The 115343-nt window shown below is 34.3% G+C and carries 105 protein-coding genes, 17 pseudogenes and 1 riboswitch (1 of these 123 cut by a window edge); of the genes and pseudogenes, 25 read left to right on the top strand and 97 right to left on the bottom strand.

Going from position 1 to position 115343, the window contains the following annotated elements; all coding sequences use genetic code 11:
- The 3 genes from ppsA to B5P40_RS22485 all read right to left on the bottom strand — a co-directional run.
- On the bottom strand, nt 1–916 hold the 5' end (the start) of the coding sequence (gene ppsA / locus B5P40_RS22495; protein ID WP_078422138.1) for a phosphoenolpyruvate synthase. 1691 nt of this gene lie to the left of the window's left edge; 916 of the gene's 2607 nt are visible here — the first part of the coding sequence; the start codon lies at nt 914–916; the stop codon falls past the left edge of the window.
- Between the two features lie 130 nt (nt 917–1046).
- Nucleotides 1047–1328: a YolD-like family protein gene (locus tag B5P40_RS22490; RefSeq protein ID WP_113709907.1), complete on the bottom strand. Its 282-nt coding sequence runs from the start codon at nt 1326–1328 to the stop codon at nt 1047–1049.
- 56 nt (nt 1329–1384) lie between these two features.
- Entirely contained in the window at nt 1385–2650 is a 1266-nt protein-coding gene (locus B5P40_RS22485; RefSeq protein WP_113709906.1) for a Y-family DNA polymerase, read from the bottom strand.
- Between the two features lie 201 nt (nt 2651–2851).
- On the opposite strand from B5P40_RS22485, the gene B5P40_RS22480 reads away from it, so the two are divergent.
- Entirely contained in the window at nt 2852–3217 is a 366-nt protein-coding gene (locus B5P40_RS22480; protein WP_002168073.1) for a YxeA family protein, read from the top strand.
- 115 nt (nt 3218–3332) lie between these two features.
- On the opposite strand, the gene B5P40_RS22475 is transcribed toward B5P40_RS22480, so the two are convergent.
- From B5P40_RS22475 to menA, 7 genes and pseudogenes are all read right to left on the bottom strand, one after another.
- Entirely contained in the window at nt 3333–4043 is a 711-nt protein-coding gene (locus B5P40_RS22475; RefSeq protein ID WP_113709905.1) for an alpha/beta hydrolase, read from the bottom strand.
- 275 nt (nt 4044–4318) lie between these two features.
- A complete protein-coding gene (locus B5P40_RS22470) occupies nt 4319–5161 on the bottom strand; it encodes a polysaccharide deacetylase family protein (protein WP_002033202.1) in 843 nt (280 codons plus the stop codon).
- A 291-nt stretch (nt 5162–5452) separates the two neighbouring features.
- Entirely contained in the window at nt 5453–6136 is a 684-nt protein-coding gene (locus B5P40_RS22465; RefSeq protein WP_113709904.1) for an N-acetylmuramoyl-L-alanine amidase family protein, read from the bottom strand.
- A 126-nt stretch (nt 6137–6262) separates the two neighbouring features.
- A pseudogene (locus B5P40_RS22460) lies at nt 6263–8046 on the bottom strand (sensor histidine kinase).
- The gene (locus B5P40_RS22455) at nt 8043–8729 is read right to left on the bottom strand and encodes a response regulator transcription factor (RefSeq protein WP_002190078.1); all 687 of its coding nucleotides are present in this window, start codon (nt 8727–8729) and stop codon (nt 8043–8045) included. The pseudogene B5P40_RS22460 and the gene B5P40_RS22455 overlap by 4 nt, the downstream one beginning before the upstream one ends.
- 330 nt (nt 8730–9059) lie before the next feature.
- Nucleotides 9060–9386, bottom strand: coding sequence for a hypothetical protein (locus B5P40_RS22450; protein WP_002128033.1), 327 nt, complete (start codon nt 9384–9386; stop codon nt 9060–9062).
- 269 nt (nt 9387–9655) lie between these two features.
- Nucleotides 9656–10567, bottom strand: coding sequence for a 1,4-dihydroxy-2-naphthoate polyprenyltransferase (menA, locus tag B5P40_RS22445; RefSeq protein WP_113709903.1), 912 nt, complete (start codon nt 10565–10567; stop codon nt 9656–9658).
- Nucleotides 10568–11087: 520 nt separating this feature from the next.
- Between menA and B5P40_RS22440 the strand changes: the two genes are divergently transcribed.
- Nucleotides 11088–11672 (top strand): hypothetical protein, encoded by a 585-nt coding sequence (locus tag B5P40_RS22440; RefSeq protein ID WP_003190019.1) that lies wholly within the window; start codon nt 11088–11090, stop codon nt 11670–11672.
- Nucleotides 11673–11782: 110 nt separating this feature from the next.
- On the opposite strand, the pseudogene B5P40_RS33730 reads toward B5P40_RS22440, so the two are convergent.
- The 11 genes and pseudogenes from B5P40_RS33730 to B5P40_RS22380 all read right to left on the bottom strand — a co-directional run.
- Nucleotides 11783–11917 (bottom strand): annotated as a pseudogene (locus B5P40_RS33730) (IS3-like element ISBt2 family transposase); the annotation flags it as partial.
- A gap of 129 nt (nt 11918–12046) precedes the next feature.
- Nucleotides 12047–12640, bottom strand: a complete 594-nt coding sequence (locus B5P40_RS22430; protein WP_113709901.1) for a DJ-1/PfpI family protein — start codon at nt 12638–12640, stop codon at nt 12047–12049.
- A gap of 69 nt (nt 12641–12709) precedes the next feature.
- Nucleotides 12710–13684, bottom strand: a pseudogene (locus B5P40_RS22425) (phosphotransferase).
- A 278-nt stretch (nt 13685–13962) separates the two neighbouring features.
- The gene (arsC, locus tag B5P40_RS22420; protein WP_000791428.1) at nt 13963–14367 is read right to left on the bottom strand and encodes an arsenate reductase (thioredoxin); all 405 of its coding nucleotides are present in this window, start codon (nt 14365–14367) and stop codon (nt 13963–13965) included.
- 25 nt (nt 14368–14392) lie between these two features.
- Nucleotides 14393–15433 (bottom strand): ACR3 family arsenite efflux transporter, encoded by a 1041-nt coding sequence (arsB, locus tag B5P40_RS22415; RefSeq protein ID WP_016120475.1) that lies wholly within the window; start codon nt 15431–15433, stop codon nt 14393–14395.
- Nucleotides 15434–15451: 18 nt separating this feature from the next.
- Nucleotides 15452–15889 carry an ArsI/CadI family heavy metal resistance metalloenzyme gene (locus B5P40_RS22410; RefSeq protein WP_088265414.1) on the bottom strand — a complete coding sequence of 146 codons (438 nt, stop codon included), beginning with the start codon at nt 15887–15889 and terminating at the stop codon, nt 15452–15454.
- 60 nt (nt 15890–15949) lie between these two features.
- Nucleotides 15950–16255 carry an arsenical resistance operon transcriptional regulator ArsR gene (gene arsR / locus B5P40_RS22405; protein ID WP_000046014.1) on the bottom strand — a complete coding sequence of 102 codons (306 nt, stop codon included), beginning with the start codon at nt 16253–16255 and terminating at the stop codon, nt 15950–15952.
- Nucleotides 16256–16789: 534 nt separating this feature from the next.
- On the bottom strand, nt 16790–17299 hold the full coding sequence (locus tag B5P40_RS22395) for a DinB family protein (protein WP_002013615.1): 510 nt from the start codon (nt 17297–17299) through the stop codon (nt 16790–16792).
- A gap of 545 nt (nt 17300–17844) precedes the next feature.
- Nucleotides 17845–19701: an alpha/beta fold hydrolase gene (locus tag B5P40_RS22390; RefSeq protein ID WP_113709899.1), complete on the bottom strand. Its 1857-nt coding sequence runs from the start codon at nt 19699–19701 to the stop codon at nt 17845–17847.
- A 58-nt stretch (nt 19702–19759) separates the two neighbouring features.
- Nucleotides 19760–20326, bottom strand: a complete 567-nt coding sequence (locus tag B5P40_RS22385; protein ID WP_002128043.1) for a TetR/AcrR family transcriptional regulator — start codon at nt 20324–20326, stop codon at nt 19760–19762.
- A gap of 335 nt (nt 20327–20661) precedes the next feature.
- A complete protein-coding gene (locus B5P40_RS22380) occupies nt 20662–21426 on the bottom strand; it encodes an SDR family oxidoreductase (RefSeq protein ID WP_002128046.1) in 765 nt (254 codons plus the stop codon).
- Between the two features lie 319 nt (nt 21427–21745).
- Here B5P40_RS22380 and B5P40_RS22375 point away from each other — a divergent pair, with 319 nt between their 5' ends.
- Nucleotides 21746–22186 carry an Lrp/AsnC family transcriptional regulator gene (locus B5P40_RS22375; RefSeq protein WP_001178569.1) on the top strand — a complete coding sequence of 147 codons (441 nt, stop codon included), beginning with the start codon at nt 21746–21748 and terminating at the stop codon, nt 22184–22186.
- A 135-nt stretch (nt 22187–22321) separates the two neighbouring features.
- On the opposite strand, the gene B5P40_RS22370 is transcribed toward B5P40_RS22375, so the two are convergent.
- Entirely contained in the window at nt 22322–23527 is a 1206-nt protein-coding gene (locus tag B5P40_RS22370) for a M20 family metallopeptidase (RefSeq protein WP_113709898.1), read from the bottom strand.
- Between the two features lie 88 nt (nt 23528–23615).
- Nucleotides 23616–23717: riboswitch (SAM riboswitch) on the bottom strand.
- Between the two features lie 75 nt (nt 23718–23792).
- Nucleotides 23793–26102, bottom strand: coding sequence for an AAA domain-containing protein (locus B5P40_RS22365; protein ID WP_113709897.1), 2310 nt, complete (start codon nt 26100–26102; stop codon nt 23793–23795).
- Between the two features lie 115 nt (nt 26103–26217).
- Here B5P40_RS22365 and B5P40_RS22360 point away from each other — a divergent pair, with 115 nt between their 5' ends.
- Nucleotides 26218–26610, top strand: coding sequence for a VOC family protein (locus B5P40_RS22360; protein ID WP_002142402.1), 393 nt, complete (start codon nt 26218–26220; stop codon nt 26608–26610).
- Between the two features lie 134 nt (nt 26611–26744).
- A complete protein-coding gene (locus B5P40_RS22355) occupies nt 26745–27101 on the top strand; it encodes a hypothetical protein (protein WP_113709896.1) in 357 nt (118 codons plus the stop codon).
- Nucleotides 27102–27285: 184 nt separating this feature from the next.
- Here B5P40_RS22355 and B5P40_RS22350 read toward each other — a convergent pair.
- The 3 genes and pseudogenes from B5P40_RS22350 to B5P40_RS22335 form a co-directional block, all read right to left on the bottom strand.
- Nucleotides 27286–28594: pseudogene (locus B5P40_RS22350) on the bottom strand (condensation domain-containing protein).
- Nucleotides 28595–29523: 929 nt separating this feature from the next.
- Nucleotides 29524–29847, bottom strand: a complete 324-nt coding sequence (locus B5P40_RS22340; protein WP_113709895.1) for a PepSY domain-containing protein — start codon at nt 29845–29847, stop codon at nt 29524–29526.
- 20 nt (nt 29848–29867) lie between these two features.
- Nucleotides 29868–30337, bottom strand: a pseudogene (locus B5P40_RS22335) (hypothetical protein).
- A gap of 329 nt (nt 30338–30666) precedes the next feature.
- Between B5P40_RS22335 and B5P40_RS22330 the strand changes: the two are divergent.
- The gene (locus B5P40_RS22330) at nt 30667–31341 is read left to right on the top strand and encodes a response regulator transcription factor (RefSeq protein ID WP_113709894.1); all 675 of its coding nucleotides are present in this window, start codon (nt 30667–30669) and stop codon (nt 31339–31341) included.
- Nucleotides 31338–32711, top strand: a complete 1374-nt coding sequence (locus B5P40_RS22325) for a sensor histidine kinase (protein ID WP_002128056.1) — start codon at nt 31338–31340, stop codon at nt 32709–32711. The genes B5P40_RS22330 and B5P40_RS22325 overlap by 4 nt, the downstream gene beginning before the upstream one ends.
- A 236-nt stretch (nt 32712–32947) precedes the next feature.
- Here B5P40_RS22325 and B5P40_RS22320 read toward each other — a convergent pair whose 3' ends face one another.
- From B5P40_RS22320 to B5P40_RS22290, 6 genes and pseudogenes are all read right to left on the bottom strand, one after another.
- The gene (locus tag B5P40_RS22320) at nt 32948–33334 is read right to left on the bottom strand and encodes a DUF1259 domain-containing protein (RefSeq protein WP_002128057.1); all 387 of its coding nucleotides are present in this window, start codon (nt 33332–33334) and stop codon (nt 32948–32950) included.
- A 339-nt stretch (nt 33335–33673) separates the two neighbouring features.
- Nucleotides 33674–33835 carry a hypothetical protein gene (locus B5P40_RS32920; RefSeq protein ID WP_181462957.1) on the bottom strand — a complete coding sequence of 54 codons (162 nt, stop codon included), beginning with the start codon at nt 33833–33835 and terminating at the stop codon, nt 33674–33676.
- Nucleotides 33836–34460: 625 nt separating this feature from the next.
- Complete coding sequence (locus B5P40_RS22310) at nt 34461–35090, bottom strand: LysE family translocator (RefSeq protein ID WP_000274249.1); 630 nt, start codon at nt 35088–35090, stop codon at nt 34461–34463.
- A gap of 209 nt (nt 35091–35299) precedes the next feature.
- Nucleotides 35300–35515: a hypothetical protein gene (locus B5P40_RS22305; RefSeq protein WP_002017170.1), complete on the bottom strand. Its 216-nt coding sequence runs from the start codon at nt 35513–35515 to the stop codon at nt 35300–35302.
- 351 nt (nt 35516–35866) lie between these two features.
- A complete protein-coding gene (locus B5P40_RS22300; RefSeq protein ID WP_002128059.1) occupies nt 35867–37312 on the bottom strand; it encodes a L,D-transpeptidase family protein in 1446 nt (481 codons plus the stop codon).
- A 424-nt stretch (nt 37313–37736) separates the two neighbouring features.
- A pseudogene (locus B5P40_RS22290) lies at nt 37737–37907 on the bottom strand (MFS transporter); the annotation flags it as partial.
- Between the two features lie 523 nt (nt 37908–38430).
- On the opposite strand from B5P40_RS22290, the gene B5P40_RS22280 reads away from it, so the two are divergent.
- Nucleotides 38431–39060 carry a hypothetical protein gene (locus tag B5P40_RS22280; RefSeq protein ID WP_113709893.1) on the top strand — a complete coding sequence of 210 codons (630 nt, stop codon included), beginning with the start codon at nt 38431–38433 and terminating at the stop codon, nt 39058–39060.
- Nucleotides 39061–39731: 671 nt separating this feature from the next.
- Here B5P40_RS22280 and B5P40_RS22275 read toward each other — a convergent pair.
- From B5P40_RS22275 to B5P40_RS22215, 11 genes and pseudogenes are all read right to left on the bottom strand, one after another.
- Nucleotides 39732–40361 (bottom strand): class I SAM-dependent methyltransferase, encoded by a 630-nt coding sequence (locus B5P40_RS22275; protein WP_113709892.1) that lies wholly within the window; start codon nt 40359–40361, stop codon nt 39732–39734.
- Between the two features lie 129 nt (nt 40362–40490).
- Nucleotides 40491–41486 carry a D-cysteate sulfo-lyase gene (gene cuyA, locus B5P40_RS22270; RefSeq protein WP_003190388.1) on the bottom strand — a complete coding sequence of 332 codons (996 nt, stop codon included), beginning with the start codon at nt 41484–41486 and terminating at the stop codon, nt 40491–40493.
- Nucleotides 41473–41736, bottom strand: a complete 264-nt coding sequence (locus tag B5P40_RS22265; RefSeq protein WP_113709891.1) for a hypothetical protein — start codon at nt 41734–41736, stop codon at nt 41473–41475. The genes cuyA and B5P40_RS22265 overlap by 14 nt, the downstream gene beginning before the upstream one ends.
- 21 nt (nt 41737–41757) lie before the next feature.
- Nucleotides 41758–42990, bottom strand: coding sequence for a DUF4073 domain-containing protein (locus B5P40_RS22260; protein WP_113709890.1), 1233 nt, complete (start codon nt 42988–42990; stop codon nt 41758–41760).
- Nucleotides 42991–43188: 198 nt separating this feature from the next.
- Nucleotides 43189–44729 (bottom strand): annotated as a pseudogene (locus tag B5P40_RS22255) (serine hydrolase domain-containing protein).
- Nucleotides 44730–45283: 554 nt separating this feature from the next.
- A complete protein-coding gene (locus B5P40_RS22245; RefSeq protein WP_113710072.1) occupies nt 45284–45577 on the bottom strand; it encodes a hypothetical protein in 294 nt (97 codons plus the stop codon).
- Nucleotides 45578–45582: 5 nt separating this feature from the next.
- Nucleotides 45583–45783 (bottom strand): helix-turn-helix transcriptional regulator, encoded by a 201-nt coding sequence (locus tag B5P40_RS22240; protein ID WP_000903048.1) that lies wholly within the window; start codon nt 45781–45783, stop codon nt 45583–45585.
- A 399-nt stretch (nt 45784–46182) separates the two neighbouring features.
- Nucleotides 46183–47295: an aminopeptidase gene (locus B5P40_RS22235; protein ID WP_113709888.1), complete on the bottom strand. Its 1113-nt coding sequence runs from the start codon at nt 47293–47295 to the stop codon at nt 46183–46185.
- Between the two features lie 510 nt (nt 47296–47805).
- Nucleotides 47806–48261: pseudogene (locus B5P40_RS22225) on the bottom strand (VOC family protein); the annotation flags it as partial.
- Between the two features lie 536 nt (nt 48262–48797).
- Nucleotides 48798–49433, bottom strand: a complete 636-nt coding sequence (locus tag B5P40_RS22220) for a LysE family translocator (protein WP_113709886.1) — start codon at nt 49431–49433, stop codon at nt 48798–48800.
- Between the two features lie 216 nt (nt 49434–49649).
- Nucleotides 49650–50231 carry a DJ-1/PfpI family protein gene (locus B5P40_RS22215; protein WP_113709885.1) on the bottom strand — a complete coding sequence of 194 codons (582 nt, stop codon included), beginning with the start codon at nt 50229–50231 and terminating at the stop codon, nt 49650–49652.
- Nucleotides 50232–50373: 142 nt separating this feature from the next.
- Here B5P40_RS22215 and B5P40_RS22210 point away from each other — a divergent pair, with 142 nt between their 5' ends.
- Nucleotides 50374–50811, top strand: coding sequence for an Lrp/AsnC family transcriptional regulator (locus B5P40_RS22210; RefSeq protein ID WP_000372086.1), 438 nt, complete (start codon nt 50374–50376; stop codon nt 50809–50811).
- Nucleotides 50812–50906: 95 nt separating this feature from the next.
- Here B5P40_RS22210 and B5P40_RS33720 read toward each other — a convergent pair whose 3' ends face one another.
- From B5P40_RS33720 to B5P40_RS22200, 3 genes are all read right to left on the bottom strand, one after another.
- On the bottom strand, nt 50907–51041 hold the full coding sequence (locus B5P40_RS33720; protein ID WP_016127259.1) for a hypothetical protein: 135 nt from the start codon (nt 51039–51041) through the stop codon (nt 50907–50909).
- Between the two features lie 68 nt (nt 51042–51109).
- Nucleotides 51110–52030: a class I SAM-dependent methyltransferase gene (locus B5P40_RS22205; protein WP_113709884.1), complete on the bottom strand. Its 921-nt coding sequence runs from the start codon at nt 52028–52030 to the stop codon at nt 51110–51112.
- A gap of 188 nt (nt 52031–52218) precedes the next feature.
- Nucleotides 52219–52692 carry a DUF4188 domain-containing protein gene (locus tag B5P40_RS22200; RefSeq protein ID WP_002128099.1) on the bottom strand — a complete coding sequence of 158 codons (474 nt, stop codon included), beginning with the start codon at nt 52690–52692 and terminating at the stop codon, nt 52219–52221.
- Between the two features lie 512 nt (nt 52693–53204).
- Here B5P40_RS22200 and B5P40_RS22195 point away from each other — a divergent pair.
- A complete protein-coding gene (locus B5P40_RS22195; protein WP_113709883.1) occupies nt 53205–54329 on the top strand; it encodes an LPXTG cell wall anchor domain-containing protein in 1125 nt (374 codons plus the stop codon).
- A 72-nt stretch (nt 54330–54401) separates the two neighbouring features.
- Here B5P40_RS22195 and B5P40_RS22190 read toward each other — a convergent pair whose 3' ends face one another.
- Together B5P40_RS22190 and B5P40_RS22185 are read right to left on the bottom strand one after the other, a co-directional pair.
- A complete protein-coding gene (locus B5P40_RS22190; RefSeq protein ID WP_002168026.1) occupies nt 54402–55073 on the bottom strand; it encodes an ABC transporter ATP-binding protein in 672 nt (223 codons plus the stop codon).
- Nucleotides 55073–56137 carry an ABC transporter permease gene (locus tag B5P40_RS22185; RefSeq protein WP_000477779.1) on the bottom strand — a complete coding sequence of 355 codons (1065 nt, stop codon included), beginning with the start codon at nt 56135–56137 and terminating at the stop codon, nt 55073–55075. Before B5P40_RS22185 ends, B5P40_RS22190 begins: the two co-directional genes overlap by 1 nt.
- A gap of 183 nt (nt 56138–56320) precedes the next feature.
- Here B5P40_RS22185 and B5P40_RS22180 point away from each other — a divergent pair, with 183 nt between their 5' ends.
- Nucleotides 56321–56944, top strand: coding sequence for an ArsR/SmtB family transcription factor (locus B5P40_RS22180; protein WP_113709882.1), 624 nt, complete (start codon nt 56321–56323; stop codon nt 56942–56944).
- A 225-nt stretch (nt 56945–57169) separates the two neighbouring features.
- Nucleotides 57170–58429, top strand: a complete 1260-nt coding sequence (locus B5P40_RS22170; RefSeq protein WP_113709880.1) for an MFS transporter — start codon at nt 57170–57172, stop codon at nt 58427–58429.
- 117 nt (nt 58430–58546) lie between these two features.
- Here B5P40_RS22170 and B5P40_RS22165 read toward each other — a convergent pair whose 3' ends face one another.
- From B5P40_RS22165 to B5P40_RS22135, 6 genes are all read right to left on the bottom strand, one after another.
- Entirely contained in the window at nt 58547–59017 is a 471-nt protein-coding gene (locus tag B5P40_RS22165; RefSeq protein WP_113709879.1) for a DinB family protein, read from the bottom strand.
- 237 nt (nt 59018–59254) lie between these two features.
- Entirely contained in the window at nt 59255–60631 is a 1377-nt protein-coding gene (locus B5P40_RS22160) for a sensor histidine kinase (protein WP_113709878.1), read from the bottom strand.
- 1 nt (nt 60632) lies between these two features.
- Nucleotides 60633–61310 (bottom strand): response regulator transcription factor, encoded by a 678-nt coding sequence (locus B5P40_RS22155; protein ID WP_172796643.1) that lies wholly within the window; start codon nt 61308–61310, stop codon nt 60633–60635.
- A gap of 235 nt (nt 61311–61545) precedes the next feature.
- Entirely contained in the window at nt 61546–62385 is an 840-nt protein-coding gene (locus B5P40_RS22150) for a YitT family protein (RefSeq protein ID WP_000747487.1), read from the bottom strand.
- A gap of 339 nt (nt 62386–62724) precedes the next feature.
- Nucleotides 62725–62994, bottom strand: a complete 270-nt coding sequence (locus B5P40_RS22140; protein WP_000438998.1) for a 2TM domain-containing protein — start codon at nt 62992–62994, stop codon at nt 62725–62727.
- A 179-nt stretch (nt 62995–63173) separates the two neighbouring features.
- A complete protein-coding gene (locus B5P40_RS22135) occupies nt 63174–63815 on the bottom strand; it encodes an ATP F0F1 synthase subunit alpha (protein ID WP_113709877.1) in 642 nt (213 codons plus the stop codon).
- Nucleotides 63816–64104: 289 nt separating this feature from the next.
- Between B5P40_RS22135 and B5P40_RS22130 the strand changes: the two genes are divergently transcribed.
- Nucleotides 64105–65136, top strand: coding sequence for a S66 family peptidase (locus tag B5P40_RS22130; RefSeq protein WP_113709876.1), 1032 nt, complete (start codon nt 64105–64107; stop codon nt 65134–65136).
- A 217-nt stretch (nt 65137–65353) separates the two neighbouring features.
- Entirely contained in the window at nt 65354–65749 is a 396-nt protein-coding gene (locus B5P40_RS22125; protein ID WP_088265356.1) for a DUF3224 domain-containing protein, read from the top strand.
- Nucleotides 65750–65980: 231 nt separating this feature from the next.
- On the opposite strand, the gene B5P40_RS22120 is transcribed toward B5P40_RS22125, so the two are convergent.
- The 9 genes from B5P40_RS22120 to B5P40_RS22070 form a co-directional block, all read right to left on the bottom strand.
- Complete coding sequence (locus B5P40_RS22120) at nt 65981–66358, bottom strand: hotdog family protein (RefSeq protein WP_002033079.1); 378 nt, start codon at nt 66356–66358, stop codon at nt 65981–65983.
- Nucleotides 66359–66443: 85 nt separating this feature from the next.
- On the bottom strand, nt 66444–67691 hold the full coding sequence (locus tag B5P40_RS22115) for a DUF1015 domain-containing protein (RefSeq protein WP_002128118.1): 1248 nt from the start codon (nt 67689–67691) through the stop codon (nt 66444–66446).
- Nucleotides 67692–67704: 13 nt separating this feature from the next.
- Nucleotides 67705–68877: a 3-phosphoglycerate dehydrogenase family protein gene (locus B5P40_RS22110; RefSeq protein WP_002185427.1), complete on the bottom strand. Its 1173-nt coding sequence runs from the start codon at nt 68875–68877 to the stop codon at nt 67705–67707.
- Between the two features lie 12 nt (nt 68878–68889).
- On the bottom strand, nt 68890–69972 hold the full coding sequence (serC, locus tag B5P40_RS22105) for a 3-phosphoserine/phosphohydroxythreonine transaminase (protein ID WP_113710071.1): 1083 nt from the start codon (nt 69970–69972) through the stop codon (nt 68890–68892).
- Between the two features lie 209 nt (nt 69973–70181).
- The gene (locus B5P40_RS22100) at nt 70182–70373 is read right to left on the bottom strand and encodes a DUF378 domain-containing protein (protein ID WP_002084566.1); all 192 of its coding nucleotides are present in this window, start codon (nt 70371–70373) and stop codon (nt 70182–70184) included.
- Between the two features lie 88 nt (nt 70374–70461).
- Nucleotides 70462–71529, bottom strand: a complete 1068-nt coding sequence (locus tag B5P40_RS22095; protein WP_113709875.1) for a glycoside hydrolase family 113 — start codon at nt 71527–71529, stop codon at nt 70462–70464.
- A gap of 175 nt (nt 71530–71704) precedes the next feature.
- Entirely contained in the window at nt 71705–74095 is a 2391-nt protein-coding gene (locus B5P40_RS22085) for a penicillin acylase family protein (protein WP_113709874.1), read from the bottom strand.
- 79 nt (nt 74096–74174) lie between these two features.
- The gene (locus tag B5P40_RS22080) at nt 74175–74936 is read right to left on the bottom strand and encodes a DnaD domain-containing protein (protein ID WP_113709873.1); all 762 of its coding nucleotides are present in this window, start codon (nt 74934–74936) and stop codon (nt 74175–74177) included.
- A 445-nt stretch (nt 74937–75381) separates the two neighbouring features.
- Nucleotides 75382–75963 carry a TetR/AcrR family transcriptional regulator gene (locus tag B5P40_RS22070; protein ID WP_002190148.1) on the bottom strand — a complete coding sequence of 194 codons (582 nt, stop codon included), beginning with the start codon at nt 75961–75963 and terminating at the stop codon, nt 75382–75384.
- A 220-nt stretch (nt 75964–76183) separates the two neighbouring features.
- Here B5P40_RS22070 and B5P40_RS22065 point away from each other — a divergent pair, with 220 nt between their 5' ends.
- Both B5P40_RS22065 and B5P40_RS22060 read left to right on the top strand, forming a co-directional pair.
- Nucleotides 76184–77416, top strand: coding sequence for an MFS transporter (locus tag B5P40_RS22065; protein ID WP_113709872.1), 1233 nt, complete (start codon nt 76184–76186; stop codon nt 77414–77416).
- Between the two features lie 10 nt (nt 77417–77426).
- Nucleotides 77427–77621, top strand: a pseudogene (locus B5P40_RS22060) (DNA alkylation repair protein); the annotation flags it as partial.
- A gap of 110 nt (nt 77622–77731) precedes the next feature.
- On the opposite strand, the gene B5P40_RS22055 reads toward B5P40_RS22060, so the two are convergent.
- The 13 genes and pseudogenes from B5P40_RS22055 to phaZ all read right to left on the bottom strand — a co-directional run bounded on the left by B5P40_RS22055 (nt 77732) and on the right by phaZ (nt 87514).
- Complete coding sequence (locus tag B5P40_RS22055) at nt 77732–78049, bottom strand: DUF3895 domain-containing protein (RefSeq protein WP_016091764.1); 318 nt, start codon at nt 78047–78049, stop codon at nt 77732–77734.
- A gap of 651 nt (nt 78050–78700) precedes the next feature.
- The gene (locus B5P40_RS22045; RefSeq protein WP_113709871.1) at nt 78701–79195 is read right to left on the bottom strand and encodes a cytoplasmic protein; all 495 of its coding nucleotides are present in this window, start codon (nt 79193–79195) and stop codon (nt 78701–78703) included.
- Complete coding sequence (locus B5P40_RS22040; protein WP_078185773.1) at nt 79192–79893, bottom strand: AHH domain-containing protein; 702 nt, start codon at nt 79891–79893, stop codon at nt 79192–79194. Before B5P40_RS22040 ends, B5P40_RS22045 begins: the two co-directional genes overlap by 4 nt.
- 231 nt (nt 79894–80124) lie before the next feature.
- Nucleotides 80125–80580 (bottom strand): SMI1/KNR4 family protein, encoded by a 456-nt coding sequence (locus B5P40_RS22035; RefSeq protein WP_002033063.1) that lies wholly within the window; start codon nt 80578–80580, stop codon nt 80125–80127.
- 82 nt (nt 80581–80662) lie between these two features.
- Nucleotides 80663–80803 (bottom strand): annotated as a pseudogene (locus tag B5P40_RS32915) (WXG100 family type VII secretion target); the annotation flags it as partial.
- 25 nt (nt 80804–80828) lie between these two features.
- Entirely contained in the window at nt 80829–81251 is a 423-nt protein-coding gene (locus B5P40_RS22025; RefSeq protein ID WP_002033061.1) for a hypothetical protein, read from the bottom strand.
- Between the two features lie 750 nt (nt 81252–82001).
- Nucleotides 82002–82733: a M15 family metallopeptidase gene (locus B5P40_RS22020; RefSeq protein WP_113709870.1), complete on the bottom strand. Its 732-nt coding sequence runs from the start codon at nt 82731–82733 to the stop codon at nt 82002–82004.
- A gap of 48 nt (nt 82734–82781) precedes the next feature.
- Nucleotides 82782–84017, bottom strand: coding sequence for a CapA family protein (locus tag B5P40_RS22015; protein WP_113709869.1), 1236 nt, complete (start codon nt 84015–84017; stop codon nt 82782–82784).
- Nucleotides 84018–84340: 323 nt separating this feature from the next.
- A pseudogene (locus tag B5P40_RS22010) lies at nt 84341–84623 on the bottom strand (DUF817 family protein); the annotation flags it as partial.
- Nucleotides 84624–84817: 194 nt separating this feature from the next.
- A complete protein-coding gene (locus B5P40_RS22005) occupies nt 84818–85018 on the bottom strand; it encodes an NETI motif-containing protein (RefSeq protein WP_000166305.1) in 201 nt (66 codons plus the stop codon).
- Nucleotides 85002–86198: an MFS transporter gene (locus B5P40_RS22000; RefSeq protein WP_113709868.1), complete on the bottom strand. Its 1197-nt coding sequence runs from the start codon at nt 86196–86198 to the stop codon at nt 85002–85004. The genes B5P40_RS22005 and B5P40_RS22000 overlap by 17 nt, the downstream gene beginning before the upstream one ends.
- A gap of 113 nt (nt 86199–86311) precedes the next feature.
- Nucleotides 86312–86536 carry a hypothetical protein gene (locus B5P40_RS21995; RefSeq protein ID WP_002013808.1) on the bottom strand — a complete coding sequence of 75 codons (225 nt, stop codon included), beginning with the start codon at nt 86534–86536 and terminating at the stop codon, nt 86312–86314.
- A 60-nt stretch (nt 86537–86596) separates the two neighbouring features.
- Nucleotides 86597–87514: an intracellular short-chain-length polyhydroxyalkanoate depolymerase gene (gene phaZ, locus B5P40_RS21990; RefSeq protein WP_113709867.1), complete on the bottom strand. Its 918-nt coding sequence runs from the start codon at nt 87512–87514 to the stop codon at nt 86597–86599.
- A gap of 173 nt (nt 87515–87687) precedes the next feature.
- Between phaZ and B5P40_RS21985 the strand changes: the two genes are divergently transcribed.
- From B5P40_RS21985 to B5P40_RS21970, 4 genes are all read left to right on the top strand, one after another.
- Nucleotides 87688–88107 (top strand): MarR family winged helix-turn-helix transcriptional regulator, encoded by a 420-nt coding sequence (locus B5P40_RS21985; RefSeq protein WP_002033056.1) that lies wholly within the window; start codon nt 87688–87690, stop codon nt 88105–88107.
- Between the two features lie 15 nt (nt 88108–88122).
- Nucleotides 88123–89322: an MFS transporter gene (locus tag B5P40_RS21980; protein WP_002128166.1), complete on the top strand. Its 1200-nt coding sequence runs from the start codon at nt 88123–88125 to the stop codon at nt 89320–89322.
- A gap of 99 nt (nt 89323–89421) precedes the next feature.
- A complete protein-coding gene (locus tag B5P40_RS21975) occupies nt 89422–90681 on the top strand; it encodes a serine hydrolase domain-containing protein (protein ID WP_113709866.1) in 1260 nt (419 codons plus the stop codon).
- Nucleotides 90682–90840: 159 nt separating this feature from the next.
- Nucleotides 90841–91212 (top strand): cupredoxin domain-containing protein, encoded by a 372-nt coding sequence (locus B5P40_RS21970; protein ID WP_002084529.1) that lies wholly within the window; start codon nt 90841–90843, stop codon nt 91210–91212.
- 449 nt (nt 91213–91661) lie between these two features.
- Here the strand turns inward: B5P40_RS21970 and B5P40_RS21965 are convergent, their stop codons facing one another.
- From B5P40_RS21965 to B5P40_RS21955, 3 genes are all read right to left on the bottom strand, one after another.
- Nucleotides 91662–92750 (bottom strand): saccharopine dehydrogenase NADP-binding domain-containing protein, encoded by a 1089-nt coding sequence (locus B5P40_RS21965; RefSeq protein WP_002013823.1) that lies wholly within the window; start codon nt 92748–92750, stop codon nt 91662–91664.
- Nucleotides 92751–92870: 120 nt separating this feature from the next.
- Nucleotides 92871–93182: an ArsR/SmtB family transcription factor gene (locus tag B5P40_RS21960; protein ID WP_002013825.1), complete on the bottom strand. Its 312-nt coding sequence runs from the start codon at nt 93180–93182 to the stop codon at nt 92871–92873.
- 65 nt (nt 93183–93247) lie between these two features.
- On the bottom strand, nt 93248–93442 hold the full coding sequence (locus B5P40_RS21955) for a hypothetical protein (RefSeq protein ID WP_002128171.1): 195 nt from the start codon (nt 93440–93442) through the stop codon (nt 93248–93250).
- Nucleotides 93443–93841: 399 nt separating this feature from the next.
- On the opposite strand from B5P40_RS21955, the gene B5P40_RS21950 reads away from it, so the two are divergent.
- Complete coding sequence (locus B5P40_RS21950; RefSeq protein ID WP_002165394.1) at nt 93842–94117, top strand: hypothetical protein; 276 nt, start codon at nt 93842–93844, stop codon at nt 94115–94117.
- A 355-nt stretch (nt 94118–94472) separates the two neighbouring features.
- Here the strand turns inward: B5P40_RS21950 and B5P40_RS21945 are convergent, their stop codons facing one another.
- From B5P40_RS21945 to B5P40_RS21920, 5 genes and pseudogenes are all read right to left on the bottom strand, one after another.
- Complete coding sequence (locus tag B5P40_RS21945; RefSeq protein WP_002131164.1) at nt 94473–94706, bottom strand: hypothetical protein; 234 nt, start codon at nt 94704–94706, stop codon at nt 94473–94475.
- A 265-nt stretch (nt 94707–94971) separates the two neighbouring features.
- Complete coding sequence (locus B5P40_RS21940) at nt 94972–95118, bottom strand: BC1881 family protein (RefSeq protein WP_000738549.1); 147 nt, start codon at nt 95116–95118, stop codon at nt 94972–94974.
- A gap of 551 nt (nt 95119–95669) precedes the next feature.
- Nucleotides 95670–96131 (bottom strand): CarD family transcriptional regulator, encoded by a 462-nt coding sequence (locus tag B5P40_RS21930; RefSeq protein WP_002131165.1) that lies wholly within the window; start codon nt 96129–96131, stop codon nt 95670–95672.
- Between the two features lie 217 nt (nt 96132–96348).
- Nucleotides 96349–96792, bottom strand: a pseudogene (locus tag B5P40_RS21925) (acyl-ACP desaturase); the annotation flags it as partial.
- 291 nt (nt 96793–97083) lie between these two features.
- On the bottom strand, nt 97084–97977 hold the full coding sequence (locus tag B5P40_RS21920) for a DMT family transporter (RefSeq protein WP_419762245.1): 894 nt from the start codon (nt 97975–97977) through the stop codon (nt 97084–97086).
- A 131-nt stretch (nt 97978–98108) separates the two neighbouring features.
- Between B5P40_RS21920 and pdxR the strand changes: the two genes are divergently transcribed.
- Nucleotides 98109–99509: a MocR-like pyridoxine biosynthesis transcription factor PdxR gene (gene pdxR / locus B5P40_RS21915; protein WP_002017132.1), complete on the top strand. Its 1401-nt coding sequence runs from the start codon at nt 98109–98111 to the stop codon at nt 99507–99509.
- A 290-nt stretch (nt 99510–99799) separates the two neighbouring features.
- Nucleotides 99800–100198 (top strand): annotated as a pseudogene (locus B5P40_RS21910) (IS4 family transposase); the annotation flags it as partial.
- Here the strand turns inward: B5P40_RS21910 and B5P40_RS21905 are convergent.
- The 4 genes and pseudogenes from B5P40_RS21905 to B5P40_RS34190 all read right to left on the bottom strand — a co-directional run.
- Nucleotides 100161–100589 (bottom strand): annotated as a pseudogene (locus B5P40_RS21905) (alpha/beta fold hydrolase); the annotation flags it as partial. The pseudogenes B5P40_RS21910 and B5P40_RS21905 overlap by 38 nt on opposite strands.
- A 472-nt stretch (nt 100590–101061) precedes the next feature.
- Nucleotides 101062–102291 (bottom strand): serine hydrolase domain-containing protein, encoded by a 1230-nt coding sequence (locus B5P40_RS21900; protein ID WP_113709864.1) that lies wholly within the window; start codon nt 102289–102291, stop codon nt 101062–101064.
- A 507-nt stretch (nt 102292–102798) separates the two neighbouring features.
- A pseudogene (locus tag B5P40_RS21895) lies at nt 102799–104330 on the bottom strand (thiol-activated cytolysin family protein).
- A gap of 310 nt (nt 104331–104640) precedes the next feature.
- Nucleotides 104641–104736: pseudogene (locus tag B5P40_RS34190) on the bottom strand (DUF4158 domain-containing protein); the annotation flags it as partial.
- A 163-nt stretch (nt 104737–104899) separates the two neighbouring features.
- Here B5P40_RS34190 and B5P40_RS21880 point away from each other — a divergent pair.
- Nucleotides 104900–105481 (top strand): annotated as a pseudogene (locus B5P40_RS21880) (recombinase family protein).
- 332 nt (nt 105482–105813) lie between these two features.
- Here B5P40_RS21880 and B5P40_RS21875 read toward each other — a convergent pair.
- Nucleotides 105814–106044: an alpha/beta-type small acid-soluble spore protein gene (locus tag B5P40_RS21875; protein ID WP_002128181.1), complete on the bottom strand. Its 231-nt coding sequence runs from the start codon at nt 106042–106044 to the stop codon at nt 105814–105816.
- Nucleotides 106045–106172: 128 nt separating this feature from the next.
- Nucleotides 106173–106295, bottom strand: coding sequence for a hypothetical protein (locus B5P40_RS33715; protein ID WP_000541014.1), 123 nt, complete (start codon nt 106293–106295; stop codon nt 106173–106175).
- A 408-nt stretch (nt 106296–106703) separates the two neighbouring features.
- On the opposite strand from B5P40_RS33715, the gene B5P40_RS21870 reads away from it, so the two are divergent.
- The gene (locus B5P40_RS21870) at nt 106704–108098 is read left to right on the top strand and encodes a S8 family peptidase (protein ID WP_113709862.1); all 1395 of its coding nucleotides are present in this window, start codon (nt 106704–106706) and stop codon (nt 108096–108098) included.
- Nucleotides 108099–108108: 10 nt separating this feature from the next.
- Here B5P40_RS21870 and B5P40_RS21865 read toward each other — a convergent pair whose 3' ends face one another.
- From B5P40_RS21865 to B5P40_RS21835, 7 genes are all read right to left on the bottom strand, one after another.
- A complete protein-coding gene (locus B5P40_RS21865; RefSeq protein WP_002128187.1) occupies nt 108109–109563 on the bottom strand; it encodes a sensor histidine kinase in 1455 nt (484 codons plus the stop codon).
- Nucleotides 109563–110243 (bottom strand): response regulator transcription factor, encoded by a 681-nt coding sequence (locus tag B5P40_RS21860; RefSeq protein ID WP_001014563.1) that lies wholly within the window; start codon nt 110241–110243, stop codon nt 109563–109565. The genes B5P40_RS21865 and B5P40_RS21860 overlap by 1 nt, the downstream gene beginning before the upstream one ends.
- A gap of 63 nt (nt 110244–110306) precedes the next feature.
- On the bottom strand, nt 110307–112154 hold the full coding sequence (locus B5P40_RS21855) for an FtsX-like permease family protein (protein ID WP_002128190.1): 1848 nt from the start codon (nt 112152–112154) through the stop codon (nt 110307–110309).
- Nucleotides 112129–112908, bottom strand: coding sequence for an ABC transporter ATP-binding protein (locus B5P40_RS21850; protein ID WP_002128192.1), 780 nt, complete (start codon nt 112906–112908; stop codon nt 112129–112131). The genes B5P40_RS21855 and B5P40_RS21850 overlap by 26 nt, the downstream gene beginning before the upstream one ends.
- 25 nt (nt 112909–112933) lie before the next feature.
- Nucleotides 112934–113692: an ABC transporter permease gene (locus B5P40_RS21845; RefSeq protein WP_002128193.1), complete on the bottom strand. Its 759-nt coding sequence runs from the start codon at nt 113690–113692 to the stop codon at nt 112934–112936.
- A 19-nt stretch (nt 113693–113711) separates the two neighbouring features.
- Nucleotides 113712–114542, bottom strand: a complete 831-nt coding sequence (locus tag B5P40_RS21840) for an ABC transporter permease (protein ID WP_113709861.1) — start codon at nt 114540–114542, stop codon at nt 113712–113714.
- Entirely contained in the window at nt 114539–115273 is a 735-nt protein-coding gene (locus tag B5P40_RS21835; RefSeq protein WP_001058380.1) for an ABC transporter ATP-binding protein, read from the bottom strand. The genes B5P40_RS21840 and B5P40_RS21835 overlap by 4 nt, the downstream gene beginning before the upstream one ends.
- Nucleotides 115274–115343: the final 70 nt, after the last annotated feature.

Below are 115343 nucleotides of genomic sequence, written 5' to 3'. Positions count from 1 at the left end.
TATAAAATGTATCATCCACTAAACACCATTCAATATCTTGCGGACAACCAAAATAAGCTTCAATCTGTCTTCCAATCTGTGCTAGTTGTAATATTTGTGGTTCAGACAATGTTTGAAGCTTTTGCTGAGCCGGATCAATCTGTTTCGTCTCCGTTCCGCCATCTTTTAAAGCATAAATAGCTAATTTTTTAGTTGCTATCATCTTTCCGGTAATTTTGCCTTCTTTTACTTTATAATTATCGGCAGAGACCAGTCCTGATACTAATGCCTCACCAAGTCCAAAACTGGCATCGATTGATACTACCTTTCGGTTAGAAGTAACCGGATCAGCAGTAAATAAAATGCCCGAAGCCTCAGGGAAAACCATTTTTTGAACGACAACACATATAGAAACTTGATTATGTTCAAAATCATTTTGCATGCGGTACATAACTGCTCGCTCTGTAAATAAAGAAGCCCAGCACTTTCTTACATGCTGCAAAATCGCTTCTTCTCCGATAATATTTAAATACGTATCTTGTTGACCAGCAAATGAGGCATACGGTAAATCTTCAGCCGTAGCACTAGAACGCACGGCATACGCATGTTCATTTCCAAAACGTGAGAGATAATGAGCTACCGCTTCCACTACTTCAGAAGGGATTTCTACTGCCATAATGACTTCTCTAATCTTCTTACTAATTCCACCGATTTGGGATCGCTCTTCCATTTTCAACTTTGTTAGCTGCTGCAACAAAGTTTGAAGCTCGTCATTTTGCTCGATGGCCTTTTCATACCCTACCGTTGTAACACAAAAACCTTCTGGCACTTGTATACCTTGAATGTTTGATAATGCCCCTAAATTCAATCCTTTTCCGCCAACGAGCGAAAGCTGCGTTTTTTCTATTTCCTGAAAATCGAGAACGAAAGAACTCATGTAACATCTCTCCTTACTATGTGTGTGTTCTTGATTGTAGCAGTAGTAAATGAGAATAAACAGTCTATTTCGAACTTGATTTACATGATATAATAAAGTTAGGAAGAGATGATTTTTTATTTCTCCCCCTCTAATTCACTTCAATTACATCAACAAACTTAAACATCCTTTGATTATGAAAAGCATCGGTACAAGTAATCGTCTTATTTAATGGATTTATATCAGCTACTGTTATGTAATTTTTATATAGATAGCCCTCTTTATAATATGTAAGTAAAACCTCTTCTTCACCTAAATATGAAATTAACAGCTTATTTTCAATCCTTTCTTTTGCATCTTGCGTTAAAATTGGACGCGGGACTTTTGTTTGCTCCTGTATCATTTCTTTAATACAGACGAACTGTTCTGGCATACTAGCAAACGGTTGTCACTTTACCATTCCTCTTCCTTTTGGCATATTAGCATTCTTCACGATTTGTGCCCTCCTAGTAATGTGTTTCTATATCTTGCTGTTGCGACGCTTGTGTAAGAAACCCCACGTAAAATACTGTTCTTACCAAATCGTGTTCGAATTTCATCCATAACCTTCGTTAATCTCATTTCTTTTTCTCTTTGTATAATGTTATTGAAAAGCGAAATTTGCTCTTCTCCTTCATGTATTAAATTTGTTAAGGAAAGACTTATCGAGCGAATCGGCTCTCCTGTATGCCGTTCGTATAAAAAATATGTACAAACGTTGTAAATATCCATCGTTAAATTTGTTGCTCTGTTTAACGTATATGCTTTTTTTATTCCTCCTCCGTATTCCTTGCTATACCCGACTGAAAAATGTATCGTTTGCGCGTATTTCTTTTCCCTTCTCAACCTATAACAAACTTCTTCTATATGCTCTAATAAAATAACTATGAACTCTTCTATCGAATAATCCCGTAATAATATTTGGCTTTTCGCTATAGATGTTGTCGCTGGAACGTATTTCTCTGCTATTCTGCTAAAATCAATCCCGTTACTATGTAGATGTAATTCTTCCCCTATTACACCGAAAGATTGCTTTAAATATTTCAAAGGATACTGAGCTAATTCTCCAATTGTATGTATACCTTTTCGATTCAATTTCATTTCAGTTTTATACGATATACCCCAAAATTTACTGAGTGGTCTAATACTCCATAACTTCTCGGGTATATCGTCATACGTCCACTGTTCTATTCCATCTTTATTCTTTTTCGCCTCAACATCCATCGCTACTTTACTCAATAATAAATTCGGACCAATACCAATCGTACTTTCGATCCGTGTACGTTCATATATTTCTCTCTTGAACTTTAATGCGAATTCGCACGGATTACTCGCAAATAAATGAATACTTGCAGTCATATCCATGAAAAACTCATCGATACTATATTGATGAAAATCTTCCGGCGCAACATACTGTAAAGCTAAGCCCGTTATGTAATTTGAACATTTCACATACGTATGCATAATTGGATTCACAATAATAATATCTTGCCGCTTCGGTATTTCGTACAAACGAGCCATCTTCTTTATTCCTAACGCTTTTAATGGCGGTGTTGCTGCCAATACAATTGATCCACTGCGGTTTACATCTCCTACGACAGCCAATTTTGTATAACGTGGATCAAGTCCTTTTTTAATACATGATACGCTCGCATAAAAGCTACGAAGATCTACACAAAGAATAATGCGATTTGGTAAAAGAGAATAATCATACAAGGTTATCACTCCTAACAAAAGAACGTCTGTTCTTATTATATACGAACTAACGTTCTTTTTAAAGGTATTTTCATGAAAATTTTGGTTAAAATAACCTTACTTTAAAAATTTTTTTAAGAAAAACTTAAGAAATTCCCCGCTATATTCATAAGAAGTTTTTTCTATACTGAAAAACGTAAATACGTAAAAGGAGAAACAATCATGAAGAAATTTGTACTTTACATAATAGGAATAGGCCTCCCTATATACTTACTACCTTTCATATTACGCGGAGATTTAGACAGATTTAATCCGATTGCTGAAGAAAAAAATGTATACGCTATTACGGAGGAATATGGCGTTCCAGATTACCATCATAAAGGAAGAGCTATGTACTCGCTAAAAGGTGTTGATGAATTAAGGAATGAGAAGGAATATAAAGTAGGAACGAACACTCCTAATGATTTTATAAGAAAAACTTACTTAAAAATTCATGTGAAAGGTAAGTATGTCTATTCCTACGACATTATTTCTGAAAAGGACATTCCGGAGAAAATAAGGGGCCAATTGGAGATAGCAAATAAATAAAAGAGCCAATTCGTACGAGTTGGCTCTTTATTATCTCTCCCACCTACCGTTAGGCTATCTTCCTACACATGCTTGAGATGGGAGAATCCTTTCGGTAAATTTATTACATTCGCTATCATTGTTTTAATAACCATTCTTCAATTACTTTCACTGTTTCATCTCGTTGTGCTTTTGACGTAATTAAGCTCGCATTATCACCTTTTTGCTCACCATACATGCCAAAATGAGCATGGTTTCCGCCTTTTATCATGTGCATAGCTGTATTCTTTGACATTAACTTTTTATTGCTCTCTATTTTTTCTACAGTTGCTAAAGCATCTACTTCCCCATAAATTGATAACATTGGAATCGATTTAGTAGAGAAATCATCTGCAGGATACGAACCTAAGAAAATGATCCCGTCTACCTTGTCTTCATGTTGAAAGGCATACTTAGAAATCATAGCTCCTCCCATTGAATGCCCCGCAACATACCATTTTTGAACTTCAGGATACTGTTCAATTACACTGTCTACTGCATTGATTCCAAGTATCGCTAAATTTAATGGTAACTTAGGCATTACTACAACATGCCCCTCTTTTGCAAGAGCTTTTCCTAAGTAACTATAAGCCTCAGCTTCTACTTTAGCTCCTTGATAAAAAATAACCCCCATTTTAGCATCTTTCTCTCCAAATACTATATTACCTTCATCTTTTTTATCATCTACTAACGACAAAGCCTCTTTCGTTGGTTTATAAGTAAACTGAGACCAAGTCAAAAACGTAATACTTCCTATAAGTAAAATACCTAGTAAAGAGTAAAGAACAATTTTCATCCACTTCTTCACATATATGCCCTCCCTAAGATGTGTATATTTTATACTTTAAATGATTATTTATATAATTGTCGAATAATCTTAACTAATAAATTTAGAAAAAATAATACGAGCCCTCAAATGCCGTTTTAAAATGAGTTCAATATATTCATCCTAAAACACAGGCTTCATACACAAAGTAAAATTCCATAAAGAAAAAGCCGATTTCTTTATCGTATAGGAAATCGACTTTTGGCTTAATTATTGATTTAGTAATAAAAACACCTTTTAAAATAACTATGTTTATACTATAGACGTTGATCTTTTTGGAAGTTTAGACGAAAATGATCCTCATCATTATATACCCCAAATTCATACCCTTGCTCTTTATAAAATTTAATAATTTCAGGAAGAGCTTGTAATGTTTGTGCTTTTTCATGCATTAAAACAACTTCTACTTCTTCTGTTGTCTGTTTTTTTACATTTTCGATAATCTGAGTTGGATTATCTTTTAATTTCCAATCATTTGAGTCTACTGTCCAATCCCAAACTTTTATTGCTGCTTCTACAATTTGATTCCGAATTTCCTCTCCCTTTAATCCTGGTGCAGATCCATATGGCGGACGGACCAGTTTAGGAGTTGTACCCGTAATATTATGGATAAGATCTAACGTTTCTTTCATCTCTGGTACAAATTGTCCCTTTTTGTATAGCTTATCACTATTATGTGTCATACTATGTGCACCAATATAATGTCCTTCTTTTACTGCTCGTTTTACATTTTCCTGAAAACCTGTATTTTGTAAATTGCTACCTTGCATAAAAAATGTAGAGGCAACATTTTGCTCTTTTAGTACATCTAAAAATTTCCCAGTCAATTCGCTAGGACCGTCATCAAATGTTAAATAGACAACTTTTCCTACCGGTTTTCCATCAGGTCTTTTTTGTTTTGCTGGTGATGTTTCCTTTTTCTTTTCTTGTTGTTGCGTATTAACTTGTTTCATACTTTCATTAGCTACTCCCTTCGCTGGGATAGAGTGCCATTTTCCAATTAAAAAGAAAGTGAAAAAGGTCGTTGCTAAAACAACTCCTAGAGATATTATTACCTTAGTTAATCGACTTGTTTTTTTCTTACTTTGTGATTCTTTCATTATTTTTCGATCCTTTCCCTATTAATTTTCATATTCATTATTTATAAGGCTGAGCCTTTACTCGACTGAATCATTAGTTTCACCCGGTGTTTACAATAAATAGATTAATAGAGATGGATAAAGATAAAATGCAGATAATGTCGAAATCAGTTAAAGAATAGCGTATTGCATCCACTCTTTAGAAAAATATTTGTTTTTAATTTGAAAACTGGATATACACCCAAAATAAAAAATACTACTCTTCCTAATTAAGATTTAGAAAGAATAGTATTTTTCTATTTGCCTATTTTATTACATCGTAAAATAATTAATAATGCCATCCACAATTCCTTTTTGCGATTTTGCTTGGAATTCTTCTGAATTCATTCTTTTTTCATCACTCGCATTAGATGTAAACCCTAATTCTATTAGGATAGCCGGAGAAGAATTTTCTCGTAAGACAAGAAAATCACTGCCATGAACACCTCGATCTCGGCTGTCTATATTTTGATCAAAAATAGCTTCTTGTACGATCTTAGCTAATTTTTTATCTTTCCTTTTATTAGATCCATAATGAGTTGTTATTCCTTTTACATTTGTATCCTCAAAAGCATCATGATGAATGCTAATATAAAGATCCGCCGCATATTCTTTCACTACTTTGACACGCGCTTGCAATTCTTCCTTTTGTTTTGTTTCTGAAAGTAAACTCGCATCTTTTTCACGCGTCAATATAACTTTTGCATCCGTTCTTTCTTCTAATTCTTTCTTTATATTTTGTGCTACTTTTAAATTAAGCTCTTTTTCAATCGTTCCAAATTTCTTTCCTTTCGTCCCTCTATCTCCTCCACCATGCCCTGGATCAATTACAATTGTTTTTCCTCTTAATCGTAAATCCTCTTGTGATATATTTTTATGCCCCTTAGCATGTATGAAACTAACTCCTGTGCCCATTATTAATATTATAAATAAAAGCAATGTCACTCTTTTTTTCATTTTAACAATCTCCTTATCAGCTTTTCATTCCCTTTCTAATGAAGATATTAATGAATGCTGATAAAGATAAAATGCAGATAATGTCGATTTTGTTTAAAAATGATAAAAACGTGTAGAATGAAAATTCTACACGTTTTTATTTAAGTAGAAGAAAAATAACACTCCATCTTCTGTATTCGAAACACCATATTCCGCACCATGCAGCTCTAATATATTTTTTGAAATAGCAAGGCCCAATCCTGTTCCACCTTTGGAGCGTTGACGAGACGTATCTCCTCGATAAAAACGATCCCATATTTTCTCTAAATGTTCTAGTTCAATATGTGCTCCTTTATTTTCTACACATACTTTTACACGTTCATTCTCTTCTATTGTAGAAATAATAATATTCTCCTGTTCTGGTGTGTAACGAATCGCATTCGTAATAAAGTTAGTAACCACCTGTTCTATTCGATGTGGATTTGCAACTACCTCAATTTTAGAAAGTTGTTTATGCACATGTAATTGCTTAGCTATTATATCCGAGGTTAATTGCTCACATATATAATCAATCATCTCATCAATATGGAAAACATCCATTTCCATTTTATACGTACCAGACTCGAATTTTGCTAACTCCAGCATATCAATAATGAGCATATCCATTTTATCTACTTCTTTTGACATTGCTTTAAAGTAATAATCCTTTTTATTACTAGCAACACCATCCTCCAAAATTGAAATACAGCTCTTCATAATACTTAAAGGTGTTTTTAACTCATGTGAAACACCCGCGATAAATTCTTTACGTGTATTTTCTAATTGCTTTTCTTTCTCTATATCTTGCTGCAATTGATTAATATACGAATGCAAAGCCTTAGAAAGTGTATTAATATTTTGTGATAAAGCACCTATTTCATCCTTTGTAGTAATAGGTATCGTCTCTGAGAAATCTAAACCAGCGATTTTTTTGTAGTATCATTTATTTGTAATAGTGGTTTGGCGATTTTATTTGAATAATAGAACGATATCAAAACGATTAAAATCAAAACAAAGATAATTAAATATACATAATAATCCTTTATCATTTGCACAGCTTCATCAACTGGTTGCAATGATGTCATAGCAAATATATAATTTACCTTACCATCTGCATCTATTGTTGGTTTGATTAATAGTTTATATTTAATATCATTTTCTTCATAATCCACTATTTCTGTAGAAGTAATATTATTTGGTTTTTGATTTAATATTAAATCAACCTGAAATTGTTTTATTCTATCTATTAACACACGATTTCCATAAATAGAGTTAGTTCCTACAGTACCCTCCGGTAACTGCACGTTCTTAATACTTCCTGCTAAATATAACTGTGAATTTTCTTTTGAAGATGCGACTTTTGGGCCATATAACTTCTCTGACAACTGCTTGTTCTCCAAACCAATATTCTTCTCTTTTATTGTTAACATCGCAGGGACTACTGCATCACCTTCCTGCACTCCATCGATAATAATATGACTCCCCTGTTCTAAACTATCTTTTATCCTTTGTATATCTTCTAAATTAACAAAACTATACAACGGTATCTGAATTAAACGTTCAGAAAAGGTGTTATTTCCGTTAGGATCTAACTGAATTTCTAAAGAAAAATCACTTGCATATTTTATATTCCCTACCCTATCTAGCGTTGTAATCCATGTCGCATTATCTTGGTAGAAATTTTGTTCCAACTCTTGAATCCTTTTCGCGTCATCTCCAGCTTTTATATATGCCTTTTCAAAGGATTGAATATTCGTTTTAATATCATTAACTTTTCGATTCGAATAATATTGCTTAAAAAATATGGTTTGTCCAATAAAAATAGTCACTAAAATAAGTGTGCATAATGCCGTAGTTAATATAAATAACTTTAATACAATTCCTTTTTTCATACCTGTCCCTCAAATTTATAACCAGTTCGCACAACGGTTACAATACAAGTCGCTTTTTGTCCTAATTTATGACGCAAATTACGGATATGACTATTAACAGTACGATCATCCCCAGCGAATTCATAACCCCAAATTTTAGTGATTAGTTGTTCTCTCGAAATCACAATCCCTTGATTTTGCATTAAATACGTTAATATTTCAAATTCTGTATGTGTCATACTTATGTCTTCCCCATCTACAGTTACTGTACGAGAAGGGAAATGTACATGGATACCACTACTAGTTAATGTGTCTTCAGTAGATACATTAATAGTGGAAGAATATCGGCTTTCAATTAATCGTTTTGCCCTTGCCAATAAAATAGGAGGACTATATGGTTTTGTAACATAATCATCCGCTCCCATTTCAAATCCGAGTAAGGTATCATCTTCATCCACCCGAGCCGTTAGCATAATAATAGGTACATTAGATTTCTTCCGAATTCGCCGGCAAACCGCCCAACCATCTAATTCCGGTAACATAATGTCTAGAATAATTAAATGTACCTCATGTTCTTCAAATATAGATAACGCTTCTTTCCCATCAATCGCCTCTAAGACGTTATACCCTTCGTTTAGTAGGTAATCCTTCATGATTTCACGTAAAATATCTTCATCTTCTACAATTAAAATTGTTCTTTGCATATTTCATCTTCCCCACGATTAATTTTATTTTTATAAAGAAATAGTTCATTTTATATTTTAACCAATTAGAAATCTTTCACTATTTCTGTCACTACTAAATGTAACATAGTTATATCAAGATAATCGCATACCGAGATAAAGATAAAATGCAGAGATAACTGTAATTCTTCAACAAATAATGAAACTCATCTTGAATCAAAAAATCCATACAAAAACGCCATCCTTTCTGTATATTTCTACAAACAGGATAGCGCTTTTTCATTTTAAAGGTCGCATTCTATGATAAATTATATTAATAAAGTAATATCAACTATACGTAATAATCGATATTTAATCGATATTAGAACTTATTACTTTATATTTATCTTCTTTTGCAACATCTATAATTGCATCAATTTTTTGTTGTTCATTATTCAGCTCATGTCCTTCGATCCAAACTTTATATCCTATTTCTCCCACTACTCCAACTTTAGTTATAACAACATCTAACTGTTTTTCTTTTTGAAAATATTCAATAGCAGTTGCCTTTGCTTTTTCTTGAGTTTTTGGAAATTCTTTGTCACTTAATGGATCTTTCGTTGTTAATGTAATGTAAGAGACAAAACCAATAATAATTAAAGTTATGGTAGAAAGTCCAACTAAAACTATTTTTTTCATTCTTCTTCATCCTTGTCTATCTTTTTTTTAAAGATTAACATAACATTTATCGTTTTTCAATAAAAAAATATTGTATTTTACTATTTTTTTATTGAAAATCTCTATAACTTAGACAAATATAAAAAGCATTCCTCTAACTATCCTGATCTTTATCTCAATTAACCTATTAAATAATGTAGATTTATAAAAGAGGTTGATCATTATTAAAGAAATACAAAAATAAAAACCCCAATTTCTCTATATTAAAATTGAGAAACTGGGGTTTTTATTTAAAACAGATAACTAATTAATAGTCCTGCTGATAATAAGAAGCCAAAAATCGTATTTGTCATCGCTGTTGATTTCATTGCGATGCGCATATACCCGGGATCCTTTGCTCCTTTTTGGAAGCTTTGAATAGCAGAGATTGGCTTTTTCAAACCTAGGAACATAACTAATGCCCAAGGGCTTATATAACCCATCAACACAATTACGGCAATCCATAAATAAGCAATTAAAAAGGCTACAGCTAGTGTTACCACTGCTTTTTCTCTCCCAAGGAGGATTACCAACGTCTTTCTTCCACCTTTAATATCTTCTTCGATATCTCGGATGTTATTCGACATGTTGATTGCACCTACTAAAATTCCAATTGGAATGGAAATCAATATACTTTCAATCGTTATAGTATTCGTTTGAATAAAGAAAGCAATGAGTACAAAACATGTCCCCATTAACAATCCAGAAACTAATTCTCCAAATGGAGTGTACGCAATTGGTAATGGACCACCTGTATATAAATAGCCAACCGCCATCCCAATTAAACCAATGACAACTAACCACCAGCTGCTATTCATACAAATATAAATGCCAATAAATGCTGCTACTACATACAATAAAAGCGCAACTGTTAAAACATTTTTTGGTTTCAATCCATGACGGACAATTCCACCACCGATGCCAACAGAATCAGCGGTATCTAATCCACGTTTGAAATCATAGTACTCGTTAAATAAATTCGTTGCTATTTGCAATGCTAAACATGCAACCATCATCGCAATAAATAAAAGCCAATGAATTTCGGCAACATAAAGTGATGCCACTGTCCCTAAAATTACAGGAGAAAACGTCGCCGTTAATGTATGTGGGCGCGTCATCTTCCATATTAATTTAGCGGAACTAATTTCTTTTTCATTCCCCATAACTCTGTTCAATCTCCCTACATTTTAAGTATAAAATCACTAGAAGTATCTTTCTTTCTATTTCTTGATTCACATCCATTAATTATATCAAATAAATGATACCCCTTCTAACAAATCTAATAATAGTAAAGTGAAAAATTTAAAATTGAATTACTATTAAGCTAACAAAACTAAATTTCTTTAAATGTGGTACCGTCACCTGCCCATCAACTTAAGAAAACAGATCCACCTTAAACGAAAAAACGAGCTTTTTTATTGCAAGTTAGGGCAAAACCTCATTCTGGAGGTAGCTCTATTTTCTTAGCTTGATAGCGATGTGATGTAAAATTAGGATTGTTCAAGTCGGAGCAAGGCACTCTATGATTGATTTCATTTTATAAGAAATCCACTGCAGAAAAAGAAAAATTTTATTTAGGAACTAATACCTCACATCCAAAAACAAGTGATACATGTACTAATTCTTATTTAATTTCATTTTTTATTAAGGCAGATTAAAAATGAATTAAAGGTGTGTGAAAAAATGGAGGAATTAAATCAAGTTTTAAACACTTCTGAAAAAATTCAGATAGATAATGAAAGTACATCAGATGTAGAACAATTATTAGACTGTTCTACTCCTTGTCAAAACGTCATAAATACTTCTGGGACAATTAGATTAACGGCCGGTACGAGTAATCCTTCATCAATTATTTTTCCAGAGCCATTACATGTTGGTGATACTTTCCCTGTAATTACAGATCCATTTTATTTAAAACTTAATGTTGCTCAATGTGATGCTCAAGCATCTGTAACTACTCCTTGTGGTGTTATAGAATGTAATGTTTCTGTATCTCAAATTACTGCAGTTGGAAATTTACCATTCTATTTTGGATTTCCAGCTCAATTTTTTCCATGTACAGGTCCAAGAACAGGATTTAGTGCATATTTAAATGATGTTGTACAAATAAACAATGTTCTTTGCTATAACTGTGATGGATCTTTACCTCTATTATGTGTAAATGGACTTTCACAAGTAAATGGTACAGCAACTTTAGTAAGCATTCGTCGAGATAGTTCTTATATATATTTTGATTTTAATGTGGAGATTGTCTTACCTGGTTGCTAAAAAATAAAAAGCACTTATCTTTTTTTGAAGTGACCCCCAAAATCGGAACACATATCAAAATACCTAAACCACCTGTTCCCGATATTCTTTAGGGGATAGGTGGTTTGATTTTTCTTGAATTCGCACACAATTGTAGTATTTTTAATTCCATGTGTCTCTATAATGGTACGATTTGAATACCCATTCTTTTTCATTTGAATCACTTTCCACTTTATTTCTTCAGAGTAATGAACTCTTGTCTTCAAACGAAAAACACCTCCTGAATTCGCATACTTAATATGCAAATTCAGGAGGTGTTTTTTCATGTACCACTATTCGGATTCACTTCACTACAGCAAGCACCCTATTATTACGCCAATAAAAAAGAATTCAAATTACTTCCAAACAACACCTCGCCTCTCGTATTCCATTCTATATTCAACAGCAGCTGCAATTTTTGGACTTGCAAACCTTTCCGTGATCCAAAGACCTAAATCAATTCCTGAAGTAACTCCTCTTGCAGTAATAATATCGCCTTGATCCACAATTCTGTAAGGAAGAAGTTCTGCCCCATATGTACGAATTTCACTCTGCGCCAAATGATGCATTGTTGCCTTTTTATTATTCAATATACCGGATGCAGCTAGTAACATACCGCCTGTACAAACTCCAGCAACAATCGTTCCTTCATTGTGCATCTCTCTAATCATTTTGGTCAAATTACCAAGCTCTGCTTGCTTTCGTGCCCCATGTTCAGCTTTATGATTCCAGCCACCACCAGGTACAATTAACAAATCCGGACGATTATCCATTCGTAAAAAATCATGTAGTTTAACCGTAACTCCAAACGAAGTAGTAACCTCTTGTTTTGGTTCACTAGAAACTAATTCAACCGTAAACGGAGCCCCTTCTTCTATCGCTCTTTTCAATACCTCAAAAGGTGCAAAGGAGACAAGCTCTCCGAATCCGTCAAACAATACAATTTGTATTTTCGTTTTTAGAACACCTCATATGCTTTGTTTTATAAATCCCAAAAGAGAAGAAATGTTATCTTCAAATTAAAACAATGAAGACAACCTTTCTCCCCTTACTCTATAAACTTTCAAATGTTCCTCTAATTCTCTCCCGTCACCTAATAGACTCATCGTCTTTTTAACGAAGTTCCAATTTAAACTACCGGATAACCATAGCAACGAAGAAAGTCTTTTATAATCATTTGAAGTTAAAATGTTATTAGCTTTATACCCTTCTAAAAATGCTCTAGCAACTTCCGGACATACTTTATGCGACTGTATTCCTTTCGTTCGAGAGTACCATTTTATTAAAAAGGCTAACCCTTCAATACGGTCAACATAACTAATAGATTCAAAATCCACAATTCCTTTTACCTGTTGACTTGAGCCCCATAAAACATTCAAAGGATTTAAGTCTGTTTGTACAATAAACTCTAATTCACTCGTATATGCGCAGTCTATATGATATTTAGCAAGATCTATATACTCCCGTAATTCCTTACATGCGCTTGTCTTGCTTTCTAACATATTAATAAACTCAACATACCCATCCAAATGAGATTTCTTCTGAAAAATCGCGCTTTGAAATGCACTAGAAATATCATGAACCTTTCTTGCTTCCTTTCCAAATGCTTCTGCGATAGCTTCTGTACAGAGTGTAATATGTTCTCCTTCAATCCAATTAGACAATATAAATCGGTATTGTTAATCATTCCAAGCGACTAATGTAAATGACTCCCCTGACCTATTTTTATTAATTTGCATAAAAAGGACTCCATGCTCGCGTAAATAATACGTAAAACGTACTTGCTCTATCAGTTGTTCGTTTGATAACGCCCCAAAAGCTGGATTGATTGTTCGCTTGCTATTGATAAACCGTGCGGAATATCGCTTTCCATTCACCATAATTTTATAGTGTAAATCTGTATTCCAGCTATTTTTATGTAGCTCTTCTTCCACTGCTAGCGAATGAATTTCTTTAAAATAATTTATTAATACGTCTTTTATTATGTGTTTCACCCTTTTTTCCTTTCATGTGAAAAAATTTTTATTACACGCTATTTTTTATGATTACTATCTCGATTACTCTAAAAACCAAAATTTTATTCATTGTTAATTACCAATAGTGTTTTTTTCTATATATAAATTTAATAGAGACAGACTACCATTCTAACTATATCATTCTTACATAATATTCTGCATTCGTTGAGATAGTTGTTGTAAACCAATGCAGTAGTGACTATGTATAGAAAAAGAGCCAATCCCCTATACAATAGAAAATTGGCTCTTTCCTTTATTTACTCCCCTGTTTCAGAAAATCGTTTTATACGTTCCCCAATTTCATCGCGAACACGTTGAAATTCAGACCATTCTTTTCCTGCCGGGTCATCAAATCCCCAGTGAACACGATTCACATGTGAAGGAGTAGATGGACACACAGCATCTGCATGACTACAAAGCGTAACGACTAAATCAGCGTTATTTAAAATATTTGAATCAATCATATCCGATGTTTGATTCGTTATATCGATATTTACTTCTTTCATCGCTTTAATAGCATTTGGATTTACTCCGTGTGCTTCGATTCCTGCAGAATATACATTCCACTTATCGCCTAAATATTGTTTGCCCCATGCTTCTGCCATTTGGCTTCGGCATGAATTTCCTGTGCATAAGAAATAGATTGTCTTTTTGTTTTTCATGTTGTTTTCCGCCTTTATTTTTAAATTATACTGGTTGATCATTAAAATATTTACGCTTAAACCAAAAAGCAACGTTTACAAGTGCAATCATTACAGGTACTTCAACTAACGGCCCGATAACAGCTGCAAATGCTGCGCCTGAATGAATACCAAACACACCAACTGCTACAGCAATTGCTAACTCAAAATTATTACTACCTGCTGTAAATGCTAACGTTGTAGTCACCGGATAGTTTGCACCAATTTTTCTTCCCATAAAGAAAGAAACAAAAAACATCACAATAAAATAGATTAATAACGGAATTGCTATTCTTACTACATCTAGTGGTACGCTAACAATCATTTCCCCTTTTAAAGAGAACATAACGACGATTGTAAATAATAATGCAAGTAATGTAAGTGGACTAATCTTAGGTATAAACACCTTTTCATACCATTGTCTTCCTTTTAACTTAACGAGTACAAAGCGTGTCAACATACCTGCTATAAAAGGAATTCCCAAATAGATAAATACTGATTTCGCTACTTCTACCATTGTAATATCGACAATAGCCCCTTCAATTCCTAACCATTCTGGAATGACTGTTACAAACACGTATGCATAAACGGAGAAAAAGAGCATTTGGAATACCGAGTTAAAAGCCACTAAACCTGCTGCATACTCTTTATCCCCATCTGCAAGATCGTTCCAAACAATTACCATTGCAATACAACGTGCTAAACCAATCATAATGAGCCCGACCATGTATTCTGGCTTATCTGGAAGAAAAATAATTGCTAAAACAAACATAAGTACAGGACCAATAATCCAGTTTTGCACTAAAGATAAAACCAATACTTTTACATCTTTAAATACCCGGCCCATTTCCTCGTAACGAACTTTCGCCAACGGTGGATACATCATGACAATTAAACCGACAGCGAGCGGGATGGACGTCGTTCCAACTTGTAATGTATTTAGTCCGTCTACTACACTAGGAAACACAAACCCTAAACCAATCCCAACAGCCATAGCTAGAAAAATCCATAGTGTTAAATATCGATCTAGAAAAGATAAACGTTTCATTTTATTTTCCATCTCCTATTAACAACAAGAATTTTTATCTACTACGTTAGAAGTCGTGCAACAAGATGGATCTTCAATTTTATGAACATCACTTTCTGCTTTTGTATAAAAGAATTCCCACTCGTTACCATCAGGATCCGTTACCCAAAACTTATCTTGAACTGCATAGCAACAAGTTGTATCCATCTCATCACGCGCAAAGAAACCTTCTTTTTCTAATCTTTCTTTATGTAATGTAATTTCTTCAGCTGTATCCACTTGAAAACCAAAATGATTTACTTGATTTCCTTTAACTTCATCTCGCACGTTCAGCGTGAAATTAAGTCCTGGCGTCTCTAATAAAAATTTTGCATAATCCATTTTCACCTTAACTGGTGACACACCAAATACCTTTTCATAAAATTCAACAGACTTCTCTAAATCCGTAACATTTATACCAACGTGAACATATCTCATAGCTTATTCCTCCTCTTTACATATCATTAATCAATTTTTTTTGATTAATAGTGCGAAATTTTAACAGCAACTACCTTTGCCTGTTTTTCTAAAGATACAGCATAATTCTTCTGATAATAAATTATTTACTTCCGCATCATTTAAATCATAATAACTCCACGTACCTTTTGTTTCTTTTACAATTAAACCTGCATCTAATAAGATCTTTAAATGATATGACAACTTAGATTGCGTCATTTCAAAAATCTCTGTTAAATCACATACACAAGTCTGGCCTCGCTGACAAAGTTCATACATAATCTCTAAACGCTTCTGATCGGCCAACGCTTTAAATTTTTTCTCATAGAGCTGAAAATCTTGTGCCATTTTAGTTCACTCCCCCTTCATCAACTTTTTTTGATGTTTATAGTATATACGCTGATTAATTTATTATGCAACTAATTAATCAAAATTTTTTGATTTACAAAAAAATTCCTCACATCATATCTTTGCTACAACTAAAAAGGACCATAGCCTTTTCAAAAATAAAAAACTATGGTTCTTTTTACAACTTAATAGTTACAATATTTCCGAGGAATGGAGTCTCTATAACTGTTTTAAATTTTAATTTGACCATTATAGAGTAGTGCCCCATCATCATCAAGCTAAGAAAAACAAATACCCCCAAATGAAAAAAATCGATATAACTCTTCGGCAAATAAAGATAACTCTTGTTTTTGGTGCATATTCATAAAAAGCACGTCACCCTTTCTCATTAACATAAGAGAATAGTAATGTGCTTTTAATTTCAAAAATAGTCTAAATCCTTAAGTTGATGGTTGTGGAGCGGGACCCCAATAAGAACGGTATCTAAGGTTGTATGAGAGGTGTTAGTTCCATTCCAAAGGCCTCAGCCGACGATTAACTCAAGTACCGATTTCGGATGACCCCCATGTGATGAAGTTCGTGTCCTGCGATGCCGTACGCGAGGGCGCGCGCCGTAATGCTTAGGTTGTTGGCTGTGCCCTTGCGGGTCCACGCCTCCGCCGGTAGCCCGCGCAGCAATGTGATCGTTGATTGCCGTACGGCCCGGTAGTCTTCGGCCAATTGCTCGGTTGTCCAACTTCCGAAAGGAGGCATGAACAATTCCTGATCAAAACCAGTCAGAGGCGTCTGGTCCCCTCTTGCGAACCGGAGCAGGCGGTAGGTCATGACGCGTTCCGAGTCTGCAATGTGGCCCACGACTTCTTTCAGCGTCCATTTTCCTTCCGCATACCGATACGCGTACTGACTTTCGGTCAACGATGCCAGGAGCTCGATCATTTGCTTTTCCTGGGCGAGCAGAATGTCGATGATGTTACCGTCCGGTACCAAACGAATATATTCGCCGGAGTTCCCGGCGTATTCTTCTTCTGACGGTCTTTGATTCATGCGTAGTCACCTCTTTATGTATATATAGAAAATTATAGCACTCGTCTATGTCTAATAAATTCGCGAAATGATAGAACTTTCCTTCTAATAATTGAGGATAAGCAACTATTTAGTTGGTCGGTCGCCACACTATCCTGATTCGTTAGCACAATAAGCAATGTTAATCAATAATGCATAAAAATTATCTGTTATACAATATTTCGAAGTTATTAATATATAAAGGTAACACCTTCTTTTTTAATTTAAAGATGGATTTTCAATTATATTTTGAAATGAATCGGAGTAAAACACACTAGTCTAACTACTTTTTTATAAACATCGTAACATTATTTCCCCCCCATATTGCCATCAATTTGAGAAATGTATTCTTCTCAAAAATGAAAATCGACCTAAGATCCTATGGACAACTATGAAAGGATGAAATTTTCGTTTTGGGGATATTTCAGAAGTATAGCTTGATAGGTATGGGGTGGGACCCCAAACAGTACGATTTTATTTCAAAGACACAACGATCTTACTATACACTGTTTATTTATCCCACACTCTCATCTGCTAGTATTACTATTTTTTATTACTAATGTTGCCGTTTCACTCGGATGGCTAAGAGGAAAATGATGGCCATATGGAACAAAATCAACCTTACCAAGATGCAATGGAGCAGAATAGCCTCTGTCATAATCCCCCCAAATAATGTGAAGATTATACATTGTTACTTCATTGAAATCACCTTGATCGTTTTTCAGTAGTAAACTGTTAAGCTGAACCGTAGTATTTAAAATTCTAGGAGAAGTAAAACTGTTACTTATTTTTTCGATATAATGTTCAGGGATGCTCTCCATACTTTCAAACAAACCATTACTTAATAAATAACGCCCTATCAAATTAGTAGTTGCCAATTTTAATGTCCATTTGTTCATAAATTGGGGAACATTTAGCGATTTAGCATTTTTTTTAGCAACAGGTGGCTGAAGTAAAGTGATTGAATACTTCTTATCTATATACTTTTGTACCAATGCTTCCAGAAGAATAAACGCACCGAATGAATGGCCAATTAGATGTGCACCATTAGTAGCTTTCTCCAATAACTTTTTCACTACATTCAAATAGATATCTAGAAGATTTTTCTCTTGTTTAAAAGGAGAACGTCCCAAACCTGGAAGATCCAAGATCCATACAGGTTGACCAGTTTTTTCATGAAGCTCTTGTGCTAAAGGAAATAAATCCTCTCCATCACTCAATAAACCATGTAATAAAATAAACGGTTTACCCTCTCCTTGTAATTGGTAAAGGGTAGTGTTATCGTATAATGTTCGTTTAAATAAATGATTATGCTGGCCATTTTGATACATCATTCGATAATCCAGATCAGCTACTACGGCAGGGAAAAATTTCATTACACTCGTCTTCTTAAACCAATCTCCTCCCATAATTTTTTTCGTTGAAACATTTGAAAATTTTCGTTTTGTGATAAAATTCAGTCCATCAGAAGGGATTTTTGTTATTTTACTTACTCCACTATTCATAATTGCTTTCATAAGTGGCATTGGGACAGAGATTTTTGGTGCCCTCATATTCATACTTTCCGACATAATACTTAATAATTCAGCAATGTTCTGATCGTGCTGTTTGTCTTCAACAAGTGTATATGTTTGAATAGTCGGTTGCTCCAATCTGAAAACCTGCACAATAAACTTCGCAAGCTCATCGTTTGAAATAAGTGGTAACCTATATCCCTTACCTCCAGGAATCACTGGCATGAGCCCTCTTCGCATACTCATCACAAGCAAACCTAATCCTGCTATCTGCTCTGTACTCCCTGTTTTACTACTACCGACTACAGTTGGCGGATTAATTACAGAAAGCGGATAACCTACTGCTGATGCCTGGTGACGGATATAAAGATCTGCTAAAAATTTTGATCTCTCATATGGATTTTTCATTTTCAAATAATTGTTTCCTTCTTTAAACACATCAATTGCAATCTTGCTATTTTTATCATCAAAGGGACTCATATAACCTACAACATGAATAAATTGTTGCAAGCCCTTCAATTGATGAATACTTTTAGCTAATTCACTAATATGTTTGGCGCCATTTAAAAATACGGAAGCTGCCTCTTTACTTGTCACTTGAATATCCATGGGGCCTCCTGCGTGAATAATCACATCCGTTTTCAATATCCTCTCCTTATCTTCAGCACTTAGACCTAAATCTATTTCCGTCAAATCATCTTCAATAAAGTGCATAACTGCCTTTTTTAAGATGCCTCTTTCTTGAAAAATGCGTGTTGCTTTACTTTTCGACCTCACTAAAAGAAGAATTTTAACATCCTCTTTAGCTAATTCTTTCACTAATTGCTTTCCAATAAAGCCTGTTCCACCAATTAAAAATACTGTTCTCATATAAAATCTCCTTTTTAGTACTATTCAGTACTAATTTGATGTAAAAAAAAAGCTTCTTTTATCGAAGCAAGTTAAATAAATGATCTGCTGTTTTCGTGATTACAGTTGCATCCTTCAATGTTTCTGAAATAAATAACGCTCCTTCAAGATTTGTAATAAAAAGTGATGCAACCTCATCAATATTAATCGTATTTCTGAATTCTCCATTCTCTACCCCTTGTTTAAGTAATAGAGAAACTTTCTTTTGTAATTCTGTAAAAAAAAGACCTATTTTTTCTTTTATTTGCGTGGCCTGTGTAGGACTTTGAATATAAAGAGTAATAAATGGACAGCTCCCCTTATACTCTCTCGACTGAACTCCTTGTGATAATTGCTTTAAAAACAGTTGGATACGATCTTCAACTAAAAATTGGTTCTGAGAAAGTACGTCATCAATTGCAGATTGATACATTCCAATCCAATAATCAACGACCCCTTCTAATAATACTTCCTTATTAGAAAAGTGATAATACACATTAGACTTTGAAACTTTGCTTACACGTACTAATTCATCCATACTTGTATAAGCAAACCCTTTTTCTAAAAATAATGTTGCAGCTACTTCAATCACACGTTTTTGATTCATTAATTTTACCTTTGTCATAACTAGAACTATATAGTACTAATTTAAATGTTGCAAGTATTTATGTTAATTTAGAAAAAAGTTTGATTAAAAAAGTTCCACTAACATTGATTTTACTGCAAAAAAATCTTATTTTGAATAAAGTTGAACTGAACCCCGAAATTGTTAATTCACTATCGTCTAATAGGGGTCACCATACATACCCATCAACTTAAGAAAAAGAAATGCCCCCAAAACGAAAAAATGAGCGGCTTCTCAAAATAGCTATCTGTAGAGAAAGAAAATTTTAATTTAGGGGGATATGAAAATATTAGCTTGATGGGTATGAAGTAGTGCCCCTATAAACAAAATCCTCCAGAAACATCTAAAATTTGCCCTGTTACCCAGCGGCTATCAGAAGAAGCAAGGAATGCTACTACATCTGCAATATCTTCAACTTGCCCTATTCGTCCGAACACAGATGAATTCGTAGCAAAATTTCGTATTTCCGGATTATCTAGCAATTTCGCATTTATATCTGTCTTCGTATATCCAGGCATAATTGCATTCACTGTTATACCTCTTTCTCCAAGATGTTTAGCTAGAGGAAGTGTCATCGTATTTAGTGCACCTTTACTTAAACCGTATGCAATGGACCCTGCAAAACCAAGTCTTACTTCAGCTGATGAAATGTTAATAACTCGCCCCTCCGCTCGTAATAACGGTAATGTTTGCTGAATTAAGAAGAACGGTGCTTTAATATTTACAGACATAATTTCATCAAAAACTTCTTCTGTCGTATTTTCAATTGTTCCTTGTGTACCTATCCCTGCATTGTTTACTAAAATATCAATCTCTGATGTACCAACTCTTATTTGTAATTCATTCTTCAATTGTTCTACTATCTTTTTGACACCATCAATTGAATTGAAATCCGCTTCAATTAAGAATGCCTTTCCTCCATTTGATTCAATCTCACTAATTGTTTCATCTGCAGCTGCTTTATTTCGGCCATAGTGAATTGCAACTAATGCACCGTCGTTTGCCAATCTCATCGCAATCGCACGACCAATACCGCGACTCGCCCCTGTTACTAACGCTACTTTCCCATCAAGATTCTTCATTTTTTCCACCCTTCCTAAATTTTCGTTTGATAAAGTGAAACTTTAATCAGTGGGGGTTTTCTTCATCCCCCACTGATTATCAGCCCTCACCAATCGGGCTTTTACGGGCAGTTAATCTCTCACCTAACCACTTTGCTCCAGCTGAATTTTGAGGTGGGAGTTTTACTGCCCGTTAATGCGGGATAAATCCTATACTTATATTTTTAAGCAAATACTAATAATTTTAAATATAGATTTATAGGTAATTTAGTTCCTTCACTTATGATATTATAGTTATAATTTACGATTTACTTTAGAAAATAAAAAGGGGGGCTATCCAATGCAAAACGCAGTAAAACTAGATGAAATTGACCATAAAATTATGAACTTGTTGTATGAAAATGCGAGAATTTCTGTTTCAGAAATAGGACGTATTATATCCATGACGCAGCCTGCTGTAAAAGAACGCATTAACAAGCTTGAAGATCAAGGGGTTATAGCTGCTTACCGAACGAAATTTGAGCCTTCCAAAATTAATAAAAACATCCAAGCATTTATTATGTTCAAAACGAGTCAATGCTCTGATTTCATCCAATATTGTAATGCCGCTCCTGAAGTAACAGATTTATATCGAATTAGCGGGGAATTTAATTATATGATGAAAGTCATGAGCGATTCGATGGATTCTCTCGCTGCATTTTTAGACTCTTTAATGCAATTTGGATTATCATCTCCTTTAATTGTTTTAAAGAGTGAATTTGAAGAGAAATTGTCGTTCTGATAAGAGGGTACTAAGGTAGAAATATGAAGTGTATGTGGAAAAATTCTTTTATAATATAATAAAACCAGCCATAGGCTGGTTCTTTTTTCATTCAATTTCCTACTAAAAAATCCCGAGTATAATTCTCCTTCTTCCCTATCCTTGATTCTTCCGCGCCTCCCTAAACTCCTCCTTCACCTTCTCTAACAAACCTTCTTCTGTAATTAATCGATACGCTGTATTTGCTAGTGCTTTTGCCGATGTGATTAGCGCTTTATCTCCAAGTTCTGAACGTGCTGCTTCTCTAAATTCATTCGTATGCGCAATTAAATCGTCTGGACCGATTTTAATGTACGGATGAATTGTCGGTACGACTTGGCTTACATTTCCTGCATCTGTTGAGCCAATTCCTACTCTTTCTTTACGGTTTACATCTTCACCTAGTAGTTCTAACTCTTCCGCTACGACGTCATTAAATGTTTTTGTTACGAGTAGTTCATCGATTTCATTTTGGAGTTGATGAATTTTTACTTTTGTACCTGTTGCTAACGCTGCTCCTTGTGCGATGTTTCTTACTTTCTCTGTTACTTCCGCACATCTTTTTCTCGTTGCTGCGCGGATGAAGAACCTTGCTGCGGCGTAGTCAGGAATAATATTAGGTGCTTTCCCGCCCTCAGTAATAACACCATGAATTCTCACATCTGATGGGAGTTGTTGGCGAAGTGCATTAATACTGTTATACAGCTGGATAATCGCATCTAATGCGTTAATTCCTTCTTCTGGTGAGGCCGCTGCGTGAGCTGTTTTTCCGTAAAAATGAAAATCTAGTGGATCAACTGCTAGTGACGGACTCGTTGGAGCTGTTTTTCCGCTCGGATGAATCATAAGCGCCGCATCAATGTTTTTAAATAAGCCAGCTTTCACATAACTCGATTTTGCGCTACCATTTGGCCCGCCCTCTTCTGCTGGTGTTCCGAACACGACAACTTCTCCGCCGATTTCCTCAAGCGTTTCTGATAACGCGATCGCTGCTGCAACGCTAATTGTTCCGATTAAATTGTGACCACACGCATGACCGAGTCCTGGTAAAGCATCATACTCAGCTAAAAATGCGATAACTGGTCCTTGTTTCCCGGAACTTTTTCGCGCGATAAACCCTGTTTCATGACCAGCTATATTGTGCTGCAACTGAAATCCTGCGCTTCCTAACAACAAACTTAACGTTCTTGATGCGTAAAATTCTTGGTTACCAATCTCCGGATTCGCATGAATATTATGACTTGTTTCTATGTACTTTTCCGTATTTCTTTCTATACTCTCTTCAATTGTTTTTCTTTGTGACGTTACTCCTGTCGCTCCCATTTTTCTTCCTCCTTTTATTTTCACGTAAAAAAGCCTCTTTCTAAAAGATAGAAAGAGGCTTCTGTATATACAGTCAAAATGAGCTTCTTTCTTATCTTTCAAGTTACCTTGCTGGAATTGGCACAGTATTCATAAAGAATCCGCTGCCGAGGTGTCATAGGGCCAGTCCCTCAACCTCTCGTGATAAGAATTTTCATAAAATTATATTAAATTATTTTCATTCTAAGTTCATTCCAGACAAAAGTCAAGGAATTCCTATCTGAATTTACCGAATATCTAAAAACCCTTTTAATACGCCAATTGTTTCAGGTGCTTGTAATCTTGCACATATGTACGGAAATTCCATACTACCTTCAAACATCATTTGAGATGTAAGAGGTGCTCCTGCCCAAAAGATTTCATCATCGATTACTATAAACGGGAACGCTTTGTTTTGCCTTTGTAATTTTACATTTTTTAATGGAACTGGTCCATCACTATACACCGTTATTTGCGCATTTGTACGCATTAACGCTTGCCATACTCGTTTATCTACTTGCCTTGTACTTGGAAGGGAAATGATAATTTTTCGTTTTGCGGCTAAAATATCTTTCAATAACCCTTTCGACTCTTCAAGATTCATTTCCATAAACCAGCGTAAACGTTTCGAAATTTTCCGCTCCCACAATTGTCTTGATGTCGTGCGATCATATACATCTCCGTGACGTTCTATATGAGCTGTTAATTGTGATAACGCTTGTTTTCTCGAAAGGTTTTTACGCATATAATGGCAATCTGATAATTGAATGAACTTCCCTCTCGCTCTCGTTACTGCTACATTGACGAGGCGATGGTTTTTATGATCAAATAATAACACGCCAGGGCGTTCTTGCGGATAACTATCTACCGTATCAAAGATCATCATATCTCTTTCAGACCCTTGAAACTTATGAACTGTCGCCGCTAAAACTGGTATGTTTTGATATTTCGTTTTCTGCAACATTTCTCTAATGCACGTTGATAAAAAGCGGGACTGTGCCCTGTAAGGCGTAACTACACCGATAGATTGAACACCGTCTAACAATCCAATTAACATCATTTGCATCGCTACTAAACCAGACATAATATTAAAACGAGAACCGGAAGCAGCGTCTTTTAAAGAAAAGGCTCCCATTAAGCTCGTATCAAATAAAACACTCGCCTCATTTGCGAACGGTTGCAGTTTCGCAAGTTCTTTACGCTCTGAAACAGATGGATGATCGTATACTCTGTTTTTATAAATAAATGAATTCGTAAACTTCGATATATCCGTATGCATACGTCTTTGCTCCTGCAGCATGAAAAGGTTCGGATGTGCTTCTGATTTATTTACAGAATCAACAATCCCGGCATGATAAAACATATCTTCGCCGAGCCATTTTCGAACGAGTTCATGGTTCGCCATCGCAATTGGAGGTAATTGTAAAAAGTCACCACAAACGACAATACGTTTTCCAAGTGAAGCAGCTAATGCAATTTGCGGAACATATGCCATACTCACTTCATCTACGACAACTAAATCAAATGTACGCTCATAAATAAGTGAATCAATGGCACATTTCGATAAAGTTGCGCCGATTACTTTCGCATTTTCAATGTATTCTTTTTCTACTTCTTTAATTTTCGCTTTTTGCTTTCGAAGATCACTTTCAATCTCTTGTATACGCTTCTTATCAGCAGAAGTCGCTTTATATGATAAAATCTTTTCACGAAGATCTTGTCGTGTCTCTTCTAAATAGAGTCTTTCTTCTCCCCAAGATCCATTCGTCGTTTCAACTAACTTCGATGCAAGTAACGTTTCATGATTTCGTATATGTTCATGTTGACTATAACCGTAACGAACAATTTCGCCAGGCGTCCATTTCTTTTTCTTCTCAATTTGCTTCGTTACCTCGCTCATTAATACGTCTACTGCCGCATTACTATGAGCTAACACAAGTACCGATTTTCCTTTTTGATAATGAGCCGAAATAATACGTGATAAATTGTACGACTTCCCTGTTCCCGGTGGTCCCCACACGTACGTTGTTGGATTGTAAAAAGAACGATACGCCAATTCATTTTTCGTATTTTTCATCTTTTCAAGATGTTTCGGACTGCTCGTCCCATCAACAAGACGCTTTATACGATTACGTTTTAGCTTATCTTTATGTGCCTCTTTCAATCGCTCTTGTAGTTGTTCTAACAATTGCCACGGTTCACTGTATAAAACCGCTTCTCGTATTTCACCTTGTATATAATCATTTAATTTCAGTTCTATTTCTAATCCATGTACAGATAATACTTCCCCCGTCGCTTCCTCACCATCGAACTCAATTCGAATTGGTGAACCTTCAGGTAAGCTTACTTCCGAAATAAGCTGAAATACGTATACTGTACTTTCATAATCTGTATATAAAAAACGACCGTTCATGATAGAAATTTTACTACCACCTATCGTTTTCCAATGTTTAATTTCATACGCTAATGCATAATGCCACTCTTTCATCGTTGCCGATAATGAAGGAGTTTGAGTAGTTGTATTCATCGTATAATCTCCTTCCTTCTCCCCAAACATACTTTCTCACTATACCATATAACACGCTAAAATTTGTAAGGTTTTTATCTTGCTTATTTTCTTAATTTTCAATAATATATTGTATATAATTTTCAGAAAGAAGGAAGGAATCTACATGCCAGTTAGAAGAATAGAACACGTTGGACTTATGGTTGCAAACTTAGAAACATCTATCTCATTTTATGAAGAAGTAGTCGGCTTACAACTCATTAAACGTATGGGACATCCAAATCCAGACTTAAAACTCGCTTTTTTAGGTGTGGAAGAATCGAAAGAAACGATACTTGAACTAATTGAAGGTTACAACTCTTCCCTTCCGGCAGAAGGAAAAGTACATCACATTTGCTTTAAAGTGGATTCATTAGAAGATGAAATCAAAAGACTAGAAAGCCACAAAGTAACATTTTTACTAGGCGAAGAAATTGAAACATTACCAGATGGAACACGTTACATATTCTTCGCTGGTCCTGATGGAGAGTGGATTGAGTTTTTTGAGACGGAGAGATAAAGTAAACCTTTATTTTGCGGGATAGAAAAAGAGCCGGAATTCCGGCCCTTGTTTTTAAACCGGTAACAATGAAATATAGCTTCAATCCGAAGAATCAACTATGTTAAAAACAATCATTTTGTTAGGAGTAGAGAATGATTAATACAATCTATATTATTATTTTTTGGATACTTATTCTATTTCCAATCCTGTATGTAATTAAGATACAGCGCTGGAATATAAAAGTGGCTGCCGTATTTGTTGGAAGAATCCTATTAAGTATTATCTTTTTCATAAACGGAATGGCTTTAGGACTGCAACGAAATTGGGCAGAGCCTCCTTATGAAACAGAATGGGATTTCTTTATAAAGTCTTTATTAAATGGAAAAACTGATGCACTTATACACTTGTTACTTCTAATTATTATCGTTACTTTCGACTTAATAATTATATTTTTTTATAGAAATAGGGTATTTTCCCTATTTCTTTCTTTACTGGGGTACCGCCCATAATCATCAAGCTAAGAAAAGCGAATACCCCAAAACGAAAAAAATGACCTGAATTCTCATAAATAACTGTTGTAGTGATATAAAATTTTCGTTTTAGGGATACTTCAAAATATTAGCTTGATGAACATGGGGACGAGCCACTAAAATACAATTCCGCTAGAAATTTCCGCTCTATATTCCCTTTTATTTATGATAGTTGATTAACAACACTTTCTAAAAATTTGTCTACCTCTTCTTTTGATGTATCCGGTGTATGATAACCAATCGTAAATGTAAGTCCCCCATTATAAAAGCTTGCACCCATTGAAAAGAATGGCGCATACATAATGGGTGATGTCATATACCCGTCCTCAGCTTGAACTTCACCAAACTGAATAGGTTCATCAGCGATCACCCCGAAATTTGTCAGTAACGGCAACGCCATCCCCATCTGTAAAGCCTGCTCGTATTGCTGATTATACATTTCCTTCACCACAGATAGGCTTCATACCTGCCAGTAGCTCCATTCCTGCTGCTGAAGACAGACCTGGATTTTGAGACTTTATTTTATCCATTGATTGTTTAATTCGAACGAGAGTCTGATTAAATGATTCATTATCCTCCATTTTAATCACTGGCATTTCCATGCCGGATAAGTTGCAAATAGCACCAGTTGTATAATTAGGCAGATATCGACGTAAATCAATTGTTAAACCGATCATTTTTTCTGCGGTGCGAGGTTCTGCATACACAGTGAAATGTGATAAAGCTCGGAAGTAGGCAGTCATGATTACATCATTCAAGGTAGCCTGTTGTGCTTTTGTCCATTGGGTTAGACGTAGAGATTGCTCATGGCTCAACCGCCGTACAGACATTTGAGGGGATTTATTTTTGTTGGGTTGAGATGGAAAAGACCATAACGATGCTTGTTGTTCTTGGCTAGGACGATACGCGCTTTTTATGTCCGATATTCCAGCATATTTGAATACATGTGATTGATCTCGAAAACTCTCATTTCCCTCACCAAATTCCTTCATAATTTGATTCTTAGATTGTCCCAAGGAAAGTTGAGTATAAATTGCTCCAAGCAAATTAATATATTCCTTGACCCCTGCGCCATCTGAACATAGATGAGATAATTTCACAACTAACATATCTGTTGTAGTGCCTCGTAATAATTTTGTTTGAACCATAGGCCCCTGAATACGATCACCGGGTTCCTTAATAAAATCTATTGCCATTATTTCAAGTTCTTGATTATTTCCTTCTGCAAAAAGGCAAATAGGTGAGTTAGTGGCAGATGAATGTTCCTCCCAGTAAGGGATATCATTTTCTACAAACCGGCTGTTCAAAACCGGCTGCAATTGTAACGTTATCCTTACTGATTGTTCAAGTATTTCCTTTGATATACCTACAGGAAAATAAAGAACTGCATTAATTTGTTGATCTGCAGAATAAAGACCTAATACATAATTCATTCGATCTTGAGGTGTTACTGAAAACTTTCTTTGTTCCATAATTCCGTCCCCCTTTTAAGACTTTTTTTGCATAACCTTATTCTCCATATGGTTGTAAATTTTCTTCAAGAGTAAATAATTATTATTTTTTGAACTTTTCACAAAAGTATCTTTTCCGTACTGGTTCCATTCTTTTTACGGCTCTTTGTAGGTGATATAACCATTATTTTATTATTATTAACACTTCCTACCTCCCCTCTTAAAATCAAACGAAAATCGATTTAGTTTATATATATACAAACATTTTACAATGGTGTTTGGTAATTATCAATAAAAACAAATTATTTTTATGTCTGTTAATAAAAAAAATAATATAATACGTTTAGGTGTTACTTCATAATAAAAAGGTTGATGGGCATGGAGGACCACCAACCTTTTATCATATTGCTTTAGATGTTTGTATTCATTATTACATTGTTTACAAATAACTCCTGTTTGCACTTGTATCACCTCATCATTTTCAAACTTCCAAACTAACTAGGTCTTCATAAAGTGAAACTTTAATCAGTGGGGGGTTTTGTCCATCCCCACTGATTATTAGCCTTCGCCAATCGGGCGTTTACGGGCAGCAGGGCTCCCACCTAACTCCTTTGCTCCAGCTGAATTTTGAGGTGGGAGTTTTACTGCCCACAAATAGCGAAAAAAAGGAGCCGGAATTTTGGCCCCTTTTTTCGCAAGTGCAGCAATGGTTTGAAGAACCGTAACCTTCAACCTAAAAATTTACCCAGATTAAAAAACAATCATTTTGTGAGGAGTAGAAAATGATGAATACAGTCTATATTTTTGTTTTTTAGATGAGTGTATTTCTTAACTTGATAGCGATGTAGCTGGCCCCTTTTAGAATAGTAGAGTATAAACGTGAAAAAACTTCTAACAAATTTTGTTAGAAGTTTTTTAAAATACGTGATATTTTATTTATCAATATTTCTTCAGTCTTCATTATTGATTTCTATCGTGCCTGTTCTAGCACTAACCTTTAAAATATTTAATAGATTCTCAGGTGTCTTGATTTCCACTTCATATTCAAATTTAGATTGTGCTAAGTTGTCATCTTCTAATTCGAATTCTTTTTTCACATTAATAATTTCTCCATTTGTATGAACTAAAGAAATTTCACGAACTTGTTTCTCTGTATAGTTTTCATTCTTTTTCGCATAATTGTAACCCATACCATAATATCCACCAACAATAGCGATACCGATTATTAAAATAGCAATTACACTTATAATTATTTTCTTTTTATGTTTTAACATTTCCATCCACTCCTTAATAATTAATCATTTATTCCAAATCTTGCTTCAAGTACATTTTCTGCTTGCTCTAATTGATCTTCAAGTATATCTTGTTCTCTTTCTTGTATTTGATATTGTTCAACAGTTATCGTCCCAGCGTGAAAATCTGCTTCTAGCTGATCATCAGATAGATCTATCTTGTCATCTAATTGGTCAATTTCTTTTTTTGCTGCTAAGTACGTATTTAAGTTATCTTCTTTTGCTCCAACTGGTTTCGTATTATTTGCCTTTTCTACAATAGATGTGACTTCGTTTTTGAAATCTTGTGTTGCTTAGTATCATTCATAGCAGGCCCTGTTTTGTGTGGTTCTTGTTGTAGTTGCGTACCTTCTTTTTGTGATGTATCGTTTTCTACTTTCAGTTGTTGTATTTCTGTATCGTTATCAGCTTGAGTAGAACAAGCTGTTAAGAATAAACAAGACATTGCTCCAATCATCATCCATTTTCCCATTATGTTCTCCTCCCTTTACATGTGCACCTTATCCATGTCCTTATATTACTGAACAAACATTAAAGGAAGATTAATGTGCCAAAAAATAAAGTGAAACTTTAATCAGTGGGGGTTTTGTCCATCCCCCACTGATTATCAGCCCTCACCAATCGGGCTTTTACGGGCAGCAGGGCTCCCACCTAACTCTCTCGCATTCGCCGAATTTTGAGGTAGGAGTCTTACTGCCCGTTAATGCGGGATAAAATGATATAATTAAATAGTTTCTAATCTTTCTTTAATGTTTCGGAATTATAGTGATACATATAAATAAGAAGAAAAGGAGAATGTTAATGCGAGTTCTTATTGTCGAAGATGAAAAAGACTTACAAAATATATTGGTAAAACGATTAAATGCAGAATATTATAGTGTCGATGGATGTGGGAATGGAGAAGATGCTTTGGATTATATAAACATGGCTACCTACGATTTGATTGTGCTTGACATTATGATTCCCGGAATAGATGGTTTACAAGTATTACAAAGATTACGTGCGGACAATAATACAACTCCTGTCTTGCTTCTTACAGCTAAAGATACAATTGATGATCGCGTAACAGGACTCGACTTAGGTGCGGACGATTATTTAGTAAAGCCCTTTGCTTTTGATGAGCTGTTAGCAAGAATTCGAGTGTTGATGCGAAGAAAAACAGGAAATACATCTAATGTGTTTGAAATCGCTGACCTAGTGGTGGATTGCAATATGCATAAAGTAACAAGAGGAGATCAAGTTATCAATCTTTCCAGTAAAGAATTTGCTATTTTAGAATATATGATTCGTAATAAAGAAGTTGTGTTGACACGAGATAAAATTGAGCAACATGTGTGGAATTACGACTATGAAGGTGGCTCGAATATTATTGATGTTTACGTCCGCTATCTTCGCAAAAAAATTGATAGCCAGTTTGAAACGAAGTTAATTCATACAGTACGAGGAACTGGTTACGTATTGCGAGTAGAATCATGAAAAGACTATCAATAAAAATGAGAGTGACCCTATGGTATACGGGGCTAGTTGTAATTATTATGGCACTCGTGTTAGCTTTTATTTTAACTTCTTCAGATAAAGTTTTGCTTTTTAATATGAAAAATCAATTGAAGAGCACAGTAAAAGAAAGCATTGAAGATATCGAATATAAGCATGGACAGTTAAAGATTGACGATGAATTTGAAGCCTTAGAAGATGGAGTAAATATCATCATTTATAGTAAACAAGGTGAGCTGCTGGCAGGACATAATCCAACAACCTTTAATAAAAAGGTATCGCTTAAATCCGATGAAATACAAACCATTAAAGACGGTAATAAGGAATGGATAGTATATGATTTTCTCCATAATGTAGGCGGCGATGAGCAAGTCTGGGTTCGTGGCATAATGACCATGAATCAATTATCATCAACCATGAATACGCTTATTGTGGTAACACTCATCTCATTTCCATTACTTATTCTCATTGCGGCAGTGGGAGGATATTTTATTACGCAAAGAGCGTTTCGACCTGTGCAACAAATGAGTGATTCAGCCAGTGAAATTGGTGATGGTAAAGACCTTTCGAAGAGAATTAATTTACAAGGTTCATCGAAAGACGAAATGTATCATTTAGCACAAACCTTTGACAAAATGTTTGAGCGATTGGAGACATCATTCGAAAGTGAAAAACAATTTACATCTGACGCATCTCATGAATTAAGAACACCAACATCTGTTATTATTTCGCAATGCGAATACGCTTTATCGCAGAGGAATAATCCGAAAGAAATGGAAGAATCGTTAGAAGTAATTTTAAGGCAATCGCGTAAAATGTCCGTGTTAATCTCGCAACTCTTATTATTAGCACGAGTTGACCAAGAAAAGCATAATACTTTTCAATTTGAATGTATCAATATGAGTGAATTAACGGAAATCGTTGTAGAAGAGCTTTCATTAATGGTTCAAGAAGCTTCGATTAATATAACAACACATATAGAGGAAGACCTGTTTATTAAAGCAGATCAAACATTGATGATGCGTTTATTAATGAATTTACTAACGAATGCGATTGCTTATAGCAAAGCGAACGGCACTGTGAATATGCAACTGTTCCGGGATGAAACCAACATAATAGGTAAAGTCTCCGATAATGGCATAGGCATCAGCGAGCAACATATTGCGAAAATATGGGACCGCTTCTATCGAGTTGACGCAGCACGAACCTCTTCAAACAATGGAAACACAGGTTTAGGATTGTCGATGGTAAAATGGATTATAGAACTACACGGAGGAGAAATTACCGTTGAAAGTGAATTAGGAGAAGGCAGTACTTTTACATTTAAACTACCTATTGAAAACCGAGCATAATGTATGCTCGGTTTTAGCTTTAGAATAAAGATTGATTAAAAAGCTCTCTTCAGTCCTTATTTAAAAGTAAATACAAAAACTCCATTTTGAAAAAAAGCGATCAAAATGGAGTTACTCTTTTTAGCTATATATGAGATTTTATAAAACCATCTACTTAAATCTATTTTCCAAGTATACCATTCAACAATCTGAAATATTCTAATCAACACAATCACTCATTTAACTAAAAAAATTGGTTAATTGCATAATGCTCTTCTAACTTTCCTTGCGAAAATTAGTGGATCATCAACATCTTCGATATTAACGTAAATTAAATTTGGATCATCACATAACCACTCATTGTGTATAGACGAAACGATTATTCCTTGTTTAATAATTGTAGCAACAAATCCATTGACTTCCTTTTGTAAGAGCGCTATCCGCCCTAGACATAATGCCCGTCCAGTTTTATTATCTCTTGATTCGAATGAGAAGGAAGTTGTTACTCTAAAACGTTTTCCTAAGATTGTCGCTTGTATTTCATCCCGATTTATTGTTGCCACGCATTTTCCACCGGCGAATCCTTCTTGGCCACCGATAATTCTTGCAAACTGTTGACAAATTAATTCATCATTAAACGCCATGCCTTTAATCATCCCCCTTTTACTGTTAGGTTATGAATGAATACATCGGTCTGAAACGGTAATGAATCTATTCTATTACAAAAAGATGATGGCAATCTAACGAAATCTATTAGCTCAATTATTCTTGATTATTTGAATTAACTCGGCTATATATGTTAAGACATTTTTAGAGAGCATAAAAAAGACACCCTAAGGTGCCATCCTCCGACTTGAGAATCATATCTATGTATGGAGAAATTTAGAAAAGAGAAACTTCTAACTATAACTTATAGAGCTCTTATACCACGAATTACTTACATACATATTTTCTTATTTACCGGAAGAATAATCCCCGTTATATTACTTTCTGATCAGTCTCGTTAAAGCCATCCCAATAAATCCAGCACCCATCCCTATTAGCCATCCAGCATGAGTATCACCTAATATAGATCCCACTCCTCCGCCAAGAAACATGCAGCCAACGAATACTAATCCTCCAATTCTCCAATTCGGCCGTTCCATAATTCAATCACATCCCTTCAATAAAACATATGCGATTAACTAGCCTAACTTTCTTGCATGAGATAGTTAATTATTTTGCTTAGGTTTAGCACTTTCAGGGAATTCAAAAGATGCGGAAATTGAGCCATTTGAATGGATTGCAGAAGGTGAATTTAATTTTTTTATATTATAATAACTTAACGAAATCTGTTAGCTCAATTATTCTTGATCATATGAATTGTTACCAGAGTTTAAATAGTGCAGAATTTTTTTGTTATAAGGTGTTTTTCCTTTTCAGCTTGATGGGTATGGGGTGCTACTCCATCGCTATTAAGTTAAGAAACACATTCTTTCCCAAATGTTCAGTTAAAAAATGTCTTAGACTGCATTTAGTTGGTATAACTAGATTCCTCTATTCTAGTTTTCTAAATGTAATACTGGAAAAGATTTAACCTTGTCATTGGAGGGCACATATATTCATGACAATTAATTAAAATAGATCCTGCACTATGAAATAAATTTTTAGATAAACCAAAATAACAAGCAAAAAGCCCCTTCAAATTTGAAGGGGCTTTTTAGTATATAGAAATTAGCTTAAATCAAAGATAACATTTCTTGAAAGGGGGCATTTTTATATTATTCAGGTTTATTGAGGAGCCTTCGTTTGAAGCAACTTTAACCCCATACCAATAAAAATCATTCCAGTTACTTTATTTAGAATCATCCCTACCTTTTGATTTCCTCTTAATTTTTTTGTGACATATGAAGAGAAATAAGCAACAAATAAACACCACAATAATCCAGTGACTGTAAAAGTAATTCCTAAAATGATAAAAGGCATAGGGCCTGAAGCCTTTGTATCTATAAATTGCGGAAGAAACGCAATAAAGAATAAAGAGACTTTTGGATTCGTGAGACTTGTTAAGAGTCCTTGTAAATATATCTTTCTAATGTTCAATTTATTGGATGAGGCTTGGAAAGCTACATTTGTTTTATCAAGTATCATTTTAATCCCTAAATATACAAGATAGATAACACCTATAACCTTAATGGTGTTAAATAACACAATGGATTTTGTAAGTATAATAGATAAACCAAAAGCAACCAATAATGTATGAACTAAAGAACCAGTAATAATACCAAAAACAGAATACACACCTGCTTTTCTACCTTGTGAAATACTTCTTCCCACAATATACATGGTGTCTGCGCCAGGAATTAGATTTAATAAAATCCCTGTTAGTAAAAACACTTCGTAATTAATAATACCGTACATTCTAGCACCCCTATCTATTTTTTTGGTGCCCTTATTGATATTAAATTAAATAAAAGAAAAAGAAAAGTGTTTTCTATTTATTCAATAAAATTAATGTTTTTTTAATTTACAACCAATAAAACTGATGGAGTGTATCATTCGTATCGCGGACCTAAAACTCACTATTGAATAAGTAAAACCCCAGAAATCCAAAGGTCTCTGGGGCTTCATTATATATTTAGCTCTTTTTGCTTTTTGTTTTGTTTATGTCTATGCAGCAATTTTCGACTTATGAGAGAAATCAGTAATAAGATCAGTATTAGTACGAAAAGTTGCATAAATGATAAATCAAAATATTTAGCACCTGTAACTATTAAAAGTGTAGAAATCGTACCCTTTACAATGAAAAAAATAATAATCCATAATCCGCCTTTTTTCCAGTTCATTTTTATTTTACCCTTTCCTACGCTTAAATTCTTAAATGGGACACCTTAATAGAAATCTATTATATTAATAAAAAAGTAAACTTTTTCACAAAAATCATGTCCAATTACATGCGACGATTTCATAATAAATGAAAATGATATTCAGTGTCAATTTTATTGACTATTTGAATATCTATTTATCATCTCAATCTCTTTCTACTTCGTTTCTTATAGGCAATGAACTCTTGTTTTCAAACAAAAAAAAACCTCCATTGAATTTGCACACTAAATATGCGAATTCAAGAGGTGTTTTTTCATGTACCATCAGATAAGATTTCCTGCTTTATTTATTTCTTGATACGTAGCTATTTTCTAGTACACAATAACTGGATCATTAGTGTTCAAACTATCATATACAGTTTTTGCAACATTAGGAAGAAGGTTTACACACCCGCCTGATCCCCCTGTTAAATAAGCATTATTTGCCCAGTCTTTTCGCCAGCCTGCATCATGGAATCCTTGGCCGCTATTTGTGAATGGAACCCAGTAATCTACCTTAACTGCATAATCAGCTTTACCTACTGCGCTGCCTTTCAGCGTGTATGGTGTTCGTTTATATAGAACGTACCACACACCTGGTGATGTATCTTCACTCGTGCTATGTTTACCAGTTACTACATTTGTTGTGACGACTAATTTCCCATCTTTATAAATCCAAATTTGTTGATCTGCAATTGAAACTTCCGCATACGTGTCTCCGATGCCATTATTCGATGTTGTTTCATAACCGATACCTTCCTTCTCCCAACCATTTCCATGGATATTAGAAGCAGATAGCGATTTTTCACCCTTTTCAAAAGCTTGTTGAACTTGTTTTGTTTCTTTTTCAACATCTAGTGCCCAGCCGTAGCCTTGTCCTTTTACTGATATGACCGAACCGGAATGGGTTTTAAAGCTGAAATTTTTATTTAATGTTGATTTAGCATTATTAATTTCAGCAATCTTATTTTTAATGTCGCTCGCATCGATTGTAACTTTCATATCCTTTGACATAGAGGCATTCTGAATTAAATCTTTCGCTTTTAAAGGATACACTTCATTCTGCACTTTATACTCAACAGACTGCCCAAGAAGATTCTGTAGTGCTTTCTCCTCTTTTTTGACAATCGGATCGTCTTCTTTAATAGGCTGTATGTATGTAGACTTCAGATGAATTTCACTTTTATACTTCTGCTTGTCGTAATCTTTCAGTAGACTAGTAACGTCATACTGTTTTCCATCAACGCTCTTCGAAATAACAACTTTTCCTTGTTCAAGCTTCGCCATAGCATCTTGAGGCGCTTTTAATTTTTCATTCATAGAGATGAGCTTTTCTTCTACAAGTTTTTTCATCGTTTCACTACGATACTGATCCGCCTTTTCCGGTAGCACTGAATATTTTTTTTCCTTTGAGGAAGGGAAAAATGTCCACTGGCTTTTTAATAGTTTCTTAACTTGAGGCAAATCTTTTTCCGTAAGTTCCGTTTTTGTATCTTTTTCATCTAAAATTTGTTGTTGATCAACATAGACTTTGTTTTCTAGTCCAGATGTTTTTAATTTCTGTATTGCCTGATCAGCGTTCAGACCACCGACTTTTGTGTCATTAATCGTAACATTTGAATTGAAGTGAGTTGTCTGATAATAACTCATTCCTCCAATGAGAAGTACAATTACACCAACACCCGCTGCAATAAGCTTCCAATTTGTAAAACGTTTGCTTGATCTTACTCGTTTTCTCTCAACTTCTTCAACTGATTCATTTATTGGATTATTGTTCATCAATCTTTCCCCCGTATACATTAACGTCAATCGATTTTAAACTAAAACCATTGACTAGTGTACCTTATTTTTCCTAAAATTTCATTATTTTTAAAAAGATTTTATCGCATTTAATTAATTAAATTCGGGTTTTTCAATAGTACGATACATTGAATACCCCTTTACAAGTAATAAAGTGAAACTTTAATCAACTGTTACACCAAGGGATTTAGCTAAATCTCTTGTGAAAGCTTTTTCTCTTTACGTAAAATACGAAGTATGTTCTCCATTTTTATGAACATCACCCCTAATTTTGCCAAAAACTTTTACATTATTAGTTTATATAATTCTGTTATTAATGTTAATTTTTTTTTACATTTCAAAAAAAATAAACGATAATCCTTCTACATCTTAGATAGAAAGAATACCGTTTTTTCGTTTAGAGCCCTGTAGAAAGCCACTGGATCGTTGAATAATCTTTAATGTCTAAATCCTTCATTATTGATGGCAAGGCTACATTTAAAAGCGAGTTGTTTAGAAATGAAACAAATGCCCCAATAAAAAGGATTACAAGCATTAAATATGGTGGTTTTCTTTTATGTAATGTTTCACTCATATATTTATTTGCCCCTTCATTATAAATTTCATTGATTAGTTTAAATCGTTTGCATATCTGCACAAGAATACATTATCCTTGCAGTATTTTGCCAAACTCTTCGAATGGATATTCTCTTTTTAGCAATTCTACTTGCTCAACATAACATTTTAAAATCTTTTTTATTGATTAAACCTTTATAAACATTTAAATAAGATTTTGAATGAATATATAAACACGTTTGTTAACGGAAATTAAATTAGGCCTGAAATAAACAAAAGGAGCAACTGAAAATCCTCTTCTAAAATAAAGTGAAACTTTAATCAGTGGGACTTTTACAGGCAGTCCCCCCCAAACTTCTTTGCTTTCGCTGAATTTTGAGGCGGGGGTCTTACTGCCCACAAATAGCGGGATAAATCAACAAGACCACGCACCCATTCCTTTAAATACGGGCTTGTAGATCTAGTTATGTAACTATCCATAAAAAGGAATATTACATAGGCTAAGTCTAACATTACATTTTTAAAGTGAGGGGAATAAGCGTATGCACCAATATTGGTATTTGAATTCAAAGGGAAACGGGGAACAATATAATAACCAAATTTCAATGGCATCATTATATTCACAGCTCCAAATAACTAAAGCTGAGGGAATGAATGGTTTGAAGATTCCTGGGAATTGGAGTTATCGAGTCTATCCAGTTGGTTGGGATTCATCAGCCGATTATACGGGTTTCAATCCCCAGCCCTCCCCCTTCTCTTGGGGCCAGCCAAACAATTATGCGGGGATGATGCCCCAAGGACATCCTGCTAATTCGGCTCCATTATCAGGCCATGCAGGTTTCAATTTTCAAAAACCCCCCTTCCCTTGGGCTCAACCATTCAATCATACAGGGATGTTCGCACAAGGGCATCTTGCCGCTTTACTATCGCCGCCAGCCAAGGCTTTTAACTTTAGTACCAATAACTCGGGTGTTTTTGGAAACCCTCCAGGATGGGGAGGACAGGTAAATCCCATGGGATGGGGTGGTTCATGGCCCCCAATGGGATGGAGGAATAACGGAGGTAACTGTCAGGCAGGAATGCTTGGAAACTTACTTACAGTAGGAAAAGGCACCATGAATGGAATAGGAATGCTTAGTAGTCTAATCGGTATGGGGAAGTTCTTCTTTTAGTTAATTAGAACGGGAGGATAGGTCCATAGCCCAGACTTAAAAATCATTTCCTTTTCCATTGATTTAATCTTCTCAAACATGCCCCCTCAATGTATTTATTGTATGCTTCCAATACTCCCTCCAAGTTCGTTTCCTCGTCTTTCAAATTATAAAAACATCTGTTACCTTGTATCTGATAAGGGATAGTTGAAGGTGATTGCATCTGTTAGCTTAATAGAGATGTGGTCGCACCAACAAAACGCGAATTTCGTACGCTAAGATTCTTTCAACATAAAGATTGTTGATAACTTGTACGTGTCAGTAATACCATCTAGCTGTAGTGTACCGAAAAAAAGTGAAGCAAACAAAATATTAATCTCTTTCTCCCTATTTTAGAAAGAGTTGGAGTAGATTACGTAGCTCCTTTCGTATATTTCATGGTAACTTTTGCTGTTATAGCAATTATATTAGCGGTTATCTCATTTTGTAGTCGTACCGAAAAGAAAATTTTATCTATCATCGGTTTAACCTTTACGTTATTTAATGCAGCAATTATTTTATTTTTCCTTTGGTTCGGTTACCATTTCACATAAAATAAAAATTAGGCGAAGTAAGGGAAGTCCTTTGACTTCCCTTACTTCGCCTTTAAAAAATAATTAGTGAATATCTCACTATTTTTTACACAATTGTAATTATAGTGTTTTTTGACATTTGATCATTATAAATTTAAATGGAGGTTTACTTTCCATATTTTTATGCGGCTCCAAAATTTCCGTAGTTTCTATCCGTCCATATTTTCCAAAGTCTTGTTGTACCGAGTCAACATCATAAAAATACATTTTTACCCCTTCCATTATCTCGAAGTAGTCTTTACCAAGTTGTTTCCCCTTCCCAAACATTGGGGCATCTTTAGAAATAGTAGTAAAAATCATATATCCGTTTGGTTTTAACTGACTATAACAATCTTTAATAAACTTCTCTCTCTCATCCTTATTCAACAAATGAATAAGTGCATAAGAAAATATGCCATCATACAGTTTGTTATCAAAAGGCATATCCGTAACTGAACCATGGAATAAATTAGCATTAATTTCATTTTCCCTCGCCAATTCGATCGCTGTTTTTGAAATTTCAATACCTGTTACTTGTATTTCGTTATCAATAAAAACCTTTGCATTTCTTCCATATCCAATACCAGGAATCAATATATCCTTCACTTTCTTTTCAAGGAAAAAATCCTTCGTCAAAATTGCGGAATCTGCAGCTTCAAATCCCCACATCATTTGATTTTCTATAAAACTTGCTTCCCAAAATTCTGTCATACATCAATCTCCTTTATATATCGTTGTTTACCGTTGAATGTTGAAAAATCATCGCATATTCACGAAATTGTATCAAATTTCAACATTAATTCAAAACAAAAAGCATTGGATACCCAATGCTTTTTACACTTACGCAAATAGAGACGTATTCGCATATAAAGCTGGTGAACCACCTGAATGTACGAATAAAATGTTGTCTTCTTTATTAAATTTGCCTTTTCTAATTAAATCAATTAATCCTGCTACTGCTTTACCTGTATAAACTGGATCAAGTAAAATACCTTCTGTTTTCGCAAGTAATTGAACTGCTTCTACCATTTCTGGCGTCGGTAACGCGTATCCTGGTCCTACATATTCATCAAAGCATGTAACTGCCTCGCGTGAAATAGAGTTTGGGATACCAACGTGAGCTGAAGTTTCATCTACAAGTTTTGCTACTTTCTCTTCTTGCTCCGCTTTTCCTCTACTTACGTTAATTCCGATTACAGGAATTTTACTTTGTGTTCCGGAAAAACCAGTAATTAAACCAGCATGCATACCAGCGCTACCACTTACACAAACAACTGAACTGAAATCAATTCCTTGCTCAAATGACTGAGCCATAATTTCTTGCGCACAAGCAATATATCCCATTGCGCCAGTAGGGTTCGATCCACCAACTGGAATGACATATGGTGTATTTCCTTTTTTACTGACTTCTTTCGCTACTTTATGCATCTCTTCCATAAGGTCTGTTCCGTTTGGTACAACAATTACGTTTTCAGCACCTAATAAATGATATAAGAAATAGTTTCCGTTAAAGTCTGGCTTTTCTTCTGGCTCAAGCCCTTCCTCTAACACAAGAATACATTTCATTTTTTCTTTTACCGCAGCTGCAAGTGTTAGACGGCAATGGTTTGACTGAATACCACCAGCTGTAATTAACGTATCTGCACCCTTTTCCTGTGCATCCGCAACTAGAAACTCTAACTTTCTCGTCTTATTACCGCCAGCTGTTAAACCAAGTAAATCATCTCGTTTAAAATAAATAGTCGGCCCACCAAGTACTTCTGAAAAATTGTTTAACTTTTCAATTGGTGTATATGATTCTGTATATTTTTTTCTCGGAAATTTAGCTAAATTCATCAATAACGCTCCTTTTATACTCTTTCACAGTAAATGTAACCATACTATTATTACATGGAAAAATGATGAAGTCACCTTTCTGGATTAAAAATGTAGGGAATTTCGTTTCGGTGCATGAAATTGCATTAACGATTTTAACTTCAATACGGTACATGAAATTTATATCAGCGATTCTCAAATTATATCGACCGATACTTAAAATATATCGACTTGCCGATAAAAAACGACAAAATAAAAAGAGCCCACTCATTAAGAAGTAGGCCCTTACCAATCACTTATTTACCGAAAAACGAAGAAGCTGCGTTAATCCTGGCTCTAAATTCATTTCGCCTTTATGGCGTACGTATACAATTTTGTTCCCATCAAATTTTGGAGGATTCGCTTTATTGTACGTGTACCACTCATTCGTTCCTTCTACATTGTACTCCATATACTCTGTTGCACCAACGATTACGTTTTTACTATCATCAGCCGTTACATCTGGTGCCATTTGTGCAATTTTTGCATCACTAATTAATAAGTTCTTTATACCTTTATCACGTTTATAATCGTAAGCCGTTACGACAACATCGTTACCATATGCTTTCACTTGCAACCCTTGTTTAAAAGAAGATCCATCCGGCGCAGTCTTCTCGCCACCATTTGGTCCAGCCGACATCCAACCAGTTTCAATTCCGCCCGTATTTACAACCGTAAATCCTTTTTCATCTCCGCCTGTAATTTTCTTTTTACCAGCCCAATCTGGTAAGTTTAAATCCCAATGTGTATGACTCGTAAAGAAAACTACTTGCGGATAGTCTTTTAATATATCGTACAATTTATCAACGTTTAAATAATCTTGTAAATATGGATTTTGTCTTGATCCAGATACTGTATCAGGTAAAACGTGATGAGAGAAAATGAAAATCGGCTTATTTTTATCTTTTTGACTATACTCTTCTAAATTTTGTTTTAACCATCCTAATTGCTCATCACTCATATATACTTCATCCCACATTTTTGAATCGTGGTATTTCATATATTTTTCAGTTCCTAAAAATAAAAGCGGATAACCATCTAATTCTTTTTTATGATATACCTTATCTTGTCCGCTAAATTTTAAATATCGATTAAACAATGTCTCTTCCGTTACACCATTTGGCCATGTATTTTGAGAGAGTTTCCCATCAGCTGTCCATTTACCAGCGTAAAATTCATGATTCCCAACAGTTGACCATACATTTTCCGGATGCTTATTTTTGTTTAGCACGCGCTTTACATCATCATATTGTGACTGCTGTCCAGTTGGTGTTATATCCCCATTCATAATAAGCGCTCTAGAAAGTGGTGTCACTTTGTTCATATCTTTTAATACGTGATCAAAATCCCCTAAATCCCCTTGAATATCACTAATAACATTAAAAGTTGTAGCTGATTTTCGGACTTGCTCTTTTCCTTCCGCATGCACTGAAAACGTCGGCAATAGTGCCGCGATAACTGCTAACGAAGCAACTGTCTTTTTCACTCAAACTCTCCCCCCTAATAACAGAATGTAGAAACTGACATGTTCTGCTTTCTCTTAGGTGCTTGTCCAATTCATATTATAGGGAGCGATTGTAAAGGTAGATTGGGTAAAAAATTAAGTGTTTTTTAAGAGATTTTGTCTTTTCATTGCACTCCACAATTCGAAATTCGCGCCAATCCAGCTTTCTAGCCTTTAACATTACATAAATGTAAATTTTGATGTTAAATCTTTTAGTTTCATACGTTGTTTTTTATTACTTCTAACTTTCGGGAAAAATCCACTAATTAATAATGTTATAATCCATGCCATTATTAGAATAAAATTTATTGTATTACCGGAATTCAAACTAAAAACTCTCCACAAATAGGCAGCACAAAAAACGAGAATAGCAGTAATAATAAGTAAAAATACCCTAACCACTAATCTTATGTAAGGTTTCTTCTCGTGCTTAAAAATGAAAGTTCTTCTCCCTTTGTACAATCTAATCACAAATAGCAGCAAATATAAACCAAGTGTGGCTCCAATAACAATTGATGTAATAGAGTTGTTTTTTCTCTGCTCAGCTAGAGAGAAGTAACTTTCAGGTAATTTTCCAGTTTCATATTCCATCCATGCGTGGTAAATATCCTGTCGTAAGTCTATACCACCTTCACCATTTGTAAGGATTACCAATCCATCCTTTGTATTAGGAATGAAACCATAAAAAGAATGCCAGCCTCGATTGTCACCAGAATGATAAAGTAATTTCCATTGATTAGATAGTTTTTTTTCAAATATACCTAAACCATTCTCCCCTAATACTGGCTTTTGCATTTCCGTAACACGTTCACTTTTGATGACACCATTTCCTTTATTATTTGTATCCATACTTGCAAGTATCAATGTCATCATATCCGTAACATTTGTCTTGAGACCTGCAGCAGCCTGTTCGGTAAATTGGTAACTAGGGAGCTCCTCTCCAAAATATCCATAAGCTTTCGAAAGGTTATGATTTTCAGGGCGTTGTAAGAATGAACTAGATTTCATTCCTAAAGGTTTCATAATTTGTTCTTCCATATAACGATCAAAAGGTATTCCGGTAACCTCTTCAATTACAAGTTGTAAAATTGTATATCCGCCACCAGAGTAAATTGTTTCTGAACCTGGTTTATTGGTAACCTCCACTTGTTCATTAAGCCAACCTTTTCCAGACAGAGACTCCTCAATAGAATTAAGATTTTTCCCTGGTGCAACCCCAAGGTATCCTTTATGTGCAGACAGTCCTGCTGTATGACTTAATAATCTTCTTATCGTGACTTCATTATTATTAAACTCTGAATTAGGTAATTTCCATTTGGTCAGATATTTTCCAACGGGATCATCTAGTGATAAACGACCTTCATCTACAAGATGCAAGATTCCCCACACTGTAAGGCTTTTAGATATGGAACCAGCTTGAAACAAAGTATCATCACTCACCGCTTTTTTTGTCTTTTTATCTACATAACCGTAGTTAAGTGTATAAGCAATACGCCCCTCATGTACAATCCCTATTGCAACCCCTGGTACCCCATAATTCTCCTGCCATTTTGGGACCTGTTCATCCAGCTTTTTTTGAAATCCTCTATACTCCTATCAGTCAACGTGCCTGATTCTGCCCTCACCACATTTGTAAACCATGCTTCATTCGTAATGAATATACAAATCATTAAACATAAAATACTTTTGCATATTATCGATGCTTTTTTTCTATTCTTCATTTGCTCCACCCCTTTTTTCAGAATATTCTACTCATCAATCAGAGTATCCCATTCTAATATCCCGTTCTATCGATTTTTATTACTTAACCTTACAAAATTGTAATAAAAATCAATAAAACTAATTATTCAGGGGTTTTACTATCCTTTATCCGAGGGCAATGAATTTCATCAACAAGATAGACATGAAGTTATTTATTGTTTAAGTTAATGCCCCAAAAATACTAGTTTGGTGATCTAATAGCTATATTTCCACACTACAAAAATTTATAATAGAAAAGGTGAATTTTAGTTTTAATTAAAATTTGACCAAAGTATTGCTGCAAATATTTATTTTATAAAAAGAAGAAACCCACACATTTTGATTAAAATGTGTGGGTTTTATTTTGGATTCCTTAATTTTTTATGAAGAAGATTAATTATTTTATGTAGCCTACTTAAATAAACACAGCTATTAGTTTAACTATATTCCTTCATGTTTAAAATAGAAATTTCACTTTTTAAAGAAACATGTTGTTCAATTTCCTAACAGAACAAGATAAAATACTTAATACATATTAGTAATTTTTCCTGTTTCTATTGATAAATATAAAAATACTGCCTAACACACTTAATAAAAGCGCAAAATATAACAACAAATCAGGTAGAAATTTCAAAGGAATAATATCAATTAATTGTAAAACAATAATGGAAATGATACCTAAATATAGAATATTATACAAAACATTATTTGTTTTATATAGAATTTCTCTTCCTCTTTCGTCATTTGCTTCATCACTTGATTGAAATTTTATTACGTACATCTTACTTATCACTAATAAAACAAATAATAAAATTTTTAACAACAATATATGTATCACTCCTCTAGATAATCAAATACATCGGTTAACGGCTTTTCAAATGCATTTGCGATTTTAAAGGCAAGAATTAGAGAAGGGTTATATTTATTCTTTTCAAGAGTAGCGATAGTTTGACGACTAACTCCCACTCTTGTTGCCAGTTCTTCTTGAGTCCAACCTTTTTCTGCTCGACAAACTACAATTTTATTATGTAACAATAGTAACACCTCTTGAGATAATCGTAATTTATTTCTTGCAATTTGTAAAATATTTTTTATAAATTGTTTTTAAAATTAAAAATACGCATAAAAAAATACACAGAGATTTCTCCCCATGCCTACTAATCCTCTACTTCTTCACCGCATGTACATAATGCACTGTTTCAAAGGCTTCTAAATAAGTGCTAGTTCTATTCACATTATATGGAGGGATTGTAAAGATTGATGTAGTAAAAAATCAAGTGTTTTTCAAGAGATTTTGGCTTATTTCACTCAACAATTACCGAGCCGCGCCAATCTAGCTATCATTTACATTAAATAAATGTAACTTTATACAATGAATTTTTTAGTTTGTTATGGCGGGTTTTAATCTCCTTTACACAATTTCAATAAAGCACTTTACCTTTTTAAATTCTCTTCATTTAATCCGAACAACTCTTGTAAAATAAAACGCCCATCTTTTCTAATTAGTACATCATCGAACCAAACTTCACCCCCGCCATACTCCGGTCTTTGAATGTTTACTAAATCCCAATGTATCGCTGATTTATTCCCATTGTCTGCACCTTGTAACGAATCTCCAATTGCTAGATGAAAACTACCATTTATTTTTTCATCAAATAACGTATTATTCATCGGGTGTAATATATAAGGATTAAACGCTAGTGCAAATTCTCCAATATATCTTGCTCCCTCATCCGTATCAAGAATTCGATTCATTCGCTCTGTATCATTTGCATATGCATCTATTATTTTCCCCTGTTTCATATGTAACTTTATATTTTGAAACGCATAACCTTGTTGAACGGATACTGTGTTAAATGTTATTACTCCATTTACTGAATCTTTGACAGGTGCTGTATACACTTCACCATCAGGTATATTATCCGTTCCATCTCCTTTTAAAACGCCAATTCCTTCAATTGAAAACTTCAAATCCGTACCTTCTCCAATAATCCTAACTTGCTTTGTCTTTTCCATTAATTCTTTTAACGGATTCATTGCTTTCGACATTTTATTGTAATCTAACGTACATACATCATAATAAAATTTTTCATAGGCCTCAGTGCTCATATTCGCTTCTTGCGCAGAAGCTGCATTCGGAATTCGAGTTGTCACCCATCTCGTTTTATACACTGCTTCACTATGAGCTTTTCCAAATATCTTTTGATATAATTTCATTTTTTCTGATGGTATATCTGCTAATTCATATGCATTTCTAGGGCTACGGAGATTAATATATACTTGCATCTTACTTAAGCGATAACATTCCCAATCTGCAAATAACTTAAATTGTTCTTCAGATCCTGATAGAATTAATTGCCTTGTAACAGAAACATCGCGCATTGATACATGCGCATATCCCCCTGCTTTTTCCACAGACTTAATAATTTCACGAACTACTGCGGGATCAATTTCAGTAACACTTTGAATTAACACATGATCACCAGGCTGCACTTTAGTCGAATGATTGACTAGTACATCCGCTAATTTCGATAGTTCTCGCTTCATTAGACTCTTCACCCCTTTTCCATCCAAACAATAGATACACAATAAACAATTTAGAAATAAAATATATAAATTCCAAACACCCAGAATCACCGCTACACCAAAATAAAGAGTTCCTGGTAACAACCAAATACTACAAACAATCATAAAAGTTTTTTTCCTAGCAACTGCTGCAATTACTGCAAAAAAGAAGGAAGCAAAAACATGAAAAATACAGTGATATATAGTTCCTTATTAAGTGTTTGATTGCTGTAAGGGTTAAAATATAGAAAAACAATTGAAAGGGTAAAAATGCTTACAGCCGCCACTACCCCTATATAAACATTGAATTTTTTTTCATAATCCCCTACTTCCAATAGCAATTTTTTGTACTGAACGTATCTTTTGAGTTCAAAGGTTAGCTGAAACTTGTTGAAGAAAGTGTACCGCTGAACGGAGTACGACTAAGCCATACACATAAAGCAATTAATTCTTGTGCTTGATATTTACTTTTTCGTTGAACGAATCCTGTTTTTTAGCCAGGTGCTCCGCATCCCATTCACTTAAATAAGATGCATATTCTAATTCATCCGGATTATCTTGTAACATAGAAATAAACTCTAATTTATTCCCATCACAATCCAGAAAGTATACACTTGCAGCTGGCATCCACCTTTGGACAATTGGCTCTTGATTTTCTTTCCCTTGGCTTCCCACCACTTCTATTCCACGATTCTCTAACCATAATTTAGAAGTCTTTAGAAATTCTAAATCTACACCAAAAGCAAAGTGTTTCATCTCAAAATCCTCAATATTATGTACTTCCCATAGCCCAAGCATTTGCTTTTTACTTTCTCCTACCCAAAAGAAAGCCACTTTTCTTTTCGATAGTTTTCTTGCTAATGCTAACCCTAACTTATTTTGATAGAAATCTATCGCCTTTTCTAAATCTCTTACATGTAAATGTGTTTCATATATGTTCTGTATCATTCTGCTTATTCCTTTCTTTATTAGTTAAGTAGTTACTGTAATTCTAAATCTGAAGTATGTATAATCATTGTAATTTATCTCCATATCCAATATACCTATTTACTATTCTATCGAAATTGAAATATGATAAATCCAACTGAAGTAGTAAATTCAAATAAAAATTCTACTACTTTTGCAGGAGAAATTTCCAATACATTCAGATGAAATCATACTAAAATAATAAAAAAGCGCTATTCTTTTAGTAAGAATAGCGCTTTTTACTCTTGAATTTAGTTAATATTTTCAGCTAATAGATATGTGCAATTACCCCATCGCTATCAAGCTAAGTTCATACACCGTCAATTATAGTAGAGGTTGTTTCTTTTTCTAAAGGCTATATGTAAGGAATTTAACCCTCCCCTAGAAATCAAAGAATTCCTAAGGGGATACCTACGTAATATAACATATTTACAATTACGTTGCGTTTGGGTTTAAAATGCGTATCTTTTTCATTTACATTACAACCGCCATATTTAAGTTTATAAAAGTTATGCTTTTTAAATAAAAGTAATTACTTGTTTTATAAACTCGTAACCAAAATAACCACTAAATCCGAATAGTACTATTGCGGCAAATATAGATACCCATTTAATAAAGGTTGGATTTAGAAACTTTCTAGTAAAATGAACAAAGCTTAATAAGACCATATCATGCATAAAGATACCTAATAAAATACCTACAGCTATTAATATAAATGTTGATGTACTTGCATTACCTAATGAAGAAACTAGAACCGGCCCAAAGACCCCTATCCAAAAGACAATATTAGCCGGTGATATAGCAATCATAAAACCAGATAAATAAGCTGTTAATAAAGATTTATTAGGATCTTCTCCCTCTATGTTAACTTCTGACTTTGCTTCTTTAATACTTTCTATTCCAATAAACATTAAAAACCCAAAACCTAGTAACCACATAACTGCTTCTACCCACGGATTGGTTAATACACTAGAGAACCCTAGATAAATCAGAACTATTAAAGATAAATCTACAGTCATTCCTCCTATACCTACAAACCAACCATGTACGAAACCATTTCTCATTCCTTGTTTAGTCATTTGGACAGTCATAGCACCTGCAGGTATTGATAAAGATAAACCTAACAATATATATGTAAAGAGTGTTACAATCATAAAAATTCTCCTATTTTAATCAATTATTATTCTTTTTATTAAATTATGCATGAAAAGGGCACTTACCTTTGATCGATTCATTACCATCTGTTATTACATATTATTTCCATTCTCTTTTATCTGGAGCAATCACCCAATTAGATGACCACTCTTTTGGACCATGTTCGTTAAGATATTTTAAAATACTCCAGGTATCCCTTTGTTGAAGAGCAATGCCTAACACCCCATAAGATCCTTTACATGTTTAACGTTCTTTTTAGATGTTAGTTTTTCAAGTAATAAAAATGCAACATCAAAAGCTGTACCTGGATTTGAAGATGTAATAATGTTTCCATCTTGAACGATTAAATCATTTTGTACTATTGCACCGAAATTCTTTAACTGCTCTTTTCGTTTACTCGTTGGATGACTGTATGTGGTGGCTTTTTTATCTGTAAGAATCCCGCTTTTTCCAAGCGCTAATGATGCGACACATATACTGGCAATAGGCTTCTGCTTGGCATAAAAATGTTGAATAACATGTAAGAATTCTCTACTATATGCATCCCGATAAAAACCAGCTTCTTCAAAACCTCCTGGAATAGCTAATGCATCAAACTCATCTAATTGAATATCATCAACCGTTTTTTCGGGTATGACAGTAAAATTCCAAGTACAGGTTAATTTATTCCGAAGGCCAACTGTTACGACCTCAGTTGATCCATCTCCCTCCCATTTATTCCAACCTAGTACATCTGTAAATACACTAGCTTCTACTGCTTCAAATCCATCAGCTAATAATAATAAAACCTTTTTCATATCGTAAATCGCCTCCTGTTATCCTTATTTTATACAAATATATAAGGCTGATAAATGAGTTTAATAAGGATATTCGATTGTTTGGCTTTATTATATAAGGAATTTAGGTTATTCTATTTTATAAAAAAAGGTTGGATAATTTATGGATCAAATTGATAAAAAAATCGTGGGATTATTACAGTCAAATGCAAAAATTTCAATGAAGGATCTAGCAGAAGCCGTTCACTTATCTGCTCCGTCAGTAACTGAGCGAGTACGGAAGTTAGAGGAGCAAAAAATTATTGAAGGTTACCATGCACATGTTTCTCTAAAAAAAATAAACCGTCCAATTTCTGCACTTATATTGTTTAAATCAAAGGATTGTAAATCATTAGCTAACTTTTGCTATAATCATCCAGATGTACTTGAGTGTTACAGAGTAGCAGGGGAAATTAGCTATATTGTCAAATTAGCAACGTATTCTGTAGAAAGTTTAGAACAATTTATTGATGATACAATGCAATATGGTACACCATCAACGAATATCGTGTTATCTTCTTATGAAAAAAAAATAATTGCTCCCTTTATTAGTGAAGAATAAAAATACTGGCACAATCAATTAACTATTACTTACTCAATAATCCTTAATCCTTTAAAAATAGCCCTGATTTTTTGACTGTATAAAAATCAGGGTCTCTAATCATTTTTATCGTTTTTGGGTAACCCATTTTTATTAGCTGGGTAACGATGTGCACTTCCCCCTATATAAACATTTAAATTATTCTTCACAATCCCTCTACTTCCAATAGCAACATGCTTATTACTTCCCATCACTACACCTCATTTCCTTTTTTACAAAAAAAAAGACACAGAGATCCCTCCCCATGCCTACTAATTCTCTACTTCTTCACCGCATGTACATAATGCACCGTCTCAAAAGCTTCTAAATAATCGTTTCGTCCCTCAAAATATAATTTATTAATATCCTCTGGTGATAAGTGCTCATAAATGAGTAAGCCCACCTTCTCTAACAGTGCTTCCATTTCGATATAAGAAAAACACGATTTCATCGGCTCTCCGCCTATCTCAGCCATCTTTATCATATTTTCAACTCGATTGGATAATCCTTTTTCCGTAAATAAATTTTCATCAGGATAATCGAAAACGATAGAACTTCCTGCTGGAACTATCTCGAATAAATATTCTATTAAACTGGAAAGTTCCTCTTTCATTAAATAATACGTAACACCTAAAAGGCTAAAGAAAGTCTTTTTATTTTCAAATCCTTCATTTACTAATTTTTGCTCCGAGAAATCTTTAGTAAAATCCATTGAAACAAAATGAAGATTGCTTGGGATTTCAAGCCCTGCTTCTTTCACTCTTTGTATTTTAAACTCTTGCGTAGAAGGATGATCCACTTCAAATATTTCTATTTTATTTTCTAATTCTCGGTGTCTAAAACTAAACGTGTCTAAGCCTGCACCGAGTATGACGTATTGTTTTGCCCCTAAAGTAACTTCATGTAGTAATACTCGTTCACAATATGCCGCGCGTGCCAAAGGTGTTGGTGATAATTGAACTTGTGTAATCCATTTTAAAATTTCTTTCGGATTGTCTTGAAACTGCTGTGCAATGTCTTTATTGAAAAAATGTATTCCTTGAACCATGTTCGTTTCAATATCATTACGTTCTTTTTGTGAAATAAGATCTTTAGCTACATAATCATCAAAGATTTTAGAACTATCAAATTCACTATGATACGCCCTTCCGAAAGCTGATACTAACGATGTTACACTTGATTCACCTTGTTTCACGCACATACACTCCTTCATTTTCACAACAAAAATAGGGTCCCCCTGGCCAGGAGAACCCTATTATACACTTTATTTTTATATTGGTAAATTATAGCATAAATGAGTTTTTTTGTCAAGTTTTCAGCCTGCTAACACTCCGACACTTTGTATATTCTCCGGCAGGAACATCGAAATTATATACGAAATTTTCCGAATTATTTATTCATTCTTTTTTGAGCAGTATTAGTATCTTGAGATACCGGTATGTGTTCGGTAGCTCTAGATAAACCTGTTTTTGGCATATTAACATAGATTGCTTCAGAAGCACCTTTTTCTATTTGATAGGTTTCGTGAAAAACACCGACACTCCCATTATCTTTAATCTTATTATTGTAGGATTTCCAAGCATATGAATGATTTTTTCCGTGAGCATAGTTTACTAATTCGTCGAATCCCTTCCAGTATTGAATTAAGATTACTTTTCTCCAACTAAATAAGAATTCTGTATGTAAGAAACCCCATTGTGGATTTTGATATAATTCTTTAATCATAGGTCCCATAGCATTAAAAACTGGTATCCACTTCCAAAATTTTAATAGGTTATTAATACGCATACCAATAATAAAAACAACAAATTCTTGATCCTTGCTATTGGCTATATGCCTGCCGTTAAAAATTTTAGCCCCCACTTTAATCCCCCTTTTTTACTGAACATAAATAATGTGCAGCTCCCAAATAAACCATAACACTTTTCCATGAATCTTCCAATTGATTCAACATAGATTATGAAAGGCTGTATTTAACTATAAAGGGTATATGTTTCCTACCCTTTTATTATTAATATTTGTTCTAAACCTCCTTTTCACCAGGAACATTTTCATAATATATTTCAATAACGATAGCATTGCCGCTCCCTTTCTAAACAGAATATTTTTTAGTTCATTTGAGTTAGGACAACATCACACTCCTTCGTATTTTTTGCAAGACTAGCTTTCAACCTTGAGGGAACACCCAAAAGCTAATCAACTCCCCTACTCTATGAAATAAATAAGCGAATTTAAAAATTACATAATCATAGATTATTATGCAAATACTTCCTCTAGGCGCCGAACATGGTATATAATAATAAAATAATCTACTTCTATATGCTCAATTTTACACAAAACAGCTCATGTATATGAAAGAAAAGAGGTACAAAAATATGAAAACAAAACAAACAATCGCTGCTTCTACACTAGCTTTAGCAATGATTGCGGGATCTACCCCTACTCATGCAGAAGTAAATGAAGCTACTCCCCAGCAAAGTACGGGAGATCGCTTAGCTGAAATTAAGCAACATAGACAAGAGTTAGATGCGAAATTACAGCAGCACAAAGAAAATGTGGATCAAACATTAAATGAACTTAACCAAGTTAAGGAGAATGTTGATACAAAGGTAAATGAACTACATGAACGTAAACAAGTTGCAGATGAAAAAATTGGCGAGATTAAACAACATAAACAAGAGTTAGATGCAAAACTTCAGCAAGACAAACAAATCGCCGAAGATAAAATCGCTGAAATTAAAGAGCATAAAAAGCAAGTAGATGAAAAAGTTGCTGAAATTAAAGAGCATAAGCAAACTGTTGATGAAAAGGTTAATGAGATTAAAGAACATAAACAAACTGTCGATGAAAAAGTGAATGAAATTAAGCAGCATAAAGAAAACATCGATCAGAAGGTTAATGAACTTAAGGAAGTAAAAAAACAGGTAGATGAAAAATTAGCTGAGTTAAAAAAAGCGAAACAAACTGCTGAGGACAAACTAGCTGAAATTAAAGAAAATAAGCCGAATACAGGTAACACGTTAGAGGAACTTAAGAAAATTAAAGGCAATTTAGATAGTCTTTCCGCTAACTTAGAACTAGCTAAACAAGATGTAAAAAACAAACTAGCTGAATTACAAGAAGCTAGACAAGATTTACTAAATAAAATAAACGAAATGAAACAAGCGAAACAAACTATTTCAGACGATTTGACAAAGAAAAAACAAGACTTAGATATTAAAATAAACGATTTTAAACATACTGAGAAAAAAATTGATGACAAATTAGCTGAGTTACATACAACGAAGCAAAATGTAGATAACAAAATTAATGAAGTATCACAATCGAAACAAACGCAAACAGACAATAACAATACTACTGTTCCAGCGAAAAACAGTGCTAGAGAACTTCCTAACGCTGGTAGTGAGCAATCAAGTAACGTGCCTTTAGGAATGTTATCTGTCTTAGGTGGACTTTTATTAGTAACACGAAATAAAATTAAAACGTTCTTCTCAAAATAAAGCTATTATAACTATTTTAAAATAACCATACAAAGGCCAACCGCACATATATGTACGGTTGGCCTTTTTTCTTTATATTAACTGCCCGTCTCTAAGCGTCAATATACGATCACATACATCAAGCATTCTTTCATCATGCGTAATCATAATTGCTGCTTTTTGACTCTCTTTCACTTCACGTTTCATCATTTCCACAACTTCACGTGCACGTTTTGAGTCTAAACTTGCCGTTGGTTCATCCGCTAATATTAAATCCGGATTGTTCATGAACGCGCGAGCGATTGCTACCCTTTGTTTTTCCCCGCCCGATAGTTGATTTGGATAATGAGTTTTTCTTTCAGATAATCCAAATGCTGCTAGCAAGTGATCCGCACGTTTTTCCGATTCTTGTTTGCTGTCTTTTTTTAACTTTGCAATATAAAGCAATTGTTCTTTAACATTTAAATATGGAACAAGATTTGCGAACTGGAAAATGAAGCCGATTTTTTTCAAACGAATGTCTGTCATTTCCTTTTCTGATAACTTCGTAATATTTTGCTCACGAATGTAAATATCCCCTTTTGATGGTGATAATAAAGCACCCGCGATTGATAATAACGTACTTTTCCCTGATCCAGAAGGACCAACGATTCCGATAAACTCTCCAGCTTTCACATCAAGCGACATCGGATGAAGGGCTGTTACTTCCGTATTCCCTTCTCCGTACACTTTACTTACTTTGTCTAATTTTAATAATGAAGTCATTACATCCCGCCTCCAATTGCTTCTAATGCATCAACTTTTAATACTTGGTATAACGAAATAAGTGTTCCTAAAATACTAATTACGATAAAGATTGCTGCATATTGTGCAATCATCGGTGTTGTTAATAAGAACGGCATACCCGCTGGTAAAATTTGTTCTAATCCTTGTACAAGAACAATACTGATTACCATCGCAACGACTGATAAGAATAACGCCTGCACGACTAAGCTATTTGCTAAATAAGAATTCTTCGTACCGATTGCTTTTAATACACCTAATTGCTGTGTTTTTTGCAATGTAATGACGTAGAAGAATACACCGATTAGTAACGCAGCGATAACAAGTAAGAATGCAATGATCATCGTTAATGTTCCTTGCTCCTCTTTAAATCCTGGAATACTTTGCAGTACTTCTTTTTTGTCGATAACATGTGCATTTTTAATTTCTTTATCTGTATTCAGTGCAATTGCACTATAATCTTTTTGATTTGGTTGTGAGATAGCGCCCCATACATCTTCATTTACATAAACGACTGGTGTATGGCTAAACATTTGATCTTTCGTAAATCCAACGATTGTAAATTCTTTCTTTGAAACAGGGTCGATAATTGTATCCCCAATATCAATTCCTTTTTCTTTAATTGATTCATCAGCAACCATTTCGTTATTTGCTGTACCTAATTTCTCACCTTTTACAATTTTCGGTTCTAAAAATGAATCACGTTCACTTGAGAAAATAGCGACATCAACTTTTTTCGAACTATCTTTCTTTTCATACGTTGAAACTTTCACACGAAACGGCACTGCCTCTTTCTCGCCTACTTGACTTACTACGTTATCTACATCGTCTTTCTTAATTTGTGAACGAAGTAATTTATTTTCCGCATCATCTGCTAAAACGAACTTATTTGCCTCCATATTTTGAATCGATGAAGCATTATCGTATGATAATCCATTTGCTAATCCTGAAATGACAAGGACTAAAAATGATAATAACACCATAATAAGTCCGATTAATCCATATCTTAATTTTGATTGTTTTAATTCACGCAGAGCTAAAAACATTTCGCTCGCTCCTTCCTCTTTCTTTCTATGCACTTATCATAAAAAAGAAATATGAACGGAATATGAACAGAAGATTACAGAATGAAAATTAAATTTTCAGAAAGTATTGAAAACAATTAAAATCCTTGATACAATTCAGTCAAATAATCTTGACCGAGTAATTTAATTTGAGGAGTTGATCATTTGAAGCCCATGTTAACACTAACTACTTATAGCCAACTAAAAGCAATAAGCGATCCACTACGTGTCGAAATGATGATGCGTCTATGTGAACGTCCTTATACAGGACAACTACTATCTGAGAAATTCGGCATTCCAAGGGCGAAAATTCATTATCATTTAAAAGAATTAGAAAAGAATGGTTTTATAGAAATTGTGTATACAGAAGAAAAGAATGGCATCGTTCAAAAGTTTTATCAATCTGTCGCTAAAGGCTTCACCCCTGCCGCGAACCTATTACCTCATTTAGAAATATTAAGCGAATCAAGTCGCCAAATCTTTTTACAAATGACGGAAATGACGAAAAGCCATATTCTCGCTGCGCCAGAAGAAGCTTTTACATTACGAAAAGTAAGCGAAGACCCAGCTGAGTGGAATTACGTTTCATCCTGCTGGGAATTTGATGCTACGCCAGAACAATTTCAAGTGTGGGTGAAAAAGTTTCATGGATTAATGGCTGAATTAAACGAAATCACAAAAGACGCGGATAAAGATCCAAATAGTAAATCTTATTACATTTCTACTACTGCACTTCAAATCGACGAGCGAGCAATGCAGCGCTTTGTTAAAAAAGAAGAAAAATCATAATACGATTTTTTTTACATAAAGTGAAACTTTAATCAGTGGGGGGGTTTTGTTCATCCCCCACTGATTATTAGTTGAACCAATCGGGCTTTTACGGGCAGTTGATCCCCCCCACCTAACTTCTTTGCTTCCGCTGAATTTTGAGATGGGGGTCTTACTGCCCGTTAATGCGGGATAAACGGTCAAATTTATTTTACCGAATAAATTTATTATAAAGGAGTAGATTAAATGGACATATTGAAAAACCGGAATTTCCTCTTAATGTTTTTAGGGAGAATTTTTACAAACATAGGAGATAGCTTGTATTATGTAGCCGCGATGTGGCTCGTATACAAGCTGAGTGGTAATCCTTTTTATTCTGGATTGGCTGGTTTTCTTACGTTATTACCTTCTACACTTCAATTTCTTACCGGTCCATTCGTTGATAGATGGTCAATCAAAAACACCCTCGTCATTACACAAATTTTGCAATGCATTCTTATTTTAATCATTCCCATTACACACTACTTCGACCTACTAACAGTCCAACTACTACTCATCATCATGCCCATCGTAGCCTTTATCGAACAATTTGCCTATCCCGCACAATCGAAAGCTTTACCACTTCTACTGCATAAAACACAATTATTAAAAGGAAACTCTCTCTTTTCATTTGCGTATCAAGGCATTGACTTAATTTGTACGACTCTTTCTGGCATATTAGTAGCACTACTTAGCGCAATCACTTTATACGTAATCGACTCTTTTACATTCGCGATTACTGCCCTTTTGTTCTTTTCATTGAAAATGCCACAGCAAGCAGAAACCAATACATCACTTTCAACTAAACAATATTTCTCTGATTTAAAAGAAGGTTTTTCCATCGTCTTTCGTTCATTAATGGGCGTATTCTTAATCGGTTCAGTAGTCGCTAATTTTTCAATTGGTATGACAATGGCAATACTCCCTTCTTTCGCTGATTCTTTAGGAGGCGTGAAATCATATGGCTTCTTCTTAGCTGCTATATCAGCAGGTAGTCTCATCGGTGCATTATTCAGTTCATGGGTTGGCAAACGTAACGTTGGCCGTGTCTCTATTATTGGCTTTGCGACTGGCGCTATCTTTTGGTTTCTCTCTACGATTGTACCGTTTCAATGGCTCTCTATTATCTTATTCGGCCTAGCTTGGATTCCAATTGGTGCGACCAACATATTATTCGCGACAATTAGTCAAATTGTAATTCCAAATCAATATATCGGACGCATCAATACAGTCATAGGAAGTATGGGAAAAATTGCTATGCCGTTCGGTTCTTTAATTGGTGGATACACCGCAAATGTATTTAGTAGCCAACTCATTTTCGCTCTCGCTAGCATCGGTATTTTATTTATTTCTCTCGTATGGCTACTTCATCCGAAATTACGGGCTTTGCCGAAAGCTGATGAAATTACAGCGGATACTTTTGAAGTTCGGTTTAAAGTAGAGCGCGGGAAAGGTGCGACTTTATAGCAGGAACAAATTTAACCCCGTTCTAAATTTGGGACGGGGTTATAATTATAGTTATTTAATTTTGAATGTAAAATACCTCACTAAAAATATAACAATAGCACCAACTAAAACGTTCAATTATCGATTTGATGGCCAAGACCCCTGCATTTTCCTTAATTGAATAATTTGACCTGTATGATAAGCATCATGAAGCATAATGTCCAGTAATTTCCCCTCAAGTGAATTTTGCTCAAGCTCTTTTTCTGAAATTGCACTCAATACCTGTCTTAAATTACGTTGAGCATTTTCAGAACGTTCAACGACCTCCTTCCATTCCTTATCACCATTTGATTGCTCGGTAAGATAAAAGGTTTCATCACCGTCGAGATTATGTGTCCATTCACGGCCTTCCAAGTTTGCAGCAAGTCTCTCTTTGTAATAAATGAGATGATTAACGTTCTCCCAAATGGTTTTAGTTGCCTCTCCATATGGTTTCCAGATAGCCTGTTCGGCTGTAAGTCCTTCTATAGCATGTTTAAACGGTGCATACCAACTCTCTTTATCGAATGTGGAATCTAGTCCGTTTAAAAACAAGTCAATTCGTTTCAAAGTAATCGCCTCCCTAAATAGTTAAAGTTTCAATAAAATCCTTATAACTCTGTAGAGATTCTACATTTTTAAATAAACTTCCTGCTAATCTTATTCCACAAACTGACCCAATTGTGAAATAGAATGACTCGCATTTTTTTAAACAACTTTTTATCACTTTACACGTAAGTGATAATATATTGACCAATTGACAAAAATAAGAAGAGGCTGTTCTAAAAACAGCCTCTTCCTTTCCATCTATTTCGGAAGCTCCACCCGAACAGTCGTCCCTTCCCCTTTCGTGCTATATACCGAAACGTTTCCATTATGAAGTTCAACAATTTTCTGCACGATCGATAACCCTAAACCACTACCTTCCATGTTTCTTGCCCTTGCCGTATCTACTTTGTAAAAACGATCAAATATACGATCCATTTCTTCTTTTTCCATACCGATTCCGTTATCTGATATAGAAATGACAATACCGGATTCTAATTCTTCTACAACAAATTCAATCGTCCCGCCATCGTTTGAAAATTTAATGCTATTCGTAAAAATATTACTCCATACTTGATGTAGTAGGTTTTCATCACCTTCTATAAATATGTCCGGTACATCAAATTCAACAGCTATATCTTTTTCACGCCATTTCCATTCGAGCATAAAAATGACGTCTTTAATTTGCTTCTGCAGATTGAATTCTTTTATCTGTAAAACCTTCTCTTCTTTATCTAATGAAGCAAGCGTAAGTAACTGTTTACATAAACTAGACATCCGCTTACTTTCACCCTCAATAATTTTCAAGTAACGTTTTCTTTCCTCTTCACTCATATTCTCCGATTGTAATGTTTTCGAAAAGCCTTGTATCGAAGAAAGTGGAGATTGGAATTCATGAGAAACGTTAGAAACGAACTCTTGTCTCATTTGGTCTAATTCTTTAATGCTCTTTGTCATCTTTTGAAAATTAGTCGCTAGTGTACCAATTTCATCTTTTCGATTTTCATCTAATTCGATATCATATTCACCACTTGCAATCTTTTGAGTCGCTTTCGTAAATGTTCGAATAGGACGAACAATATACCCTGCTGCGATCGCTATAAAAATGATACTTAATACAACAATGAAACCAAGTAATACCGCTAGAAAAATTCTCATTTCACCAAATTGTTGCTGAATATCAGGGCGAATGAATAAAGCGTACTGTTTATCATCGTGTTTTAGCGGTACACCGACACTATTAATTAATTCATTATCGAAAAATCCTGTAATAAAGAGGCGCGTTGGATATGTGGAAACGCCATTAAACGTTTCACCTTGCAATACTTTATGAACGGTATCATCACTAATTGTTATCTTACGAAACGCATTCCCAATACGCTTTCCATGATTTTCGTCATCTACAATATAAATTTCATACCCTAACTTCGCAATAGACTGTAAGTATGCCTCTTTATTCTCTTCACTTTGCTTTTCATATAATGATTTTACTTCTTTAGCATACATTAAAATCTTTTCACTATTGTACGGTTTTAACTTCACTTGATAATATACGTTCGTTAATAAAAAACCGATAATACTACTAAGAAGCATAATACCGACTGTCATAAAAACAAATCTAGAATATAGTGATTTCATTTTATTTCAACCCCAACTTATAACCGAGCCCGCGCACTGTCGTAATTTGAAAATCATCTGTTCGTTTTGAAAAACGATCTCTCAGTCGCTTCACATGAACGTCAACTGTTCGTTCATCCCCTTCAAAATCCATTCCCCATACTAATTCAATTAATTCTTCTCTCGAGAATGTTCTTCCAGGATAACTAGCAAGTTGTGATAATAATTCAAATTCCTTTAATGGAAGCAAAATCGTCTGACCGTTACACTTCACTTCAAACCCTTTTCTATCAATAGTCGTTCCGTGTAATGTAATAATATCAGCACTAAGCATTTGATAACGGCGCAATAAAGCTTTCATACGGAAAATTACTTCAGCTGGTTCAAATGGTTTTACAATATAATCGTCCGTACCAGAAATGAATCCTTTTTCTTTATCGACTAGCTGATCTTTTGCAGTTAATAAAATAACAGGTATATCATGATACTTCCGAATTTCTTCGCATAACGTATAGCCATCAACAAACGGCATCATAATGTCTACTATCGCAAGATGAATATTTTCTTTCTCTAAAACGCCTTGCGCTACCTTTCCATCTTCCGCTTCAAAAACTTTAAAGCCCTCTTTTTGTAAATGGTAATGCAATAACTCTCTAATATGTTTATCATCATCAGCTAATAAAATATGTATCATCTTCATTAAACCCTCTCTTGTTCATCCTTCTACATTCTTACATTAAGAAACAATTGTACTTTTTGCAAGAAAAAGAAAAACAAACTGCTATTAGTTTTTTTGAATAAGAGTTGATACATAATACGCTACAAGCCAACATTTTAAGATAAATAAAAAGAATCTATTTTGAAAAAAATTATTCAAAATAGATTCTTTCGTTTTAGTATTAAGATTATTTTAATAAAAACAATTTCTACTCTTACTAAGCTTTAGAAATATCAACAAATCCTTCTCCGAACACATCACGAACATCGTGTATAGCGATGAACGCAGCCGGATCCGTAGTTTGAACAATCCGTTTTAGCTTCACTACTTCTTGCTTATTAATAACAATATAAAGAATTTCCTTCGGAGTTTTCGTGTAATAGCCATGACCTGAGTACACGGTAACCCCTCTGCCCATTAAGGTAGTCACCTTCCCGGCAATTTCATTCGGGTTATCAGAAATAATCGTAATAGCCTTTTTCGGATTTAAACCTTCAATTACAAACTCCATCACTTTCGTTGCTACATATAGCATAATAATTGTTATCATCAGTTTTTCTGCACCAATGATGAAATAAGATGAAAACGCAACAATTAAATCGAAGAACAGTAAACCATAGCTAATGCTCCATCCTAAATATTTATGCGTCATCCTTGCTAAGATGGTAGTACCTGCTGTTGTTCCGCCAACGCGAATAATAAGACCAATCCCGCATCCAATAAATATTCCTCCGAAAATGGCATTTACGAGCATTTCATCCGAAGCAATTGTCCATCCTTCTGTTAAATGAAGAAATAGCGAGTTCGTAACTACAGCGATAATCGTATAAATTGTTGTAATCTTATTCAAAAATTTATAACCAGCTATTAACAAAATCGCATTTAAAATTAAGTTAACTAAACCTGGTGACCATTCAAATAAATAGTACGTAATAATCGTGATACCTGTTACTCCACCCTCACCAAACTCGTTCGGAATAACAAACAAATTCACACCTAACGCAAAAAGAAATGCACCAATAATAATAAAAATAATGTCTGTCGTTCTTTTTTTCATACAGTACCTCACTTCTTATGTAAATATTTATTCTGTCATAAACTCTCACCATTATATCGTGGAATATTCAAATCGAACAGTGGTTTATTTTTATTTTAATATAGGGTAATAAAGCAACTTCATCCTATATCCACATGTAATAAAAAAAGTAAAACAACTGTATTTATTATGTACTACAAATAAAGTTTTGATTTCACATGCAATTGTTGCTAAAAAAATGAATATGAATACTCACTCGCACAAACTTCGAATACAAAGCAAATAGGCGAAGCTATAGAATAGACTTCGCCTCAAACATTTGATCACAGAGATTTATATTTATACATTCCAGAAATAAATTTACTTATCTTTCTCCATATATTCTTTAATCTTTCGTTCTTCCCACTCTTTTCCGAATATCCCAAATGGAAAAGTTGTCAATCCGTGTATAACGATACCAATCCCCCAACCTGCAAGTGGATATAAAAACCATAATTTACTTGAATCAGAGCTTATATTTATAATAAAAAGCATTAAGTTCACTAGTATATAGACCGTTAAATGAATATAAAACGCTTGTAAATTCTCTACCCTTTTTTTAGCTCGTAAATAAACCTCATCTCGCTCCACCCTTAAACACCTCTTTCCATATTGTTTTTTTCACCTTCGCTCCAGTATTAACATCATATTCTAATCGGAAATCCGTTATTCTCAAAAAAAGATAAAACAAAAAAGTACCCATCGAATTATCATACATATGATGATTCGATGGGTACTGCATGATACATTTGTTATTTACAAGCGTCTAATTAAGACCAAATCCAAACATCATCATTATTTTCAACGTTGCTCTTTACCTCATGAATTTTTTCGATATGATCCGTTGTGTTCCAGTTAATAGAACTTCCGCCCCATCCTACATACTTCATATCAATTTTCACTTTCTCACCTGTATTAAATACTTGTCCCTTCGTTAAGAAAACATCAATAATAACTTTCTTCTCGTTTAGTGATGGATACTCAACTACGACATATTTAGTAGAACCGTCTCCTTCATCTTCCATCGTTCCTACTTTTGATACTTCCCCAATTACATAATCAGGAGAACCATCTTCTTTCATGTGCATACCTAATTTATTTGACGTATTTTCAACTGTATTTGCAATCATATATTCAGTAAAATTACGCATCATAGATCCAGTAGCTTTAACCTCATCCCCTACTTTCACATTTGAAAGGGAATCTATATACACACTAACAGGTTCCTCATATTGCTTAGATTTTACGACAATTACACCGTTATCTACTTCTACTACTCGCCCTTCTAACGTCGAGAGATTCGATTCAATAGAAGCAGCACTCGCTTTTGACAGTTCTAATCCTGGTAAATTCGTTCCTGATAATGCTGCGATCCCTAAAGCACCTGCTAAAATTATTTTTTTCATACCCATATGTAACCTCTCCATTCATGATGATTATATTTTTTGATTGGATACGACCAACCTGTAACTATTATAGTTACAGGTTATAGAAAATAGCAACCATCTTTCTTATGCAATGTTGCATACTGTAATTTTCAAATATAAATCGATTATTCCTATATTCAACACGAGTGCTAAATTCTTGAATACCAGCAGGTAAACGGATTGATGATGAAGAAACTAATGTCATGCATCATATTTTTCAATACTACAGTTTGTATAATCGTAGTCCATTACATTATGTAGGAGCGGAGTTAATATGTTAAAGAAACCAAAGAGATTACAGGCAGGAGATATTGTGGCAACAGTAAGTCCTTCGTGGGGAGGAGCAGGTGATTCTGAGATAAGATGGCGATATGAACAAGGAGTAAAAAGATTAGAAGAAGTTTTCGGTCTGAAAGTTGTCCCAATGCCAAATAGTTTAAAAGGTAGCGAATTCATTTATAACACCCCACAGGCTCGTGCGGAAGATTTAATGACAGCTTTTAAAGATACGCGCGTGAAAGCCATTATTGCGAATATTGGCGGTGAAGATAGCATTCGCTTACTTCCTTATATAGATTTTAATGTGATCCGTGAAAACCCGAAAATTTTTATGGGGTACTCTGACGTTACCGTTTCACACTTGTTTTGTCATAAAGCAGGAGTTTCCTCTTTTTACGGTCCAGCAATTTTAACCGATTTTGCCGAAAATGTAGAGATGGATCCATATACAATTGAAATGGTAAATCGAACTCTCTTTTCAAATGAGAATATTGGCGAGATTCAACCAGCTCATGAATGGACGAGTGAGCGTTTAGAATGGATAGAAATAAATAAAGATAAAAGGCGTACAATGCAACAAAACAACGGATATGAGCTACTTCAAGGCTCTATCACTGTACAAGGGCGTTTAATTGGTGGTTGTATAGAAGTACTGGAATTTGCAAAAGGAACGGAACTTTGGCCTGAGAAAAAACATTGGGCGAATAGTATCCTTTTCTTTGAAACCTCTGAAGATCATCCAGAACCAAGTTATATAAAGTATTGGTTACGAAATTACGCAGCGCAAGGCATTCTGCAAAAAGCAAAAGGCATCATTTTTGGTAAACCAAAAGACGAAATGTATTATGAAGAATATAAACACGAAATACTGAAAGTTATGAAAGAACATAACTTAGAAGATTTGCCGATTCTTTATAATTTAAATTTTGGCCATACCGAACCGAAGTTTATTTTGCCTTACGGTGCGATAGCAGAAATTAATTGTGAAAATGTATCTTTCTCTATTTTGGAAAGTGGCGTGGAGTGAAAATTCAAATAAGTAGGGCCATAAGTTTTATAATTATGTTTTCCTGATCCTACAGAAAGAATAGCGTATTTTTCATTTTAGGGAGTATTTTATTAGCTTGATAGCGATATGGCAGGACTCAAATAAATAAAAACACTCTTATGAGATATGACTGTGAATTGGTACTTTTTAAATGATATGGAGATTACTTATCTAATGATAAAGGGGGATTACGTGTATGGAAGTAACATTTACAGTAAGTAAATGGGAGGAAAAACTAATCGATGATACTAGAAAAGATTTTCCTATTAATATTGCCCATGTTGAATATGATATTGATGGTGAATTAAAAGGAAAAGCTTTTGTTGAATACTTATTATATTATTTAGACTCAAATATAAATGATGGTCACTTGGCTACTGCTAAAATTTCTGGATTTTTACACTTTGAAGGAATTTATAAGGGGCAACAAGGGACATTTACAGCTATAGAGCAAGGAATATTTGATAAAGGAAATCTAGATTCCCCAGGAACAATTATTAAAGCTACCGGTAACTTAGAAAATCTGAGAGGGTCCTATAATTATCAGTTTACAGGTCAAACTAGTAAACTGATTTTAGAGTTTGAATTTTAGCAAAATACCCTATAATATAATGGAAAGGACATTTCTTGTAATACTAGGAATGTCCTTTTTGTTGACGAGCTTATTCAACTATTCTTCTATTAGTTAAGAAAAGAAAAGAGTATATTACATAACGTCTTATTATCAGTATTCAGCAATGCATAAAATTTTCGTTATGATGGAATTAAAAATCTAAGCCCGAGAGGCATGTGCCCCCCACCTATTCATTACTTTTCCTACTAACTAAAGAATAATCCCCGAAAAACTCCCCTTCATAACTTCTTTTTCAAGTTGATTTCTACATATAAACATCGCAATAATTTTTGTGCGATGTTTTTCATCGGGTTCAAATTGTTCAATAGTTACGTCACAACGAATTGTATCACCGCTAAAAACAGGACGTAAAAATTCAAAATCCATCTTGCGAGCTAGTACGTTATAGTCACCGCCAATTTTTGTAGGCAGCGTTGATGTTAACAGCCCTTGTACAACAAATCTCCCCTGCTCATCTGGTGTAACATGATGAACACCTTCATCTTTAGATACTTCTGTAAATAAAACAACATCTTCTTTTGTAAACGTTCGTTCAAAGGTGATTTTTTCGCCTACTTGCAATTTCATCGATACCCCTCCTCAAAAACACTTTTAACATAAGAAAAACCGAAACTATAATCATTTCGGTTTTTCAATCTAAAGAAGTCTATATTTATTTTAACGAATGAACAAACAACCCACTGCGCAGTTTCGGTTCAAACCACGTTGATTTTGGCGGCATAACTTCCCCTGCGTCTGCGATTGATAATAAAGCTTCCATTGATGTCGGATATAATGAAAACGCTGCTTTATATTCACCGCTATTTACAAGGCGTTCTAATTCTTCTAATCCGCGGATTCCTCCGACAAAATCAATGCGTGAATCAGATCGTGGATCATGTATTTCAAGTACTTGGCTTAATAAATGATCTTGCAGAATAGATACATCTAAACCTTTAACGAGATCATTCGCATCAAACGTTTCCTCTTTCACAGTGAGCTTATACCACTTTTCGTTTACATACATGCCAAATGATTTTGGTTCATTTGGTTTATACGGAGAACCATTTGCTTCTTCTACATAAAAGTACTGCGTAATTTGCTTTAAAAACTGCTCGACTGATAAACCATTTAAATCTTTCACAACCCGGTTATAGTCCCAAATTGATAATTCATCATGAGGGAATAAAACAGATAGGAAGAAATTGAATTCCTCTTCTCCTGTGTAATTCGGATATTGCTCTCTTCGCATTAGCCCTACTTTTGCAGCTGATGCAGAGCGGTGATGTCCATCTGCAATGTACAAGTTAGGAATATCTTCAAATGCATTTACTAAAGTGGCAATTACTTCTTCATCTGCAATTTTCCACGCAACATGCCTAACGCCATCTTCTGCTGTAAATGTAAAGATTGGCGCATGTTCTTCTTTCCAGCTTGCAATGAAACGTTTCACTTCTTCTTTTGTACGATACGTTAAAAAAATTGGCCCCGTATTTGCGTCACACACATCTACGTGGCGAATACGATCAAGTTCTTTTTCATGACGCGTTCTTTCATGTTTTTTAATTGTATCATCTTCATACTCGTCAATCGATGTACAAACGACAAGGCCTGACTGCGTTCTTCCTTGCATCGTCAGTTCATAAATGTAAAGCGCTGGCTCCTCATCTTGAACGAACACTTCTTCTTGTATAAATTGCTTTAAATTTTCACCCGCTTTTTCATATACGCGATCATCGTACGGTGAAAGTGCCGGGTCTAAATCAATTTCTGCTTTATCAACGTGTAAGAAAGAATATGGATTCCCTTTTACAACTTCTCTTGCCTCTTCACTATTTAATACGTCATACGGTAAAGCTGCTACTTGTGCTGCTTTACCTTCTACTGGACGAATAGCACGAAACGGTCGGATTTTTGCCAAGTTTCTCTCTCCTTTACACAATCATTCGAACAGCTACAACACCTGTGATTTTGCTTATATTTTCCACAATATTCTCTTTCATTATATCATCAATTCCGTTATCAATATCAATCATTGTGTACGCCCAAGAATGTTTACTACGATTAATCATATCCGCAATATTAATATGATGTTCTGCTAAGCATCCTGTAATTTGTCCTACCATGTTCGGAACGTTTTGATGCATAATTGTAATTCGTTTTTTTCCAATGTACGGAAGTTCTACGTTTGGATAGTTTACTGAATTACGAATATTACCTGTCTCTAAATATTCACGTAATTGACGTGCAGCCATTACTGCACAATTTTCTTCAGATTCAGACGTAGATGCACCAAGATGAGGCGTTGCTGTTACATTTTTCATCTTTATCACATTTTCATTCGGAAAATCTGTTACGTAATGTGTAATAATATCTTCTTCTAACGCTTTTTGAAGAGCTGTTTCATCTACAAGTTCTCCCCTAGAGAAATTGAATAGACGCATTCCTTTTTTCATCGTCTCTATAGCGTGTTCACCAATAATCCCCTTCGTTTGGTTCGTAAGAGGAATATGTAGTGTAATATAATCACACGTTGCAAAAATTTCATCTAGGCTAAACGCTCTTTGTACTTGTGTAGAAAGACGCCATGCCGTTTCAACTGATATATACGGATCATATCCAACAACGTCCATACCTAAAGATAACGCATCATTTGCAACTAAAGCACCAATTGCGCCAAGACCGATAACACCTAAACGTTTCCCTGCAATTTCTGACCCAACGAATTGCTTCTTCCCAGCTTCAACAAGCTGTGGTACTTCTTCTCCATCCAACTCTTTCGTCCAGCTCACTCCGTTTATAATATTACGGGAAGACATAATAAGGCTTGCGATAATAAGTTCCTTCACTGCATTCGCATTAGCCCCTGGCGTATTAAATACTACAATCCCTTTTTCCGTACAACGCTCAACAGGAATATTATTTACACCGGCACCAGCTCTTGCAATTGCCTTTAAATCTTCTGAAAACTCTTCTTGATGTAAAGAATAGCTGCGAAGTAAAATACCATCTGGATGACCTACTTTGTCTCCAATTTCATAGCGATTCCCATCAAAAATTTGCAAACCCTTTTCGGCAATTTGATTTAACGTCTGAACACGAAACATATCCCCATCTCCCTATCTATTTTCAAGCTCAAATTCCTTCATATAGTCTACTAATTCTTGTACACCTTGGGTTGGCATCGCATTGTAAACACTAGCGCGCATACCGCCGACTGAACGATGTCCCTTTAGCGTAACGAAACCGCGCTCTTTCGATTTTTGTAAAAACTGATTGTTAAGCTCTTCTGACGGTGTTGTAAACGGAATATTCATAAGTGACCGATACGTGGGATCAACTGGTGAAGTAAACAATTTAGATTCATCTAAAAAATTGTAAAGAAGTGAAGATTTCATTCTATTTTGTTCTTCAATCGCAGATACCCCGCCTTGTTCTTTCAACCACTCTAGTACAAGTTTTGCTACATAAATACTAAAGGTTGGCGGTGTATTATATAGGGAGTTATTTTTACTGTAAGTTTCATAGTTTAACATCGTAGGACAAGCACTATTTGCACTGCCAATTAAATCTCTTTTTATAATTACAATCGTTAAACCCGCTGGCCCTAAATTCTTTTGCGCACCCGCATATATGAGACCAAACTTCGTAACATCATATTGTTCTGATAAAACATTTGAGGACATATCCGCAACGAGCGGCACTCTTTCTAAATGGGGAATATCCATATATTTTGTCCCCTCAATTGTATTGTTCGTTGTAATATGTACATAATCTAGTTCTTCATCATTTGGTAAATCATCCATTTTAGGAATCGTAGTAAACTTCTCTTTTTCAGAAGAAGCAATCACTTGTACTTCTCCTACTTTTCCGGCTTCTTGCAGCGCCTTTTTAGACCATGAACCTGTCAGTACGTACCCAGCTTTTTTATACGTACTCATTAAATTTAACGGTATCATAGAAAATTGTAATGACGCACCGCCCTGTAAAAATAAAACTTCATACTCATCAGGAATGTTCATTAATTCACGAAGTAAGCTACTTGCTTCATCAATAATACTTTGGAAATAAGAAGATCTATGGCTCATTTCCATAACAGACATGCCTGTCCCGTTATAATTTACAAGCTCCTTTTGCACTTTCTCTAAAACTGGCAAAGGGAGTATAGATGGTCCTGCTGAAAAATTATACACTCTCTCCATCACCCAGATAACCTCCCTATTTCTCATTTTTATTATTTTTTAAACTTTCTGAATTATAACCTATATACAATACACGGTCAATTTGTTTTCCGTTATTACGGTGCAAGACGCAATGGAATCGCTTGCATGTGCACCCTGCTTTTTATAAACATACAAAAAAGTGTTAAGTACATAATCGTACTTAACACTCTAGTAATTAAGTATAATAGCTACTTACTCGTAAAGAACCGATCGAAAATTTGATAAATAGCTGAAAGACCAAAGAGCCAATAAATAGTATCCACAAGCGCCGGCATAGAACCAAACCATTTCTCAACTACATTATAATCTAACGCCACAAACAACCAATTCAAACCGCCAAGAATCACCAAAATTACTGTAAGGTATGACAAAAATTTCATTATGATTGCCCCCTAGGTGATAAGATGGTGAAAGGCCTTTCACTAAAATATATGTAATGGATTCTAAAACTTACCTATTTTATAAAATTTATTTTCGATACCAGCCATTAATAACTGTCTCTGCTTCTTTACTATGTATTTGATATGAATGATTACTATCATTAGATCCGATAAACCAAATTGAAAAACCTTTAAAATATGGCTTCGCTTCTAATACATCTCGGTAAGCACGCCACCCGTTAAGTTGTACATCTTTTGAAAACACATTCGTAATATCTGGGTTCCACGGGCTTTGTAGTCCAAGTTCACGTGCTGGCACATTAAATCCACCAAAATAAACTGGCTTTCCAGTTGTTTTATGTAATGTCTCAAGTTGCTGAACAACATTTTGGCCCCGATTGTATACTGTCGTCGCAAATAAGCTTTGTTTTACTTCTTCGTATGATGGATTTCTTTTTCCTGAAACTTCAAACCAACTATCAATACTTACAATGTCCACCTTTTTTAAATACGGGCGATTTATTTTCTCTTTAAATTCCGCCTCAAAAGAAGGATCCCAACTTGCAGTTAACCACCAGTTCATTTGATACAAAACATTTCCTTTATACTGCTGGCGAACAAAATTAATCGTATCATTCCAATATCCTTCTGCATATTCCATATTAACGAAATTAGAAGCGATTTTCAGCCCATAAATATTGTACTTACTTGTAATGGAATTAAAAATATCTTGTAAAACAACCGTTTTCCAATTCCAGAAGAAATCGTTAATATTACTAGGGTTCCACTCTGTTTCTCCAATATTTCCTTGCTGAATAAACGGAAACGCCTCCAATATAACTTGTATATTACGCTTTAATAATTCTTGAATTAAAATAATAGCTTGTTTCTTTTGCGCCTGATTAATTACCATATTAGCCGAATTCACATCCGGAATATCTACTTGAATAGGTACATTCACCGTATTTAAATTCAAGCGCTCTACATCTGCTAACACTTTCGCTACATTGCCTACTTCCCATACCGTTACGTTTCCTGATTTTATTTTTCCAGATTGAACAGTATTTACATCCGCCTGTATATTTCCCTGGAAACAAAAAGAAAACAACATGATACACACTCCTAAAAAACTTATTAAACTCTTATTTTTTTTCATAACTTTCCCCCATAATTTTTGGCTTTCTTGATTATTTTATACAATATTTCACATATATTCCAGAAAAAATTAAATACATTTCCATTAATAAAAGTGGTATCCATATAATCCCCCTAAAAATAGTAAGGTAAATAAAAAAAGAGACCCCTACTTAAAGTAAGAGTCTCTTCTAACATTATCGCGGCTGTAAATTTAACACTTTCCCCTCTATTCCATCCGTATTCAGTGTAGTCGTATGATACTCACCATTTACCCAATCATCTATTTGATCATGATACCAATCGCTTCTAAAGTTTCCTGATTGTCCTGGCCCTACGATATGATAACCGTTTGACATATCTTTAGTATCAATCACGAATCGCCAAGAAGCTCCGTGATTGACAATACCGTTATCTCCGTAACTTGCTGCTTGAACGGTAACTTGGCTTCCGCCAATTGGAACTGGTTTCTCACGATTAAATGCAAGTAATGCTAACATACTAGATGATCTCGAAATCGGATGTGTAAAAGCAAGTTGATGGTAATCGCCCCACTTCCACTCTGCAACATCGGGTCCATATTCCTTCTGTAATTTTTTCATTACATTCTCGTACGATGTATGCACAACTTTCGTGAACCCTCCGTACTTCGTAAACCAAGCGCTATTTTCTCCTGCTACTTCTTTTCGAATCAATTCATCAACTACTTGTGACTTCCCTTCAAATAACTCCATCACATCTTTCGGTATTTCTTTTGAAAATAGCGTATTCGAAATCTCTTTCATTAACAAATGGAATATTAATGGTGCCGCTTCATCTTTACTATCGTAAAAATTCCACTTTGTTAATTGTTTTACGCCCTCTTTCTCTACTTCATTTAAAGATGCTTTATTTAACTCTTTTAACAATATAGGAGTAAACTCTTTCCCATATAAATTTTTTTGATCCATCTGTAAATCTTCTAAATCTTTCACCGTATACTTTTCCTTCTCTTGTAAAAACTCTTGAATACGCATTTGCCTATATGGCTGCGCCCACGTATTACTAATATGGTACGGATAAGCGTCATCAACGATTTTATTATTTGCAGTTGAAATAAACCCTTGTTTTGGATTTATTACTTTTGGAAGTTGATCAAACGGAATATACCCTTCCCATTCATATTCATCTGTCCATCCTGGCACAGGCAAACTACCATCACCTTTTTTACGCACTGGTATATTTCCATTCGCTTTATAAGCAATTGTGCCATCGTTTGATGCAAACACAAAGTTTTGAGTCGGTGTATGAAAATCTTGAAGAGCCGTTTCAAACTCATTCCAATCTTTCGCCTTATTCATATTTAATACAGCCTTTAATTCAGCGGAAGGCTCCAAAGCAGTCCATTTCAAAGCGAATACTGTTTTTGTTTTCTCTTTTCCTTTATCCGCAAACTCTGAAATAACTGGACCATGCCTCGTAACCGTAACGTTATACGGAATTGTTTTCCCGCCTTTTACTTTAATAGATTCATCAACAACCGTAGCCTTTTCCCATTTATCGTTATACAAAAATTCATTTTCATTATTAGGATTTCGCTTCTCAATATATAAATCTTGCACATCGGGACCTGTATTCGTAACGCCCCATGCTATTTTGTCATTGTGTCCTAATATAACGCCTGGTACTCCTGCGAAAATAACGCCACTCACATGTAAATCTTTCATTTCAAGTTGCGATTGATACCAAACAGAAGGTGTCGCAAGAGATAAATGAGGATCATCCGCTAAAATTGGCTTACCAGATACACTCTTTTCACCACTCACTACCCAGTTATTACTACCGTTAAACTCTGGTGGAATAACTGTCTTTGAAAAACTTTGTGCTACGTCCACATTTGTATTTTTCAATTCAGCTAGCAATCTAGGCGCATCTTTCGGATATGTAGGAAATAGCTCATTTGCTTGCTCTTTCGGTAAATTTTTCAGCGCCCAATATCGAAATGCTTGTCCGTGCCAATGTCCTCCTAAATCAAACGCCATATACTTTCCAATCGTTAAAGAATCCACGATTGACCATTCAGCAGGTTCATAACCTAATAGAGTAAACTCCACTGGCAATTTCTTTTCGGCCTTCGCTTCACGTATAAAGGTATTCACCCCATCAGCAAATGACTGCAGGGCATATTTCGCTTCTCCATCATATTGACTAACAGACGCTTCTGCCGCTCGCCGTAAACCGAGCGTTCGAAACAATTTATCTCGATCAACAGCTGCTTCCCCTACAACTTCACTTAACATACCAGAAGCTTGTCTTCTACTTAAATCCATTTGAAACAAACGATCTTGCGCTTGTACGTATCCTTGCGAAAAATATAAATCATGCGCATTTTCCGCTTTAATATGTGGTACACCTTTACTATCTCGTTTCACCGCAACAGCATGTTGTAAATCCTCAAGTTTTATCGTTCCATCTATCTTTGGCACAGAACTAAGCGTATATATGTTCAAAAAAATCATAGCGCAAATAAACAAAAAAAGAACGATACTACTAGACCAAATAAAAATTCTTTTTCCCCTATTTCGTTTCTTTTTTATGACGACTTCCATACAATCCCTCCTCTCTCAATCTATTCGCTTCTATTGTGAAAGAACCTTTTAGAAAAGAAGAAATCATTACTTGCTCATGCTATGGATCATACAAACTGAATACTTCTCTCTTACGCACTATTTCCTTTCCTTTATTGAAGCTTACTCGTCCTTTCTTACACCAATTCCTCAAAATCCCCTTCACATAAGCAAGTGTCCCCTTATTATTTTCAAACGCAATTTTAAGTGCCTCTAGTACTTTATCTCCTGAAACTCTTTGCATCCATTCCTTTAATTCCTTCGCGATATATGGAGATAGACTACTAATGTTTTGTTCGTAAAATTTATAAACTTCACTATGCGGAGTGGCATCCTCTACTCTTTCTACCTCTTCCTTCTCTTGAATAATTACTTGTTGTGAATTACTATCAATCTCTTCCTCTGGCATACCAAAATACTGAAGTAATAATGGAATCTTGCATTCTTCTTCAAGACATTTACGTAAAAACTTATGTAGGAACTCTTTACTTTTCACCATTTTCAGCTCACGTAATACACATTTCTCTATGTTCGTATTAAAAATAGGATTATAGTGTAACCAATTTATAATGAATAACTCTTTCGTTTCCGCATCATATACAATCTTCCCGTATTCCACAAACCGGTTCAATAACTTCTCAACAGTCTCCATACTGTAACCAGTTTCAAGCTCTGCCAAACGCTTCGGTAATATGTAAATACCACATTGCTTCGTTTTCGTACCAGTTAACAAATATATATAAAAATAACGCTCCTCTGGCGTTAAATCTAATATGAATTCATCTTGCCAAAAGTTCACCTGCACATTACGGTACACCGCCATCAGTTTTCCTCCCGCTCTTTACTAGTAAAAAGGAAAATTCCAATCCTTCAATATAAATATAGGAATGAGGTAACGGTTTTGGCATTCGAGTTCCAAATTTTTTTAACTACTACAACGACGGTTTTATTTTTTCGCGCTTGTTTTGTTCTTGTAGTTGTTTTTGTTTTTGTTTTTTCTTAGTGATTTATTACTTGGTAGGTGCTTATAAGGGGCTTTGAAGGGGCTTATATAGTGTTTTCATTCCTCTCTTATCCGATTCCTAATTACAAATGTCTCCAACAATCTTCATATATTGCAGACAACCATTATGATTCACCTGCTCATATTTACACGAAAATAAAAAGCACTTGTTGCCTTCGTAGACAATTCAGTGCTTAAAGTTAAAAGCTTATAAATAAAAGTGTCTATAATCGACATAGTTGATTGAAATACAATTCTGTTACATTTATTTTAGTAACGATAATATGATACATACCGAATTATCTACAACTGAACGTTCTGGGCGAGATTTCATTAACACCGTTAATCCAATTAATGAAGTAACTAGCGTTTGTGCCAATGCTTTAGCATTCACATCACTTTGCAGTTCTCCAGACTGAATTCCTTTAGTAATTAATTCTTGAAATATAACTGAAAGATACATTTGATGTTCTCTAGTCAGCACTTCAAATTTTTCATTATGAGGGGCAATCTCAACCATTGTGTTAATACAAAAACAGCCTTTATTTGATTCTTTTTTATATTCCTCTTCCACCATATTTTCAAAAAATATACGAATGGCCTCTTTTACAGATTGTTCTTTTTGAAGTTTTGTTCGAATGCTAGCTGCGTGTAAATTCGTGTATCTCCGTAATGCAGCTTCAAACAGCCCTTCTTTATCACCAAATGCTGCATATAAACTCGGTCTTTGTATTTCCATTTTAGCAGTTAGATCACTTAATGAAGTAGCAGCGTATCCTTTCTCCCAAAAAAGTTGCATAGCAGCATCCAAAGCTTTTTCTTTATCAAATTCACGTAGTCGAGCCATTTAACCCCTCCTTTTTTTCACCTGTTTTCTAAATTATAAATCACGTTTTTATGTACTAATCAGTATATTATATATCGTATTAAATTATAAATGATATGTCAAAAGAAACTGAATTCAATTTACAATTCACTTGACATAGCAACTTATCCCTGATTATATTTGACTTACGAAATAACATACCGTTCGGTACATTATTTTAAAAACAAAAGGAGATGATATTATGGATGCTAAAGAAAAAATGACAACTGCTCTTACACAGAATAATGATCAGTTCCAATCACCTATCAATACAATCATGCCCCGCTATATAACTCTATTATTTTCAATAGCTTGCGGGATGGCTGTGGCGAATATATACTTCGCCCATCCTCTACTTGATTCTTTATCAAATGCGTTTAAGATCAACCATTCAACTATTGGTGTCGTTATTACGATTACTCAAGTTTGTTATGCACTCGGATTACTTTTATTAGTTCCACTTGGTGATTTGTTAAACCAAAAAAGACTTATCATTGTTCAAATGCTTTTATCCGTTTTCGCTTTAATTGTGGTCGGAGTCGCTCCTTCAAGTACCGTACTTTTTATAGGTATGGCCTTAGTCGGAATTCTTGCGACCGTTACGCAGACACTCGTCGCTTACGCATCCATTTTAGCTAATCCAAAAGACCGTGGGCGAATAGTAGGTTTCGTCACGAGTGGTGTCGTAATAGGAATTCTACTTGCACGTACATTTGCCGGAACATTAACAGATCTAGCGGGATGGCGTTCCGTTTATCTTACCTCTGCTGTACTTATGCTCTTCGTAATTGGTTTGTTATATCGTAATTTACCTAATCTTAAACATAAAAAAACAGCTATGACCTATCGTAAATTATTACGTTCTGTTCTCTTATTATTTGTAGAAGAAAGGATCTTACGTATTCGCGGAATATTAGCATTGCTTATTTTTACTTCATTCAGCATTTTATGGACTTCATTAGTTTTACCTCTAAGTGTTGCACCATATAATCTATCCCATACAGCTATCGGAGCATTTGGTCTTGCTGGAGTTACTGGTGCATTAGCTGCCACTAAAGCCGGACAACTTGCTGATCGCGGATTCGGAGAGAGAACTACTGGCATAGCCTTATCCTTATTATTACTTTCATGGCTCCTAATTAAATTAATGAACCATTCTCTATTCCTACTAGCTATCGGTGTTATCCTTTTAGATTTAGCTGTGCAAGCTGTACATGTCACCAATCAAAGTATGCTTTTCACAGTGCGTCCAGAAGCGAGAAGTCGCCTCACTGCCAGTTACATGATTTTTTATTCTATCGGCAGTGCAACAGGTGCAATTCTTTCCACAAACATTTATGCAAGCTACGGATGGAACGGAGTTTGTATATTAGGTGCATCCGTTAGTGCTTGTGCTCTTTTATTTTGGGCAATGACCTTACGGCGATCATCATAAATAAAAGGGGAATAATTTTCTAAACACTGTGGCAATTTCATATGTACCACTACACGAAAAAGCAGTCGAGACTGCAAAAGAAGTTGGTATAGTTGAAGTAAAACGTGATAAGAAAAAAAGCAGTTTACTAAATGCTTCCGAAAGTATTCAGAAAGAACTTGATAGAGGAAGACTTCGTTTCAAACGTAAATATGTAAGGTGTTAAAAGTATGAAGGTGTCAATCTAGGAAAGATTGACACCTTTTTTGTGGACATTACTAGACTAACGGGACTAAAAGTTAAAGGGAACCAATCATTCATTTCCCTCTATACATCTCATACTTCTTCTATCAATTTATATACCCTATCTCTTTTCTCATCATTTTTGATAAAAGTAAGCTTTCCTTCTGTAACAAACCCTTCTAATATTAAGCATACTTGTCCAAAGGCTTTAGGCTTATTCGTTGTAAATCTCTCATCTGATATTTTACCAGATCGTATTAATTGTTCGCATAGCTCAAGTGCACTTATTTCTTCAGAATTAAATAATCCCAAAATATCTTTTTGCAAGGGCGATAAAGGTGCTGGGATCTCAGCTACCTCCACTTTTTCTTTTTCTTCTTCAAATAAATCTTCAAATGAAATTTGATTCATTACATCTTTTCCTTTCTAACAACTGATTTGTATAACATGAACTCAATCCTATAGGTACGAGAACTTTAAATATTAGTTATTGTTATGTAGTACTTACCTTATTACATGAATTTCAAACTCATATACATCATTTCATATAGTATGTTTTGATTATACCAAATATACGTTCTGTCTTCTATTGTAGAATTTTTTATAACAGGAATGAAAGTAATAGTGAATATTTATCTCCTCGTTAGTTGTATACACTATGTAAAAAAACAGAAAAAATGTTTACATAATAAAATTATAGTTTTCTATTAAATTTCTACGCTAAAACGTAAAAAAGCACTTGTTGCTTTTAGTTGACAATCAAGTGGCTTTAAGTTCATCTGTTTTTAAGTAACATTAAATTTGTCAGTTTTATAATAACAGTAGGACACCTTTGTATGTCATGACAACTACAACGTTAAAACTTATGAGTTTGTACGTTTTCGTTAGTTTTATGTCCATTCCATGTGTTTTTATATTCATGCCCCAGTAAAATGTCATCTCGCCTAAGCTCGTACTTCGTTTTCTATTCTATCATTGCACGTAGTACTCTATGATGGTACAACCATCATGGGTCTCTACTTTTAAACCACTTATTGTTTTTCTTTCCACCACAAATATACTTTATTTTTTATCTGGTGAATATACAATTATTCTCCCTTCTGGATATCCACCTTCCCATCCACAAGGCCATCCCCCAAGCTTATAAACCTCAAAGATTCTTTCATAAAAATTATCAACTTTTCCATTTACTAAACGATTTAGTGCACACATATGTAAATCTCCAATTATTTCTTCAAAAATATCAATATATTGTAATACAAAATCACCTGGATAGTTCTCGGATGATTGAATAATCTCCCTTATAGTACGCTCCATAGAGTTTAAATCATGCTCATATAATTGTCCTATTATTTCCCCACCTTCTGAGGATTTAATATCTTCCCAAACGTTTTCAACCTCATCCAAATCTTGAGACCATGCCAATTCTTGTGCTCTTTCATACTCATTAACCATAACAACATCACGATTTAGAAGGTTTTCATTATGAAAAAGTTGTAAATTTGTAATAAAATTAATAACCTCTTCGACTAATTGAGTGTTTTTTCCGTACTTCATTTATTTATCCACCTTTCCCAAAGTTCTTCAGTAGCACCGCCACCTCTTTTCCAAATCTTTATTTCTTCATTTAATTTTGTTTTGTAAAACTTCTCAATACCAATTTCTAATACCTTTGATTTGTATAATGGCAAGCCACTTTCTGTACCTTTTTTTAATTTTTGTTGCAATTCAAACACTTGTTGTTCCAACTCCTTAATACTTTGATTGATATTTAATTTATCTAACTGATCTTTAACCACATTATTATATACACTATGAAATCCTCTATGCCTAGACAAAGCACTTGGATCTTTTGCTGGTATCGGTAAAAATATCCCGTTATCAGCATGATCCATATCCATTCCAATTTTCTTTAATACCGGATGATTTCTTAAGTTTTTAGGTATTATATTTTGCGCCTGATATCCTTTCCGTGATGCAGAACGTGGAAGCCCCATGGATTCCAATATATTTTGCCCTAATTTTGTAGAACTACCTCCTGTAACCTTTCCAGGGGTACCTGGAATAAGTCTAGTAGCTTCTTCACCCGTACCCTTAACCCCACCACTCTCCAAATTCGAGATCCTACTCTGAATACTCGCCTTAGAGGCATCATGGGCTTCTTGGAATTTCCCGCTATAGTTCGTTCTAGTTCTAACGACACTTCCATCTGGCAGTATTTCTACACCTTTAACGAATGGGGATACGGAGTCCACACCTTTTGCTAATGTATTTTCAATTATATAATACTAGTAATTTCTGTTAGCCTTAATTTATAGCATGCCTATCTATTAAAAAAGCACTTGTTGCCTTTCGTAGACAATCAAGTGCTTTAAATTCATATGTTTTATATGTAACATTAATCCATCACTATTCTTTTTTTCAATAGTCCAACCAAAGCTAGTTGATTTGGATATTTTACATATTTACTTGCTAATAATGCAATTCTATTTTTCAGAAAGTTCATTAACAAATTCTGTGAAACTAGAAGCTATTTTTCTAATAAATTTTGATTCTAATTCTCCTTCATCATCTATATGGTATGTATGGCAGTGGTACACACTACCTATATCGCTACCATGGATTGATATGCATATAATGTTATCAGCCGGGTCTTTCCCTATCGGAATAAATTTAGAGGGTAATTTATTCCCCTTGATATAATAATTTAAAGAATTTTGCAGATTATTTTCTGTTTCCTCTGATAGTGGAAAGAACATCATAATTGATGACGTAACCACATCATCTTTCGTACTAAATCTCCTTCTATTAGATTTACCACCATTATCCTTTAATAAAAAACTCTTATAATCATCTGGTAATTTTAATCCATTATTTTTTTCAAAACTCTCTATATCTTCTATTTTAATTTGTTTAAAAGTATATTCAAAACTAAGATTCATAATTCATCAACCTCCAACTCATTCATTTTCATTAAAATACAACGAATTTATTAAATTTGTAAAAGTACTACAAATATATTCAATTCCAGTTCGCACATGTAACATATGCTTTTAAGTTTTTCGCTTCGTTTAAAGAATCCTTCATACCATTTTCAATATTTTGCGCGTAAGAAATGGCACTTGCAGTGTTACTTCCTATAATTTCAACCTCTTTACCACTCATGTTGATTCCCCCATTCTTTGTATGCTTAATGGATAAGATTTTCAATTTCCTTTTTCTTTTCTTCAAAAGCCTTGGTCGCTGCATTGTATGCGGACGCTTTCTCCGCTTCTGCTTTCGCTTTATATTCCAAATACTTTGCATAAGCTGTACCTATCGCAGATCCAACATCGCTTAATGCACTTTTAAAATAGGATAATACTGTATTTAAGTCTTCATCCTTTTCATGACGTTTTTGTTCAAATTCAACTGCCGGAATTTTATTAGCTTCTAAGCCATTACTTTTACTCTCATAATCTCTCTTCGCTGATTCAGCATCTTGAATGAATCGTTTTAACTCTCTTTCTTGATCTTTTAAATAATCATGTAATTTATCATACTGATCTCGTTTCCTCGCGCTTTCTGTAAAACCCGATGCATTTAAAAAAGCATTATATAATTCATCTAACATCTTTCTCCCTTTTTATTACAATAACTATGTAGTTAAATTCGTATATTTAAACATGAATATTCATTACATTGAGAATTTATAAATAATTATTTTTGCATATTGCTATTCTATCAAAGGGATTTTAACATTTCCATATTTTATAAAGTGAAACTTTAATCAGTGGGGGTTTTGTTCATCTCCTGCTGAATTTTGAGGTGGGAGTTTTACTGCCCTCAAATAGCGGGATAAAAAGCTGTCGCACTTTTCTTCAATAAAATGAAACTGGGATCAATATGACTATATATTTATGTGCAGAAATAATAAAAAAACACTGTCAAGCGCAGTGTTCCGGCTACCTCCACATATCTAGTAAGCTAAGAAAAGCGACCATCCAAAACAAAAAAAATGGCGAGGTTAATGTTGTAACATCTCGAAAGCAGGCAGTCTCTAAAGCTTAGTTAAGCAGATACAGTAATCAACTATTCTATGTTACGAATGAAAAAGGATCTGATATGAATATCAGATCCTTTTTCACTGCTTCTTTTATACATTTAAGTTCTTCATACATACATCGCTTCACACGAAGTTGCTATTTACTAGTACACGATAACCGGTTCATACGTGCTTAAATTATTATACACAGTATTCGCAATACTAGAAGGAAGGTTCACACATCCTCTAGATCCGCCTTTTCCCGTAGCAGTACATAATTTTTTCCTTTGAGGAAAGGAAATATGTCCACTGGCTTTTTAATAGAAGCAAATTGTATTTTTACTTGCTAGGATTAATTTTTTCGCAATACTCTTCTAAAGTTAATCCTTTTTCTTTTAGATAAACAGCAACTTCTTTTCCTACATAACGATAATGCCATGGCTCATACTTAATGCCAGTAATATTCTCTTTATCTTTTGGATAGCGGAGAATAAACCCATACTCTGCAGCATTCTTATTTAACCATTTGAATGCATCAGTCGTTTCAAATTTTGCATTTAAATCTTCTACAGTATTCTGCCATTCAACTGAAATAATGTCTAATGCTAATCCAGTGTGATGTTCACTTGCACCAGGATACTGAAGATATTCCAATGCCTTAGCACTAGCCTCTTTATCCGACAAACCTTGAGATTTATAGCTTTTAACTGAAGCATCATAATAAGTTTGTTGTAATTTTATAGCTCGATAACCTGATCTTAAATAAAGATTGATTCCCTCTTTTTTTGCAGCTGTTACCATATCCTGATAGGAAGTTGCAATTCTGCTATCGATTTTCATATTTGGCTTAGCATTTTGAGTGATACTTGTTAATTCAATCCCTAGTTCCTTTGATAACATATGTTCTCTATTTACAAGAATAATTCTCCAATCATTAAGATCAGAGATAGGTAAAACATCTTTTTTATTCGCATTTATCTCATTTTTATTTTTATCGTTATTATTAGTAGTTTCCTGAGATGTTTGTTTTCCACTACAAGCAGCAAGGCTCCATCCCAATGTCAATACCAATGCTAAAATTATAAATTTTTTAATTGTATCTCATTCCCTTTTTGTTTATTAGTCTTTATACCAATTTCCCAACACATCTCTAGGAATATCCTTGAAATCCTTCAAAGAAACGGGACCTACAAATTTTTTAATCCCATGATTTTTAGAATTTTCATCCGAATAATCTTTTAAAAATTGAATTTTAAATTGTTTCTTACCATCAGCATAGTCGGTTACTGTCGGTACGAGTGCCGCTTGTCGTATACCAAAAGTTTTATCTTCATACTTAACAAATTGTATATAAGATAATCCTCCAACCAATGTTTCTAATTTTTCTTGAGCAGAAATAAGATTTCCAAGAGAATAATAGATTAGCGTTTGATGTCCATCTTTATTTTGTTTCCACTCAATTGGTTGAATTACATGTGGATGATTTCCAATTACTACATCTACACCTAAATCTGTTAAATATTGAGCAACTTCTTTTTGTTGTTTTGAAGGTGTAGAGGTATATTCAACTCCCCAATGCACCATAACAATCACCATATCAGAACTACTCTTTGCCTTTTCCACATCATTTTGTATCGCTTTTTTATCAATTAAATTTAATGCCCAAGACTTATCAGCTGGAATTTTAATTCCATTCGTACCATATGTATAATTAAGTAATGCAAAACGAATCCCATTTTTTGTAATCGTTTTTATTTCATTGCGCTCGTTTTGACTCTCATTAATGCCTACCGGGATAACATCCGGATATTTCTTCCAGTATTCTCTTGTATTCGCAACACCTTTAATACCCATATCCATAGCGTGATTTGTCGCTTGAGTCACTATATTGAATCCAGTATCCACTAAAGATTGACCTACTTCTTCAGGTGTATTGAAAGTAGGATATCCCTGTACTTTTAAATTATTTCCTGCAATCGGGGTCTCCTGGTTCACTATAGCAAGATCACTTGATTTAACAGCTTTTTTGATATTTTCATAAATATAGTTATAATCATATGAACCGTCTTTTTGTTTGCCATCTTTAATTACTGCGTCATGGTATAAATTATCACCCGTTGCTATTAAATTCACAACCGATTTTACTTTTTTATCTTCCGTAAAATTAGGAGATTGTTGAATAGGACTTTTATCTACCCAATTTGGTGCTTTTAAGGATTTATCTATATTTGATTGAGCCGGTGGTAATGAAGCTTTAGATGCCTTAACATCCGTATTACCACAAGCGGTTAAAAGCACTAAAAAAATAAGACATAATAAAAAAATTCTTTTACTTCTCTGTAAATTATGTAACATGTAATCCTCTTTTCTGTTTTATTACTTATAACCAGTTCTAACAAATAACTTTTTAAAACAACGTATTTTGGTTTTACACTTAATTATGGAAGGACACTCTGTTACATCTGCTTCGGAATATACGGATATTTTTTTCCACTTCCTAACAATCTATCGATTCCATCAGAATTGATAGATTGCTAGAAAAACATTATCCACCAGGATGTCGACTAGGTTCCAATCAACATCCTCCAGATATTGAACTTGATATACCTGTTCCAATTGTAGTAGCTGGTTAATCTAAACAAGAGAGGAGAATAGTTCATATAGCCTCCTCTCTTGCTTTACGTTTGTGAGTGGCTCCAAAAAGAGGGAATCGCTGCCGTCCCCTCTTTAGATAGTGCGAAATCTGTGTAACTAATTTCTTTAAGTTGAGCGACAATCATTATACTGATAACAACAAGTAAGACCCAAGAACTTATTTTATCAATATACGAAAAAAGTAGCAATATTTTCTGCGATCCATATAAAGAAGCCAATTAGGAGAAATGAAAAAGGAAGTGGCATTTTATATGTGTTGTTTCGAACTGTGAATTGTACATAAGTTTTAGCAAAAACAATAAATAAAGGCTCTGTTGCAAAGTTTTCTACATGAAGCTACAGTCTAGAAAACAGGATTTAGAAGAATTGGGCATGTCTTTTCGTTCTTCCCAGAAAATATATTTTCCTTCACTGATCAAGTGTAAAAAAACAAGCCATCCAATTCATAGAGGATGAATTGGATGGCTTGTTCTGTATCAAAAAGAAAATCTGTTATTTGATTACTTCAATTTCCCCTCAAAAACAATTTTTCTACCGCATGGTTCAACTTCTGTTTTTCCGTTTTTCTTCACTTCATGAAAGATTGGTTCTTCCATGCGACGAGACGGTGCATATCCTTCTTGTTCCATACGCGCTAAGCAGTCTGTAATTGTTTCGTTTTCGAGTACTTCAAATTTCTTTTTATTAGGTTGTTTTGTCATGCCCTAACCTACTTTCTATTTTTCTTGATGCGAATTGATTCTTCATGTAGACCATATATACCATTGCGAGAATTCCCATTATAATCATAACCGCAATAAAAAAGCTTGTATACTGTATTTTTTCTATAAATACGCCTCCTAATACAGGTCCCATAATACTTCCTATACTAAAGGCGATTCCGGATAATATATTACCCGCTGGTAGTAAGTGTCTCGGTAATAAATCTGTCATAAATCCAAGCCCTAGTGAGAAGCACGAGCCAATGACCATACCTGCTATAAGCATACATGCAAAGACGATCCAGTAATATTGATCAAATACTGCTGCAAGTAGGAAAATGCCCGTACTTACACTGAACGTCCACGTTAAAATACGGTCTCTTCCGTATTTATCACTTAATATACCGAGCGGGATTTGTGTAATAATACCTCCAACTGCGAATGCTGGTAATAAGAAGGAAACTTCCGATACAGACCATCCTTTACGAAGCGCGTATACTGGTAAGTTACTATTTAACATCGCTTCAAGTACACCGTATGCGAGCGGACCAATTAGCGCAATCCAAGCTAATCCAACGACTTGTTTATAACGAGAAAAGGATGATTCACTTTCAGTTTTTGCCTCATCTTGTGCTGGAAATGCATTTTTCGTTGGTAGTAGTAAAAGCCATCCTATTAAGCAAAGTATAGTAGATACGATAAATGGTGTTGCAAGACCGTACTGAACAGTGCTTGCTAAATACGGGCCAACTGCGAAACCAATTCCGAAGAATACACCGTATATCGATATTTGTCTACCTATTTTACTCGGGTCTGATGTTGTCGTAATCCATGTTTGTGTTCCGACATGAAGCATATGATCTCCGACTCCAACTAGAAATCTAAGAACGAACCATACCCAAAATGAAAAAGTTTGTGTAAAAAAGAATAATGAAATAATAACGAGAAACCCACCAATAACGATAATTGGCTTCATTCCAAACTTTTGCATCGATTTTTCAAGAAACGGTGAAATAACTAATATCCCAATATATAATGCCGTCGCATGAATACCGTTAATACTTGAACTAACCCCTTCTTGTTCAAAAATCATTGCAATGGCAGGTAAAAGCATTCCTTGTGACAAACCTGAGATTGCTACAATTCCAACCATAATCCAAAAAGTAAAACGCATCGACATCCCTTTCCCTCTCCTTCTCACGCTTTCCACTTTTCATTATAAACTGTTTCTTCAAATGCGTGTACGAATATTCATAATAAAAAAGAAGCTAAAAGAATGAACCTTTTAGCTTCTTATCCTTCCCATACTTGCGCTTTCACATTGTAATGAAAATGCTTAAAATATGGATTTTCATAAAATGAAGGCCCAAATAAAATCGGATGTGTATGGACCATTGATTGCTGCACTTGCAAAGGAACTACAGCTGGTGAAACTTGCATATACATCGGATTTATAATCATTTTTATATATTGATGATCATTATATGGAGAATGATATATTAAAAATGGATTATGCATTGACTCTCTCCCCTTATACATACAAATGCTATAGTATATGCAAGTTTTATATTTCGGGAATTATTTATTGTCTAACCAATCCTCTACATGTTTTATAAATACATCTAAACAATCTATAAACGGTGAGTGTCCGCAATCTTCTAATATCTTCAACTCTGCATTTGGCAAATGTTTTGCTAATTCCTCACCGACTACTTGCGGTACGACGTAATCTCTGTCACCTTGTATGACGAGTGTTGGAGCTTTAATATGATGAATTTGCTTATTTCCCTCTACAACCCCGTTATGTTCATCCGAAATATTAAATGTAATGAGCGCATAATTCACATCTACGAAATTACGTTGCGTTAACATATCATCTAAATACTTTTCATAACGATCCGGTTCAGGTTGATTATGTGTATATATTAATAGATTCCATACTGTACGGTAATATAATTTATTCATATTTTTTATCGCATCTAGCACTGGAGCAATTTGTACGGGATCTTGTGCGATTTCGTCTTTCGTCTTTACTAAACTTGATACGATCGGTTGCCCGTTAATATCTTTTTTAAAAATTGGATATCCCTTCATTCCCACTGATTCTACTAAAATCAACTTTTCGACAAATGTTGGATGATTCGCTGTAAATTGCATCGCAACACCACCGCCCATTGACCAGCCCATTAATGAAAATTTTTCTAGTTTTAATTGATCGATAAATAGTTTTACATCTCTTGCAAAGTCTTGTAATGAATCTATCGATTGATTATATGTTGATTGGCCAAATCCTCTTAAATCAAGAGCGTAAATATGGTATTGATCTTGCAACTTTTCAATAACTAAATCCCAGTGTTGTGACGATGTCATATTCCCATGAATGAGTACGAGCATTTCTTCATTTTGCCTTCCAACTTCTTGATACGCAATCGTTTCTCCGTTCGATAGTGAAACAAACTCCATTGTTGCAGGCTTAATCATCACAAGTTCCCCCATTCTTTTAGTAGAAAGAAAATTCTTTACTTAATTAAAGAATACCATGTAGAATGTACGTTCTCAATATAAAATCCACACGAAATTTCCACATAAAACAACATGTCTATTACTAGACAAGTAAAATAAAAAGGTATATAGTTAGCTAGGTAACTAATTTGAAAGGATCAAAATACATGGACGAAAAACAACATTTTTTCCACATTGTCAGTCAAACTTCTCGTAAGTTTACGAAGAAATTTAATGAACGTGTATCTCCAACAGGATTATTTAGTGCGCAATGGGCTGTTATTTTCCGCATTAATCAAACTGGATCTTGTACCCAAACAGAATTATGTCAATATTTAAATGTTGAATCACCAACGATGACTCGTACGTTAACACGTATGGAAACGATGGGCTGGATTATTCGTACTGAAGGAAAAGATCGCCGTGAAAAGTTGATTTCATTATCTGATACTGCACTAAAAATGATTCCAGTATGGCAAGAAGAAGTTGATTCCTTTGAAGAAAAGACGCTAGAAGGTATTAAAGAAGAAGACTTACATGAAGCTTTTCAATTGTTACAACAAATCATCAAAAATTTAGATCATTAATATGGAGGGATGACGATGCAAAGTGAAAAACTTTGGACGAAGGATTTCCTCGGAACTTGTTTTAGTAGTCTGTTTCTCTTTTTAACATTTTACATGCTTATGACTACTCTGCCTGTCTATGTTATAGACAGCCTAAAAGGAAAACCTGAGGAAATTGGTTTAGTTGCAACTGTTTTTCTTATTTCATCTGTTTTATGTAGACCATTCACAGGAAAATGGCTCGATGATTTAGGAAGAAAGAAAATATTATTTATTTCACTTTCACTATTTTTAGCCGCTACTGTTATGTATTTCGGTACGCAAAGTTTATTTTTATTACTTGCCCTTCGCTTCTTACATGGTATTGGATTCGGAATGGCAACAACAGCAACTGGAACAATTGTAACTGATGTAGCACCAGCTCATAGACGCGGCGAAGCACTTGCTTATTACGGCGTATTTATGAGTCTACCGATGGTAATTGGTCCTTTTTTAGGTTTAACAATTATTTCTCATTTTTCATTTACTGTACTATTTATCGTTTGTTCAGTATTTTCATTACTCGCATTTTTATTAGGATTACTAGTCAATATTCCGCATGAAGCACCAGTAAACAAACAAAAACGAGAAAAAATGAAATGGAAAGACTTAATTGAACCATCTTCTATTCCAATCGCTCTGACAGGATTTGTTTTAGCCTTTTCTTATAGTGGCATTTTATCCTTTATTCCTATTTATGCGAAAGAGCTCGGTTTAAGCGAAATTGCAAGTTACTTCTTTATTTTATACGCACTTGTTGTGGTCATTTCTCGTCCATTTACAGGGAAAATATTTGATCGTTTCGGTGAGAATGTACTTATTTATCCCGCTATTATTATTTTCACAATTGGGATGTTCATTTTAAGCCAAGCGCAAACTTCATTTTGGTTCCTTGGCGCAGGTATGTTAATCGGTTTAGGATACGGAACATTAATTCCAAGTTTCCAAACGATTGCAATTTCTGCCGCTCCAAACCATCGACGTGGTTCTGCGACAGCTACTTACTACTCGTTCTTTGATAGTGGCATTGGCTTCGGTTCTTTCATTTTAGGTATAGTCGCTGCCAAATCAAGTTATCATAATATGTATTTTATCGCAGCTATTATCGTTGCGTTCACTTTACTTCTATATTATGGATTACACGGACGAAAACAAAAATTCAAGAAACAAAGTACAGACGGACAAATATCTGCTTAACGTTCATAAGGAAAGTAAACTTACCCGTTTACTTTCCTTATTTTGTATTTATTTTAAGACGAGCGTATACTTATAATAGAAACTAAAGGAGGTACCTATATGAATGTAAAGAAATCTCCCCTGCTATTACTGTTACTAGTATTACTATTCGTAGTTACAGGGCTTGGGTTTACTTTTTTTAAAAATAATAAAACGACCCCCACTAAAGCAAATGTCACAAAAGAAAACTGGTTGGACGATCCTTACTTACGCTGGTCGTATACACATATGAAAGAATTCACTTTAATAAATGAAGTAAAAAACATCCCTGACCAAGTTGCTCCCTTCCCTACCGCGTTACAAAACTTAGACGATTTTGCTGTGGAGCGTAGATTTGGAAATACGACTCCTCTAAAAAAACTTTTAGACGAAAACAAAACAGATGCTTTTGTCGTTGTACATAATGGTCAACTTGTTTATGAACGATATTTCAATGGATATAACGAGAGTGAACCTCATGGAATGGCATCATTAGCAAAGGTGTTTACTGGTGCAATCATACAATCTCTCGCTGAAGAAAATCTTATTGATGTAGAGAAAACAGCTGACACTTACATAAAAGAATTAAAAAATACACCGTTTGGAAAAGCAACACTTCAGCAATTACTGGACATGCAAGTTTCCGCTGAATACCCTACTCACGGATATATGCAGCTAGGACTAGAAAATCAAGATGCACAACTATATTTAGCTAGTAATATTTTACCCCGAGGTAAAAATTACGAGGGTCCTATGAAAATTTATGATATGTTACTAGAAGCAGAAGAAACTGCACCACCTGGTTCAGCTTTTTCTTACAATAACGGATCAACTGAAACACTCGCTTGGATTATCCGAACGATTACAGGGAAATCGTTAGCTGAAAATGTAAGCGAGCGAATTTGGTCTCACATTGGTATGGAAGAAGACGCTTATTACGTTACAGATGAAACAAAAGTAGAACAAGCAAGCGCTGGCTTAAATGCAACTGCTAGAGATATGGCGAGGTTCGGACAATTACTATTAAATAATGGTCAATATAGCGGAAAACAAATCGTCCCTTTTTCTATTACAGAAAGTGTGAAAAATGTACAAGAAGGTGAGCTCGCAATTGGTCATGGTGCTTCCATTTCTTATCATAATCAATGGTGGATTCCGCACAATGAACAAGGTGCTTTCGAAGTGTTAGGCAGTTACGGACAAACTCTTTACATCGATCCGAAAGCAAGCATGGTAATCGTCCACTTCTCTTCTAACGCTGCGCCTAGTAATGAAATCCATTCGGTTTATTCCGATATGTATATTGATATTGCACATCATTTGGAGAAGCTTCCACAGTAGTGGAGGCTTTTTTTATTTACCCAAATCCTATTCCAGTTAGTACTTGATTAGTAGGAGTTGCCGAAAGAATTACTATTTAAGCCACGCCTAAACCCCATTTATATTGATAATATTTTAGTAATTTGAAAACACTAGTGCTTAGGAAAGGAGGGATTACGAATGTCTGTGAAAAAGCTATTAACTGGATTAATCATTTCACTTGCGATGATTGTAGTTATGACTACTTTAGGTTCGCTCCGTGTATTTGCCGAATCCGACGTTGTGAGACAGCCTATTGAGGTTGAATTGAATGATGATTACTTTAATCCGAGTATCATCACTGTTCCGGTTGGGAAAACGACGACGTTGCTATTGAAAAACAAAGGAAATAGAGAACATACCTTTACGGTGAAAAAACTCGGAATTGACGCCGAAGTCCCGTCAGGAAAAGAAATAACAATTACCGTAAAACCTGAAACTCCCGGTACATATGAACTAATATGTCGGTTCCACTACTTGAAAGGAATGGATGGAAAAGTAATAGTCCAATAACGAGCGGTACCGGTCGATCCTTACTTTTTTTATAAAGTGAAACTTAAATTCGCGGGGGTGTCCCTCCCCCGCACATTATGAGCTCTCACTAATCAGTTTTTTACTGGTAGCATAAAATCGTTACGCTGTCGTAGCGTACGAAATTTGTGTTTGGTTGGTGCTATCCCATTGCTATCAAGCTAATATTTTATAGTACCCCCAGAACGAAATTTTGTATTAACTTGTAACAAAAAAGCTTATTTTTTTGTTTTGAGATATTTGCTTTTCTTAGCTTGATGGTGATGTGGTGCTACCCCATGTCCATCAACTTAAGAATTTTATAACACCGCAAAAAGAGAGAATGTACATTTTCTCATGAAGATGCATATTCTCTCTTTTTGGATATATTTGTATTTCTTAACTTGATAGCCATATGTGTACTAGGGGTCACACGAATAGAACGGTACCTTTTATATATTTTCTGTCGTAATATTAACTCCATATTCTCTATAAAAGTCTAAAATTGCACATGCATTCACACCCAAATCTAATAGATTTTCTGGAAAGTAAATTTTAGAATCCAGAACCACAATATCAGATGTTTGTAGAATATTCTCTGCTTGGACAGCTGCTCCTAAAGCAGTAAGATGTGTCTGTCCTAACGGATCTGATATGTTCACACATCGTCTATGCAATACACCAGTAGCATCATAACCTTTAAGGTGAATAACTATGTTATGTGCACTTCCCCTTCCGGGTTTATAGAGAATATTTTTCCGTAAATTGGTAAATTTTTCTCCGCTAATCATTTTCCAAATCCCTGTATTCACCAGAGAAACCAGTCCATATGTAGAGATTTTACTATCAAAAGCAATACGAAAGTTAGTCGAAACAGCATGAATTGATTCTGGCAGGGTTACGTGATCGGGAGTATCCAAACGATAACATTTGGTTATATAACCGTTGGGAAAGCGGACTTTGATTGGATTAGTCATTGGATAAGCCTGTCGCATTCCCTCTCGAGCTTTGACTTCAAACGGAATAGTTAACCGGTCCATATACGCTGTTGAATTTGGTCCTGCTTTGTCTTGAAGAGAATATAGTGCGTTGATATCAACCGTAACCTCTTGAAGATCTTTTGAATAAATTTTAGAAAAAAGGGCTGCTGTCCCCCCCATCCACCCTGAAGCTAATACAACAGGGGATTGCACCTCAACATTTTTTAATCGATCAATAGAACTCTTAAAACGTTCAGTCCAACGAGTAATGTCAACCAATGGAATTTTTTTTCGAACTGCAGATAGGAGTAGTCTATCTTGAGGATCATTAACCGCATTAACAACTAATGTGAAATTATCATCCAAATTTCTTAAGGGATCATCTGTTGTGTTGTCTACCTTGACTATTTTTACTCTCTCTGATTCAAAAGGTAACGCTTTCCCTAAGGTTCTTCCTCCTAATCTAATTTCCAAATCAGGATGTCGATCATGTAAAATTCGAGCAATTTGACCACCAACAACTCCATACCCACCAACAATTAATACTGTTTTTTTATTCATCTGAAACCTCCATTTTAATTAGTATGAGATTATAAGTTTAAATGATTAAAAGCTTAAACCTTTTAACATATTATCGCTAAAAAAAGGGACAAAAGGTGTCCCTAAACTATAAATGAGTACCTAGTTCTTACATTCATCTTCAACTAAAGAAACAAGTTCTTTTAAAAGATTTATTGTTTCATTAAATTCAAGACAATAATACATTTCAGTGCCTTTTTTCTGAACTTGAAGTAACCCTGATTGTTTCAATATTTTCAAATGATGAGATACAGTAGGTCTTGACATGGGAATATTCTCCGCAATTTGCGTCACATTCAAGCTATCTTTATCAATTAAAAGTGATACAATTTGCTGACGAGTTGGATCTCCCAACCCTTGAAAACATGGTCTTAAATTTTCTAAAATATGCATTACTTTATCATTACAGTTCATTTCGCTAACATTACCTTCCGTTTAAGAATTTAATCATTTAAACGTATTATAAATTACATTACTATCTAATGCAATAAAGAAGTAGCACCAACTTTAAGTATAAATATAGAAAGTTTCATAAACAGCCATTTTCGATTTTCCAGATTTGTAAGAATGGCGGGTCTTTTTTCTGTAACAATTTCCAAATCCATTCCAGCTACAACCAGGGCAAACCCATGAAATTCACGAAGCCTATATCGGATTGTATCAAAAGCTTCCAACTCAAGTGATCCTGCTTTTCCTGTTTATCCTCCTACAGAAAAACGGGCGAAAATCTCATCGATATGAGAAGAATACAGTCTTTGATATATTAGGTGTCGTTTACAATTGTGCCATGTCTGATAATCAAGCGGCTTAATTCAAAAAAATGAAACCCGTTAGGGTTTATTTCGTATGCAAATCTTTAAGTTCCCTACACGTAGCCTTTAGAAAAAAGAAACAACCTCTACTATAATTGACGTTGTATAATCTTAGCTTGATAGCGATGTGGCGGTACCCCATGGCCATCAAGCTAAGTTTGTTTGAGGAGATGTACGAGACAGGTGTGAATTTAGGGGAATCCAATATTTTCTATTCAAATATGATAGAATAGAAGTATATCCAAAACGGAGGAACAACAAATGAACTCAAACACAAAACAGTTTATTTATGATATCCAGCAAAGAAAAAACAATTATATGGAAAATGTATTAAAGGCAATACAACACCCTAAAAAAGAGCAATCTGAACAGGTCATTCAAAATATAGTAGAGAAGATGGATATGATGATCAGTTTAGTTACTACTTACATGGTTATTGAATCAGAATCTATGAAAGAATTAAAAGAGCTTCAGGAAGAAATTATTCATGCGCAAGCATATATTCAAAAACGAAAATTTGAAGAAACACAGAGATAAAACCCTGTGTTTTTATTTGGTCGTCTATGACGCCAATCTATTATAAATCAAATTAAGGGATTAGGTACACTTACCATATTTTGTTCACTAAAGTCATTTCCCTCCAAACAACTCATTCTATAAGACTCCTTTCTAACTTACATTCTTTCTCTCACTATATGATATAAATCCTATAAATATGCTAGAAGGATAATTCATTATATGAACGAAAATAACATTTTAATAAGTTACGTTTTCTATTCCTAAATTACTAAAAAATTATTTATATACGATTCTTTTTTACTAGTTAATAGGTAATGATATAGGGATACTTTGCATGTACATCTAGGTTGTTCCTTTCAGGCTATGTATCATTTTAAATACGCCCTTTATTAGAATAGTGCTCATACTTTTTTTGAGATTCTTTCGTAATACGTGCGTTAAGTAAAATTGCTAACAACAAAAACACTCCATATGTTCCCCCTGTAGCTCCTATGATAACCACACTACTACAAACAAGTACAATTAGTAGGAGCAACGAAACTAAATAAATATGTTCATAGTTCTTTGACATCTTCTCGTATTTTATGCGTTCTTTCCTTGCATCCATCTAAATTCCTCCTTTACATTATCCATTTCACTATCAAATAAATCTCGCCCTTAAAAGGGAAACAATATATCTTTTTAAATAATTAGCTTGTTTTTTTATCAACTAATTTATATAACGTAAAAAGAAATCCTACCAATATTAAGCTTTCCACCATGATAATCCCGACCCTCTCCTTCCGTTTTAACTCCAACACATCAGATAAAAGTAGCAAACAAAAAGGATCCTCCCTTCTTTTAAAGGCTGATCCTTTTCTTCATGCATTCAACTATTCTTGATTAATTAGAATAACAGCTGGTCCATCTACACGAATTCCACCAACTTCGATTTTTTCATAAGGCTCAACTGTAATAGAAATGACCCCTTCCCGCTTCTTTAATTCATTACTTAATTCTTTTGTTAACATTTTTTTCATGTGTGCACTCCTTCTTACTGCTTAATTTATTATTGTTATGTAAATGAAATTAAAAATGGTTTCCTGGTCTGGAAACCATTTTTTGTAGTTGACCATATGGTGTTACCAGTTCGTTTATCAATTTTACGTAAAGAAGAGATAAACAATTACCTATTCACTGTCTCAGTAGATGTAAGGAACTCTTAAAGAGATAGCGGTGAGATCGATTGTTTTTTCTTCTAGAAATAATGACTTAGATAATATATTACCTAAAACAATGAAAGCCCTACCTCTCTTTCATCCTTACGGATCCTTGTCCGTGCCAGTGTGAATCAGGATTTCAAAAATCAAGTGACTATTTGATCGCGTTATTTGATGAAACTTCGAACGCTCGTAAAAGAAATTTAAAAATAAAAATGGATTAGATTGAAGTAATAACAAAAGAGGTTTCTACTCAAAAAGTGAGTTGAAGAAGTTGAATGTCTTTGAAATGATTTACTTTTAATAATAATCATATTCCCGAAAAATTCAGGATATTTTCGGGGTATGTAATACATTATCTATAATGAATCTTAACAGAAACTTTTTATTTGATTTTCAGTGATCCCTTTAATTAATCCTAGTTCACTAATCAAAAATTCATGTGCGTTATCCAACATTTTTTTTTCGCTTGTATTCAGTGCTTTTTCTTTCTTCATACGTATTAAATCACGTACAACTTCGGCACCTTCTTGTATTTCACCCGTTTTTATTTTGTCCGTGTTCACTTTATACCTTTGTTTCCACGGTAATAATCTATCTGATTCTCCATGCTGAAAAATGTGTATAATGTGTTTTAATGCAAGTATATCAGTAACTGGGCGTATACTCGAACTTAATATTTTCCCCATAGGAATCATGACTTGCATATTACTGATTGACATTTTTATAACATAATACTGTTGCTTTTTTCCTGAGAATTCTTTTTCTTCTATGGCTTCAATTATACCTGCTCCGTGCATTGGATAAACAATGTTATCGCCAATTTGAAACATATAATCCACCTCCATATATGGTAACCTTCTTAACCTTAACATATATGTTGTTTTTTATCAAATATTTTATAATATCATAAAATCGTTTTTGTAGTCAACTACTTTTTTGGTAAAAATTAAATTAAGTAAAAAACACCCCCAAAACAATAGGGAGTGTGTCAGATTCCCCATAAAGGGAAGGGGAATTTCCCCACTTATATTCTGAAATCTCTACTCATTAACATAGATCAGTTTTCCCTTGAAAACGACCAAATCGCTCCCGTATTTTTTTCAATCTTGTGTGGTACTCCATAATCTCAATTCTTGCTTTTTCAGCTAGAGGTGCAATTGGTCGTAAGTCTTTTAAACCCCAATAATCAACCACTACATCAAGTACTGGATGTAATGGTCCATAATTCGCTTCTTTTGCAATCACAGCCATTCTATTTTCAAAATCAGGCATGACAGCACCTGGCATTTTAAAATTTCTAATTATATTGGCAATATGATAGCAATAGTTAAGTTCCAATTCCAAATGTGTTCAAATGAAGTCTCGATAAAAAGCATAATGAAGGGTCTCATCTTTGGCAAGGCGGCGTAATAATGTAGCAAGATCTGGATCATGCTTACTTGCAATCTTAGCGACATTATTGTAAAACACCATCGTTGCAAGTTCTTGTAGTTATATAAAATAAAAAGGCCTCCTAGGGAATAGGTGGCCTTTTTACTTCAAAAAAAAGACTAGCAGTATATACTAGTCTTCTAAATGAGGTACCGCCACACCGCTATCAACCTAAGAAATCAATCACCCCCAAAACGAAAAAAACGAGTTGAATTCACATAAATAACTGTAGAAAAGTAAAAATTCCGTTTAGGGGGTACTTCAAGACTTTAGCATGATGGGCATGTATAGTGCCCCCTAATAAATAACCATGTTCCGCTTCCAACCATTATCAACACTAAATTCTGATTTTTAACTAGTCTTTTTTATCCGTAATTCTATATTTTGATATTTTGTTCCAAATCCTAAAACAATAGCAGCTCCAATACAACTTGAAAGACAGCCAGCAAATAAATATACAGATAAATCTGATTCGCCAATTATCACAGAAGCTATTCCTCCAATTACAGGGAAAAGTGCTACCATATAACCACTTTTTGCCCCTCCAATTCTATCTACAAGTTTCAAATAGAATAACCATGCTGCAAAAGAAGCAATTAGGGTTAAGTATAGTAAAGCAGATAAGTATGAAATAGATGTTGGAAAGACTAGTTTTTCTCCTTGAAGTAATACAATCGCTCCTATCAATACACTTCCTGCTGTAAAGCCAATTGAATTTGCATATACGGGATTAACCTTATATTTTGAATTTCTTGCAGAGCTAGCATCTCCTATCGCTGTAAGAATAGTACCTAGAATAGCCATCATAATTCCTTTTACATCATCAAATCCTTTAAAACTGTTTATATTCGGATAGATAAGAATACATACGCCTAGCACTCCTAGAATTCCTCCAATTAAAACACGAGAATGTAGCTTCTCTTTCAAAAAAATTCGAAGGGCAATTGGAGTTAAAATAACTTTCAATGAAAAAATCAAAGTTACGATAGCGGCAGAACTCATTATAGTAGCATAATAGAGACATAGGTAACTCAATGCAAAATTGCAAATGCCAAATAAAACGACAAATGGAATATCTTTTCTATTAGGTTTTCCATTAGGTTTAATAAACCATATGAGAACTAAAAATAAGATTGCCGTTAGAACTAAACGGTATAATAACGAGAGTTCTAGACTAACTGGTGTACCTTGAATCTTAACTACAATAAAATTAAGTCCCCAAACAATTAAACAAAATAAATACATAATTTTAACCAACTTATCATCATTCCTCTTAAAAAATATTGTATGAATTCCTATACTTAATACTAATCTTTACTGTCATTTGTAAAAGGTACAGTTTATAATAATTTAAAATGACAGTTGGGGTGTATTAAGTGAAAGAACTCATTTTTAATATAGATCAGAGTGGTAATGTTCCAATGTATCAGCAAATATATGTTTATATACGGATGCAAATATTATCAGGAAAAATTACCTATGATACAAAACTACCTTCTATTCGACAATTAGCAGAACTTTTAAATGTAAGTAGAAATACTACACAAGTGGCTTATGAACAACTTCTAGCAGAAGGTTATATACGAAGTGAAAATAAAAAGGGCTATTTTGTACAGGCAAATATGTCTAATCAAGTACTTACATATGAGCCTACTGTAGTAACTCCTAGAGGAAGACAAAAAGATATAAGAAAAACCATTGATTTTAAAATTGGTACGGTGGACAGGGAGAACTTTCCTATTGCAAAGTGGAGAAGCCTAACAAATAAAGTCTTAATGGATCCTATCATGTATTCCTACGGGGAAAAACAAGGGGACATGTTGTTAAGGACAGCTATATCAGATTATCTGTTTCAATCAAGAGGTGTAAGTGCTGTTAATAAGCAAATACTGATTGGTAGCAGTACACAACATTTGTTATTGATTTTGACCCTTCTTTTAAAAAAAGAATTTCATCGGATAGCTGTAGAAGACCCTGGTTACAATGGAGCAAGGGAACTTTTTTCCTTACAGTCATTCTCCGTTGAACCTATAGCTGTTATTGAAAATGGCCTTGACGTTGATCAATTGTGTACAACAGACACAAGATTGGTATACGTTACACCAACTCATCATTTTCCATATGGATTAACGATGCCTGTTAGTGAAAGGTTACAACTCATTAACTGGGCTGAACAGGTTAATGGATATATTATTGAGGATGATTACGATAGTGAATTTCGTTATATTCATCAACCTGTCCCCTCTTTACATAGTATAGATTCTAATGATAGAACTGTGTATTTAAGCACATTTTCTAAAGCATTATTACCCTCAATCCGTGTAAGTTACATGGTATTACCTAAACGATTACTTCCTACGTATGAGAAAATTGGGCCTTTACTAGAACAAACTGCTTCTTCTGTTCATCAAAGAACGCTAGCCTACTTTATATCAGAGGGATATTGGTATGCACATTTAAGGAAAATGAAAACTCTTTATAAACGTAAAATAAAAGTACTATGCGAAGAGATCAATAAGCATTTTAAAAACAATATAAAAATCAAGGGTTACTACTCTGGTATTTATGTAGTTATTGAAGTCAAAACTCAAATGAGCGAGAAAGATTTGATAAATAAAGCATTTAGCAATGGCGTTACTGTTTATCCATGCTCTCAATATTTTGTTAAAAAAGCACCTAAATATCCACATATTCAATTAGGTTTAGGAAACTTAAGTGAACATGAGATTACTGAAGGTATCTGTAAATTAGCAAATATATGGCTTGAAAAAAATTAAAGTTAAATGAAGTAAACGATCCTGTTACTGGAGGTATATTTAGAGATTATGGTCAAGAAGCAAGCACATTGTTTCAAAAACTAGATAATCAAAAAAGATTTTTTGAAAAATAATTTTTTTGAAGAGTCTTCTCAAATTAATGTTGAGTTTATATTAGGGTACCATACATGCCCATCAACTTAAGATTTTGAAGTACCCCGTCGCTATCCAGCTAATAAAAAGAAATATCCTCAAAATGAAAAAAATACGCTATTCTTTCTGTAGAATCATAGGAAAGGATGGCGTTTTTTATGTCTGTTTCTGTATCTGACGAATTACAACTATTCGCTCAAGAGATTCAAAGTTTTTTATCTCCAAATACCTTACGGGATCTTGCTAGAGATGTTGGTTTTGTACAACGAACCAGTAAGTACCAAGCAAAAGATTTAGTAGCTTTATGTGTATGGGTGAGCCAAAATGTAGCTATGACTTCTTTAACTCAGTTATCTAGCTGTTTAGAAGCATCAACAGAAGTACTCATCAGTCCTGAGGGACTGAATCAACGGTTTAATAAGGCGGCCGTCCAACTTTTACAACACCTACTAGCCGAACTACTAAGCAAAAAATTGGCCACATCTATGCCAATTTCTTCTCCATACACTTCTGTTTTCAAGCGTATTCGTATTTTAGATTCAACGGCGTATCTTCTGTACCGTGGATAACCAAAGTAGGTATATTAATTTCTTTTAACTTCCCCTCATAAGAATCATCGCCTTTAAGAAGTGAGTGATTAAACATACTGAGTAGGTTATTTGCTCGTTTTATTTCTTTTTCTACCTGCTTATAAGCCCTCTTCTCATCGAACTTATGCTTTGAACCACAGAGTAACACTGATCCTGTAACCAAGTAATTTGCAACAGATTCTTCATCCGACCAATTTAGTTTGGCCCCATTAGCATGGTAAGTGAGTATCTTCTCATCGATCGGAGGCAAATTCCGTTTGTTGTCTTCAGAGCCAAAAATACTTGATGCAATCAAAGTTATACTTAGAACTCGCTGAGGGTTCCTCAAGGCTACAATTTGAGCAATCATTCCACCCATTAGAAAAAGCAGGACAATAATATTAAATTGGCTTCCATTCGCAGGAGTTTAAGCCTTGTATTTATGACTATTTGGTTAAGCAATCGATATGTTGTGCTGAAACGTCAATATATTTAAAAAAGGATCTCTCTTGATAAAGAGAGATCCTTTTCTTATTTCTTCTTTTCTGTCGGTTGGCTTTGTTTAGCGAAATTAGATGAATCATCGAAATTCGGTTGCTTTTTACCAGCATTATTACTTCTACCTTTTCCCATATGTAATGCACCTCCCCTCATCCTTACTATTCCCAATAAAAAATCCTCTTGCATCCAAGAGGATTTTTTATTGGGCTCTTATTAATAATGCCAAACTGTTCTCGTAGTACTTCCAACACTTCCCGTCCTGCCATAGCTTTTAACCATGGTGTTGATGGTGGCCATCATGCGTATAATTTGTCTTGGAGTTTTCCTTTAAACAATACCTAAGTTCGGTTTCAGTCTTCGATCGCTTGGTAGACCGTGGTCCAGAAGTCTTGGATAAGATGCGATGGGGCCGGAGTTGACATCCCAACCTGGGTGAACAGAATTCCAATAAACTGTTTGTCTGGATCAGCGTAAGCTGTAGTGCCAGTTCCGCCATCCCAGCCGAATTGACCGATAGACGCGTAGTCTCCAAGATAGGTACGCACCCCCATCCCAAAGCCCCAGCCACCTTGTATCCCTTGTCCAAACGACAAATGGACGTTGTTTTTGGCCAAATCGTCTCGGTATACTTGTTGTTCAGGAGTAAGACGGTTGGTGGTCATCAGCTGGACTGCGGGCCTAGACAGAATCCGTTTGGTTCCGTGCATCCCTTTGTTCAACAGCATCTGCAAATACGCGTGATAATCGTCGATGGTTGCGAGCAGCCCACCACCGCCTGCTTGAAATGCTGGAGGTTTGCTGTAACGTCCGCCTGTACCCTCATCCCACACGATGAACTCACCTGTCTGCGGATCTGGGTTGAAGGCAGGTGGAAGCCGTTCAATCTTGAGCTCAGGCACGTAGAAACCAGTGTCCTTCATTCCCAGTGGATCGAATATGCGTTCGCGCAGGAACGACTCGAATGTCTGACCCGTGACCCTGGCAACAAGAATGCCGAGCACTTCAATACTGATATGATACTGCCACCGCTCTCCAGGCTGGTAGCTTAGCGGAAGTGCACCTAGGCGACACATAAACTCATCTGGATCGGGCATATCCTGCCCTGGCGTGTCGAATATCCCACTCTCGAAGAACGCGTTCATGATCGGAGAACCCATCAACGTGAGATCCACTCCGAGACCGAATGTGGAGGTCAACAGGTCTCGTACAGTGATAGGACGCCGTGCTGGGACGGTCTCTTCCAGTGGACCATCGGGCTGTTTCAACACCTGCCGGTCAGCGAGTTCGGGCAGCCATTTGTCTACTGGGTCGTCTAAATGCAGTTTGCACTCGTCGAGCAGAACCATTACTGGTGAAACTGCGATCGGCTTGCTAGTGGACGCCAATCGAAAGATCGTGTCCCGACGCATTGGTGCGCCACCATCATGCCTCATTGTTCCAAGCGCTTCGACGTGTGTCTCCCCGTTTCGGCTGACTAAGGCGACGAGCCCAGGAATCTTTCCAGAATCGACATGCTGCGCCAGTACATTGCGCATTTTGCGCAATCCTGTTTCAGAAAAGCCTTTATTGTTTTGTCCCATTTTGTTCTCCTTTAGTTTAGATTGAGATTTCTAATACATATTGACAATCAATTATTAGTTCTTCAAATAGAAAAATTCCCCTTTTTAATAATTTCGACAAAATGTATTTATGTATATGGAGGCATCATAAATCACTATCAACCTAAGATAAATTTATATCTATAATTCACAGAGAACGTTATTCTTTTTGTAGAAATATACAGAAAGGATGGCGATGTGTTGCTATCCCATTGTAGATTAAGTAAGAAGAGGCACTTTGATGATAGTGCCTTTTCTTTACAAAAAATCCAAATGCTGATACATAATGAATTAATAAAGATAGGCTAATTTAAATTTATGGAGATTTAATAATAAGGAATGAAATCATTGAAAACATTCATGCAGCCATTAAAAATATGATTATAAGATTTGCGAATTGATTATGATATATTTGAAAAACGCCGATATACTTTCAACTAAGTAAAAAAGCGCCCTGTAAACAGGGCGCTTCGAACGTATACGTTGCCTTTAATTATGATTAATATTAGCAGTTGGGTATAATGTTGTTCCTCCAATTGAAACCTTTATTTCATTTGTTAATGGAACATTTTGTTCATTAATAATTGTTCTCCACCATTCCCATGCAAGACCTGTACATTCTCTCGCTACGACTTTTACATTTTTTGAATTCGGTGGAAGTGGTATGACTGTAGAGAAATGAGCAGTTTTGTCTCTACCGCTTCCTTCCCAAGTTTTATGTGTTAGTACTTCTTTCCCATTTTGATCATATGTGAATTCATCCCAAGATACATCAAATTGCGCAACGTAAGCACCGTAATGATCCAGTGTCATTTTAGCACTTGAATATTCTGTAATTGTCGTCTCGATATAATCTGTATTGTTATGAACAGCAGCAGTTGCATTATCTTTTAAAAAAGTACTTGTATATGAAATTGGGTATGCTGGATTTTTAAGACTTAATTCTGCATTATCTTTAATGATATTTCGGATTTCATTAAAATCTTTTGTAACAACCTTGTTATGCTCTTTTGAATCTCCACCTAATACTACAGCGGTAAAAGTACTTTCTTCAAAAATATCTTTGTACTGTCCACTCGTTTCCACGCTGTTATTCTTAAGTAAGGCTTTAAAGGCAACTTGTACATCTTTGCTCTTAGATGTTGTTTCTAACTTCACATAAATTGTTCTGCCATAAGCTACATTTGACACCATAACAGGCGGAGCCGCATTACTTACCCCTTTACGAGTTAACTCACTAAAAGTAACACTATTATCAAAAAGATCTGATGGATTGTTAGGTAGTTCAGCACTTACTGTATAAAATATTTGCTTATATGCCGCAACCATCACTTTTTTCTCTCCATTTGCAATCGCATTAAAGTCAATGTTCAGCCCATTATCAAGATATTTAGCGTTAACATTAAGAGCACTTGCTATTTGTGATTTACTATAAACCATAGATTCTGCATACTGCATTCTTGCAGGTAACGTATGTGTTGTTGAATACTTTTCATTCCAAGTAGATACTAAATCATCTACTGCTCCAGACACATTACCATATGTTGGATTTGGAACGGTTATTGTATTTTCTTTTCTCATGCCAGGTAAGTCTATACTAATATTCAAAGGTTTTCTCTTAGCCACTAATAAACTAGGTTGATTATCTGCAAAAGCTTTATTTGCAAGTTGTACGGCTCCTGGATAAGTACGATTAGCCACAGAATCAATAATCGAAATATCGACTGGTGAAGTTGTAAGTGATTTTTTCTCACGTTCAACTACTACAAATTTACCATTTGAATTGATACTTTCTTTCGGAACAAAACTCTCTACTCTATCACCATTTACTGCTAAAATATCTCTACTATCATACTTTAAACTTGCTATGCCAGTATCAATGCCACTAGCATTTTTTGTTGCATCATTTGCATTACCTGTTTGTGTTTCCGCGAAGGAAATAGATGAATAATTAATAGTGCATAAACTAACTAATAACATGTTAGAAATTTTATTCCTTTGTTGTTTTTCTTGATTTTCAAAAATATCCCCTTCTGTTTTTCGTATTAAGGTATGATAATTATTTATAAATAATTGCCGAATAATAAACTTACATAAATACTTTTAAAAGTTCTTGAACTAATGGAATTACTCCACCTAAAAATTTCAAAACTGCCATTGCGATTTCCATATTATTTCCTCCTCTTTTGTTGTTGCTAAGATGTGATTTATGTTTATGTTTTTATTATAGTAAGCGCTTACATTATTATCAATACATTCTTATATGTAATATTGCATATGAGAATGTAGCAGGTTCCCTTTGCATTGTTAATAAGAGTAGCATTAATCATATTTTCCATTCTCAGATAATGGTCTTCCTGGAAAACGTAAGTAAGCAATTTGTATGGCAAATCCTAATCTATTAGCGACTCCACGTTGTTTTTTTACTTTTTCAAATTAGAAGCACTCCATATTTAAACTGGTCTTTGAATCGTATATATTTTAAATCCATCCCAATAGAGTGTACTCTATTGATACAATTATAGTAGACTTATAAAATCTTAGTTAAGAGCGTCTCATAAGACTTAATCTCAAAAAAGGGGGTGATGTTTTGCGGAAAATCGGTTATATACATGTCAGTTCGACTAGCCAGAACCCTTCAAGGCAATTTCAGCAACTGAACGAAATTGGAATGGATATTATTTTTGAAGAAAAAGTTTCTGGAGCAACAAAGGATCGCGAGCAACTTCAAAAAATGTTTGAGGATTTACAGGAAGGTGACATTATTTATGTTACAAACTTAACTCGGATCACTCGTAACACACAGGATTTGTTTAAATTAATTGAGTTTATACGAGGTAAAAAAGCGAGCTTAAAATCACTAAAGGATACATAGCTAGATTTATCAGAAGATAATCGATACAGCCAGTTCTTAATTACTGTAATGGCTGGTGTTAACCAATTAGAGCGAGATCTTATTCGTATGCGACAACGTGAAGGGATTGAGTTTGCAAAAAAAGAAGGAAAGTTTAAAGGTCGTTTAAAGAAGTATCATGAAAATCACGCAGGAATGAATTATGCAGTAAAGCTATATAAAGAAGGAAATATGACTGTAAATCAACTTTGCGAAATTACGAATGTGTCTAGAGCTTCATATGCATGTGTACCCCTTCCCTCCTCACCCCATATATAATGAAAAGATGTAATAATTAACAGATAAGTAGAAATATATTATACAAACATTAGGTTGTCTATATAAAGAATAACATGCAAATAATTAAAGGGGGAATTTGTTCAAAATAAGTGAAATCATACACTTTAACTACAGGGAAAGACAATTCATGTTTTAAAACCTTTCAAACCATTCATTTTACCTCAAAACGAATTCAAGACATTTAGATACCTATAATGCGTTATAAACTAATATGATCCTTCATTTTTTTGTATAGATTCTATATTTTTGAAATTAATGTAAAAATATAGGAAAAATACCTTTCGTTTAAAGAAAGGATATTTTTTAATTGCTTATATGGTATGTTGATGCAATCTATATTGTCCCATTAATTGTTCCTCACCCATTTGAACAATTTGCTTAGTAATTTCTCCACCAACAGAACCATTAGCACGCGCAGATGTTTCTGGACCAAGTGTAATCCCTAGTTCACGAGCAAATTCACATTTCATCTGCTCGATTGCACTTGCAGCAGCGGAAATATGAATTTCATTATTATTGTTTTCGTGTCTTTGAATATTCATAATTACACCTCCATTTTATTCGTATATAACATGTGCGTAATTATGATATTTATACATAACACGATTCATTTCTGTCTCATATTCTGTCTAGTAAATTGCTTTTCTTTTTTATACTCGATTAGATGAATTTAGAACGCATCCGAATCTTTGATTCCTAAAACATTCATTTCTTCTTTAAATAAACGCCATGGCTCTACTATTATTGCTTTTTCACGACCATCCCTTAAGGTGAAAACTCTTAAATATCCCATCCTACACTCTCCTAAATATTTAAATTCACATTTCATTTTTATTGCTATTGCTATACATATTTATAACCTTCAAATACAAAAACAATAAGTTCCCTACTGAATAAAGACCTAAATACAGATACCCCCTATTTACTTTAGGATACTTTTTTAATTTCATTCACTCATTAGAACAAAAAATTGATGGCTTCTCCACCAAAAGAATTATGCTTCTGTTTTTAAAGTAACTCCAAAGAAAGTAATATTGCGCTAAATACCACTTATATGTACGGTATATACAGATTTGAAATTCCGAATGATTTGTTACCTTATTTATAGGATCTAAGTGGAATTATAAAGTGGGCAATAGGGCCTTGTTCTGCGGTTCATCTTCAAATTCTACCTCCAATTTATAAAAGTAAGGGGATAATTATGAAAAAACAAGCAATCACTGTCATTTCAACCGCGTTAACGTGTTTTTTACTTTCTAATGTAGGACATGCTCAGGAAAAACCTAAGCAATATTACACCGTTTTATTAAAAGACCCATCAAAATTTGAGCAAGGCATCACTGAGATAAAAAAGGAGAATGGAGAAATTACTTATACTGTCCCGGAGATAGGACTCATTCAATTCAAAGGAGATACACAAATTTCTAAAAATCAATCTCCCTTATTTGAATCAGTTAATCCTTCTTTGCAAGTCGAAAAACCAGAGGTTCCTCATTCCATAAAAATGCCTAATTTATCAACTCTTTCAACAAAAACATTAGATACAAACCTACCTCCCTTATGGGATATGCAATGGGACATGAAGGAAATTACTCATAATGGAGAAAGTTATAAAAAAGAAACTGGCTCTCATAATGTGGTTGTTGGAATTATTGATTCGGGAGTCGATGTGGATCATCCTGACTTAGTAAAAAATCTTATTCCTGGATCTAAAAACTTCGTTCCAAAGGGAGGATTGAGAGGTACTGAACCTGAAGAGACAGGTGATATTAATAATATAAATGATATCAATGGCCATGGAACTCTCGTTTCAGGATCTATTGCTGCAAATGGGGAATTAAAAGGCGTTGCTCCTGATACGGGAATCAGAGCATATCGTGTATTTGGAAATAAATCAGCTGATGCAGCCTGGGTCATTAATGCCATCATCGAAGCAGCTAAGGATGATGTAGATGTTATCAACCTTAGTCTTGGTTCCTATTATGTAAATGGAAAAGTCTATGAAAATGGAAAACTTGTAGACAATGGATGGGCAGAAGTAGAAGGTTACAAACGTGCTATAGAATATGCCAATCAGCATGGTAGTGTAGTAGTAGCTTCTGCAGGAAATGATTCTGTAAACGTGGCTAATAAACAGGAGCTAAATAACTTTCTTAAACAAAAATATGAAAAAGAGGGGAAAATATTTACTGGTGTAGGAATAGAAGCACCTGGGGAATTACCAGGTGTAGTAACAGTATCATCAACCGGTCCCTCTAATTACGGAGAAGGGGTCATTGACATATCTGCTCCAGGAGGAGATTATCGTTTATGGCAACAATATGGCGAAGAGGTATGGTGGAATACTGGTCTTTTCCGACAAGAGGAAGTACTGACAACTTTTAATACTGGAAGATACTTATTTGCCGCTGGTACATCAATGGCAGTTCCGAAAGTATCCGCTACACTAGCTCTAATTATCAATCACTATAATTTTAAAAATCAACCGAAAAGATCAATTTCACACCTTTACAAAAACGGAATAAAGAAAGATATAGCACCTGATAAAGCCTCTTGGGGGAACGGACAGCTGGACGTATATAATGCTATTAAATAATGAAAAGGAACTATGACAATTCATAGTTCCTTTTTTCGTTACTAAAAAGAGAATGTATCGTGAATGAAATGCATGCCCCTTGAATCTCATTATTTTCAGCATGAATTTCTCCACCGTGTTTTTTAACCAATTTTTCCACGATATACAAACCAAGTCCATGATGTAGTTGATTTGACCTTGAAAGGTCACCTTGGTAGAATTTACTAAATAAAAACGGAATATCTTTTGTATTAAATCCAACTCCAGAATCCGAGATAGAAAAAGACATAACGTCTTTTTTCACCTCCACTTGCACATCAATTCTTCCTTTTTTTGGAGTAAAACGAATGCTATTAGAAATAATATTCGTAAGAATTTGATGCAAACGATTCGGATCAAGTGCAAACTTAAGATTTTTTTCTTCTGATTTAATAAGTAAAGTATAGGTTAATTGTATATCTTCATTTTCTGCCAATTCCTTAAACTCTTCAAGCATTTCTGGAATCATTTCAGCTGGAGCTATATTGCAAATCATAAGAGTGAAATCAGGGTTGTCCACTTCAGAGACTCTCCTCATTTCTTCTGTTAAATGCAATACTCTTTCTGTATTATTCTTAATTGTTTGCAAGTAGTGATGAATCCGTTTTTGATTATTTGGCATGGGTTCCATTAATACTTCTACATGAGACAAAATAATAGTTAACGGTGTTCGCAAATCATGTGCAATGGAAGCAACCATATCCCGACGTTCCTGTTCTAATTTCCATTGAACATACAATGAATTTTTTAATTCTTCCTTCATACTATTGAAAGAATCAATTAATATACCTATTTCATTTTCACTTTCATATTTTATTTCAAAGTCTAAATCCTTGTTTTTAATTTTTTGTGAGGCCATTATTACCTCTTTGATAGGTTTATTCAACTGTTTTCCTAAACGCTTAGCTAATAAATAAGAATAAAGCGTTAAAAATATAAAAGGAACAAGAAAAGCAATAATAAATACATATTCTATGTAATAATCAATAGATGCAGCTAATATGTATCGTACAGCAAGCACACCAACTAGTTTACCATTACTTATAATTGGAATGTATTTTGTAATTAGTTTACCATTTTGAGTAGATGTATTTATTTTATGATACACTTCTTTATCATTTTTCAATAATTCATCGCTCAATGTACCATATAATCTATTTCCATTCGTATTCATAACTTGATAAGTAATTCCTTGCATTGGAATCACTTTCTCTAGTTTTTTTTGATAGGATAAATCTACTATTTTATCCCCATTCATTTCTACAAATTTTTCAATGCTGGGCACTTGTTTTTCATAATGGTTGGCAGGTAAAACAGATTTTTCATTATAAATAAAAAGAAAAGAGTATATTAAAATTAACGTACAAACCGTACTGACAATACTTAAAAATATTACAGCTGCAAATGTTAGAATAAATTGGTTTTTCAACGATAATTTTTTTAACATTAACATTTCTCCAACTTATAGCCAACTCCCCATACGGTTTTAATATGGTAAGTTGACATACCTAAACTTAACTTAGCTCTTAAGTTATTAATATGTACTATTATTGTATTGAGATCCCCAACTGCATCCAGCCCCCAAATTTTTTCATAAATTTGTTCCTTAGAAAAGATTTGTCCTAGATTTACCGTTAAAAGCTCTAATATTTTAAACTCTTTACTCGTTACATCTATTTTTACTCCATCAATGAAAACATCATGCTGTGAATAGTTAATGGTCAAGTTTCCTAAGAAACGTTGATTTTGCAAGTTTACACGTTCTCTTTTCTCACGCCTCAAGTGGGCCTCAACACGTGCAATTAGCTCCTTAACTTGGAATGGTTTTGTAATATAGTCATCTCCACCTAAAGTAAAGCCTTTTACTTTATCTATTTCTGAATGTTTAGCACTCAAAAATAGAATCGGGCATTTTATTTGTTCACGAACGACCTTACAAAATTCAAAACCGTCCATTTTAGGCATCATAATATCTAAAATGACTAAATCAACTTGTGTTTTTAAATGATCTAGCGCTTGTTCTCCATTGTAGGCCTTGAGAACTTTATAATCACGATCAGAGAATATATCAGAGAGTACATCTACAATTTCTGACTCATCATCTACAACAAGAATCGTTCCATTCATAAAAAAACACTCCTTTCTAGTTTAGATTAAAAATCTTATTATTTTGTAAAATATATTTTCTTGTTAATTAATATTCTTTTCATGAACAACTTTTTTATAGTAATAGTGGTTTGAAATGAAGAAAAATATTAATTGGAAGACTAAGAAAATAAAAAATATTAATATTATTGAGTAAATTTTAATTCCTCCCAATATATTTTGCAAGGCGTAGATTGCTATAAATAGATTTATCCCCCCCAGAATAATTGGTACAAAGAAAATTATAGCAATTTGAACCCTTAATGTTTTTTTTATTTCATTGAAATTCAAACCGATTTTTCTTAAAGAGTGAAATATTTTTCTATCATTAGATATATCTTCATATAACTTAAACCAAAGAAGACTGGATAAAGCAATTAACAAGATAAAACCGATAAATAATGCTATTATCCATAAAACTGAAGTTAATTGAACTGTATTTTCATAATGTAGAAGACGAACACTGGACTGTTCCTTTATCTCTAAAGGGAGTGTCTCAAATAATTTTTTTAGTGCACTATAACCCTTATTATTTTCCTTGAAATCTAATGTGTAAAATGAAACATGTTGAGTAGGTAATGATCCCTTCTCTAATTCATTAAAAGTATCTGCTGGTACAAAAGCTACATTATCTATCCGAGATACCGAGTTAATCGCCTGTTTTTCGACCATATTTTTTACTATCAATTCTGTATTACCGTTATTTGTTTGGATATGCAACTTATCGATATTCTCATTTTTTTTACTAAATAACAGGTTATCTTTTTTTGTTTCTGTCCAGTCCTTTATAAAGAATGAATCTGTTTGTAGTATAAAGGTTTTACCTTCTCCCTTTGATGAATTCAGTAATATACCTTCCCATTTTTTCTTATGAAATCCCTCAACCTCTCCTTTGAAGTTTTTCTCTAAAGCAGATTCTAGTGTATTCTCTTGTTTTTTATCAACAATAAATATAGCTGGCTGTGGGTGGCTATTTCGCATTCTTTGATCATTCAACTCTGAATATAAATATATGGAGCTGATTAATATCATTATCATTGATAAGAGTATTGAAACAAGGAAGATAATTTTAGCATTATAATAAAGTTTTTTCCTTAGACTTATAAATATTAGCATTCGAATGCCATTTAAATGCTTTTTTTCTTTATTGATTAAATAGGATACAGTTCCTACTAATCCGTGCGAACAAAAAAGGTACGTTCCTAATAATAAAAGAGCAGCTACAGGTAGAAAAGAGAATAATAGTACGGGTAAAGATGCATTAAGGATAAAAACATAAGAAATAACCAAAATTAACAGGGAAATAATGAATTTCTTCTTTGAAAACCTAGGTAAATCCTTTGGTTTTCTTGTCTCTTGAAATAATTCCAAAACAGAAATGCGTCCGATTTTATAATAACTACGCAATGAAACAAAAAAGAACAGAACTCCAAACAAAATAACTGTAAAAAAGGTAGCAATTGGAGAGAAGAAATAGGAAAATGACTCGCTTAAGAAGAGAGATTTCCCGATGAAATCAAAAAAGCTTTTGGATAGTACTATACCAATCATAATCCCAATTAAGATAGAAATTGCTCCAATTATCGAATTTTCTAAAACTATGATAATAAATAATTGTTTTTTTGAAGCTCCGAATGTTTTCCAAATACCAATTTCCTTTTTCCGTTCAGTAAGAAAATGGTCATAAGAATATGAAATGAAAAAGCATGAAAATAGCAAGATGATGAATTCACACGCAATTAACAGTTGCTCTATTCCAGAAACTTTTGGATATGAAAGAAATGCTGCGTACATATAAAAAATTGTAACTGATAGAATACAACTTACAAGATACACTATATACAGTGAAAGATTGCGAGTTATATTTTTAAGTGCGAGTGAAAATATTGACATCATTCTCCCCCACTTCCTTAGAGATATAGAGTAGTATACGTTGATTGAAACTGAATTGCTTTTCTTCATGGGAACGTTGCATCTCATGAACAATCTTGCCATCTTTCAAAAATATGACCCTGTTGCAAAAACTAGCAGCTACAGAGTCGTGAGTTACCATTAAGATTGTTGATTTATGTGTTTCATTCAATGTTTTTAGTATATTCAATACATCATAAGCAGATTTTGAATCTAGATTTCCCGTCGGTTCATCAGCAAATAACAGATAAGGATCGTTAATTAACGAACGAATAATAGCAGCTCTTTGCTGTTGTCCCCCAGAGATTTCATAGGGATACTTTGGCAAAAGCGGTTCAATATTTAGTTCATTCACTAATGTTTCGAGTTTATCCCTAACACCCTTTTTGCTCCCCATTCTTAAAGCTGCGGGTAGAAGAATATTTTCTTCAATTGTTAAGTGATCTAACAAATTGTAATTTTGAAAAATAAAACCAATATTTTCGCGACGATAATTGCTTAATTGATCACTATTCATATTAGTTAAATTCTGTCCCTTAATTGTAATTTCTCCATTTGAAGGAAAATCAAGAGAGGAAAGCACATTTAAAAGTGTAGACTTTCCACTCCCTGAAGGTCCCATAATCCCTACAAAATCTCCTTCATGAACAGTTAAGTTGACATTATTTAAAACTGGATATTCTTGGAAATTAGTTTTATAAACTTTCTCAATTCCTTTAGCTTCTAACATAATCATGGTAAACCTCCCTTCTATCCTTTTATTAACATGTAAATTCTTTTTTATTCCAAATGCTTATACAAACGCTAACACTAATAATCATGATACCTAGAATCAGGACGTATAAACTGTTACTTCCTGTGCTGAGAGCATGGAAGATACTTTGAACGGATAATAAAAAGAACGATAACTGACTTATGTACAAGCAGCCGATGTAAATTCCAATCAGAAGGAAAAAGCTAATAACTGCATTTGAAATTATGATACTTATTAAACTAGCAATAGCTAAACCACACATTTGAATAATAAAAAACAATCCATATACTTGTACCGTATAGAATATTGCTTCTATAGAGGTCTTTTGTTGACCGTAGAAAGTAAAAGCATCATCTGCTTTAAAAAACACCAACCCAAGTACTATGCCAATAAAAAGAACAACAAATAAGTAGAGTAATACCATTACAGAAAGAGAAAACCATTTTGACATAAGAAAGGTTAATCGTTGAAACGGCCTAATTAAAAATAGACGATATGCTCCTGAGTTGTATTCTACATTTAAGCTATTCAAGAAACATACAGGCATGAAAATCAAAGTAATTAAGAAAGAAGATTCCTTTAATAAAAACCATGAAAAATTCCAAGAATTTAGTGGCACTTGTTGCCCATCATTATAAATCCCAACCCCATAGTACTTCAAAAACCAAGCTTGAAGAAAAACAATAACAGTAAAAATCCCCAACATCCATTTACTTTTTTTCTGATTCCATAGTCGTTCCCATTCACTTATAACTAATGCTTTCAATTGAACTCCCTCCTAGTTTTCAAATAAAATAATCTCTTTTCACAAATGACAAGTATGCGAACATTCCAAATAAGAAAATATAAATCGCTTCCACTATAACAATGTAAATGTTTATACTATTACTTGATGAAAGTAGAAATGCTATACCTGTATGCTGAATTTTAACGATTGACATGTACATAAGATGTAGTACAGTATTAGCGCTAATTATCGTTTGGCTAGAGAATTCTAAAATCTGTGGAATTGCAATAGCAAAGAAAATAAAGGCCACCCCTGATCCAAGAGTGATCATCGTACTTCTACTTAACGCCCCTATTAATGTAAATACAGAAACAATACAAATCATAGTAATGAAACATGCAAAGAAATACTTTAAGTTATATAGTATCGCCCCTGCAATAGAAACCTGGGTTTCATCTATAAAGGTTATTAATGTATCTACTTTTGGAAAGAATAAATAGCCTGCTATGGAATTAAAAATCCAAAACAAAGTTAAATATAGGAACATGGTAGTTAATATAGTAGCAAGCTTAGCTACAAAAAGTTGTGAGGTAGAAAATGGACGAATCAAAATCATTCTTAATTGTCCATTTTCTACTTCATGCGCTATAACAGTAGAAATCAGTATTATAGCGATAATATTAAACGAAACCACAAGATGCTCAGAAATACTTATTATAGGAAAATTTAAAGCAGTAACGTAATCTGGTCTTCCAGGAGAAGTATGTTGATTCCAGTTTAGATAATATTTAACTGACGCAACTACCATTAAAGGTAAGAAAAACAAGATTATCCAAGTTATTTTTTGCGTCCAAAGCCTTTCAAATTCAGAAATAAAAAGCCCCCTCATGATGTCATCATCTCCACAAACACATCTTCCAACCTTTTTGTTGGATCTGTAATTAACTCTTCTTTCCTTCCTTGGGTGATAAGCTTTCCATTTCTAATTATGACAAGGCGGTCACACATTTGCTGAATTTCATCTAGTAAATGGCTTGAAATAAAAAAGGTTAAATTTTTCTTTTCACGAAGTTCAAGAATTAATTCCCTTAGCTCTCTCATGCCCATAGGATCCAGACCATTGGCTGGCTCATCTAATAAAATAACATCTGGATCACCTAGAAGAGCTTGTGCAATCCCGAGTCGCTGTCTCATTCCTAATGAATAATTTTTAATTTTCACATCTGCATCGTCAGTTAACCTTACAATAGATAGTATTGCTTCTACTTGTTCCAATTGTTCTTTTCGAGAAAGAGCAGGGTATAATCTCGCTAAATTTTGTAGCATTTTTCTACCCGTCATATACGGGAAGAATATTGGTGATTCGATAATTGCGCCCATATTCATCAAAGCCTGTTGTCTATTTTGATTTACATCTTGACCACTTATTTTTATGACTCCTTTTGTCGGGCGAATTAATCCTGTAAACATACGCATAACAGTTGTTTTTCCTGCCCCATTCGGCCCCAGAAAGCCACAAATATCTCCTTTATATATTTTAGTTGAAAAATCATTTACTATTGTCTTGCCACCTACAGTTTTTGTTAAGTGATTTGCTTCTAAAACTATTTCATTATTCATATAAAATCCCTCCTTATGGACTAATATAGAAGACAAATATTAAAAAAAAATAAAGAAAAGAATAAAGAAA

It is taken from the genome of Bacillus sp. SRB_8 (assembly GCF_003264205.1).
Classification (GTDB): Bacteria; Bacillota; Bacilli; order Bacillales; family Bacillaceae_G; genus Bacillus_A; species Bacillus_A mycoides.
The sequence above is the reverse complement of the archived record's forward strand: the minus strand, read 5'-3'. Positions and strand labels throughout refer to the sequence as shown.

What these genes read in the sequence shown, in the direction of transcription:
- B5P40_RS22490 (WP_113709907.1), bottom strand. Translation starts at nt 1,328, where the DNA reads ATGCCAGAACAGTTCGTCTGTATTAAAGAAATGATACAGGAGCAAACA.
- B5P40_RS22480 (WP_002168073.1), top strand. Translation starts at nt 2,852, where the DNA reads ATGAAGAAATTTGTACTTTACATAATAGGAATAGGCCTCCCTATATAC.
- B5P40_RS22470 (WP_002033202.1), bottom strand. Translation starts at nt 5,161, where the DNA reads ATGAAAGAATCACAAAGTAAGAAAAAAACAAGTCGATTAACTAAGGTA.
- B5P40_RS22465 (WP_113709904.1), bottom strand. Translation starts at nt 6,136, where the DNA reads ATGAAAAAAAGAGTGACATTGCTTTTATTTATAATATTAATAATGGGC.
- B5P40_RS22455 (WP_002190078.1), bottom strand. Translation starts at nt 8,729, where the DNA reads ATGCAAAGAACAATTTTAATTGTAGAAGATGAAGATATTTTACGTGAA.
- B5P40_RS22450 (WP_002128033.1), bottom strand. Translation starts at nt 9,386, where the DNA reads ATGAAAAAAATAGTTTTAGTTGGACTTTCTACCATAACTTTAATTATT.
- menA (WP_113709903.1), bottom strand. Translation starts at nt 10,567, where the DNA reads ATGGGGAATGAAAAAGAAATTAGTTCCGCTAAATTAATATGGAAGATG.
- B5P40_RS22440 (WP_003190019.1), top strand. Translation starts at nt 11,088, where the DNA reads ATGGAGGAATTAAATCAAGTTTTAAACACTTCTGAAAAAATTCAGATA.
- arsC (WP_000791428.1), bottom strand. Translation starts at nt 14,367, where the DNA reads ATGAAAAACAAAAAGACAATCTATTTCTTATGCACAGGAAATTCATGC.
- arsB (WP_016120475.1), bottom strand. Translation starts at nt 15,433, where the DNA reads ATGAAACGTTTATCTTTTCTAGATCGATATTTAACACTATGGATTTTT.
- B5P40_RS22410 (WP_088265414.1), bottom strand. Translation starts at nt 15,889, where the DNA reads ATGAGATATGTTCACGTTGGTATAAATGTTACGGATTTAGAGAAGTCT.
- arsR (WP_000046014.1), bottom strand. Translation starts at nt 16,255, where the DNA reads ATGGCACAAGATTTTCAGCTCTATGAGAAAAAATTTAAAGCGTTGGCC.
- B5P40_RS22395 (WP_002013615.1), bottom strand. Translation starts at nt 17,299, where the DNA reads ATGAATCAAAGACCGTCAGAAGAAGAATACGCCGGGAACTCCGGCGAA.
- B5P40_RS22390 (WP_113709899.1), bottom strand. Translation starts at nt 19,701, where the DNA reads ATGAGAACAGTATTTTTAATTGGTGGAACAGGCTTTATTGGAAAGCAA.
- B5P40_RS22385 (WP_002128043.1), bottom strand. Translation starts at nt 20,326, where the DNA reads ATGAATCAAAAACGTGTGATTGAAGTAGCTGCAACATTATTTTTAGAA.
- B5P40_RS22380 (WP_002128046.1), bottom strand. Translation starts at nt 21,426, where the DNA reads ATGAAGAATCTTGATGGGAAAGTAGCGTTAGTAACAGGGGCGAGTCGC.
- B5P40_RS22375 (WP_001178569.1), top strand. Translation starts at nt 21,746, where the DNA reads ATGCAAAACGCAGTAAAACTAGATGAAATTGACCATAAAATTATGAAC.
- B5P40_RS22370 (WP_113709898.1), bottom strand. Translation starts at nt 23,527, where the DNA reads ATGGGAGCGACAGGAGTAACGTCACAAAGAAAAACAATTGAAGAGAGT.
- B5P40_RS22365 (WP_113709897.1), bottom strand. Translation starts at nt 26,102, where the DNA reads ATGTTTGGGGAGAAGGAAGGAGATTATACGATGAATACAACTACTCAA.
- B5P40_RS22360 (WP_002142402.1), top strand. Translation starts at nt 26,218, where the DNA reads ATGCCAGTTAGAAGAATAGAACACGTTGGACTTATGGTTGCAAACTTA.
- B5P40_RS22355 (WP_113709896.1), top strand. Translation starts at nt 26,745, where the DNA reads ATGATTAATACAATCTATATTATTATTTTTTGGATACTTATTCTATTT.
- B5P40_RS22340 (WP_113709895.1), bottom strand. Translation starts at nt 29,847, where the DNA reads ATGTTAAAACATAAAAAGAAAATAATTATAAGTGTAATTGCTATTTTA.
- B5P40_RS22330 (WP_113709894.1), top strand. Translation starts at nt 30,667, where the DNA reads ATGCGAGTTCTTATTGTCGAAGATGAAAAAGACTTACAAAATATATTG.
- B5P40_RS22325 (WP_002128056.1), top strand. Translation starts at nt 31,338, where the DNA reads ATGAAAAGACTATCAATAAAAATGAGAGTGACCCTATGGTATACGGGG.
- B5P40_RS22320 (WP_002128057.1), bottom strand. Translation starts at nt 33,334, where the DNA reads ATGGCGTTTAATGATGAATTAATTTGTCAACAGTTTGCAAGAATTATC.
- B5P40_RS32920 (WP_181462957.1), bottom strand. Translation starts at nt 33,835, where the DNA reads ATGGAACGGCCGAATTGGAGAATTGGAGGATTAGTATTCGTTGGCTGC.
- B5P40_RS22310 (WP_000274249.1), bottom strand. Translation starts at nt 35,090, where the DNA reads ATGTACGGTATTATTAATTACGAAGTGTTTTTACTAACAGGGATTTTA.
- B5P40_RS22305 (WP_002017170.1), bottom strand. Translation starts at nt 35,515, where the DNA reads ATGAACTGGAAAAAAGGCGGATTATGGATTATTATTTTTTTCATTGTA.
- B5P40_RS22300 (WP_002128059.1), bottom strand. Translation starts at nt 37,312, where the DNA reads ATGAACAATAATCCAATAAATGAATCAGTTGAAGAAGTTGAGAGAAAA.
- B5P40_RS22280 (WP_113709893.1), top strand. Translation starts at nt 38,431, where the DNA reads ATGCACCAATATTGGTATTTGAATTCAAAGGGAAACGGGGAACAATAT.
- B5P40_RS22275 (WP_113709892.1), bottom strand. Translation starts at nt 40,361, where the DNA reads ATGACAGAATTTTGGGAAGCAAGTTTTATAGAAAATCAAATGATGTGG.
- cuyA (WP_003190388.1), bottom strand. Translation starts at nt 41,486, where the DNA reads ATGAATTTAGCTAAATTTCCGAGAAAAAAATATACAGAATCATATACA.
- B5P40_RS22265 (WP_113709891.1), bottom strand. Translation starts at nt 41,736, where the DNA reads ATGAGTGGGCTCTTTTTATTTTGTCGTTTTTTATCGGCAAGTCGATAT.
- B5P40_RS22235 (WP_113709888.1), bottom strand. Translation starts at nt 47,295, where the DNA reads ATGAAGCGAGAACTATCGAAATTAGCGGATGTACTAGTCAATCATTCG.
- B5P40_RS22220 (WP_113709886.1), bottom strand. Translation starts at nt 49,433, where the DNA reads ATGATTGTAACACTCTTTACATATATATTGTTAGGTTTATCTTTATCA.
- B5P40_RS22215 (WP_113709885.1), bottom strand. Translation starts at nt 50,231, where the DNA reads ATGAAAAAGGTTTTATTATTATTAGCTGATGGATTTGAAGCAGTAGAA.
- B5P40_RS22210 (WP_000372086.1), top strand. Translation starts at nt 50,374, where the DNA reads ATGGATCAAATTGATAAAAAAATCGTGGGATTATTACAGTCAAATGCA.
- B5P40_RS33720 (WP_016127259.1), bottom strand. Translation starts at nt 51,041, where the DNA reads ATGGGAAGTAATAAGCATGTTGCTATTGGAAGTAGAGGGATTGTGAAG.
- B5P40_RS22205 (WP_113709884.1), bottom strand. Translation starts at nt 52,030, where the DNA reads ATGTGCGTGAAACAAGGTGAATCAAGTGTAACATCGTTAGTATCAGCT.
- B5P40_RS22195 (WP_113709883.1), top strand. Translation starts at nt 53,205, where the DNA reads ATGAAAACAAAACAAACAATCGCTGCTTCTACACTAGCTTTAGCAATG.
- B5P40_RS22190 (WP_002168026.1), bottom strand. Translation starts at nt 55,073, where the DNA reads ATGACTTCATTATTAAAATTAGACAAAGTAAGTAAAGTGTACGGAGAA.
- B5P40_RS22185 (WP_000477779.1), bottom strand. Translation starts at nt 56,137, where the DNA reads ATGTTTTTAGCTCTGCGTGAATTAAAACAATCAAAATTAAGATATGGA.
- B5P40_RS22170 (WP_113709880.1), top strand. Translation starts at nt 57,170, where the DNA reads ATGGACATATTGAAAAACCGGAATTTCCTCTTAATGTTTTTAGGGAGA.
- B5P40_RS22160 (WP_113709878.1), bottom strand. Translation starts at nt 60,631, where the DNA reads ATGAAATCACTATATTCTAGATTTGTTTTTATGACAGTCGGTATTATG.
- B5P40_RS22155 (WP_172796643.1), bottom strand. Translation starts at nt 61,310, where the DNA reads ATGAAGATGATACATATTTTATTAGCTGATGATGATAAACATATTAGA.
- B5P40_RS22150 (WP_000747487.1), bottom strand. Translation starts at nt 62,385, where the DNA reads ATGAAAAAAAGAACGACAGACATTATTTTTATTATTATTGGTGCATTT.
- B5P40_RS22135 (WP_113709877.1), bottom strand. Translation starts at nt 63,815, where the DNA reads ATGGGTATGAAAAAAATAATTTTAGCAGGTGCTTTAGGGATCGCAGCA.
- B5P40_RS22130 (WP_113709876.1), top strand. Translation starts at nt 64,105, where the DNA reads ATGTTAAAGAAACCAAAGAGATTACAGGCAGGAGATATTGTGGCAACA.
- B5P40_RS22125 (WP_088265356.1), top strand. Translation starts at nt 65,354, where the DNA reads ATGGAAGTAACATTTACAGTAAGTAAATGGGAGGAAAAACTAATCGAT.
- B5P40_RS22120 (WP_002033079.1), bottom strand. Translation starts at nt 66,358, where the DNA reads ATGAAATTGCAAGTAGGCGAAAAAATCACCTTTGAACGAACGTTTACA.
- B5P40_RS22110 (WP_002185427.1), bottom strand. Translation starts at nt 68,877, where the DNA reads ATGTTTCGTGTTCAGACGTTAAATCAAATTGCCGAAAAGGGTTTGCAA.
- serC (WP_113710071.1), bottom strand. Translation starts at nt 69,972, where the DNA reads ATGGAGAGAGTGTATAATTTTTCAGCAGGACCATCTATACTCCCTTTG.
- B5P40_RS22100 (WP_002084566.1), bottom strand. Translation starts at nt 70,373, where the DNA reads ATGAAATTTTTGTCATACCTTACAGTAATTTTGGTGATTCTTGGCGGT.
- B5P40_RS22095 (WP_113709875.1), bottom strand. Translation starts at nt 71,529, where the DNA reads ATGAAAAAAAATAAGAGTTTAATAAGTTTTTTAGGAGTGTGTATCATG.
- B5P40_RS22085 (WP_113709874.1), bottom strand. Translation starts at nt 74,095, where the DNA reads ATGGAAGTCGTCATAAAAAAGAAACGAAATAGGGGAAAAAGAATTTTT.
- B5P40_RS22080 (WP_113709873.1), bottom strand. Translation starts at nt 74,936, where the DNA reads ATGGCGGTGTACCGTAATGTGCAGGTGAACTTTTGGCAAGATGAATTC.
- B5P40_RS22070 (WP_002190148.1), bottom strand. Translation starts at nt 75,963, where the DNA reads ATGGCTCGACTACGTGAATTTGATAAAGAAAAAGCTTTGGATGCTGCT.
- B5P40_RS22065 (WP_113709872.1), top strand. Translation starts at nt 76,184, where the DNA reads ATGGATGCTAAAGAAAAAATGACAACTGCTCTTACACAGAATAATGAT.
- B5P40_RS22055 (WP_016091764.1), bottom strand. Translation starts at nt 78,049, where the DNA reads ATGAATCAAATTTCATTTGAAGATTTATTTGAAGAAGAAAAAGAAAAA.
- B5P40_RS22045 (WP_113709871.1), bottom strand. Translation starts at nt 79,195, where the DNA reads ATGAAGTACGGAAAAAACACTCAATTAGTCGAAGAGGTTATTAATTTT.
- B5P40_RS22035 (WP_002033063.1), bottom strand. Translation starts at nt 80,580, where the DNA reads ATGAATCTTAGTTTTGAATATACTTTTAAACAAATTAAAATAGAAGAT.
- B5P40_RS22025 (WP_002033061.1), bottom strand. Translation starts at nt 81,251, where the DNA reads ATGTTAGATGAATTATATAATGCTTTTTTAAATGCATCGGGTTTTACA.
- B5P40_RS22015 (WP_113709869.1), bottom strand. Translation starts at nt 84,017, where the DNA reads ATGTTACATAATTTACAGAGAAGTAAAAGAATTTTTTTATTATGTCTT.
- B5P40_RS22005 (WP_000166305.1), bottom strand. Translation starts at nt 85,018, where the DNA reads ATGACAAAACAACCTAATAAAAAGAAATTTGAAGTACTCGAAAACGAA.
- B5P40_RS22000 (WP_113709868.1), bottom strand. Translation starts at nt 86,198, where the DNA reads ATGTCGATGCGTTTTACTTTTTGGATTATGGTTGGAATTGTAGCAATC.
- B5P40_RS21995 (WP_002013808.1), bottom strand. Translation starts at nt 86,536, where the DNA reads ATGCATAATCCATTTTTAATATATCATTCTCCATATAATGATCATCAA.
- phaZ (WP_113709867.1), bottom strand. Translation starts at nt 87,514, where the DNA reads ATGGGGGAACTTGTGATGATTAAGCCTGCAACAATGGAGTTTGTTTCA.
- B5P40_RS21985 (WP_002033056.1), top strand. Translation starts at nt 87,688, where the DNA reads ATGGACGAAAAACAACATTTTTTCCACATTGTCAGTCAAACTTCTCGT.
- B5P40_RS21980 (WP_002128166.1), top strand. Translation starts at nt 88,123, where the DNA reads ATGCAAAGTGAAAAACTTTGGACGAAGGATTTCCTCGGAACTTGTTTT.
- B5P40_RS21975 (WP_113709866.1), top strand. Translation starts at nt 89,422, where the DNA reads ATGAATGTAAAGAAATCTCCCCTGCTATTACTGTTACTAGTATTACTA.
- B5P40_RS21970 (WP_002084529.1), top strand. Translation starts at nt 90,841, where the DNA reads ATGTCTGTGAAAAAGCTATTAACTGGATTAATCATTTCACTTGCGATG.
- B5P40_RS21965 (WP_002013823.1), bottom strand. Translation starts at nt 92,750, where the DNA reads ATGAATAAAAAAACAGTATTAATTGTTGGTGGGTATGGAGTTGTTGGT.
- B5P40_RS21960 (WP_002013825.1), bottom strand. Translation starts at nt 93,182, where the DNA reads ATGAACTGTAATGATAAAGTAATGCATATTTTAGAAAATTTAAGACCA.
- B5P40_RS21950 (WP_002165394.1), top strand. Translation starts at nt 93,842, where the DNA reads ATGAACTCAAACACAAAACAGTTTATTTATGATATCCAGCAAAGAAAA.
- B5P40_RS21945 (WP_002131164.1), bottom strand. Translation starts at nt 94,706, where the DNA reads ATGGATGCAAGGAAAGAACGCATAAAATACGAGAAGATGTCAAAGAAC.
- B5P40_RS21940 (WP_000738549.1), bottom strand. Translation starts at nt 95,118, where the DNA reads ATGAAAAAAATGTTAACAAAAGAATTAAGTAATGAATTAAAGAAGCGG.
- B5P40_RS21930 (WP_002131165.1), bottom strand. Translation starts at nt 96,131, where the DNA reads ATGTTTCAAATTGGCGATAACATTGTTTATCCAATGCACGGAGCAGGT.
- B5P40_RS21920 (WP_419762245.1), bottom strand. Translation starts at nt 97,977, where the DNA reads ATGTATTTATTTTGTTTAATTGTTTGGGGACTTAATTTTATTGTAGTT.
- B5P40_RS21900 (WP_113709864.1), bottom strand. Translation starts at nt 102,291, where the DNA reads ATGGGACAAAACAATAAAGGCTTTTCTGAAACAGGATTGCGCAAAATG.
- B5P40_RS21875 (WP_002128181.1), bottom strand. Translation starts at nt 106,044, where the DNA reads ATGAATATTCAAAGACACGAAAACAATAATAATGAAATTCATATTTCC.
- B5P40_RS33715 (WP_000541014.1), bottom strand. Translation starts at nt 106,295, where the DNA reads ATGGGATATTTAAGAGTTTTCACCTTAAGGGATGGTCGTGAAAAAGCA.
- B5P40_RS21870 (WP_113709862.1), top strand. Translation starts at nt 106,704, where the DNA reads ATGAAAAAACAAGCAATCACTGTCATTTCAACCGCGTTAACGTGTTTT.
- B5P40_RS21865 (WP_002128187.1), bottom strand. Translation starts at nt 109,563, where the DNA reads ATGTTAAAAAAATTATCGTTGAAAAACCAATTTATTCTAACATTTGCA.
- B5P40_RS21860 (WP_001014563.1), bottom strand. Translation starts at nt 110,243, where the DNA reads ATGAATGGAACGATTCTTGTTGTAGATGATGAGTCAGAAATTGTAGAT.
- B5P40_RS21855 (WP_002128190.1), bottom strand. Translation starts at nt 112,154, where the DNA reads ATGTCAATATTTTCACTCGCACTTAAAAATATAACTCGCAATCTTTCA.
- B5P40_RS21850 (WP_002128192.1), bottom strand. Translation starts at nt 112,908, where the DNA reads ATGATTATGTTAGAAGCTAAAGGAATTGAGAAAGTTTATAAAACTAAT.
- B5P40_RS21840 (WP_113709861.1), bottom strand. Translation starts at nt 114,542, where the DNA reads ATGAGGGGGCTTTTTATTTCTGAATTTGAAAGGCTTTGGACGCAAAAA.
- B5P40_RS21835 (WP_001058380.1), bottom strand. Translation starts at nt 115,273, where the DNA reads ATGAATAATGAAATAGTTTTAGAAGCAAATCACTTAACAAAAACTGTA.